Annotated in this window: 102 protein-coding genes (1 of these 102 running past the window's edge); 60 read left to right on the top strand and 42 right to left on the bottom strand. The window is 52.3% G+C overall.

What is annotated here, in order from left to right; translation table 11 throughout:
* Positions 1–200: 200 nt before the first annotated feature.
* The 4 genes from BW972_RS06145 to BW972_RS06160 all read right to left on the bottom strand — a co-directional run bounded on the left by BW972_RS06145 (position 201) and on the right by BW972_RS06160 (position 4,674).
* Positions 201–848, bottom strand: a complete 648-nt coding sequence (locus BW972_RS06145) for a hypothetical protein (protein WP_076421506.1) — start codon at positions 846–848, stop codon at positions 201–203.
* Between the two features lie 433 nt (positions 849–1,281).
* Entirely contained in the window at positions 1,282–1,917 is a 636-nt protein-coding gene (locus BW972_RS06150) for a phosphatase PAP2 family protein (RefSeq protein WP_076421507.1), read from the bottom strand.
* A gap of 53 nt (positions 1,918–1,970) precedes the next feature.
* Entirely contained in the window at positions 1,971–3,326 is a 1,356-nt protein-coding gene (locus tag BW972_RS06155) for a sensor histidine kinase (protein WP_076421508.1), read from the bottom strand.
* The gene (locus BW972_RS06160; protein ID WP_076421509.1) at positions 3,316–4,674 is read right to left on the bottom strand and encodes a sigma-54-dependent transcriptional regulator; all 1,359 of its coding nucleotides are present in this window, start codon (positions 4,672–4,674) and stop codon (positions 3,316–3,318) included. The genes BW972_RS06155 and BW972_RS06160 overlap by 11 nt, the downstream gene beginning before the upstream one ends.
* Before the next feature lie 288 nt (positions 4,675–4,962).
* Here BW972_RS06160 and BW972_RS06165 point away from each other — a divergent pair, with 288 nt between their 5' ends.
* The 3 genes from BW972_RS06165 (at position 4,963) to BW972_RS06175 (ending at position 10,511) form a co-directional block, all read left to right on the top strand.
* Positions 4,963–7,389 carry an ABC transporter permease gene (locus BW972_RS06165; protein ID WP_076421510.1) on the top strand — a complete coding sequence of 809 codons (2,427 nt, stop codon included), beginning with the start codon at positions 4,963–4,965 and terminating at the stop codon, positions 7,387–7,389.
* Positions 7,390–7,683: 294 nt separating this feature from the next.
* Positions 7,684–10,134, top strand: coding sequence for a TonB-dependent receptor (locus tag BW972_RS06170; protein ID WP_076421511.1), 2,451 nt, complete (start codon positions 7,684–7,686; stop codon positions 10,132–10,134).
* Positions 10,135–10,304: 170 nt separating this feature from the next.
* A complete protein-coding gene (locus tag BW972_RS06175) occupies positions 10,305–10,511 on the top strand; it encodes a hypothetical protein (protein WP_007660323.1) in 207 nt (68 codons plus the stop codon).
* 207 nt (positions 10,512–10,718) lie between these two features.
* Here BW972_RS06175 and BW972_RS06180 read toward each other — a convergent pair whose 3' ends face one another.
* Positions 10,719–11,153, bottom strand: coding sequence for a hypothetical protein (locus tag BW972_RS06180; RefSeq protein ID WP_076421512.1), 435 nt, complete (start codon positions 11,151–11,153; stop codon positions 10,719–10,721).
* 126 nt (positions 11,154–11,279) lie between these two features.
* Here BW972_RS06180 and tcmP point away from each other — a divergent pair, with 126 nt between their 5' ends.
* The 4 genes from tcmP to dacB all read left to right on the top strand — a co-directional run bounded on the left by tcmP (position 11,280) and on the right by dacB (position 15,423).
* The gene (gene tcmP, locus BW972_RS06185; protein WP_076421513.1) at positions 11,280–12,404 is read left to right on the top strand and encodes a three-Cys-motif partner protein TcmP; all 1,125 of its coding nucleotides are present in this window, start codon (positions 11,280–11,282) and stop codon (positions 12,402–12,404) included.
* Positions 12,405–12,458: 54 nt separating this feature from the next.
* The gene (locus tag BW972_RS06190; protein ID WP_076421514.1) at positions 12,459–13,022 is read left to right on the top strand and encodes a DUF1543 domain-containing protein; all 564 of its coding nucleotides are present in this window, start codon (positions 12,459–12,461) and stop codon (positions 13,020–13,022) included.
* A gap of 138 nt (positions 13,023–13,160) precedes the next feature.
* Positions 13,161–13,904: a hypothetical protein gene (locus BW972_RS06195; protein WP_076421515.1), complete on the top strand. Its 744-nt coding sequence runs from the start codon at positions 13,161–13,163 to the stop codon at positions 13,902–13,904.
* A gap of 124 nt (positions 13,905–14,028) precedes the next feature.
* Complete coding sequence (gene dacB / locus BW972_RS06200; protein WP_076421516.1) at positions 14,029–15,423, top strand: D-alanyl-D-alanine carboxypeptidase/D-alanyl-D-alanine endopeptidase; 1,395 nt, start codon at positions 14,029–14,031, stop codon at positions 15,421–15,423.
* 94 nt (positions 15,424–15,517) lie between these two features.
* Here the strand turns inward: dacB and BW972_RS06205 are convergent, their stop codons facing one another.
* Positions 15,518–15,856, bottom strand: coding sequence for a hypothetical protein (locus BW972_RS06205; protein ID WP_007660316.1), 339 nt, complete (start codon positions 15,854–15,856; stop codon positions 15,518–15,520).
* A gap of 232 nt (positions 15,857–16,088) precedes the next feature.
* On the opposite strand from BW972_RS06205, the gene BW972_RS06210 reads away from it, so the two are divergent.
* Both BW972_RS06210 and msrB read left to right on the top strand, forming a co-directional pair.
* Positions 16,089–16,514, top strand: coding sequence for a DoxX family protein (locus tag BW972_RS06210; protein WP_007660314.1), 426 nt, complete (start codon positions 16,089–16,091; stop codon positions 16,512–16,514).
* Between the two features lie 49 nt (positions 16,515–16,563).
* On the top strand, positions 16,564–17,022 hold the full coding sequence (msrB, locus tag BW972_RS06215; RefSeq protein WP_076421517.1) for a peptide-methionine (R)-S-oxide reductase MsrB: 459 nt from the start codon (positions 16,564–16,566) through the stop codon (positions 17,020–17,022).
* Positions 17,023–17,068: 46 nt separating this feature from the next.
* Here the strand turns inward: msrB and BW972_RS06220 are convergent, their stop codons facing one another.
* From BW972_RS06220 to BW972_RS06245, 6 genes are all read right to left on the bottom strand, one after another.
* A complete protein-coding gene (locus BW972_RS06220; RefSeq protein WP_007660310.1) occupies positions 17,069–18,187 on the bottom strand; it encodes a tetratricopeptide repeat protein in 1,119 nt (372 codons plus the stop codon).
* Positions 18,188–18,254: 67 nt separating this feature from the next.
* Positions 18,255–18,716, bottom strand: coding sequence for a tellurite resistance TerB family protein (locus BW972_RS06225; protein ID WP_076421518.1), 462 nt, complete (start codon positions 18,714–18,716; stop codon positions 18,255–18,257).
* Positions 18,717–18,796: 80 nt separating this feature from the next.
* Positions 18,797–19,600, bottom strand: a complete 804-nt coding sequence (locus BW972_RS06230) for an alpha/beta hydrolase (protein WP_234986312.1) — start codon at positions 19,598–19,600, stop codon at positions 18,797–18,799.
* A gap of 20 nt (positions 19,601–19,620) precedes the next feature.
* Positions 19,621–22,386, bottom strand: a complete 2,766-nt coding sequence (locus BW972_RS06235; protein WP_076422091.1) for a cation-transporting P-type ATPase — start codon at positions 22,384–22,386, stop codon at positions 19,621–19,623.
* 135 nt (positions 22,387–22,521) lie between these two features.
* Positions 22,522–23,292: an SDR family NAD(P)-dependent oxidoreductase gene (locus tag BW972_RS06240; RefSeq protein ID WP_040574635.1), complete on the bottom strand. Its 771-nt coding sequence runs from the start codon at positions 23,290–23,292 to the stop codon at positions 22,522–22,524.
* A gap of 147 nt (positions 23,293–23,439) precedes the next feature.
* Complete coding sequence (locus BW972_RS06245; protein WP_007659511.1) at positions 23,440–23,901, bottom strand: DUF2267 domain-containing protein; 462 nt, start codon at positions 23,899–23,901, stop codon at positions 23,440–23,442.
* A gap of 226 nt (positions 23,902–24,127) precedes the next feature.
* Between BW972_RS06245 and yjjX the strand changes: the two genes are divergently transcribed.
* Positions 24,128–24,688, top strand: a complete 561-nt coding sequence (gene yjjX, locus BW972_RS06250; protein WP_076421520.1) for an inosine/xanthosine triphosphatase — start codon at positions 24,128–24,130, stop codon at positions 24,686–24,688.
* 4 nt (positions 24,689–24,692) lie between these two features.
* Here yjjX and BW972_RS06255 read toward each other — a convergent pair whose 3' ends face one another.
* On the bottom strand, positions 24,693–25,622 hold the full coding sequence (locus BW972_RS06255; RefSeq protein WP_076421521.1) for a gamma-glutamyl-gamma-aminobutyrate hydrolase family protein: 930 nt from the start codon (positions 25,620–25,622) through the stop codon (positions 24,693–24,695).
* On the bottom strand, positions 25,603–26,613 hold the full coding sequence (locus BW972_RS06260) for an amidoligase family protein (RefSeq protein ID WP_076421522.1): 1,011 nt from the start codon (positions 26,611–26,613) through the stop codon (positions 25,603–25,605). Before BW972_RS06260 ends, BW972_RS06255 begins: the two co-directional genes overlap by 20 nt.
* A 275-nt stretch (positions 26,614–26,888) precedes the next feature.
* Between BW972_RS06260 and ggt the strand changes: the two genes are divergently transcribed.
* The 7 genes from ggt (at position 26,889) to BW972_RS06295 (ending at position 37,537) form a co-directional block, all read left to right on the top strand.
* Positions 26,889–28,481: a gamma-glutamyltransferase gene (gene ggt / locus BW972_RS06265; RefSeq protein ID WP_234986350.1), complete on the top strand. Its 1,593-nt coding sequence runs from the start codon at positions 26,889–26,891 to the stop codon at positions 28,479–28,481.
* A 255-nt stretch (positions 28,482–28,736) separates the two neighbouring features.
* Complete coding sequence (locus tag BW972_RS06270) at positions 28,737–29,813, top strand: efflux RND transporter periplasmic adaptor subunit (protein ID WP_076421524.1); 1,077 nt, start codon at positions 28,737–28,739, stop codon at positions 29,811–29,813.
* A 2-nt stretch (positions 29,814–29,815) separates the two neighbouring features.
* Positions 29,816–31,075, top strand: a complete 1,260-nt coding sequence (locus BW972_RS06275) for an ABC transporter permease (RefSeq protein WP_076421525.1) — start codon at positions 29,816–29,818, stop codon at positions 31,073–31,075.
* A gap of 26 nt (positions 31,076–31,101) precedes the next feature.
* Positions 31,102–31,782: an ABC transporter ATP-binding protein gene (locus BW972_RS06280; protein WP_076422092.1), complete on the top strand. Its 681-nt coding sequence runs from the start codon at positions 31,102–31,104 to the stop codon at positions 31,780–31,782.
* A gap of 147 nt (positions 31,783–31,929) precedes the next feature.
* A complete protein-coding gene (locus tag BW972_RS06285) occupies positions 31,930–33,129 on the top strand; it encodes an anhydro-N-acetylmuramic acid kinase (protein WP_007654005.1) in 1,200 nt (399 codons plus the stop codon).
* Between the two features lie 52 nt (positions 33,130–33,181).
* Positions 33,182–36,193, top strand: a complete 3,012-nt coding sequence (locus BW972_RS06290) for a SusC/RagA family TonB-linked outer membrane protein (RefSeq protein ID WP_076421526.1) — start codon at positions 33,182–33,184, stop codon at positions 36,191–36,193.
* Between the two features lie 27 nt (positions 36,194–36,220).
* A complete protein-coding gene (locus BW972_RS06295) occupies positions 36,221–37,537 on the top strand; it encodes a RagB/SusD family nutrient uptake outer membrane protein (protein ID WP_076422093.1) in 1,317 nt (438 codons plus the stop codon).
* Between the two features lie 87 nt (positions 37,538–37,624).
* On the opposite strand, the gene BW972_RS06300 is transcribed toward BW972_RS06295, so the two are convergent.
* Positions 37,625–38,146, bottom strand: coding sequence for a hypothetical protein (locus BW972_RS06300; RefSeq protein ID WP_076421527.1), 522 nt, complete (start codon positions 38,144–38,146; stop codon positions 37,625–37,627).
* A gap of 223 nt (positions 38,147–38,369) precedes the next feature.
* Here BW972_RS06300 and BW972_RS06305 point away from each other — a divergent pair, with 223 nt between their 5' ends.
* Positions 38,370–39,119 carry a hypothetical protein gene (locus tag BW972_RS06305; RefSeq protein WP_143731941.1) on the top strand — a complete coding sequence of 250 codons (750 nt, stop codon included), beginning with the start codon at positions 38,370–38,372 and terminating at the stop codon, positions 39,117–39,119.
* A gap of 12 nt (positions 39,120–39,131) precedes the next feature.
* On the opposite strand, the gene uvrA is transcribed toward BW972_RS06305, so the two are convergent.
* Entirely contained in the window at positions 39,132–41,675 is a 2,544-nt protein-coding gene (gene uvrA / locus BW972_RS06310) for an excinuclease ABC subunit UvrA (RefSeq protein WP_076421529.1), read from the bottom strand.
* Positions 41,676–41,913: 238 nt separating this feature from the next.
* Between uvrA and BW972_RS06315 the strand changes: the two genes are divergently transcribed.
* From BW972_RS06315 to BW972_RS06325, 3 genes are all read left to right on the top strand, one after another.
* A complete protein-coding gene (locus BW972_RS06315) occupies positions 41,914–42,093 on the top strand; it encodes a DUF1059 domain-containing protein (protein WP_007654011.1) in 180 nt (59 codons plus the stop codon).
* A gap of 261 nt (positions 42,094–42,354) precedes the next feature.
* Entirely contained in the window at positions 42,355–43,506 is a 1,152-nt protein-coding gene (locus BW972_RS06320; RefSeq protein WP_007654013.1) for a zinc-dependent alcohol dehydrogenase, read from the top strand.
* 13 nt (positions 43,507–43,519) lie between these two features.
* Positions 43,520–44,008: a hypothetical protein gene (locus tag BW972_RS06325; protein ID WP_007654015.1), complete on the top strand. Its 489-nt coding sequence runs from the start codon at positions 43,520–43,522 to the stop codon at positions 44,006–44,008.
* A gap of 63 nt (positions 44,009–44,071) precedes the next feature.
* Here the strand turns inward: BW972_RS06325 and BW972_RS06330 are convergent, their stop codons facing one another.
* Together BW972_RS06330 and BW972_RS06335 are read right to left on the bottom strand one after the other, a co-directional pair.
* On the bottom strand, positions 44,072–44,440 hold the full coding sequence (locus tag BW972_RS06330; RefSeq protein WP_007654017.1) for a hypothetical protein: 369 nt from the start codon (positions 44,438–44,440) through the stop codon (positions 44,072–44,074).
* 86 nt (positions 44,441–44,526) lie between these two features.
* The gene (locus BW972_RS06335; protein WP_040573710.1) at positions 44,527–45,372 is read right to left on the bottom strand and encodes a hypothetical protein; all 846 of its coding nucleotides are present in this window, start codon (positions 45,370–45,372) and stop codon (positions 44,527–44,529) included.
* 224 nt (positions 45,373–45,596) lie between these two features.
* Between BW972_RS06335 and BW972_RS06340 the strand changes: the two genes are divergently transcribed.
* Complete coding sequence (locus BW972_RS06340) at positions 45,597–46,535, top strand: DUF389 domain-containing protein (RefSeq protein WP_076421530.1); 939 nt, start codon at positions 45,597–45,599, stop codon at positions 46,533–46,535.
* Between the two features lies 1 nt (position 46,536).
* On the opposite strand, the gene BW972_RS06345 is transcribed toward BW972_RS06340, so the two are convergent.
* Genes BW972_RS06345 through BW972_RS06355 form a run of 3 tightly spaced genes read right to left on the bottom strand, consistent with a single transcriptional unit; the run spans position 46,537 to position 52,314 of the window.
* On the bottom strand, positions 46,537–47,955 hold the full coding sequence (locus tag BW972_RS06345; RefSeq protein WP_076421531.1) for a TolC family protein: 1,419 nt from the start codon (positions 47,953–47,955) through the stop codon (positions 46,537–46,539).
* 10 nt (positions 47,956–47,965) lie between these two features.
* Positions 47,966–51,142, bottom strand: coding sequence for an efflux RND transporter permease subunit (locus BW972_RS06350; protein ID WP_076421532.1), 3,177 nt, complete (start codon positions 51,140–51,142; stop codon positions 47,966–47,968).
* 29 nt (positions 51,143–51,171) lie between these two features.
* On the bottom strand, positions 51,172–52,314 hold the full coding sequence (locus tag BW972_RS06355) for an efflux RND transporter periplasmic adaptor subunit (RefSeq protein ID WP_076421533.1): 1,143 nt from the start codon (positions 52,312–52,314) through the stop codon (positions 51,172–51,174).
* Positions 52,315–52,861: 547 nt separating this feature from the next.
* Between BW972_RS06355 and BW972_RS06360 the strand changes: the two genes are divergently transcribed.
* The 3 genes from BW972_RS06360 (at position 52,862) to BW972_RS06370 (ending at position 54,883) form a co-directional block, all read left to right on the top strand.
* Positions 52,862–53,365 carry a hypothetical protein gene (locus BW972_RS06360; RefSeq protein WP_143731943.1) on the top strand — a complete coding sequence of 168 codons (504 nt, stop codon included), beginning with the start codon at positions 52,862–52,864 and terminating at the stop codon, positions 53,363–53,365.
* A 74-nt stretch (positions 53,366–53,439) separates the two neighbouring features.
* On the top strand, positions 53,440–54,159 hold the full coding sequence (locus tag BW972_RS06365; protein ID WP_007654044.1) for a hypothetical protein: 720 nt from the start codon (positions 53,440–53,442) through the stop codon (positions 54,157–54,159).
* Between the two features lie 268 nt (positions 54,160–54,427).
* Positions 54,428–54,883, top strand: a complete 456-nt coding sequence (locus BW972_RS06370; protein WP_007654045.1) for a PepSY-like domain-containing protein — start codon at positions 54,428–54,430, stop codon at positions 54,881–54,883.
* A gap of 94 nt (positions 54,884–54,977) precedes the next feature.
* Here BW972_RS06370 and BW972_RS06375 read toward each other — a convergent pair whose 3' ends face one another.
* On the bottom strand, positions 54,978–57,404 hold the full coding sequence (locus BW972_RS06375) for a TonB-dependent receptor (protein WP_076421535.1): 2,427 nt from the start codon (positions 57,402–57,404) through the stop codon (positions 54,978–54,980).
* 320 nt (positions 57,405–57,724) lie between these two features.
* On the opposite strand from BW972_RS06375, the gene BW972_RS06380 reads away from it, so the two are divergent.
* From BW972_RS06380 to BW972_RS06420, 9 genes are all read left to right on the top strand, one after another.
* Positions 57,725–58,201 (top strand): DinB family protein, encoded by a 477-nt coding sequence (locus tag BW972_RS06380; protein ID WP_076421536.1) that lies wholly within the window; start codon positions 57,725–57,727, stop codon positions 58,199–58,201.
* Between the two features lie 65 nt (positions 58,202–58,266).
* Positions 58,267–58,635: a hypothetical protein gene (locus BW972_RS06385; protein WP_076422094.1), complete on the top strand. Its 369-nt coding sequence runs from the start codon at positions 58,267–58,269 to the stop codon at positions 58,633–58,635.
* 97 nt (positions 58,636–58,732) lie between these two features.
* Complete coding sequence (locus BW972_RS06390) at positions 58,733–60,094, top strand: HTTM domain-containing protein (protein WP_076421537.1); 1,362 nt, start codon at positions 58,733–58,735, stop codon at positions 60,092–60,094.
* A gap of 118 nt (positions 60,095–60,212) precedes the next feature.
* Entirely contained in the window at positions 60,213–61,667 is a 1,455-nt protein-coding gene (locus BW972_RS06395) for a S41 family peptidase (protein ID WP_076421538.1), read from the top strand.
* A 14-nt stretch (positions 61,668–61,681) separates the two neighbouring features.
* Positions 61,682–61,891 carry a hypothetical protein gene (locus tag BW972_RS06400; RefSeq protein ID WP_076421539.1) on the top strand — a complete coding sequence of 70 codons (210 nt, stop codon included), beginning with the start codon at positions 61,682–61,684 and terminating at the stop codon, positions 61,889–61,891.
* Between the two features lie 105 nt (positions 61,892–61,996).
* A complete protein-coding gene (locus BW972_RS06405) occupies positions 61,997–62,614 on the top strand; it encodes a hypothetical protein (protein ID WP_076421540.1) in 618 nt (205 codons plus the stop codon).
* Between the two features lie 79 nt (positions 62,615–62,693).
* Positions 62,694–64,442: an ABC transporter ATP-binding protein gene (locus BW972_RS06410; protein ID WP_076421541.1), complete on the top strand. Its 1,749-nt coding sequence runs from the start codon at positions 62,694–62,696 to the stop codon at positions 64,440–64,442.
* Positions 64,443–64,712: 270 nt separating this feature from the next.
* Positions 64,713–66,920, top strand: coding sequence for an acylase (locus BW972_RS06415; protein WP_076421542.1), 2,208 nt, complete (start codon positions 64,713–64,715; stop codon positions 66,918–66,920).
* Between the two features lie 170 nt (positions 66,921–67,090).
* On the top strand, positions 67,091–67,711 hold the full coding sequence (locus BW972_RS06420; RefSeq protein WP_076421543.1) for a hypothetical protein: 621 nt from the start codon (positions 67,091–67,093) through the stop codon (positions 67,709–67,711).
* A 61-nt stretch (positions 67,712–67,772) separates the two neighbouring features.
* On the opposite strand, the gene BW972_RS19950 is transcribed toward BW972_RS06420, so the two are convergent.
* Positions 67,773–67,949 carry a hypothetical protein gene (locus BW972_RS19950; protein WP_007654069.1) on the bottom strand — a complete coding sequence of 59 codons (177 nt, stop codon included), beginning with the start codon at positions 67,947–67,949 and terminating at the stop codon, positions 67,773–67,775.
* A 163-nt stretch (positions 67,950–68,112) separates the two neighbouring features.
* Here BW972_RS19950 and BW972_RS06425 point away from each other — a divergent pair, with 163 nt between their 5' ends.
* Together BW972_RS06425 and BW972_RS06430 are read left to right on the top strand one after the other, a co-directional pair.
* Complete coding sequence (locus BW972_RS06425) at positions 68,113–68,466, top strand: DUF6152 family protein (protein WP_007654071.1); 354 nt, start codon at positions 68,113–68,115, stop codon at positions 68,464–68,466.
* 23 nt (positions 68,467–68,489) lie between these two features.
* A complete protein-coding gene (locus BW972_RS06430) occupies positions 68,490–68,954 on the top strand; it encodes a DUF6644 family protein (protein WP_076421544.1) in 465 nt (154 codons plus the stop codon).
* Between the two features lie 13 nt (positions 68,955–68,967).
* Here BW972_RS06430 and BW972_RS06435 read toward each other — a convergent pair whose 3' ends face one another.
* Both BW972_RS06435 and BW972_RS06440 read right to left on the bottom strand, forming a co-directional pair.
* Complete coding sequence (locus BW972_RS06435; RefSeq protein WP_007654074.1) at positions 68,968–70,101, bottom strand: sensor histidine kinase; 1,134 nt, start codon at positions 70,099–70,101, stop codon at positions 68,968–68,970.
* A 61-nt stretch (positions 70,102–70,162) separates the two neighbouring features.
* A complete protein-coding gene (locus tag BW972_RS06440) occupies positions 70,163–71,179 on the bottom strand; it encodes a proline iminopeptidase-family hydrolase (RefSeq protein WP_076421545.1) in 1,017 nt (338 codons plus the stop codon).
* Positions 71,180–71,306: 127 nt separating this feature from the next.
* Here BW972_RS06440 and BW972_RS06445 point away from each other — a divergent pair, with 127 nt between their 5' ends.
* From BW972_RS06445 to BW972_RS06455, 3 genes are all read left to right on the top strand, one after another.
* Positions 71,307–72,398: a DUF3616 domain-containing protein gene (locus BW972_RS06445; protein WP_076421546.1), complete on the top strand. Its 1,092-nt coding sequence runs from the start codon at positions 71,307–71,309 to the stop codon at positions 72,396–72,398.
* A gap of 157 nt (positions 72,399–72,555) precedes the next feature.
* On the top strand, positions 72,556–72,876 hold the full coding sequence (locus tag BW972_RS06450) for an ArsR/SmtB family transcription factor (RefSeq protein WP_007654079.1): 321 nt from the start codon (positions 72,556–72,558) through the stop codon (positions 72,874–72,876).
* Positions 72,873–73,382, top strand: coding sequence for an SRPBCC family protein (locus BW972_RS06455; RefSeq protein ID WP_007654080.1), 510 nt, complete (start codon positions 72,873–72,875; stop codon positions 73,380–73,382). The genes BW972_RS06450 and BW972_RS06455 overlap by 4 nt, the downstream gene beginning before the upstream one ends.
* 100 nt (positions 73,383–73,482) lie before the next feature.
* Here the strand turns inward: BW972_RS06455 and truA are convergent, their stop codons facing one another.
* Positions 73,483–74,292 (bottom strand): tRNA pseudouridine(38-40) synthase TruA, encoded by an 810-nt coding sequence (gene truA, locus BW972_RS19625; protein WP_083674098.1) that lies wholly within the window; start codon positions 74,290–74,292, stop codon positions 73,483–73,485.
* A gap of 12 nt (positions 74,293–74,304) precedes the next feature.
* Entirely contained in the window at positions 74,305–75,867 is a 1,563-nt protein-coding gene (treF, locus tag BW972_RS19630) for an alpha,alpha-trehalase TreF (protein WP_083674099.1), read from the bottom strand.
* A gap of 187 nt (positions 75,868–76,054) precedes the next feature.
* On the opposite strand from treF, the gene BW972_RS06465 reads away from it, so the two are divergent.
* Positions 76,055–80,038, top strand: coding sequence for a DUF7149 domain-containing protein (locus tag BW972_RS06465; RefSeq protein WP_076421547.1), 3,984 nt, complete (start codon positions 76,055–76,057; stop codon positions 80,036–80,038).
* 142 nt (positions 80,039–80,180) lie between these two features.
* Here BW972_RS06465 and BW972_RS06470 read toward each other — a convergent pair whose 3' ends face one another.
* From BW972_RS06470 to BW972_RS06485, 4 genes are all read right to left on the bottom strand, one after another.
* Positions 80,181–80,555, bottom strand: a complete 375-nt coding sequence (locus tag BW972_RS06470; RefSeq protein ID WP_076421548.1) for a response regulator — start codon at positions 80,553–80,555, stop codon at positions 80,181–80,183.
* Positions 80,552–82,225, bottom strand: a complete 1,674-nt coding sequence (locus tag BW972_RS06475) for a hypothetical protein (RefSeq protein WP_076421549.1) — start codon at positions 82,223–82,225, stop codon at positions 80,552–80,554. The genes BW972_RS06470 and BW972_RS06475 overlap by 4 nt, the downstream gene beginning before the upstream one ends.
* A complete protein-coding gene (locus BW972_RS06480) occupies positions 82,225–82,959 on the bottom strand; it encodes a hypothetical protein (protein ID WP_076421550.1) in 735 nt (244 codons plus the stop codon). The genes BW972_RS06475 and BW972_RS06480 overlap by 1 nt, the downstream gene beginning before the upstream one ends.
* A gap of 191 nt (positions 82,960–83,150) precedes the next feature.
* Entirely contained in the window at positions 83,151–83,357 is a 207-nt protein-coding gene (locus tag BW972_RS06485) for a hypothetical protein (protein ID WP_076421551.1), read from the bottom strand.
* 111 nt (positions 83,358–83,468) lie between these two features.
* Here BW972_RS06485 and BW972_RS06490 point away from each other — a divergent pair, with 111 nt between their 5' ends.
* Entirely contained in the window at positions 83,469–84,278 is an 810-nt protein-coding gene (locus BW972_RS06490; RefSeq protein WP_076421552.1) for a helix-turn-helix domain-containing protein, read from the top strand.
* A gap of 60 nt (positions 84,279–84,338) precedes the next feature.
* Positions 84,339–85,457: a serine hydrolase domain-containing protein gene (locus BW972_RS06495; protein ID WP_083674100.1), complete on the top strand. Its 1,119-nt coding sequence runs from the start codon at positions 84,339–84,341 to the stop codon at positions 85,455–85,457.
* A 310-nt stretch (positions 85,458–85,767) separates the two neighbouring features.
* On the opposite strand, the gene BW972_RS06500 is transcribed toward BW972_RS06495, so the two are convergent.
* Entirely contained in the window at positions 85,768–86,376 is a 609-nt protein-coding gene (locus tag BW972_RS06500) for a c-type cytochrome (protein WP_076421553.1), read from the bottom strand.
* Between the two features lie 340 nt (positions 86,377–86,716).
* Here BW972_RS06500 and hrpB point away from each other — a divergent pair, with 340 nt between their 5' ends.
* Positions 86,717–89,167 carry an ATP-dependent helicase HrpB gene (hrpB, locus tag BW972_RS06505; protein ID WP_076421554.1) on the top strand — a complete coding sequence of 817 codons (2,451 nt, stop codon included), beginning with the start codon at positions 86,717–86,719 and terminating at the stop codon, positions 89,165–89,167.
* A gap of 347 nt (positions 89,168–89,514) precedes the next feature.
* Here hrpB and BW972_RS06510 read toward each other — a convergent pair whose 3' ends face one another.
* On the bottom strand, positions 89,515–90,990 hold the full coding sequence (locus BW972_RS06510; protein ID WP_076421555.1) for an alanine/glycine:cation symporter family protein: 1,476 nt from the start codon (positions 90,988–90,990) through the stop codon (positions 89,515–89,517).
* A 403-nt stretch (positions 90,991–91,393) separates the two neighbouring features.
* Here BW972_RS06510 and BW972_RS06515 point away from each other — a divergent pair, with 403 nt between their 5' ends.
* Positions 91,394–91,684 (top strand): isoamylase early set domain-containing protein, encoded by a 291-nt coding sequence (locus tag BW972_RS06515; RefSeq protein ID WP_007657293.1) that lies wholly within the window; start codon positions 91,394–91,396, stop codon positions 91,682–91,684.
* A gap of 33 nt (positions 91,685–91,717) precedes the next feature.
* On the opposite strand, the gene BW972_RS06520 is transcribed toward BW972_RS06515, so the two are convergent.
* Positions 91,718–92,140 (bottom strand): hypothetical protein, encoded by a 423-nt coding sequence (locus BW972_RS06520; protein WP_143731945.1) that lies wholly within the window; start codon positions 92,138–92,140, stop codon positions 91,718–91,720.
* Between the two features lie 160 nt (positions 92,141–92,300).
* Between BW972_RS06520 and BW972_RS06525 the strand changes: the two genes are divergently transcribed.
* From BW972_RS06525 to moeB, 13 genes are all read left to right on the top strand, one after another.
* The gene (locus tag BW972_RS06525) at positions 92,301–92,801 is read left to right on the top strand and encodes a (2Fe-2S)-binding protein (RefSeq protein ID WP_076421556.1); all 501 of its coding nucleotides are present in this window, start codon (positions 92,301–92,303) and stop codon (positions 92,799–92,801) included.
* On the top strand, positions 92,798–93,793 hold the full coding sequence (locus tag BW972_RS06530; RefSeq protein ID WP_076421557.1) for an FAD binding domain-containing protein: 996 nt from the start codon (positions 92,798–92,800) through the stop codon (positions 93,791–93,793). Before BW972_RS06525 ends, BW972_RS06530 begins: the two co-directional genes overlap by 4 nt.
* Positions 93,790–96,009, top strand: coding sequence for a xanthine dehydrogenase family protein molybdopterin-binding subunit (locus BW972_RS06535; RefSeq protein WP_076421558.1), 2,220 nt, complete (start codon positions 93,790–93,792; stop codon positions 96,007–96,009). The genes BW972_RS06530 and BW972_RS06535 overlap by 4 nt, the downstream gene beginning before the upstream one ends.
* Before the next feature lie 173 nt (positions 96,010–96,182).
* Entirely contained in the window at positions 96,183–96,713 is a 531-nt protein-coding gene (locus BW972_RS06540; protein ID WP_076421559.1) for an REP-associated tyrosine transposase, read from the top strand.
* A gap of 219 nt (positions 96,714–96,932) precedes the next feature.
* Positions 96,933–98,111, top strand: coding sequence for an XdhC family protein (locus BW972_RS06545; RefSeq protein WP_076421560.1), 1,179 nt, complete (start codon positions 96,933–96,935; stop codon positions 98,109–98,111).
* Entirely contained in the window at positions 98,099–98,704 is a 606-nt protein-coding gene (locus BW972_RS06550; RefSeq protein WP_076421561.1) for a nucleotidyltransferase family protein, read from the top strand. Before BW972_RS06545 ends, BW972_RS06550 begins: the two co-directional genes overlap by 13 nt.
* 78 nt (positions 98,705–98,782) lie before the next feature.
* Positions 98,783–99,244: a (2Fe-2S)-binding protein gene (locus BW972_RS06555; protein WP_076421562.1), complete on the top strand. Its 462-nt coding sequence runs from the start codon at positions 98,783–98,785 to the stop codon at positions 99,242–99,244.
* A gap of 3 nt (positions 99,245–99,247) precedes the next feature.
* Positions 99,248–101,401, top strand: a complete 2,154-nt coding sequence (locus tag BW972_RS06560; protein WP_076421563.1) for a xanthine dehydrogenase family protein molybdopterin-binding subunit — start codon at positions 99,248–99,250, stop codon at positions 101,399–101,401.
* A 226-nt stretch (positions 101,402–101,627) separates the two neighbouring features.
* Positions 101,628–102,608 (top strand): GTP 3',8-cyclase MoaA, encoded by a 981-nt coding sequence (moaA, locus tag BW972_RS06565; RefSeq protein WP_076421564.1) that lies wholly within the window; start codon positions 101,628–101,630, stop codon positions 102,606–102,608.
* 17 nt (positions 102,609–102,625) lie between these two features.
* Positions 102,626–103,831: a molybdopterin molybdotransferase MoeA gene (locus BW972_RS06570; protein WP_076421565.1), complete on the top strand. Its 1,206-nt coding sequence runs from the start codon at positions 102,626–102,628 to the stop codon at positions 103,829–103,831.
* Between the two features lie 59 nt (positions 103,832–103,890).
* Positions 103,891–104,367, top strand: a complete 477-nt coding sequence (moaC, locus tag BW972_RS06575; RefSeq protein ID WP_076421566.1) for a cyclic pyranopterin monophosphate synthase MoaC — start codon at positions 103,891–103,893, stop codon at positions 104,365–104,367.
* Complete coding sequence (locus tag BW972_RS19635) at positions 104,327–105,517, top strand: NTP transferase domain-containing protein (protein ID WP_234986313.1); 1,191 nt, start codon at positions 104,327–104,329, stop codon at positions 105,515–105,517. Before moaC ends, BW972_RS19635 begins: the two co-directional genes overlap by 41 nt.
* A complete protein-coding gene (moeB, locus tag BW972_RS06585) occupies positions 105,517–106,581 on the top strand; it encodes a HesA/MoeB/ThiF family protein (RefSeq protein ID WP_076421567.1) in 1,065 nt (354 codons plus the stop codon). Before BW972_RS19635 ends, moeB begins: the two co-directional genes overlap by 1 nt.
* Here the strand turns inward: moeB and BW972_RS06590 are convergent, their stop codons facing one another.
* The 8 genes from BW972_RS06590 to BW972_RS06625 form a co-directional block, all read right to left on the bottom strand.
* Entirely contained in the window at positions 106,582–106,998 is a 417-nt protein-coding gene (locus tag BW972_RS06590) for a molybdenum cofactor biosynthesis protein MoaE (protein ID WP_076421568.1), read from the bottom strand.
* 11 nt (positions 106,999–107,009) lie between these two features.
* Entirely contained in the window at positions 107,010–107,252 is a 243-nt protein-coding gene (locus BW972_RS06595) for a MoaD/ThiS family protein (protein ID WP_007660995.1), read from the bottom strand.
* Positions 107,253–107,328: 76 nt separating this feature from the next.
* Positions 107,329–108,093, bottom strand: coding sequence for a sulfite exporter TauE/SafE family protein (locus BW972_RS06600; protein ID WP_076421569.1), 765 nt, complete (start codon positions 108,091–108,093; stop codon positions 107,329–107,331).
* Positions 108,094–108,251: 158 nt separating this feature from the next.
* Positions 108,252–108,683: a c-type cytochrome gene (locus BW972_RS06605; protein WP_076421570.1), complete on the bottom strand. Its 432-nt coding sequence runs from the start codon at positions 108,681–108,683 to the stop codon at positions 108,252–108,254.
* Positions 108,684–108,752: 69 nt separating this feature from the next.
* Positions 108,753–110,570, bottom strand: a complete 1,818-nt coding sequence (locus tag BW972_RS06610) for an AMP-dependent synthetase/ligase (protein ID WP_076421571.1) — start codon at positions 110,568–110,570, stop codon at positions 108,753–108,755.
* Positions 110,571–110,644: 74 nt separating this feature from the next.
* The gene (locus BW972_RS06615) at positions 110,645–111,766 is read right to left on the bottom strand and encodes an MBL fold metallo-hydrolase (protein WP_076421572.1); all 1,122 of its coding nucleotides are present in this window, start codon (positions 111,764–111,766) and stop codon (positions 110,645–110,647) included.
* Positions 111,767–111,893: 127 nt separating this feature from the next.
* Positions 111,894–112,367 carry a COG2426 family protein gene (locus BW972_RS06620; RefSeq protein WP_076421573.1) on the bottom strand — a complete coding sequence of 158 codons (474 nt, stop codon included), beginning with the start codon at positions 112,365–112,367 and terminating at the stop codon, positions 111,894–111,896.
* Between the two features lie 494 nt (positions 112,368–112,861).
* Positions 112,862–113,974: an SDR family oxidoreductase gene (locus BW972_RS06625; RefSeq protein WP_007659095.1), complete on the bottom strand. Its 1,113-nt coding sequence runs from the start codon at positions 113,972–113,974 to the stop codon at positions 112,862–112,864.
* 189 nt (positions 113,975–114,163) lie between these two features.
* Here BW972_RS06625 and BW972_RS06630 point away from each other — a divergent pair, with 189 nt between their 5' ends.
* The 3 genes from BW972_RS06630 to BW972_RS06640 form a co-directional block, all read left to right on the top strand.
* Positions 114,164–114,391, top strand: a complete 228-nt coding sequence (locus BW972_RS06630) for a hypothetical protein (RefSeq protein ID WP_076421574.1) — start codon at positions 114,164–114,166, stop codon at positions 114,389–114,391.
* A 75-nt stretch (positions 114,392–114,466) separates the two neighbouring features.
* Positions 114,467–115,021 (top strand): serine acetyltransferase, encoded by a 555-nt coding sequence (locus BW972_RS20165; protein ID WP_007659093.1) that lies wholly within the window; start codon positions 114,467–114,469, stop codon positions 115,019–115,021.
* A 118-nt stretch (positions 115,022–115,139) separates the two neighbouring features.
* On the top strand, positions 115,140–115,343 hold the 5' end (the start) of the coding sequence (locus tag BW972_RS06640; protein WP_234986314.1) for a PAS domain-containing sensor histidine kinase. 1,743 nt of this gene lie beyond the right edge of the window; the window shows 204 of its 1,947 coding nt (coding positions 1–204); the start codon lies at positions 115,140–115,142; the stop codon falls past the right edge of the window.

The following is a 115,343-nucleotide window of genomic DNA, read 5'->3' on the forward strand; positions in this document are numbered from 1 at the left end:
GGCAACGCCGCCGCAAGACTTGCCGGCCTAAACTCCATTTATGCCTTTGGCTCTTCTGCAGGCATTCCCTTTTTTATAGCCTGTGATTCCTCCCCACCGGTAAAGCCTGAAAGCTTCGCCATTTTAAAATTTGAAAATAATCCCAATGACGGATTTAACGGTTTGTACATAGTATGGGCAAGGCGTAGCCACAGCCTAAACTATGAACTGTGTTGTACTTTGTCTTTTTTTCTTCTTAGACCTGTGAAGACCGAAAGAACTAAAAGCAAGGCTAAAGCTAATGCTATCCCGAGTAACCAATTCTTTGTATTGCTTAGCTCTTCTGTAGCATTGTTCAATTCATTTAATTTTGCTTTTGCAACTTCTAATTCTCTTTCAGCCATACTCACTGTAGGGTTTACAACAGGGTTTTCTAGTCCATAAACATTAGAGAGTCTTTTCAATTCTTCTATTTCATTATCATTAACTTCTTCTAATGGGGCTGTTCTGGAGCATATATGAGCTGAGAGTTTACCATTATCATAGTTGGCATAAATGAGATACTTTTTACCAACTTCAAATGTATAGTCACAAGATCCATGGCTAATCTTTTCAAAAGTCCGTAATTTATACTTTGGATGGTAGTTACCTTTAAGGGGCTCAATCACCTTAATTGTGTAATAAGTATAGTTCAGTCCACTTGCTAAGTAGAGCTTATCAGATGATGATTCTAGAACTTCGCCAACAAAGACCTGATAAGCTCCTTTCCGATTCTCTTCTATGTTGTTTGAAGGTAGAGCACAGTCGCATGCATATGATTTGCTGGCAAACAGCAAACATATTATGGATATGGAGATAATTTTATTCATTTAAGATGTAGTACAACTATAGTATAAACGGAAGTCTATTCCATTTATCCGCCTTATATGCGAAGGTGATTTTATCTGCTTATACAGACTAACTTCTGTGCACCATTACATAATCACTTTCATAGCGCTTTACTAATATAGTGATTTTACAGAAACCCGACAACTGATTCACTATTTTCCCAACATAAGGCTAACCGTAGAAGAAAAGCTTGTGTAAATCACTCCATTACGGTGAAATAGTAGGTTTTTTCAAGGTGTATAAAGCAAGTTATCACACCATGAAACGACTCTGTGTTATGCGCAGCTAATGTATGAAAAGCCTATAAGCGTTTATATACGCAACTAAACGTTTCAAAAAACGGATGTTTCCACTGGCATAGTTGGACTTGGTCAGTATTCGTCTGACAGTCTGCTCCTGAAAGCACTGCTATACCTATCGCACTATCTTTAAATTCCGGCTCCGTCTAAGCAAGGTATAAAATTGCTCACGGTGTTTCCGAAAGGCATAAGTTGACAGGAGTGCAGCCCCAGATCCGAGCAGCATGGAACCGAGTACATCGCTAGGGTAGTGCACGCCCAGCGCCAGCCTGGAATAGGCGACGAGCAAGGCCCAGGTCAGCATGAGGCCGCGCAGAACAGGACTGCGGAACATCAGCACAAGCACGACGGCCGCCGTAAAGGCAAAAGCTGTGTGCCCGGAAGGGAAGGAGGGGCTGCTGGCCTCTGCAATCTGCTCAATGGTATCGTGGGTTATAAAGGGGCGGGGACGATCAACGGTATATTTCAGCAAGCCAATAAACAGAATATTCAGCCCCATGGCAAATACATACTGGTAGGCTTTCAGCTTGAGCGAAGCCATCCTTCTAAAATGCCCCGCCAGGTATAGGCAAAGCGGAACCAGGGCTCCAAGTCCATAGGCGGTAACAGTAAGGGTGAGCAGCAGGAAGTCCAGGTCAGTTGCCCGACTGCCATTGAGTAGTTGTAACGTGGCCAGATCCAGGTTGGCGAAGGCTTCGAAGAGGGTAGTCGTGAGTATGAGCAATAGTGCCAGATGCGGAAGCAGAAACATGGGTAAGCTTTAATATTTTCAGGTTCTGATTCCTATACGAGGCTTTTCAGATTTCATTGTCCGAAACGCAGCATAAAAGTAGTGCCTTCTCCCGGAGCAGATTGCACTTGTATCGTTCCGCGGTGCAATAGCACGATCTGCTTACAAAGGCTCAGTCCGATGCCACTGCCTTGCTTGCGTGTGCTAAAGAAAGGAATAAAGATCTTCTCCTGCACTTCCTGTGACATGCCGGTGCCGTTGTCCATGACCTTGATCACCGTTTTCTCATCAGGTGAGCTATAGGCTGCAAGGGTAATCTTGGGAGCTTCCACAGTTTTTACTGCTTCCATGGCATTGACCAGCAGGTTGATCAGCACCTGGTCCAGCAGGGTAGGGTCGGCGTGCAGCGCTATGTAGGGATTAGCCAGGTTAGTCTCCAACTGAATCCCCTTTTGCGCCAGGGTCGGGAGCATCAAACGCTGCAGGTTGGAGAAGAGGTCTTTCACGTATACCGTGTCCAGGTTCAGCTTTGTGATCTTGTTCAGGTTGCGGTAGGTTTCGGCAAAGCGCAGTAAACCCTCGCTTCGCTGCTTGATCGTGCTAATGCCTATTTCCAGGTCCTCCAGGTCATCTGCAGTTATACCTGTGGACTGGGTTTCCTGGAGGCGGTTTTTGAGGGTGTCTGCCAGGGAGGAGATAGGGGCTACGGAGTTCATGATCTCATGTGTGAGCACGTTCAGCAACTTTTGCCATGCCTGCGATTCTGTCTCATCCAGGGCTTCATTCACGTTCTGAAAGGCAACCAGCTTATACCTGTTTCCTTCGTTCTGCAACGCGGTGGCGGAGAGCAGGACTTTAGTCGTGTTCTTCTCAAAATGGGAGGTATGCGCCGTTGCGATGCGGGTATGGCCAGGCTCCAGGTCCAATATGGATTCGTACAAGGCCTCGTCCCGCTTCGACAGGTAATGGATTGTTTTCATGAAGGGCACATGCAGCAACTTCCGGAGCGATTCGTTCATGAGCACCACTTCCCCGTTATCCATGTTATAAGACAAAATGCCGGTATCCACCAGCTCCATCACCTTCTGCAGATTATGATACTGGGTTTCCTTTTCGAGCGTAATGGTCTTGAAAGTGGAGTTGATCTCGTTGAAGCCCTTGCGAAGTGGCTGCAGCTGGGTGTAAGCATGTTGTTCATCAAAGTGCCGGGAGAAATCGCGGTAGTGCACAGATTCTATAAATTGATTGAACTCCGTCTGGGTCTTGCGCAGAAAGCGAAGCAGATCCACCACCTGAAGAATAAATACCGGCAGCCAAAATACCAGCGCCTCTGACCAGCCTTTAACGATGATAAAAGCCGGGACGCTCAGCGTCAGGAGCAATAGCATGACCCGGGCAATCAGCGCCCATTCCAGATTCTTAAAGCCCATACTTGTTCATGCGCCGGTAGAGCGCCGTTCTGGTGATGCCGAGTTCTTTGGCGGTTCGGGTCAGGTTGCCATTGTGCAGCTGCAGCACTTTGTTGATCGTCAGTTTCTCAAGTTCCTCCAGGTTCGTACCGTGCTCTAAGGCTTCGCCGGCGGGTGCCGCCTCTATGGGCGAGAATAGGATATCATCTGCATCCAGGAGGGCCCCATCGGCCATAATCACCGCTCTTTCAATGGCATACTGCAGTTCCCGCACATTGCCGGGGAAGTGATAGTGCAGCAGTTTATCCTGCGCCGCCTTACTGAGTTCTGGTACCGGTTTCATGTATTTGTGCGCGTATACCTGCGCAAAGTGCGTGGCCAGCAGCACAATGTCTTTTCCTCTTTTGCGAAGTGGCGGTATCAGAATCTCCACGGTGTTGATGCGGTAAATAAGGTCCTTGCGGAAGCGTGACTCGTTTGCCAGTTCGCTCAGCGGTACGTTGGTCGCGCAGAGCAGGCGCACGTCGATGTTCACCGGTTCATTTGCGCCCACCCGGATCACCTGGCGGTTTTGCAGCACACTCAGCAACTTAGACTGTTGGTGCAGCGAGATGTTACCTATTTCATCCAGGAAGATGGTACCGCCCTGTGCGGCTTCAAAACGTCCGGCGCGGTCCTCACGGGCGTCGGTAAAAGCGCCCTTTTTGTGACCGAACAACTCACTCTCGAAGAGCGAATCGGTCAGTGCACCCACGTCTACTTTCACAAAGGGTTTGGCAGCCCGCAGCGACTGTTCATGAATGGCTTTAGCCACCAGCTCCTTACCGGTTCCGTTCTCACCCAGTATCAGGATGTTGGCGTCGGTGGGGGCTATTTTCTTTATTTTGAGCTTAATGTCCTGCATGACATCCGACTCGCCAAGCAGTTCAAAGTCGCTGGAAGGAATGTTTGCACCTGAGGCCGTTGTTTTGCCGCCGTTTACCCTTTGGCTTACCGCATTGGTAATCGTGCCGAGCAGTTTCTCGTTGTGCCAGGGCTTTACTACAAAATCGAAGGCACCTTCTTTCAGGGACCTGATGGCCAGATCAATATCGCCATAGGCCGTGATCATGATGACAGCCACTTCCGGCCGCAACTCCTTTATTTTCTGTAGCCAGTATAAACCCTCGTTGCCGGTATGGATGGCACTCTTGAAGTTCATGTCGAGCAGAATAGCATCGAAGCTGTACTGCTTCAGCAAAATGGGGAGCTGTTCGGGGTTCTTTTCCGTCACAATTTCTTTCACCTGTGGCCGGAGCATCAGACGGACAGCCGTGAGCACGTCGGCATCATCATCAACAATCAGTATGGAGGCCTTCTTTAACAGCATAAGCAGGTATGATATAGTACCTAAATAAACTATAATTATGCCATTAATACAACTCGCTGATTACGAAGCTAAAACAGACTTTTCTGTAAAAAAAGGCGTGCGAAATCGCACACCAGCTGCGCGAAAATGTACGCAATCAAGTTGGTATTATTGGGTAAGTTGTTGGTAATCAATAATATAAATTTATGGCATTTGCTCTGTATCAAATGCAGCAGACAGGCTGTTCTTTTCTAAAGATCGGAATTGCCGGAGTCATTCTATATCGCATCATCCACTAAATTGAGCGTCATGTTCAGAAACTACGTCAAAACCGCTTACCGAAACCTGCTTCGGCACAAAGGCTTTTCCTTCATCAACATCGCTGGTCTGGCCCTGGGCATTACAGCCTGCCTGCTGATTGGCCTGTTTGTGTACGACGAGTTGCAGTACGACAAGTTCCTGCCGGAAGGCGAACAGGTATACCGGGTGTATAACGATAAGTCAGCCAAAGAAGCTGGCGAAATGGTGGCACCAGTGCCGCCTACATTTGCCACTACGCTGGAGCAGGATTTCCCGGAGGTGGAGCAGGCGGTGCGGATTCTCATGCAGCAATTCGATGCCAATAACCTGGTGGAGGCAGGAGAGAGGCGGATCTATGAGAAAGGCCGCTTTTTCGTCGATCCCGGTTTTTTTGACATCTTCCAGCTGTCATTTGTATACGGCTCACCCGATAAAGCGCTGGCAGATCCTTCTTCCATCGTGATCTCAGATGAATTTTCGCAGCGGGTGTTTGGGGACATCAACCCTGTAGGGAAGCAGGTATCCGTAAACAAGCAGCCTTACATTGTACGGGGTGTGTTCAGCACCGAGGAGCGCTTTCACCTGCCTGTAAACTTCATACATTCGATGGAAACCGCCGAACTGCCGGCAGAGCGTATGAAGAGCTGGAACTGGCAACAGTTCTATACTTATGTTAAGCTGAAGGATGGCGGCAACCCGCAGTTCCTGCAGTCCAAGTTCAGGGAGATCGTGGCAAAGCAGCGCAATCCTGATACCAATGAGCCTTATGATTACAAACCGGTGCTGCAGCCGCTCGATGAGGTATACCTGCATTCAGCCAGTTTTAAGCACGACCAGGCTATCCGTGGTAACATTACCTATGTCAAGGCGCTGAGTATCATTGCAGTGTTCATCCTATTGATTGCCTGTTTCAACTTCGTAAACCTGGCCACGGCCAAATCAATGCAGCGGGCAAAAGAGGTGGGTGTGCGTAAGTCCATTGGTGCCAGCCGCGGGCAGCTCGTAATGCAATTTCTGGGCGAAACCCTGCTACTCACCCTTATTAGTGTGATCTTCTCGGCAGCGCTTACTTCCCTGCTGCTACCTTCGCTCAATGCCTTTACGGGCAAAGAAATGAGCTTCAACGTCTTCACAAATCCGGAACTACTGCTGCTTTTGCTCGGTCTGACCCTGGTGGTCGGTTTGCTGGCAGGCTTTTACCCGGCCCTTGTGCTCTCTGGTTTCCAGCCTGTTAAGGTGCTGAAAAGTGCCGTGGTGGTTGATAGCAAGGTTGGCCGGATACAGTGGCTGCGCCACGGACTGATTGTGGTGCAGTTCGCCCTCTCTATTTTCCTCATCATCTGTGCCTTCATCGTTTACCAGCAGGTGTCTTATCTGCATAACAAGGATTTGGGCTTTGACAGGGAGCAGATCATGTTCTTCCAAATGCGGGGTGAGCATATGTTCGATAATTATGAGACCTTCAAAAATGAGCTGCGAAATGTTCCTGGGATTAAGAATGTGTCTATTGGCTACGGCTTTCCGGGTGATGCCACGGCAGGGGACGGCATCATTGTGCCCAGAAACGGGGAGCGGGTGCACCACGGTGTGACGCATCTGATGGTCGACTATGACTACATCAATACCCTGAACGTGCAGGTGGTGGCCGGAAGGCCTTTCTCCAAAGCACATAGAACCGATGCCGACCATGCCTTCATGATCAATGAAACAGCAGTGCGGGAACTAGGCTATGGCTCACCAGAGCAAGCGCTGGGGCAGACCCTGCGCTGGAATGTATGGAACAACGCTGATAAGGACACCCTGAAGGAAGGCAAAATCATCGGTGTGGTAAAAGACTTCCATTTCAAGAGCCTCTACGATAAGGTTGACCCTACGGTACTGCAGATCTTCCCGGGCGCCAATTGGAAAGTGGCTGTGAAAGTAGATGCGCAGCATATTGCAGGTGCCATAGAGCAGGTAGAGAAAGTATGGAATAAATTTGCGCCTGACTACCCGATCGAGTACATTTTTATGGACGAGAACTTCGAAAAGATGTACAAGGCCGAAGACAAACTCAAAACCCTGCTCTGGATCTTTACAGGTATAGCCATATTTGTGGCCTGTCTGGGGCTGCTCGGACTGGCTGCCTACGCTGCTGAGCGCAGGAAAAAGGAGATCGGTATACGCAAGGTGCTGGGTGCTGACAACAGTGCCATTGTCGCCCTGCTCTCCAAAGAGTTTCTGGCCCTGATTGTCGTGTCGGCTCTCATCGCCTTCCCGCTAGCCTGGTATGCCATGCGGACCTGGCTACAGGATTTTGCCTATCGCATCGATATGCCTGTATGGGCCTTCCTGCTGGCAGGTATAGCAGCCGCTGCGGTAGCGCTTATTACCATCAGCTACCAGGCACTGAAAGCTGCCATGGCCAACCCTGTGCGTAACCTACGCTTTGATTAACCTGAAGCGCTGCTTATACCTGAAATAAGGAACAGGAAATTCTGTAACCTTCCTCAAAACCAAAGTTTCCTTTTATTTAAATCACCCGGAGGCTTCTCAGCCCTTAGCAGCTTCCGAAAATAAAACTGGAAAGACCTGTAAGGTTTCTGAGACTCGGTCGTCTCCTTTGAGAGGGGACGCAGCAGGGTGTAAGATTAAATTGGTGCCGGATGCAACTGTGCACAGAAAGATGTGTCTTTAGCTTGTACCCCACGCATACGAAGGCGAATACATAAAATCATAACTCTATTATCTATGAAAAAAAGTGTACTTTTTTTGATGGGATTGCTATGCCTTTTCCTTTCCGTTTCAGGTGCCGCGCGGGCGCAGGAAGCAGGTAAAATCACCGGCACGCTTTCGGACTCTCTTACTGGCAAGCCCATTGAGTACGCAACGGTCGCCTTGCTGCAGCCAGGTTCCACACAGGCACTTCAGAGTTCCCTCACCGATGCAACAGGCCGTTTCTCCTTTACGGGTGTGCCTGTGGGGAATTACCAGCTAGCCATCAGCTTCCTGGGCTATCAGAAGAGGTTCATCAGCCAGATAGCAGTTACAGCAGCAAAACCAGAGGTAACTGCAGGTAATATCAAACTAGTGCCCACCGCGACCCAGCTCAAAGAAGTGACAGTGGAGGCGCTTCGGCCTACGATCACGCAGGAGGCTGACCGCATGGTAGTGAGCATTGAAGGTACGGCATTGGCGGCAGGCCGAACAGCTTATGATGTGCTGGCTACTTCTCCCGGGGTATACATCGATCAGGAAGGCAACATTCAGCTGAACGGACGTGCGGGCGTAACCATAATGCTCGACGGAAAGCTGACCTACCTTTCTGCCCGTGACCTGCGCTCCCTGCTCGAAGGTATGTCCGCCGAGAACATCCGCAACATCGAGATCATCACAAACCCATCAGCGAAGTATGATGCGGAGGGTTCATCAGGTATACTGAACATCAACCTGAAAAAGAATACGGTACAAGGTTTGAATGGCAGTGTGTATGCTGGTGGAAACTACAACTTTAAGCAATACGGCTACAGCACAGGAGCCAGCGTTAATTACAAGACCGGACCGTGGAGTTCTTTCCTGAACCTGGATATGGCGCGGCGCGTCGGAGGACGCGATGCCACCTTCACCCGTGTGTTCAGAGGCGATGAATCCTCTACCTACTTCGACCAGGTGGCAGATGGTAACTTTAAAGTGGAGGGTCCGCCAGCTGTACGCCTGGGAACAGACTACAGCTTTAATGACCGGCACAGTGTGGGCGTCATGGGGTACTATGCCACCAACCAGTTGCATGCTGATTTCCTGACAGAGACTTACATTGGCCCTTCGCCTGATCAGCCAACCCAGTTTATAGATGCGGACAATTTCAACCAGAACCGCTTTTCTAACAGAACGGCCAATCTGCATTACATGGGCAAGTATGATACCCTGGGTACTACCCTCACCGCCGATCTGGACTTCGTAAAGATCAGGAACAGGGGAGATGCCAACTTCTACAACTACTTCTACGACCTTACCGAACCAGGTGCCGTCACACAGGATTTTCTGTATACCAATACCCCGAATGAGTTCGATATCTATGCTGCCAAAGTAGATTTCACGAAACCACTGGCACAAGGCCGCAGGCTGGAAATAGGAGCAAAAGCCAGCCGGGTGATATCTGATGCCGACTCCCGATTTTACTTTAACAACAGCGAAGTGCCGGTGCTGGACACCAGGCGTACAAACCATTTTGTGTACGACGAGAACATTTATGCCGCCTATGTGAATTTCAACACCAAACTCACTGAGCGGTTTAGCCTGCAGTCAGGTTTGCGGGCAGAGCAGACCCAATCGAAAGGTGAGTTGCTGACCACGGGGGATGTAACGAAGCGGAGCTATCTCAACCTGTTCCCGAGCTTGTTTCTGCAGCAGAAGGTGAGCGAAGACTACCAGATCAACTATAACTACAGCCGCCGCCTGCAGCGCCCGAATTACGGACAGCTCAATCCCTTTTTTGCCTACCGCGACCCTTATACCTATTGGCTCGGAAATCCAGACCTTAAGCCGCAGTATACCAACGCGTTCAGCATCTCTCAGGTGTTTAAAAAGGCTTACAACCTGACCCTGAGCTATCAGCACACGCAGGATGTTATTGTAGAGCTGGTAGCTATTGATCCGGAAACGGCCACCACCGTGTATTATATCGGCAACGCAGACGACTCCAGAAACCTGAGCCTGACAGCCAATATACCCTACAGCATCATGAAAAACTGGGAATCGAACAATACATTGATCGTGGCCTATAATGAGTACAATGTTGCGATTGACAATGGACAGACTGTGAACGACCAGGTGTTCTACATGCTGCAGTCTAACCATACCATTTTGTTACCCAAAAAAGTAAAGCTGGAGTTGAACGGGGTATACCAGGGCCCCAGTGTCTACGCGCTCTACCGTGCCGATGCGCGTTGGTGGTTAAATGTGGGTGTCAAGAAAAGCTTTATGGATGATAAACTGGACCTGAGCATCAATGCCAACGATATTTTCGGAACGCAGCACCTGATCATTGGAGCTACGCTGGGCGAGGGCAATGTGAGTGACTGGGATCAATATTTCAGACAGCGTAACATCGGGTTTACCCTGCGTTACAAGTTTAGCAGAGGCGCTAAAGTAGAAGAGCGCCGCCGCAACAACCTGGAGGAACTGAACCGCACCGGCGGTTGATCGAATTAATGCTTGTTTGTAAAGGTGAGAAGCATGGGGCTTTCAACCCTGAACGGTAACATCTACCTCATAAAGGCCTCCAACTAAGCAGCGGCGTCAGGTATAGCTTTTCTGATATTTTCCCATCTATTCGGCTCCTGTTGCCGTAAGCAAAAGAAAAAAGGAAAACTATGAAGACCAATACATCAAAAACCTCTAATCCCTTGAATTACCTGATGGAAAATCCGGGTGATATCATGAACATAGTGAAAAACCCGGGTAAGTACGGCCTGGACACTTTCAACGGTCTGGACAATAAACAGAAGCAGTATGTACTTTTTGCTTTAGGCGCAGGCTTGATCGGTTATGGTATTTACCTGGGTATGAATAAAAAGTAAGTGTTTGGACATCAACCTTCTATGCCGGCTTGCGTACAATTAGGTATAGACATTATGTTATCGTTCAGACAGGCGTAAACCTGAATTAAAGCTTGTAGAAGCTTTTGGAAGAATTGCTTCCATGTTTGACGGAACATGAAAAGGAAAAACCTGTTTCAAGTATTTCTTGAAACAGGTTTTTCTGTTTTATACCTGAGGTAAGGCAGGCTATTTCTTTTTCTTGCCTGGGCCTTTGCGGGACTGCCGGAGTTTATGCTGCTCTTCTTTCAGTGCCTTGAACTCTTCGTTTGGAAGCGTGACCGTATACTCTACCGATGACAGGAAATGCTCCTGTTCCTCTTCGTCGTACATCATCAGCACCGACAGGAATTTGTTTTCGTTCAGTACATAGTCATCACCCTCTCTGTCATACACATCAAAATCGTACTCGCCTTCCTGCAGGTACTTTACTGGCTTAAGAGCCAACTGGTCGCCGGTTATCACAATCGGTTCTTCCAGCTCCACTTCCAGGTTAAAGGGCTGGTAATACTTGCCATCCTTCTTGTAAGTGACATATTCGATCTTGTCCACCTCGATGAGGATGCCTGCATTGCGGTCGTCGCGCTTGTTTTTAATATTGAGAATGTTGCCCGTCAGTTTCATGCTGCAAAATTACGCTTATAATTGAAACAAGCCCTAACTTTACCTTTCCTTAAAATGTGAGTCTACCGGGCAGGTATAGGATTAACCTATTTAACCAGCCGGGCAGACATAATTGACCAATAGTACATGTCTACTGCCGATACAAACGATTTTTTTATAGAGCAACGCAGTAGCGCTGAGATCAAGTCAGAGCTGCTGAACGAGTTTTTCAAGTCCTGGTGCAGTGCCCAGTTGCAGGGGCAGCGCTACAAGTCCAATCCGGTACTGGCCTTTATTGACCTGTACGCCGGAGACGGAAAGCCGGAAGACGGCAAGCCCGCCACGCCTGTGCGGGTGCTCAACAGCATTTTCGGGGCCACTGACAAGTATAACCTGAACAAAGTGGTGCGCACTTTTTTCAATGACGAGAAAAAGACCGTCACTGCACGCCTAAAGGAAAATCTACAGCAATTGCCCTACTACGAAGAGTTGCAGCACAAGCCGGTGTTGCTGCATGAGGAAGCCAGCCTGGCCTCACTTGCCAAGCTCCTGGGTAACGACGTACCCACGTTGCTATACCTCGATCCATTCGGTTATGAGTTTTCGCAACAGCTGCTCTTGCAGTCGGTGCGCCGCTGGGGGCTGGACCTGTTCATGCTCTTCACACCCGCCAAGCTAAGGGCTGCTGTGCAGGGAGCCACCGATGACAGCATCATGGCGGATGTGTTTGGAAAAGAGCGCCTGCAGAGGATCCGCGAGTTTTGTGACCGCTACCAGGATGCTGGCCAGCGCGAAGACTTTATGGTCGATCAATTCGAGGACGTGTTCCGGGAGAAGGGTTACAAAACCTTCCGCTTCAAGATTAGTCTGCCCAAAAAGAACCAGACAAGTCATTACCTGTTTTTTGTTTCCAAGAACGATGCGCCTTATATGAAAATGAAGGAGCTGATGCTCATGTACAGCGACTACCAGGAAGATGGCGTGCCGCTGTTTGGAGCCAATATCAAGCACCAGTTGTCGCTGTTTCAGGAGCAGTATCGCTACTCGATCAAGAACCTGATCGCTGACCTGGCTGAGAAGCGAAGCTATTACCACAACCTGCCCATCGACAGTATTTACCGCCACCACAACATCGGCACGAATTACATCCGGGGTAATTACAAAGAAGCCTTTGAAGCACTCAAAGCGGCAGGTGTAGTGGAGGCGATCAACCCGGTGTCGAGACAGCCCATGCGGAAGGTGTCGTTTACTTCGATCATCGGGTATAAGTAAAGAGGTTAGAATTCTATCTAGCTGCAAAAAAAAATATTCCCTTAACTTATCAATATGCAAAACCCTAAACTCTTCATGCTGATGCTGGGCTGTCGTCCGGCAGGGCGCAACACGGAGCAGCACGACATGTTCTTTGCCATTGGCGAGCAGGTGAAGGACTTGGTGCCTGCTATCAAGGCTTTCTGGACGGAGGCGAAAGGTAATATCCACATCGATGCCTGGCGTGAAGTGACGCAGGTAAACGGCTACCAGGTAGAGGTGGTGCCGAAAGCAGCTATACCTGCAGCGGAGGGCTCCGACAAACTATTTTTCCTGAACTTGGGTGGCTACAAGCCAGGAGAGTTCGACGAGTTTCACTACAAAATGCTGGCTGTTGCACCCGATCAGGCGGGAGCTGTGAAACAGGCCAAACAAACAGCTTTTTACAAGCACACGGGCTTTAAAGGCGCTGCGTCACATATTGATGATAAGTTTGGCGTAGACGTAGACGAGGTGTATCAAGTGAAAGACATCCTGACTCCTGAAGACAAAGAAAGGTATAGCCTGATGATCACCCCGAATGCGACAGAGCCGGAAGATGATATGCACCTGGGTTATTTCCAACTGCACAAGCTCTAGCAGCAGTCCGGTATAGCCGGTGAGCGCTGTATGTCCTGCTATGGCGCACTGCAAATCCCGCTTGTTAACAGCCCCGATTAAACATGCTTTGCGCTGCTGCGTTATGAGAGAGATAATCTAACTCAAAATAATGAAGCTATGAACAGAGATTTTGATCGTAACGATAACCGACGCAAAAACCACTACGCTGATTTCGACCAGTACGGCAACCCGCGAACCGGCAATACCAACAGCCTGTCCAGACGCGACCCGGAAGGAAGTAGCCGCGACCACGAAAGCGAACACCGTGGCTATGACAACCGGGACAGCCGCAGCCGCATGTCGTCCGACGCACGTGCCTACGGCGACTTCAGCGGGGGCACACGTTACGGCGAAGGTGGCAGCACCTACGGCGGCGGCTCGGCTTACGGCGATTCCTACTACGGCATGTCAGGACATGAAGGACCACGCTATCGCAATGCCGGCAGAAGCCGCTCCGGAGACGAACGGCATGGTTTTGATGACCGTGACCGGGATGACTACAGTCGCCAGAACTACGGCCGCTCAGGGGGCAACAACTACAGTGGCCGCATGAGCGACGACAGCGACTCTGGATACCGTGGCACAGGTTACATCTACGGCAGCCGGCCCGGCCCTGGCTCCACTTACAGTGACCGTGACGATAGAGGCTATGACCGGGGCTACCGCGACTTTGGCAGCACGGGCTATGGCTCTACCGGCTACAACAACCGTGACGAAGACCGCATGCGCAGCATCTCCGGAAACTACGGAAATGAAGCTCGTAGAAACAGCGATTCAGATGACAATCGCCGCTACAACAGGGGAGGGCATGACTGGAACTTCGATAGGAGAGACCGAAACTACCGTGACTGGAACGACTAAGTCTGTTAGCCTCAGGGTATAAACAGGTCCTACATATTGAGCAGCCGCTTTTCCTGAGAGAGAAGCGGCTGCTTTATTTTGTAGATTATTGGGGATAGCCACCGAAATTGCGTATTTTTTGGCTATGAAACGTCCGATTACAAAAGTCGCCCTGCTGCTGTCCCTTACACTGGCGCACACCCTGGCCCTGGCCCAGACCACTACCGCGAAACTGACAACCGCCTTCCAGAAGTTTGAAGCCGACCCACAAATGCAAAACGGCATCGCTTCGCTCTACGTCATCGATGCCAAAACAGGCCAGGTTGTGTTCGACCGCAACAGCAGGTTAGGACTCGCTCCGGCCTCCACCATGAAGATCATCACCAGCATCAGCGCTTACGAACTGCTGGGCAAAGACTACCGCTACGAAACGAAATTTGCCCTGCGCAAAACGGGCGATAACGCTTCGCTGCTGATACAACCAAGCGGCGACCCGACCTTCGGGAGCTGGCGCTGGTCCCTGACAAAGGAGGGCAATGTGCTGAAAGGAATTACTCAGGCCCTGCAGCGCACAGGTATAAAATCGGTGGGAGAGGTAGTGGTGAGCAATGAAGGCTGGAACGAAGAAACCGTGCCCGATGGCTGGATGTGGCAGGATATTGCCAACTATTACGGTGCCGGTCCTGCCAAGCTCAACTGGCGCGAGAATCAGTATGATGTCATCCTGAGATCAGGAAAGCAGATCGGCGACCCGGTGTTGATTGTGAAGACGGTGCCAAATCTCAACGGCTATACCTTGCGCTCCGAACTGACCTCTGCCGCAGCAGGAACAGGCGACAATGCCTATATCTATTTTCCGGTAGGTACCAGTGCGGCTGCCATCCGGGGAACTATACCTGTCAACGAAAGCAGCTTTAAAATATCCGGCGCACTGCCCTCCGGTGCCAATCAGTTTGTGAGCATGCTTTCTGATACGCTCCGGACGCTAGGCATCAGCATGCCACACGAGGCCTTACTGCAGCACAAGGGCTCTCCACAGCAGGGCTTTACCTTGTTTCATACCGTCACTTCGCCGCCTATGGACAGTGTGGTGTATTGGTTTAACCGCAAGAGTGTGAACCTGTATGGTGAGGCGCTCGTGAAGACCATTGCCTATAATAGCGCCGGCACCAGCGACACCCGCAAAGGACTGGAACAGATCAGGCAGCACTGGAAGACGCAGGGTATAGCTGAAACCGAACTGGCCATGGTGGACGGCTCGGGCCTGTCGCCTCTCAATCGCGTGACCACCCATGCACAGGTACGCCTGCTGCAGCATGCCCGCCAACAAAACTGGTACCCTGGTTTCTATGCCTCATTGCCACAGTTCAATGGCATGAAAATGAAAAGCGGTACTATTCGTGGTGCGAAAGGCTTTACCGGTTATCACAAAGCGAAAGACGGACGGGAGTATGTTTTTGCTTTCGTGGTGAACAACTACAACGGCTCCGCCTCAGCGCTGGTCAAAAAGATGTACCACGTGCTGGATGAATTGAAGTAATTAAGTCTGGTTGAAACACCTGAAAAGCAAAAGCCCCGGCACCTAGTGCCAGGGCTTTTGCTTTGTGACCATTTGGTCCATTTTTTATTTAAAACTAGTGCTTTTCGTTTCCAAGGCCTTCGTTGCTCTTGTGCCCTTTCAGGGTGCTGGCGTTCGGCTGGTTGTTGCGGAACTCCTTGTCGGTGCTGTCAGCGCCACGGCTGGTGGTGGTAGGGTTGGCATTAGAGCCTTGCGGGCTGTTTTGCTCGTTCGGGTTGTCTTTGCCATGTTTGGCACCACCACTGCTGCCTTCGCGGCTGGGCTTGTTTTCACCGCGGGTATTGTCCGCTCCGCCTGCCACAGGACCTGTCTGTTTGCCTTTGCCCAATCCGCTTACGCCTTCGCCTTTTCTTGAATTCGGGTCTTCTGAAATATTTCTATTGTTGTCGCTCATGGTTTGTTTTCTTTTAGATAGAACATATAAATCGACCGAGCGCCTGGGCTTCGGTCACTTAGTTGTACGAACCAGCCCCCTGAAAAGGTTGAGCAGGATACCTGTTATAGCCATGAAGCAACTCACCGGCAGGCAGGTATATTTCAACATTAAGCCCCAAAACACGTTAGCTCTTTTTGTAAGTGCTTGTTTAACAGCTTGCTAAGAAAAGCAGGTGTAAATCTCAATAACTATGGAAAGATTTCTAGGACCTTACAGCCCGCAACTGTATGCCATACTGCGCATTGTTTCAGGTCTGATGTTTGCCATGCACGGCACTCAAAAGCTCTTTGGCTGGCCCGGAGACGGCAGTACAGTGGAGCTGGCTTCGATGATGGGGGTAGCCGGAATAGTCGAACTGGTTGCCGGGCTCATGATCGCGTTTGGTTTCCTGACAGGCTGGGCTGCCTTTATTGCCAGTGGTCAGATGGCGGTGGCCTTCTTCACGGCTCACCTACCCGAAGGCTGGAATCCGTTGCTCAACAACGGCGAAAAAGCCGTGCTTTACTGCTTTCTGTTTCTGTACATGGCTGCCCGTGGCTCGGGTATCTGGAGCATCGACGCTGCCATGGGAAGAGGTACGAGGCGGGATACCGACAGGAAGCCCAGCTATACCTGACATGTCAGAAACGGATTCCACTGGTCAGGTATAGCCGCGTATAAGGAACATGCTACGCTGGAAAGACATCATCTACTACGCCAAATACGGCAATCCTGAACCTTATGAAAAAGTAGAGAAAACGGAAGAGGAGTGGAGGCAAGAGCTGACGGAAGCTCAGTACCAGGTGCTCCGCCAGAAAGCAACCGAACCGCCCTACCGCAATGCCTACTGCCGCTCTTACGAGCCGGGAGTCTATACCTGCGCAGGCTGTGGACAAATGCTGTTCAACGCTACAGAAAAGTACCACGCCATTTCCGGCTGGCCCAGTTTTACACAACCGGCCAGGCGGGGAGCCATCCGCTATACCTTCGACGACAGTCATCATATGCAACGCATGGAGGCGATCTGTAATGTGTGCGGCGGCCATTTGGGCCATGTTTTCAACGACGGACCTGAACCCGGGGGACTGCGCTACTGTATAAACTCAGCGAGTATGGTCAGGCTGCAGGACAGCCGTGAGGAGTAATAGCTTGCAGACGCTGGAGTATAACCGGGAGCTGATCAGCTATACCTTAATTGCATTTATTGTATTTCATCAGCTCCATGGCGTTGCGGTTGCCCAACTGGTGCGCTTTGGTTAGGTCGGTGCAGGCTTTGGCAGTTTGCTTCAGGGCCATATAGCAGTAGCCGCGTCCCAGGTATGCGCCAGGTGATTGTGCATCCAGACTAAGGGCCCGTGTGAAGTCCTTTTCGCCACCGGCATAGTCTTTCACTTTGATTTTCAGCTCACCACGTTTCGTATAAAACTCGGCATTCTTGCTGTTAAGGCTGATTGCCTTGTTATAGTCTGCCAGGGCTTCCTGCGTCTGACCGGTCTGGGTATAAGCCATGGCGCGATTGGCGTAGGCCTCCGAACGGCTTTTATCCAGGGCAATTACTTTCGTCAGATCCTGTATGGCACCTGACGTGTTCCCGCGCATGTGACGGAGCAAGGCCCGGTTGAAGTAGCCATCAGCGTGTGCCGGATCCAGTTTAACGGTAGTGCCATAGTCTGCTTCTGCTGCCGTGTGCTGTGCCAGCTGTTCCAGTGCCAGTCCTCTGTGGAAGTAGGCCTCGGCCGAAGTGGCATCCAGCTGTATGGCCTTGTCGAAGTGTCGTTTGGCTGCTTCAAAGTCTCCGGCACCATCACTCAGCTTGCCCAGTTCGATGTGGGCTGGAGCAGAAGGGGCCAGTTCAATGCTTTTCAATAAGTGCTGTCGGGCGGGTGCTGTTTTGTTGTCGAGGAGCAGGGCCAGGGCGCACTGGTAGTAGAGGGCTGCATCCTGGGGTGCGAGACGGATCGCTTTGCCATAGTCATACTGAGCGCCTTCCATGTCCTTCAGGTACACCTTCACCAGCGCCCTGTTGCTGAAACCGTCTTTGCTTCCTGCATTGAGCAGCAAGGCCCGGTCGAGGTCTGTCAGCGCGGCTTCGTAGTTTTTGAGGTTCAGGTATGCCAGCCCCCGGTTGTAGAACGGCTCAAAGGTGAAGCTGTCGCGGGCGATGACGATCGTGTAGGCGGCCACAGCCTCCTGGTAGCGACCGGCGTCAAAGTGCTGGTCTGCTAAAGTAAGCGGTGAGGGCCCCGGATCCTGGGCATTGGCCTGTAAAACAGAAAACAGAAGAAGGAAGCTGAGTAGAATTCGTATCATGCACCGCATTTAAAGTGCACAAAGTAACAAAATTGGCATCAATTCAGCTGCAATTTTTGAACCTGCTTCAATTGCATTGTTTGTCTCTGTTGAGAATCAGAATCACCCTTACAATTTCCTGCGCTTTCTCCTCATCCAGGTCAAGGGCGGAGTAAAGGTATTGTATAAGCTCCTCCTCCTTCTCGGTCACCACGCAGTCTGACAGCACCAGTTGGATGGTGTGGGCAAACAGGGTCGGGCGGTTTTCCTCAGCTATAAAGTCCACGGAGTTGTCGATAAGCACCTTGCTGCCTACCTGGGCGTGGGCATAGAATACGGATCTGCTGTAAGCCATGATGTCGTGCCCCTCAAACAGCTTTCTGTTGGCCAGGGTATGGGCCATCACATCCAGTTCTTCGTCTGCTACATCATCGTCCACAGCTACGCAGGCGTGCATAATAGCGATCCAGGCTTCCTGCTCGTTTTGTGGGGTATAGGTATAGGAATCGGGTACGTTGGTCCGACCTGTGGTGTTAAATACTCCTTCCATCTATTCTTTTATTGTTCAGTTATTGAGGTACTTGCTTGGTAATGCATTTGTTTTGTACGGCTCTGTTTTGAGTGGCCAACTCAAGGCAGTTTTGCCAGTATGCGTTCCACCTCTCGCTTGTAGGCGGGGTTCTCATTCATGCCATTATGCCCCTGTCCTTTAAGCAGCACTAACCGGTCCGTTGGCTTTAAGTGTGCCTTCAGCTTTTCAGAGGACCCAGGGTAGATGATCTCGTCCAGCATGCCATGGAATAGCGCAATCGGGGCTTTGGTCAGCTGTACAAACCGGAACGTCTCAAACTTATACCTGAGCAGGAAGGTAGGCACAAAGGGGTAGAGGCTCTGCATCAGATCGCCCAGGCTATAGTAAGGGGCCTGCAGGATCAGAAGCCGGGGCTTGTTTTCGGCTGCCAGTTTAGCCGCAGCGGCTGTCCCGATCGAGTAGCCGATCACCACGATCTGCTCTTCGCCATACCTGTTCTTCAGGACATCGTAAGCCGTCTGCACGTCTGCATAAAACTGGGATTCACCGCTGATGCTGCCCTCGCTTTTGCCATACCCGCGGTAGTCCAGCACAAACACATCGTACTGCAGGTCAGTATAGGTTTCGTATACCCAGCCCCAGGAGTCCACCGAGCCGGCATTTCCGTGCAGGTAGAAGACAAGCCCTTTCGGGTCAGGAACTTTAAAAAGCACACCGTGCAGTTTGGTGCCGTCGCTGGCGGGTATAGTGAGCTCCTCAAACTCCTGCCTGAACCCAAAACGGTAATCAGTGGGTAGTTTTTCCGGAAAGAAGATCAGGTTCTCTTGCTGAAACGATAAAAAACCCATAAGCAACAAGTATAGCGAAACCAGTACAATCCCAATGCGAACTAAAGTCTTCAAGGCTTAGGTATAGCAGCGGCCTAGTTACTGGCCGCCGCTTTCTCTTTTCGTTTGTTGATGCTAAAACGGATGGTCTTCTCGATGGTCACGATGATCAGCAGTACTACACCGGCGCCGAAGATGCGCAGCAACTGCATTGCATCCAGTGGTGCCGAGCCAAACAGGGTGTTCATGATCGGCAGGTAAATGAACAGTGCCTGAAAGAAGAACATCGCCGCGATACCGTAATACACCCACATGTTACTGAAGAAGCCGATCTGGCGCATGGGCCGCACCAGGGAGCGGCAGCTCAGCAGGTAAAAAGACTCCAGGACCACAAACACCGTTGTCGACACCGTGCGGGCCTCTGCTACATCTGTGCCCAGTATGCGGCGCTCGTACAGGTATAGGCCAAAGGCGGCGATCAGCAGGAGCGTACCTACCAGCAAGGTGCGCATGACCAGGTCTTTGGTCAGAATGGGCTCGTTTGTAGGGCGCGGCGGACGGTCCATGATACCCGGCTCCTTCGGCTCAAAGGCCAGTGTCAGGCCTAGCAGCACTGCAGTGGTCATGTTGATCCAGAGCAATTGCACCGGCTGCACCGGCAGCTGCGTGCCCAGGACCACAGCGAACAAGATCACAAGTCCCTCACCGAGGTTGGTCGGCAGTGTCCAGACAATGAACTTGGTCAGGTTGTCGAACACGCTGCGGCCTTCCTCCACAGCTCCTTCTATGGAAGAGAAGTTGTCGTCGGTGAGCACCATGTCCGAAGCGTCTTTGGCCACGTCGGTTCCGGTGATGCCCATGGCTATACCTATGTTTGCCTGTTTCAGGGCGGGGCCGTCGTTCACGCCGTCACCGGTCATGGCCACCACATGGTCGCGGGCCTGCAGGGCTTTCACAAGTCGCAGCTTCTGGTCAGGGGCTACCCGGGCGAATACGGCTGTTCTCTCGGCGATCTCCTCCAACTCCCGGTCCTCGATCTGCTGTAGTTCCTTTCCGGTGATGGCCTTGAGTTTGCCGTTTTCACGGGTGCCTTCCAGCCCGATCTGGCTGGCGATGGCGGAGGCCGTTGCGGCATGGTCACCGGTGATCATCTTCACGTCTATGCCTGCCTGCTGGCAAAGTTTCACAGCTTCCACAGCTTCCTTGCGCGGCGGGTCGATCATGCCCTGCAAACCGATAAATACCAGGCCGGAGCGCATGTTGTCGTGGTCTATACTGTTGAGGTCTTCCGCCTCAGCCATGCCGAATGCGAGCACGCGCAGGCCTTCACCAGCCATTTGCTCTACCTGTTTGTTAATGCCATCCGTGTCCAGACGACCGGTTTCGCCATCGGGCAGCAGCATGCTTTCGCTTCTTTCCAGCACGGCTTCCACGGAGCCTTTGAGGTATATGACGCGTCGTTCACCTTCGTGTAGGGTGGCCATGTACTGGTGTTCCGACTCAAAGGGAATGGCATCTTTGCGAGGCAGTTTCTGCTCCAGTTCGCCTCGCTCAAAGCCGGCTTTCTGTGCGGCCACCACCAGGGCACCCTCGGTCGGATCGCCTTCGATGGTCCACTGGCCTTCTTTCTCTTTTACTGAACTGTCGTTGCAGAGCAGGCCCGCTACCAGTAGTTGCTCGAGCGCCTTGTTCGTGTTCAGGTCCACCTGCTGTTCACCTTCCTGTACCTGCCCTTCCGGGCGATAGCCCAGTCCGCTCACAGCGTATACCTTGTTGCCGGCCACGATCTGCTGCACGGTCATTTGGTTTTCGGTCAGGGTACCTGTTTTATCAGAGCAGATCACGTTTGTGCTGCCAAGCGTCTCCACCGCCACCAGCTTGCGGATGATCGCTCGACGCTTGGCCATTTTGGAAACCCCCAGCGCCAGCATAATAGTTACAGCCACGGGCAACCCCTCAGGTATAGCACCTACTGCGAGAGCCACCGCCACCATAAAGGTATCGCCCCAGTCCGCTCCACGTACGGTCTCCACAATAAACACTGCAGCGGCCAGCCCCAGAATAACCCAGAGCAGAAGGTGGCTGAATTCCTTGATCTTCTTGGTGAGTGGGGTCTCCAGGGTTTCTGCACTCGAGATCGACTCCTGTATTTTGCCTACTTCGGTCTTATCGCCCGTGCTCACTACCACACCGGTTGCCTGCCCATAGGTCACGACTGTGGAGGCAAAGCCCATCGAGAAGCGGTCGCCCAGCACATCGTCGGCCGCTACAGGCGCTGCGTTCTTTTCCACTGCCACAGACTCACCGGTCAGTGCTGATTCGTCCACTTTGATGTCGCGCACGTGCACCAGCCGCACATCAGCCGGAAACTTGTCGCCGGACTGTACCTGCACTATGTCACCGGGGACCAGCTCCTGTGCATTGATGTTTTGTTTTTTGCCATCCCGGATCACCTGTGCCTTGGCCGTCATGCTGCGGGACAGCGCATCGATGGCAGCAAGCGCCTTGGATTCCTGTATGTACCCGATGATGGCATTGACGAATACGACTCCGAAGATCACAGCTGAGTCAATGTATTCTTCCAGCAGGAGGGTGACTACCGTGGCGACCAGCAGGATGTAAATCAGCGGCTGGTGAAATTGCAACATAAAGCGCACAAAGGCACTCTGTTGCTTTTTTGGCGTCATTACATTGCGTCCGTATTGCTCCTGCCGCTTCTGTACTTCAGTTTCTGTCAGTCCTTTTTTAGATGATACCCCCAGCAGCTCAAGTGCCTCCTGTGCGTCAAGGCTATGCCAGTCTATATGCTGGTCAGGGTTTAGCGGGCTTTTGCTTACTCTTTTCTGCTCTGTTACACTCATAGTCAGTTTGAAGTTCGTGTTGATGCAGCCAGCGGAGGAAAGGAATTCCCCCGCTGGTTGCACGTTTAATTCCAATACAAGGTGAGTATCTGAATTAAAATAACGCTTGCTCTCGCTTTGTTGTCATACGGGGAATTACTGGGTGAGGTAGGCTCCATCCACAGCATAGTAGGCGCCAGTCACAAAGGAGGCTTTGTCAGAACTGAGCCAGATCACCAGTTCTGCAACCTCTTCGGGCTCTCCCAGGCGGCCGATCGGGTGCTTGCCTGCCAGGAACTGCAACACCTCTTCGGTCATACCGGCATCGGTCAGCAGCGGCGTTTTGATAAAGGCAGGTCCGATGGCGTTGACGCGTATACCTTGAGCAGCATACTCGATGCCCCCGTTTTTAGTGAGTCCCACCACGCCGTGCTTGGCGGCCACGTAGGCGGCGGAGTTGGCAAAGCCCACCTGACCCAGGATAGAGGAATTGTTCACGATAGCACCGCCGCCGTTTTGCAGCATCTGTCTGATCTGAAAATGCATGCAGTAAAAGACGCTGTTCAGGTTCACGCTGATGACCTTGTTCCAGCCTTCGATGCTCATCTCACCGATCGGGTTGGCCTCACCGCCTATACCTGCGTTGTTGAAGGCAATATCCAGCCGGCCAAATTTCTCCACGGCCTGCTGCACCATGCGCTCGCAGTCTTCCGGCTTCGAAACATCACCCAGCACAAAGATGGCTTCACCGCCCTGGCCTTCTATCTCTTGCACTACCTGCATGCCCGGTTCTTCGTGAATATCGGACACAACTACTCTGGCCCCTTCGCGGGCGTAGAGGATCGCACTGGATTTGCCGATGCCCGAGGAACCGCCGGTTACAAGGGCTACTTTGCCTGTCAATTGTCTTTGTGATGATGCTGCCATTCTTTTCAGAGTTTTGAGTTTGGATCTTATTGGATTGAGTACAAATCTCTACATCAGACCCAAGCAAAAGAATGACCTCGGTCACCATTAAAACCGTTAGTTGTCAGTGCCGGGCCCTGTTGGTCTGCATGCCGCAGTAGGTATACCTTAGCCGCGGTGGCGCTCGGGCGCTGCCGGAAACAGCGGCTTTATGTCTGCTGGCATCTGTGTTGCAATATGCTGTAGCTGGCCTTCAGTGAGGTAGTGCATACTCAGTGAAGTCAGCACCACCGCGATCAGGTCTTCTGTGGACTGTGACCAGTTAAATTGCTGCTCTCCGTGCCTGGCCTGTTCCTGCTTCACGGCATCTTTAAACTCTTCCAGGCTCTCAAACTGCAGCGGCTGCTCCCGGTATTGCCAGTGCTCTGTGTAGAGGGCCTTCAGGAACATTGGCAATTGTGAGAGCACATGAAAAGACTCACTGATGGCGATTCTGTCCCGGATCGTGTGCAGGACCGCCCTCAGCAGAATGTAAGTCTGTCCTTTTTCTTCCGGATGCCCCAGGTCTGCCGCCAGCTGGTTGATGTACTCATTACCTTCCTGCGCGAATTTTTCAAAATAGTTTGCCATAGCTGTACATAGTTTTATGGTAGCGAAATAGAATTTGCCGGAGTCCTATGTAATTGCTAACGCGTAGTAAATGAGGATGTTTGGCAGGAAGTAGAACTATGCATTATACCTATATAATGCTCTTTGAGTAGCGACCGGTACTGTAAGCCGCTCAGCGGAGAATAGATGATTTTTACTTCTGCATTCACTTCACTTCCTTTGTAGCCGAGCAAGTAGCATATACCTGATGAGCAAAACAGAGCAAACCATCGTCGTCTCTTCGCGCAATCCCGTCAAAATAGAGGCTGCCCTCCGGGGTTTCCGCAAAATGTTCCCTGGTGTGCACTTCGAGGCCATACCTGTGTCGGTGCCCTCGGGCGTCGCAGACCAGCCTATGACTGACCAGGAGACTTTGACAGGTGCCCTGAACAGGGTGAACAATGCCTGTGCGGCACATCCGGAGGCTGATTACTGGATAGGTATAGAAGGTGGTGTGGAGACGCACGACGATGAACTGGCTGCTTTTGCCTGGGTGGTGGTACGGTCGGCCACAGGTATAGGCAGGGCCCGGTCTGCTTCTTTTTACCTGCCGGGTATTGTGGCTGACTTGGTGGGGCAGGGGATGGAACTGGGTGCAGCGGATGATCTGGTGTTCAACAAGTCTAACTCAAAGCAGGTATCCGGCGCCATCGGGCTGCTTACTGACAATGCGGTAGACAGGGCGCAACTCTACGAACAAGCCGTTGCGCTGGCACTGGTGCGCTTCAAGAACGAAGCGCTATACCTGCAGAAATCGCTGGAAAAGTAGCCTATCACTCGGGTTGGGTATCATCGCATTGCTGTTCCAACTGCTTTTCGGCTTCCAGGGCTGGCTGTGACATGGCAGCCTGCAGGTCCTGCTCCTCGATCTGCTGATTGACCAGCCTGGCCTGCTGCACCAGTCCTTTGAATAACCGACGGTGTGAGCGACTCTGCGGCAGATACTCCGGATGCCATTGCACACCGATCATGAATTCCTGCTCCTGGTGTTCTATACCTTGCACGACCTTGTTGGGCTCACGGGCCACTATATTCACGGATTCTCCTGCTTCTTTTACTGCCTGGTTGTGCAGCGCATTCACGCGAAGTCGCTGCGTCCCCAGCACCTGTGCGAGCTTACTCCCTGCTTTTATGTGCACTTTTTTCACCGGAAACACACTCGCCGGATTAGGCTCTTCAAGGTAAAAGGTGTTGATATCCTGGTAGAGGGTGCCCCGGAAGTAGACGTTCATCAGCTGCGCGCCCCGGCAGATGCCCATCACTGGCAGGCCTTTCTGGACGGCCTGATCCAGCAGCTGCAGTTCCAGTTGGTCGCGGGCACGGTCCAGTCCGAAGAAAAGCTTTCGACTCAGCAGCTTGCGCAGCAGAAAAACAGCCGGGTAGTAGACCCAGCTCACAAAGCGGCCCACCCGCTGAAAAATGTTTTTCCTCGGGTGCTGCAGCGTGCGCTGCAGGTACTCGTCCATCACATGCTCCTGTTCATAAATAGTAGGGTCCACGTCAGCGCCTCCGCCTATGATCAGTCCCTGCAGACCATCAGCAGTGCGGGGCCTGGAGGGCGTGATGCGCACGGGCCGGCCCCCGGCAATAAGTACCGAGAGCGCCGTGAAGAACCAGGCGGCCCCGCCTCCCTTGTCCGGTCCGGTAATGCCAATGGTTGGTCTGCCGCGGTGTATCTTATTTTTAGATTTTAGGATAGCCATTCCGTATTCTTTTGATCCATTTGGTTTCAAATCCTAGCAGGGTATTCGCTTTGAGGTAGCCGTATTCTTTGCTGAGATGCTCTACCATGCCCGGGTCGCTTGCCAGTTCCTCCACCCGTACCCAGATGTTCCATTCCTGTGCCAGCGTCCAGTCCGGCTGTGCGATCGAACTGTTGGGCAGTCTGTAATGAAAGGCACTGCGGGCCTTTACCTTGCCGAGTTTGGTATACTGCATCAGCAGGTCGCCTCTGAGGTGGGCTAGCAGCGGGTACAGGTCAAGCGGGCGGTTCCGGTCGGGGTTGTAGGTATGGTAATCTATGATAAACCCGTCCAGATCAGGGGTGTAGCCCGGGTTCAGCACAAGGGTCACGTATTCGATCGGGTATGGGGCAATAAAGGGACTGATCTGCCTTGCCAGGTCGGTCCGGCCTTCTTCCAGCAGCCAGGGGTACAGCAGCAGGAAAGCGCGCAGATAGGTCAGCAGCGTACCGACATCCTGACGTGGAACCTCCACATTGATGTGGGTGCCGAAGGCGTTGGTGAGGAAAGACTGGGTTCCCTCAGCATGAAGCTTGTAAAGGGCCTCCCGCAGCTTTTCTATTTCCGCGAGCTCCGTGCAGGGAATGGGCGGACAGGCGATCTCGTTCGGAAACACCTTGCCGACCAGGCTACGGAGTGTTTCCTCTACCTCATCTTCCAGGGTACCATTCCCGATTTTGACATCCTCGAGGCGCAGATTGAAGGTCTCAAACACTTTTTTGTAGCGCTTTTCCGTCAGCAGCGTCAGGTCGAATTCAATCGTAAAATCGCCGAGCTTCGTGTCTGTTACCTTTTGTTTGAAGCGGTTTTCCTTTTGTATAATTCCCCCATACAGCTCCTGAACTAGTTGCGCCGAGTCTTCTATGCTTACATTGGTATACTCCAGCTCAAAGCCCACAGTGCGTAGCGCTCCTTTTTCATTGTGCAGTATGGGAGGTTGTTTGAATACCATATGTAAGTTTCCTGATAAGTTAATAAAAACGGCTATACAGGTATACGGTTCGGATGCGCCTCTTGCAGCCAGAGATAATCGATCCTTACAGCCTGCAGCTATACCTGCTTTAAAACCCGATGCGCTGCAATCGGGTAAAGAATAGGATTCATACACTGAAAAAAGAAAGAGCAGGCTTGACATTCATCAGGATCACCCTAATTCTTGCAATCATCAGTTTCTCGGGCTGCGCAGGCTGGGATACAAACGAAACCGGGCTGGTCACTGACAAGGCCATGGTGGTGACAGCGCATCCGCTGACTTCTGAGGTGGGCGCTGCCATACTGCGCAGAGGCGGCAATGCCGTGGACGCGGCAGTGGCGGTGCAGTTTGCCCTGGCAGTGGTATACCCTGATGCCGGGAACATAGGAGGCGGTGGTTTTCTGGTGCTGCGGCAGCAGGATGGGAGCGTGGATGCGCTGGACTACAGGGAAAAAGCACCCGGAAATGCGCACCGTGACATGTACCTGGATGCGCAGGGAAATGTAATTACCGAACTCAGCTTCAAGGGGCATCTGGCAGCGGGCGTGCCCGGCACGGTGGCCGGCATGGTGCAACTGCACCAGAAGTATGGTAGCATGCCCTGGGCTGAGCTAGTACAACCGGCGGTGGAACTGGCCGCCAAAGGCTTTCCCCTGACCCGTAAAGAGGCAAAGAAGTTGAACGATGAACGGAGCGATTTTATAAAGTACAATACCCAGCGGCCGGCATTTATTCTCCAGGATCGCTGGCGGGAGGGGGATACGCTACGGCTCAGAGAACTGGCCTATACCTTAGCACGCATCCGGGACCAGGGAAGAGCAGGCTTTTATGAAGGCGAAACAGCAGCACGCATTGTGGCAGAAATGGAACGGGGCGGAGGCATCATTTCAAAAGAGGACCTGGCGGCTTACCGCCCTGTCTGGCGGGAGCCGTTGCGGGGGCAGGTGGGCGACTATCAGGTTATCTCCATGCCGCCTCCTTCCAGCGGGGGCATTGCCCTGCTGCAACTGCTGAACATTGCTCAAAATTACCCGCTGGAAGACTGGGGCTGGAACGCTGCCCGGACCGCACACCTGATGGTGGAGGCAGAACGAAGGGTATACGCTGACCGTGCCCGTCATGTGGGTGACCCGGACTACTATGACGTGCCAGTGGCGGGCCTCCTGGACACGGCGTATATTCGTAGCCGAATGCGGGATGTGTCGCTTGACAGAGCCACAGACAGCGATGCAGTGGCAGCAGGTGCTCCGGCTCCTCCCGAAAGCCCGAACACCACCCACTACTCCATCGTTGATCCGGAGGGAAACGCTATTTCGGTGACCACAACGCTCAACAGCAGCTTTGGCTCCAAAGTATTTGTGGGGGGCGCTGGCTTTCTGCTCAACAACGAGATGGACGATTTCAGTGTGAAGCCAGGCCACCCGAACAGCTACGGCCTGGTGGGAGGGGAGGCCAATGCCATCGCGCCCGACAAGCGCATGCTCAGCTCCATGACACCCACCATACTCGAAAAGAACGGCCAACTCCACCTGATCATCGGCAGCATGGGTGGGTCCACTATCATCACCACCGTGTACCAGATCATCCTGAATGTGACAGTGCATAACATGCCGATGCAGGGGGCTGTAAACGCCGGTCGCTTTCACCACCAGTGGAAACCAGACTGGATACTCTGCGAGTGGGGAGCACTGGGCTTTGGCACAGGACTGAAGATGTGGTGGAGAGGACACAGAATTGCCCCCAAATCAGGAGGAATAGGCAGGGCGGCAGGTATACTGGTGCGCCCGGATGGCAGATTGGAGGGTGGGGCAGACCCCAGAGGGGATGATGCGGCGGCTGGTTTCTGAGTATCCTTATCTGTTAAATAGAGAAGCTAAAAGCAGGGCTGTCAGGAGATGAAACAGGGAGCAGCTTTTTTGAGATAATTTTGAATTAATCTGGCTGACCGGAGTGCATTGCTCTTCTGAATGCCTTACATTTGAAGCGTAACACGAGCCTGTTAAGATAGGCCGGGGATACCCTTGCAGCGGCCACTAATCTGCTTTCTGGTAAAGCGTGAGTCCGCCTGCAACTATGTCCACTACGCACAAAAAATCAAGACAATGAAACGGTACTTTCAACTGGCCTTTCTATTGGTTTGCCTTGCCTCCTGCGGCGGGGATAGGGAAACGACTCAGCCCACGGTGGAGGATATTACAGAGTCGGTCTACGCATCGGGTGTGGTGAAGAGCCGCAACCAGTACCAGGTATACCCGGTGGTGAGCGGCATCATAGAGGAGATACTGGTGACCGAGGGAGATACCGTGCAGCAGGGGGAGGTGCTGGTGCGCATCGGCAATGAGGCTGCCCGGCTGAGTACCGAAAACGCCCGCCTGGCTGCTGAGTACGCCCGTGTGAGCGCCAATGCTGAGAAACTGGCCGAGTTGGAGGAAAATATCGAGCTGGCCCGTAGCCGTATGCGCAACGACTCCCTGCTGCTCGTGCGCCAGCGCAACCTCTGGGAAAACCAGATCGGAACCCGCGTGGAACTGGAACAACGGGAGCTGGCCTACAAAAACTCCGCTACAGCCTACCGGTCCGCACGCCTTCGCTACAACGACCTTAAAAAGCAGCTCGATTTTGCCGCCCGTCAGTCACAGAAAAACCTGCAGATCAGTCAAAGCCAAAGCAGCGACTTTACCGTGCGCAGCGAAACCAACGGCAAGGTATACAGCATGCTGCGCGAGAAAGGAGAACTGGTGAGTCCGCAGGTGCCTATTGCCGTGCTGGGCGATGCCGAGGAGTTTATACTCGAGCTGCAGGTGGATGAATACGACATTGCCCGTGTGAAGCCCGGACAGCAGGTGCTGCTCAACCTAGACAGCTACCGGGGACAGGTGTTTGAGGGGCGTATCACCAAAATAAACCCGGCTATGAATGAGCGTACCCGCTCCTTTACCGTGGAGGCCGAATTTGTGACCATGCCCGATGCGCTCTACCCCAACCTCACCACAGAGGCGAACATCGTCATTCAAGCTAAAAAGGATGCCCTCACCATACCCCGCGACTACCTGGTGGACGGCACCTATGTGCTGAAAAGCAAAGACGAGCGGGTGCCGGTGAAGACTGGCCTGAAAGACTACCAGAAGGTGGAGATAGTGGAAGGTTTGTCCAGAGAAGATGTGATCGTGAAGCCGTAGCGATGAATTTCAGACTGATATTCAGTATTGCAAAATCCTTGTTGCTGGCCCGCTGGCGGCAGACGCTGGTGGCAGCCGTGGGTGTGACCTTCAGCATTGCCATGTTCGTGACGCTGCTCGGTTTTATGAACGGACTCAACGATATGCTCGACAGCCTGATCCTGAACCGTACCCCGCATGTGCGGCTCTACAACGAGATAAAACCCAGCGAGAATCAGCCGGTGAATGAAGTCGACCAGTACAAAAACTCCTACAACTTTATCAGTTCAGTGAAGGCAGGCATCACCCGGCAGGAGATCTATAACAGCGGCCCTATCCTGCAGACTGTGAAAGCTGATGAGCGGGTGCTTGGCGCTACTCCCAAGCTGCTGGCCCAAGTCTTTTACAATGAAGGCACCATTGATATCACCGGCGTGATCAACGGGATAGATGTGGAGGAGGAAAGCCGCCTGTTCAATTTTCAGGAATACGTAACATCCGGCGATGCCATCGATGCAAAGAACGTAGCCAATAGTATCATACTCGGCAAAGGTCTGGCAGAAATACTGGTAGCCGATATAGGCGATGTAGTGCAGGTAACCACGGCACAGGGGGAGCGATTTCCGCTGAAGGTGGTAGGCTATTTCCAGTCAGGTATACAGGAGATCGACAAGGTACAGAGCTATGCCTCCATCGCTACTACTCAAAAGCTGCTGGGGAAGCCTGCCAACTACATGACCGACATCCAGGTGAAGCTGCATGATCTGGAGCAGGCTCCGGTCGTGGCCCGCGAGTATGCGCAGCTTTTTAAGGTTGATGCCGAGGACATACAGACCGCGAACGCCCAGTTCGAAACAGGCAGCAACGTACGCTCGCTCATATCCTATGCCGTGGGTGTGACGCTGCTGATCGTGGCGGGCTTTGGCATTTTCAATATCCTCAACATGATGATCTATGAGAAGATGGACTCCATTGCCATACTCAAGGCCACTGGCTTTTCTGGTCGGGATGTGAACCTGGTTTTCCTGGTCATTGCTATGAGCATCGGCTTTTTCGGCGGTATGATGGGGCTACTGTTCGGCTTTATTTTCTCCGCCATCATCGACAGCATCCCCTTCAACACCTCCGCATTGCCTACCATCGAAACGTACCCGGTTAACTACGATCTGATCTACTATTTCATTGGTGGGTCTTTCTCGCTAATCACGACGTACTTTGCCGGTTTCTTCCCGGCCCGCAAGGCAAGCAAGGTAGACCCGGTTGAGATCATCAGAGGCAAATAAGAGGCATGAAAGGCAGAGACGAAAACATGCAGGAAGTCATACTTGAAGCGCGACACGTCAACAAGGCGTTTCATGACCCTGTGACGGTGCAGGTGCTGCGCGATATCACTTTTACAATAAATAAAGGAGAGTTTGTGTCGGTAATCGGAAAGTCGGGCTGCGGCAAGTCCACGCTGCTCTACATCCTTTCCACCATGGATACCGACTATACCGGCGAGTTGTACATAGACAATGAACTGATGTCAGGCCGCCCGGACCCCGAACTGGCCCGTATCCGAAACGAGAAGATTGGCTTCGTTTTCCAGTTTCACTACCTGCTCAACGAGTTCACGGTGCTGCGCAATGTCATGCTGCCTGGGCTGAAACTGGGCAGGTATAGCGAGCAGGAGGTAGAGCACCGCGCCATGGAGCGGCTCAAAATGCTGGGTATAGACCAACTTGCCAAACAGTCGGCCTACCGCATTTCAGGAGGGGAGAAGCAGCGGGTGGCCATTGCCCGGGCTCTCATCAACGACCCCCATATCATCATGGGGGACGAGCCTACCGGTAACCTCGACAAGCGTAACAGCGACATCGTTTTCAATATCTTCAAGGAGCTTACCGAGGAGCACAACCAAACCCTGCTCATCGTGACCCACGACCCGGAATTTGCCGAAAATACACACCGTATCATCGAAATGGAGGACGGGCGGATTATCCGGAGTTAAGAAAACAGGTCAGAGCAATAGCCTATTTGTGAGTTTCTGCATGATTATGCTGAAATTCGCTCCCATATATATTACCTAAGCCTTATATATTTCGTATGAAGAATCTATGGTTCTTTAGGCTGTTAACACCCTTATGTTAAATTAATTATGAACAAAATGCTGGAGCAGCTTTTCAAAGTTGCTGGTAAAGAGAAAAGAACCATTATTGGCCTGATGTCAGGCACTTCCTTGGACGGCCTCGATATTGCACTCTGTGAGTTTGAGGGAAATGGTACTCAAACCCGCATGAAGCTGCGTGAATTTGTAACCATGCCCTACGATGAAACTTTTAAGCGGGAAGTAAAGGCAGTCTTTTCTAAAAGGGAAGTTGACCTGGAGCGGGTTTGCCTGCTGAACGCCTACATCGGGCGCTTCCACGCCGACCTCATCAACAAAAGCCTGCAGACGTGGGGAGTGGAATCTGCTGATGTGGATGTGATTGCCAGTCATGGACAAACCATTTACCACGCACCAGCTTCGCTGCATGGTGTAGCAGGCATGCCAGATGCGACACTCCAGATTGGCGATGGCGATCATATTGCGATGGGTACAGGCATCATCACCCTGAGCGACTTCCGGCAGAAGCATGTGGCGGCAGGGGGTGAGGGCGCACCTCTGGCGGTGTACGGAGACTACCTGCTCTTCTCGGAACAGGACCAGAACCGGATCATGCTCAACATAGGGGGTATAGCCAACTTCACGTTTCTGCCAGGCGACCTCGATACGAGCCGTATCTTCTCGACCGATGTAGGACCTGGCAATACGCTGATGGACGCTTATGTGCAGCAGCAGTTTCCCGGCACCTACTACGACGCCGATTCCGCCATCGCATTGAAAGGTACCTATAACCAGGCGCTGGTGGCATCTCTCCTTTACCATCCCTTCTTTGAGCAGGACTTTCCTAAAACGACCGGCCCCGAACTGTTCAACCTGTCATACCTGGCAGAGGCACAGCGCAGATCCGATACGGAGCACCTGTCCCCGGAAGATGTGATGGCGAGCCTGAACCGGTTTTCGGCAGTGGCCATCAGCGGGGCACTGACACGTTCACTTGGTGATTCTGACTTTGAAATTTTCCTGAGTGGCGGCGGTATGCACAATCCACTGCTTATACAGAACATAAAGGCGCTTTTGCCAGGTGCTACTGTGCGCGACACAGCTGAGCTTGGCGTATCGCCGGATGCAAAAGAGGCGGTGCTGTTTGCCACCCTGGCCAACGAGTGCCTGGTGGGAGAGCCTATTGAGTTCGGTCCAGGCAAGAGGCGGGTGCCTTCTGTACTGATGGGGAAAATCAGTTTACCGGAGTAAATTCTGAACATCAATACATCATAATTATACACAGTACAAAATAAGAGGCACTATGAGAAAAATTTACATGATTGGGAGGGTCTCCGGAAAGGCTATCCTGCTGTGTTTCCTCCTGTTGGTTGCTGCCTGTCAGCTGGCCATCGCCCAGGGTGCACGCTACACCATTACGGGTACCGTAACCGATGCCCGCACCAAGTCACCGCTGCCAGGCGTGGTGGTAAAGTTCCAGAACAACAACATCGCCACGGCCACCGATGCGAATGGGGAATACAACCTGCCAGCAGCGCTACCCCCGGGTAGTTATCAGCTCACGTTCTCGTTCATAGGTTTCAGGCCGGAAGTACGCCCCATTACCCTGGGCGATCAGCAAACGGTGCAGGTAGACGTGCAGATTCGGGAGGATATTGTGGGTTTGGATGAAGTAGTAGTGACAGGAACATCAGTAGCAACCAGCAAAAAGCAGCTGGGCAATGCCATCTCCACCGTCTCCGCTGCCTCACTCGAAAACAGCGTGGCCACTTCCGTAGACCAGGCCCTGGCAGGTAAGGTGGCCGGTGCGCAGATCAGTCAGAACTCCGGTAACCCGGCCGGTGGTATTTCCGTGCGACTGCGGGGTACCAGTACTGTGGTAGGTTCCGGTGACCCGCTTTACATTGTGGACGGGGTGATCATCAACAACAGCTCACCCGAGCTGATTGACCTGGGAGGGTATGCGCAGAACAGATTGGTGGATATTAACCCAAATGATATTGAGCGGATTGAGATCATAAAAGGCGCAGCAGCTGCTGCTATATACGGTTCAAGGGCCAGCAACGGGGTGGTGCAGATCTTTACCAAACGCGGTGTGGAGGGTGCCCCTAAAATTGCGGTTTCCACCCAGTTTCGTGTAAATGAAGTGCGCAAGACGCTCGATTACAACCAGTACCCTTTCCGCTTTGTCAACAACATCGCCTCAGACCTCACCCAGGAGCCTGTTACGCGATACGACTTCCAGGACATGATTTTCAGGACAGCCTTCGGTACTGAAAATAATGTGTCGCTTTCAGGGGGTAGTGCAAATACCCAGTACTTTATGAGCGGCAATTTCCTGAGTAACCAAGGTATCATTGACAACACTTCCTTTAAGCGGGGAGGTGCCCGCTTGCGCCTTGACCAGACGGTGAATAACTGGGTGTCCGTTTCCTTAGGAGCCAATTACATACTCAGTGACAGCGAAGAGATTCCGAACGGTGGTCTGCTCGAAACGTATGGTGCACTGACCGGATTTATTTTCAGTAATAACTTTATCAATCCAGAGCCGGTAAATGGGATTTACCCTTCGACGGCACCAACTGCCATTCTGCGCCGCACCAATCCACTTGAAGCGATCAACCGCTTTGATTTCGGGCAACGCACCAGCCGCTTTATTGGTGACTTTCAGCTGAACCTAACCCCGGCCAATGGCTTGAATATTAATTATGTAATTGGATACGATAACTCCACCCAGATTGCGACAGGCTTCATACCAGTTGGCAACACGACCCCATCCTACGATGCGGGCTACTCTCGCCGTGCCGACCGCACTTCATATCTGCTCAACAATGACCTGAATGTATCTTACCGTACCTTACTGACCGATTGGCTGGAGTCAACGACAGGTATAGGCGGTACGGTGCAAACCGAACAACACTACACGACAGCTATAACAGGTACTCAACTCGGACCTATTGCCCGTACCAGTACAAGCGGCGCAACTGTGGTTTCGAATGATAGCCGGGTGGACCTCAACATCATGGGCTTTTTTGCGCAGCAGACTTTTGGCATCGGCGACCGTTTCTTCCTGACGGGTGCTGGCCGCTACGACGTATCCTCTGCGTTCGGAGAAGAAGACAGGTGGCAGTTTTACCCAAAACTGAGCGGAAGTTACCTCGTTTCGAATGAGAGTTTCTGGCAGGGGCTCAGTGACATTATACCCATTTTCAAATTGCGGGCCTCCTACGGACAGGCAGGTAACCTGACAGCCATAGGCGCTTATGAGCGCTATACCAATTACAACCCTGTTTCATTGCCTGGTCTTCCCGGCGTGATCCCATCCACACTCTTAGGTAACACAGGTATAAAACCAGAGCGGCAGGTCGAAACAGAATTCGGCGCCGATATGAGTTTTCTGGATGGCAGACTAGGGCTGGAGTTTTCTGTCTATAAAAAAGATGTGAAAGACCTGCTGCTATTCATCGGGTTGACGCCTTCTTCCGGTTTCCTTAACCAATACGCTAACATTGGCACAATGACGAACAGAGGCTTTGAACTGATGCTCACAGGCGCACCTGTTCAGACGGAGCGTGTACGCTGGACCTCGACTTTGATCTACTCCCGCAACCGAAACGAAGTGAACGATATACCTGGTGGTGTGTTGCCATTCCCGGGTGGTTTCGGGCAGGTGGCGGCTGTTGACGGTTATCCGCTTGGTTCATTTTACAGCACCTATTTCGCCCGAAATCCGGATGGCACGCTGCTGCTGACCCCCACCGGTCTGCCACAGCCTGAGCGTGCAGGACGCAACCCCGAAAACGGGCAGCCCATCGGCGCCACAGTGCCTAAAGTGATCGGTGACCCTAACCCCGACTGGACAGGCTCGTGGGTGAACGACATCTCAGTGGGTGAGCGCCTGTCATTCCGCACCCAGTTTGATGCGGTTTACGGTTTCGATGTGTTCAACTTCACGCGCCGTGTAGGTGAGCGCGACCTGTATGGGGGACTGGCTGGTTATGAGCCAGAGCTAAGAGGAGAAGTGCCGAAAGGAACCTCTGCTGCGCTGTTCGGGATATTTGAGAATTACATTGAAGACGGCTCCTTTATCAAGTTGAGAGAGGTATCAGTGGCTTATAGCTTCAAGCCAGCTTTCCTGGGAGGTAATAACGTGCGGCTCAGCCTGGCTGGGCGTAACCTGTTCTCGATTGACGACTACAGTGGCTATGACCCGGAGATAAATGCCGCCGGTCAGACCAACGCCGTGAGGGGCTTTGACTTCGTGGAGGTACCGATCCCCAGAACCTATGCCCTGGGACTCAACTTTACCTTCTAATTCTTCTTCAACCTAATGAAAAACAACATGAAAAATATAGCTTCATACTTAAAAGCGGGTTTGCTCTCGGGTTGCCTGCTGCTGTCGAGCGGTTGTGAGCTGGATATACCCAACCCCAATGCTGCCAGCGACATCGAAGTACTAAACTCCCGCGAAGGTATTATCGCCCTTAGTGTAGGGGTGCGTCAGTTTTACTCAACATCAGGGTTAGAAGCCGCTTTGCTCTACCCGGGCGTGACGGGGCGTGAAATGAAAGGGGTGGCCACTTTTACAAACGTGCTGGAATTGGAAGCGGGTGGATCTGACCTGCCAACATTCAATGGCAACGTACTGGGACTCTGGTCACGCATGCAGCGTGTGATGGTGATGAGTGAGCAGATACTGGAGAACGCTCCCAATATACCAACCCTGACAGGAGGGACGCTGAGCGGGGTGATGGCGCATGCGCACCTGTTCAATGCCATGGCGCTCGGCAACCTGGCTATCGCATTTGAGCAGGCGAACCTGGAAACCAGCCGTACTGATAGAGTAACCTTCAGCTCGAGAGCTGAGGTATTGGCAGCCGCCATCGCGCACCTGAACGAAGGCATCGCCCTGATAGAGGCTACGCCCATCTCACAGGAATTTACGACGCAGGTCACAGGTCCTGCTTTCAACCTCCGTAATACGCTCTACGCTTACAATGCCCGCTATAATCTTTATGCGGGCAATTACGAAGCAGCTATTTCTAATGCCGATAAAGTGGACCTGACAGTCCGTTCTGAGTTTGTGTATAGCACGCTGAGCCCGAATCCAATCTACAATACTGTCTTTGTCCTCGCCTATTTCAGACCACGTGATCAATTTGGTTTGCCCGATGCACTGTTTGAGGAAGGGGATGATAGGTACCCGTTTTACATGACAGAGCCGGGTGCTGATGTGTTAGGAGACCGGGTGATGACCCTGGCAGGTTTTTTCAACACGCAAACTTCCAGCATTCCGGTATACCTGCCAGACGAGATGAAGCTGATCAAAGCTGAAGCGCTCCTGCGCAACAATGGTTCTCTGGACGAAGCGCTTGCACTGATCAACCAAGTAAGGACACAGACGTCGGGTGATCCTTTTAATGTGCATGCCGGCTTGCCTGCCTACAGTGGTCCCGTGACGAGAGAGGCACTGCTGCTGGAGGTATACAAGCAGCGGTCAGCAGAGCTATACCTAAGCGGACAGAAGTGGGAGGACAGCCGCCGTTTCGACCGGCCGGGGCCACCTGATAACCTGGCGGAACGCAACCGCAATTTCTATCCGTATCCGGATCAGGAGCGTCGCAACAACCCGAACACACCGAACGATCCTGCTATTTAAAGCATTGCGCTATACCTGTTTGTGATAAAACAAAAAAACCTCTACTGTTGCAGCAGTAGAGGTTTTTTAATGGACTAATGTCTGTATTTAAGACTTATGCTGCTGGATCAACTCCTCCTCAATGGCAGGGCTCAGCACCAACACGAGGTGTTCGGCAAAGGCGGCATTTTCGATTTGCTTGTCACTCATCAATGCGATCAACCCAACCGGCTCGCTGTCCTCTGACAGGAAAATGCTGCCCAGGTAGCTCTCGATGTTTAACTCCTGTAGCTCCATGTCATGCGGAAAGTAGCGCTGTACGTTATTGGGATAATAGCAGAAACGCTGGGTCATGACAGCATCGCAAGGAGTGTATTGCAGGGGGTAGGTGATATTGGGCTGCTGCTCCCCATTTTTGAGAAATACGTTTGTTATGACATAATTGCCATCAATACTTAAGCTGCCGATCAGCACATACTGTACCTGTGTGTACGCTGCTATAAAGTCTGCGGCCTGCTGCAGGAAAGACTCGTCGCGCGGCTGCGTGGTAAGCGAGATAGCGGATTCCAGTATCCGGTGCTCATCTTCCCCAAGCGCATAATTCCAATGATGCACGAATCTGTATTCCATCGCACAAAGTAAAAAAGTAATAATTTACAAATTTATACATTTATACGATATCAGTCCAGTAAGTTAAATATCAATTTGCTAAGTACTTATGTTGATGTATGAATAAGATAATCTGGCCTAAGCATTAGATTTTTACAATGTTATGTATTCGCTCCGTAAACACTAACTTTGCAATCACATTATGATTTTCGGGTAAATCATCACGCAGTCAGGAATGAAAAGAATGCTTCTCAATAGATCTGGTAGTAAAGTTATATTTTTCTTTTTCGCGCTGGTATTCAGCAGTCAGGCAATGGCGCAGGTAAACTACAAGGGCGGCTCCAATGTGCAGCTACTCTATGGCCGGGACCTGAATCAGTCCGGGCAGCTCGCTACCGTCACACTGGAACACTTTGGTGATCTGGGTGCTTTGGAGCAGTTTGGATTTGCCGATCTCTTCAATGATGCCAGCCTGGCCGCCCCAAACCTATACCTGGAGTGGTATCCTAAACTGAGTCTGAGCCGTGCCTCCGGGCGTACTATAGGTATGGGCCCGATTAGCGATGTGCTGGTAGGGGGCGGTATCAACGTGCTGTTCGGTGGTGATGAGGATTTCTTTGTCTACACGGCAGGACCGGCTTTTAAATTCCGTTTGCCCGGCCAGGGACTGTTGCAACTGGAAACCTACTATTACAAACAGCATGGAAGTGAGTACAGCGGTACGTACCAGTTCACGCCCAGCTGGGACATTCCTATCCCGCTTTCAGAGCGTCTGCGCTTCCGCTTCCGGGGGTTCATGGATTTTATCGGCGACCGCGGACCGGGCACCACACAGTACCTGACGCAGCCACAGCTGCATGTGGACTTAGGCAATTTCTGGGACAAACCCGGCAAGGTATACGTCGGCTCGGAGTGGCGTTACTGGCACAATGTGATAGGTATAGCGGGACTCAACGAGTCGATCCTGCAGGCGAATGTTCTGTTTGCTTTATAAGAGCTTGATTAATTACCGCTTTGACAGCGCCTTCAAATAGGGCGCTGTTTTGCTTTCTATTGATTTAGCGATAAGGGCAGGAGGTCCTGCTGCGACAATATTGCCACCTTCTTCACCGGCACCCGGCCCAATGTCAATCACCCAGTCACTGGTAGCTACTACCCGCATGTCGTGTTCTACCACAATAACTGTGTTGCCGGCATCTACCAAATGGTGGAGCTGGGTCATCAGCTTGTCAACATCAGCTGGGTGCAGACCGGTAGTCGGTTCGTCCAGAATGTACAGGGTGTTGCCACGCTGAGAGCGCTGCAGTTCGGTGGCCAGCTTGATGCGCTGCGCCTCCCCACCCGATAGCTCAGTGGCAGGCTGTCCGAGTCGCAGGTAGCCCAGCCCCACCTCCCGGAGCATGGTAAGCGCACGGTGCACAGCCGGCTCTTCATCAAAAAACTCCCAGGCCGCGTCCACCGTCATATCCAGTACCTCGGCGATGTTCTTGTCGCGGTAAGTCACTTCCAGGGTTTGGGCATTGTAACGGGCGCCGTGGCAAACAGGGCAGGGGGCGTATACGCTCGGCAAAAACAACAGTTCCACCATCACGAACCCTTCGCCCTGGCAATTCTCGCAGCGTCCTTTGGCTACGTTAAAAGAGAAGCGCCCGGCATCGTAGCGGCGCTTTTTGGCCAGCGGCGTACTGGCGAAAAGCTTACGGACATGATCAAACAAGCCGGTATAAGTGGCCATGTTGGAACGGGGTGTTCTGCCGATCGGCTTCTGGTCGACGCGCACCAGCCGTTTGATCTCCTCCATACCTGCTGTGATGTGGCCTCCGGTCGTAACAGGTATGTCACGCTCTAATTCGTTTCCTTCCTCTTCCTCTACAGGGAGCTGATGCCCCAGATGAGCGGCCACCAGTTCCACCAGCACCTGACTCACCAGGCTGGACTTGCCTGAACCTGATACGCCGGTCACAGCTGTGAATACCCCAAGCGGAAATTCAGCAGATAGACTGTGCAGGTTGTTGCGGCTCACATCGCTAAGTTTCAGCCAGCCTTTTGGAACACGCGGATCGGAGTTGAATCCTTTAGCTTCTCTAAATAAATACTCGCCTGTACGGGAGGCTTCTACCTGCCGCAAACCTTCAGTCGGGCCACTGTAAAGGATCTCTCCACCTTTCTCTCCGGCAGCAGGCCCTACATCCACAATCCAGTCGGCATGGCGGATCACGGCCAGGTCATGCTCGACGATAAACAGGGAATTCCCTGCCTTTTTGAGTCCATCGAGGGCGCGGAGCAGCGCTACTTTGTCAGCGGGGTGCAGGCCAGCGGAAGGCTCGTCGAGCACATAGACCACGCCGAAGAGGTGCGAGTAAAGCTGCGTGGCCAGACGCAGGCGCTGCAGTTCGCCCGGGGAGAGGGTAGGGGTGCTGCGCTCCAGTGACAAATAGCCCAAACCCAGGTCGAGCAGCACTTCGATGCGGGCACAGAGGTCATCCGCAATGCGCTTGGCTACGATGGCCTGCTCCGGATGCTCAGTTTCCGTACGGGCATGCCCCGGCTCGGTACCCTGCGCAAAAGGCTTCAGCACAGCCTGCACTCTTTTCAGCGGCAGCCGTGAAAGCTCTGTGATATCATAGCCGGCAAACTTGACCGACAAAGACTCCGGCCGCAGGCGCTTGCCCTGACAGGTGGGGCAGTCGGTGCTGAGCATGTACTGCATCACCCGCTTTTTCATGAGCGGGCTGTTGGTGTTGGCAAAGGTGTGGAACACGTGCCGGCGGGCGCTGCTGAAGGTGCCCATGTAGTTGGGCTCTTCCTTGCGCTTGAGGGCGCGGCGTGTCTCTTCGGGGGTATAGCCAGGGTATACCGGCACGACAGGCTGCTCGTCTGTGAACAGAATCCAGTCGCGGTCTTTCTGCGGCAGCTCACGCCAGGGCTTGTCCACGTCGAAACCCATCGTTACCAGGATGTCGCGCTGATTCTGTCCGCCCCAGGCAGTGGGCCATGCAGCGATCGCCCGCTCCCGAATGGTGAGGGAATCGTCTGGCACCATCGATTTTTCGGTGACATCATACATTCGCCCCAGTCCGTGGCAGGTAGGACAGGCGCCCTCGGCAGTGTTGGGAGAGAAAGCTTCGGCATAAATAATGGACTGCCCCTCCGGGTAGTCGCCGGCCCGGGAGTAGAGCATGCGCAGCAGGTTGGAGAGTGTGGTGACGCTGCCGACCGAGGAACGGGTAGTGGGCGTGCCGCGTTGCTGCTGCAGGGCCACGGCAGGGGGCAGCCCGTCAATAGCGTCCACTTCGGGCACAGCCATCTGGTGAAACAGGCGGCGGGCATAGGGTGAAACCGATTCCAGGTAGCGACGCTGCGCTTCGGCATAGAGTGTCCCAAAGGCCAGACTCGACTTACCAGAACCTGATACGCCGGTAAAAACAACCAGTGCATCACGAGGTATCGACAGGTTGATATTCTTGAGGTTGTGCTCCCGCGCTCCCCGTACTTCCACAAATCCTTTAAACTGTCTGCTTGTGCCCTGGTCTTGTTTGTCTGAAATCATACGCCTTTGTGAATCACTTTGCTGCGAAGGTATAGCTTCTTAGCGCAATTGAAAATGATTGAGTGTACGGAGGATTTGGTTTTATGATAAGGTATAGCCGCTTCACAAAATACGGCGATATAGCAATTCTGAATAGATTGTGATTAATATAACTTATTGATAAACAGTTAGGTATAAATTAGTTGAATCATTTGATTTATTACACAAAATCCAGTTCATACACCAAACCATCTACATCATGAAAACACTAAAATGCAGGGATGTCGGTTTTGACTGCAATGCCGAGATAAAAGCGAACAGCGAACAGGAAGTGCTGGCACAGGCCGGAAAACATGCACACGATGTGCATCACGTGGATGTGACGCCCGAAATGGCCGAGCAGATTAAAACCAAGATCAGGGATGACGGTCAGCGGTAAGTCCAGCTCCAGATCACCATTTTTCAGTAAGGAGTGGCACAGGCATTGGTCTGTGCCATTTTTGTGTTGAAGAGCAAAATGAAAACAAGCTTTGCAGCCTTTTTAAGCCTGTTGTATAATAGTATAGGTATATAGGTATTTCTTTTAAAAATCCAATTATCGTAACCATTAAGGTATAGAGTAGTATTTATTTAAACATAATTCAGAAGCCTGTACAGGCGGAAAAGAAACACAATTTGAATACAAACTGAAAACAAACTTATGCTGGCAATGAACTATCGCGGGCCGCAACGGGTCCGCATTGACGAAAAACCAGAGCCCAAGATTCTGCATCCCCAGGATGCCATCGTGCGCGTGACGCGCTCATGCATCTGCGGCTCTGACCTCCACCTCTACAATGGCAACGTACCCGATACCCGTGTGGGTATGACCTTCGGACACGAATTTATAGGCGAAGTAACTGAGATCGGCTCTGAAGTGCAGAAGCTGAAAGTAGGCGACATGGTGATCGTGCCCTTTAACATCGCCTGTGGCAAATGTCATTTCTGTAAGCAGGGTCTGTTCGGCAACTGCCACGAATCCAACTCGCAGGCGACCGCTGTAGGTGGTATCTTTGGTTACTCACACACAGCAGGTGGTTATGACGGCGGACAGGCCGAGTACGTGCGTGTACCCTATGCAGATGTAGGGCCAACTGTTATTCCTCCAGGGATGGATCCGGACGATGCCGTGCTGCTGACCGACGTGGTGCCTACTGGTTACCAGGCTGCTGAAATGGGCGGCATTCAGAAAGGCGACACAGTGGTCATCTTTGGCGCTGGCCCAATTGGCATCATGGCCGCACGCTGCTCCTGGCTATTTGGAGCTGGCCGTGTGATCGTGATCGACAAACTGGAATACCGACTGGAGTTTGTGCGCAACTACGCCAACTGCGAGGCTTACAATTATGAAGAGATGGATGATCCGGTGGTGTTCGTTAAGAAGACCACGGACTGGATGGGAGCAGATGTATGCATCGATGCCGTTGGTGCAGAAGCAAGCGGTAACCTGATGCAGACAATCACAGGTCGCAAACTGCTTTTACAAGCAGGCTCTGCTACCGCAGTTCACTGGGCTGTGAACTCGCTCAAGAAAGGTGGTATCTTGTCAATTGTCGGAGTGTATGGCCCTACGGATAACCTCGTGCCGATCGGTAATGTGGTGAACAAAGGCATCACGATTCGGGCAAACCAGGCCTCTGTGAAACGCCTGCTGCCGAAGCTGATCGACCATGTACAGAATGGCGTTATCAACCCGAAACCACTGATCACACACCGTGTACCACTGGAGGACGTGGCCGATGCTTACCACATTTTCTCAGAGAAACTGGATAATTGCATTAAGCCTGTACTTATTCCACCATCAGCCAGATAGAAAGGAGACAATCATGGAAAATAAGACACCAAAAGACTATTCACATATAAAAAACTGGGGCATAGATGCCGATCCGAAAAACGATCCGACCTACCCCATGAAACACCGCACCGACGCGGAGCAGGAAGGCTACAGCTGGGATCGTCCGACACAGCAGGACATCAACATCGAAGTGCTGCATTCTAACGAGCGCCCTAACGTGACAGCCGTTTTCGGCACTTCCATGCCACCAAGCGGCCTCAGCGGTATGATCCGGCGCTTTGCCTTCAAGCATAGCGAGAACAGCTACCTGCACTGGCTGCCACTGCTGATGGCAGACCGCGTGAACGTGGTAGAAGGCGTGATCGAGGACTTTGCAGGTGGCAAGGTGCCTAACATATTTGCCGAAAAAGGATGGAAGGCTGACTGGGAACACAACCGCAGCGGCCTGATCCAGAAAGTAGGGGTGCTGGCACTGGTTACGACCGCTGCCGTCGTGCTACTTACGCGCAAAAAGGATTAGCTGAAGGGTTAGACAATAGCCAAGAGGAAAGGCAGCTGCCGCATGGTAGCTGCCTTTCGTGTTTTAGCCGGTAACCGGAAGCTGCACCTTCCCGAGCGCATCGATAATCTCTGCTGCTTTGTCCGGACTGTACTGGCTGCGGATCGCGTCTTCGTTTATGACAAAAGCGGGAGCAGCCGGGTCTCCGTCAATGGTATAGATCGTGCCTGTCAGTTGTTCAGCATCATGGCTCGTTTCCTGCACAACCTGACTGATAAGTGACTTGGCACGAGAGTCAAAGGCTGTCCAGATGAGCCGCTCCGTATCTTTCCCAACTTTGAACTTGTCAGGAAACCGGCTTTGCGCTTCCTCTTCAATTGCTTGCGGGTCTAATTCATTTATTTCGCATATCTGCTCGAACACAGCCATGTCTCTGTTGATCTGATCTTCCATGGTTTTCTTTTGTCTATTGGTCTGCTTACGTAAAGGAACCATTAAGAGTCGGAGCCTGAAGGTATGTGAGTGCGACAGAATGCACTCTAGTCCCATTCGATGATATCGTCATCCTCTTCATCTTCCTCAAAGTATAGTTCGTCAGCGCTCATCTCGTCTTCTTCCCAATCATCGGTTATGTATACCTCGTCCACCAATGCATCGGCTGTATCCTCCGCTTCTTCTGTCATGCTGTCGTCCGCATGGTGCTGCAGGAAATCACGCAGCACAGGTACAGCCTCAAAGCCTGCCTCGGTGAGCGGGATCAGTTCGCCGCGCTGCAGAAAGCGGTTGGCGTCGAGCAGCACTTCGTAAATGGGCGTGTGGATGTGCTTCGGAATTTTGAAAAGCCGCTGATCACGCTTGTCGAATGGCGTTGGAACAGCGGAGGTATACAGGTAAGGGAGCAGGGTCTTGGAACAGCTGATGGCGATGCGATCGATGCGATGCTGTTGAAAATACTCCTGCAGGCGGCTGTTGATGTTCTCAAAAAACTCAGCGGTTTCGCCCAGCCGCACCCGTGAGCCAGCCCTAGACTTACCTTTGGTCTTGAGGTATTTGATCTGGCTTTTGCCTTGCTTTTTGCGCACCATGTATGAGCGGAAAACCTTGTGGTTGAGGCAGCGCCCGTTCTCAAAATAACCCATGGCACAGTTACCCGCCTGAATCAGCAGCATCACATAGTGCACCTGCCCGGCTTCGGCTATACCTGTGCCGGCTTCAGCATAAGGCACCGGGATCGGCAGCCGAAACTGGGCCTGCGCCATACCCGCACCATCCAGTATGGTCAGCCGGTGCCTGTCACGGTCGTACTCTGTGCTGATTTCGGATGTATGGATGACCTGGAGGAGTTCGGCGGCTTTGTCGCGGGGCAGAAATCGGTTAGTAGGCATAAAACGGAGCGGCTTTGATATGCAAATTAACGCAATTTCCGGCCCTTCGGCTACCTTCTTGTTCAGCCTGTTCAACAGCCTCCGTACCAGGCATCCGGCAGACGACTCGGATAGGGATAGGTTAGGCCAGGTGGTGGAGGCCGGTGTGTCTGCGCTTTCTTGTAAGTCTGAATACATCCCTTTTGGTTCTTTACCGTTAAGGGTAAATCTAAAATTAGAGACTCATGGCACGGAATATAGATATAACAGTATCACCTGAGAAAACAGACAGACTACTGGCGGATCTTCAGGAAATAGACGGACTGGTGAGCATGCGGCTACAGAAAGGGGTATCGATCAGCCCGCCGGGGGATGTGGTTTCGGCCACGGTTACCTCCCGGTCCCTGCAGGAGGTGATGCGCCTGCTCGACCGCTATGAGCTGGGTAAGCCTGCAGGTGTGTCAACCATGAGCAGTGAGCCCGACAGTTTAGTGGACGCCAAAAAATCGAAGGAGCTGGACCGCGACTGGGTGGAGGCCAGCTGGGAAGAAATGGAGACCATTATCAGTAAAGACAGCAACGCCAACACGATCCTGCTGTTTCTGGTGTGCGCATCAGGTATACTGGCGGCGGTGGGCATTGCCACCAATGCGATTCACGTAGTGATTGGGGGGATGCTGGTGGCGCCGGGTTTTATGCCGCTGATGCGCATGACGCTTGGCTGGACCTGCCAGTGCCAGATGGTATGGAAGAAGGGCCTGTGGGACTTTTTGCTGATCTACCTGATCCTGATCGTGTCGGCGGCCCTGACCTCGTTGCTGCTGCAGGCCCTTGGCTCAGACCCGTTACCGGGCAAGGCCGACTACTACCAGCTCTCGCAGCCGCTCCTGAAGTACTGGACCACTGTTACGCCCTCATCTGTCATCGCTTCGGCGGCGGCAAGTCTGGCGGGTGCCGTGCTGATTGCCACCAAGCGCTCCGTTTTCACGTCTGGCGTCATGATCGGCCTGGCGCTCGTACCTTCAGCATCCATCATCGGCATGGCACTGGTGGAAGGTGACGTTGAGACGATGGGGGCGGCTACCAAGCGCTGGCTGGTAGACATTGCCCTGATCCTTGGCATCTCATACCTGTTCTTCGCAGCTATAAAAGCGCTGCGACATAAGCGGCGCATCGCCATATAACTTATTCCCAGCCCCCGCCCAGGGAGCGGTAGAGATCGATCACAGCCATAAAGAGTTCTTTCCGGGCATTGGCTTTGCCCAGCTCAGCCTCCAGCACGTTGCCCTGTGCCGTGATCACCTCCAGGTAAGAAGCATAGCCTGCCATAAACAGATCGTTGGAAGTGCTGACGGCGTTTGTCAATACCTCCGCTTCCTGCTCCCGCAAGGTATAGGCCTGCCTGTAGTTCTCCAGTTTCTGCAGGTTGGTGGACACTTCCTGGTAGCCGGTCAGAATGCTTTTCTGATAGGCGTGGAAAGCCTCCTGGTTAAGGGCTGCAGTGCGGTCAAAATCGGTGCGGATCTGGCGCTGTTGAAAAATAGGGGCAGTGAGACCACCCAAAAAGCCAAACACCAGTGACTGCGGCGTATTGAAAAGAGAGGGAAGGTGCCGGGTATGAAAACCGGCATAAGGCGTGATGGTAAAGGCCGGCAGAAAAGCCGCACGGGCAGAAGCCACATTGGCTTTGGCGGCGAGCAACTGCAATTCTGCCTGGCGTATGTCAGGGCGGCGCAGCAGCAGGTCGGAGGGCACACCAGCTTCTACCACCTCGGGCAGGTGCTGCTTCAGGATTGACTCACCCCGGGCAATGGGCTGCGGAAAGCGACCCAGGAGCAGGTTCAGCTGATTTTCAGTTTCCACGATCTGCTGCCGCTTTTCGAAGCCGCGGCTCTGGGTACGGAGCAGCTGCGCATGAAACTGCTGCACGGCCAGCTCGGTTGCCCGGCCCCCTATCTTCTGTATCCGGATGATCTCCAGGGCATTTTCCTGCAGTTCAATGTTTCGCTCAATGGTTTCGAGTTCGTTGTCGAGGGCGAGCAGGTCGTAGTACAGCCGGGCCACCTCGGCTACCAGGGTGGTGGTAAGCAGGTGCTGACCGTGTTCTGAGGCCATAAAACGGAGGTAAGCGGCTTTTTTCTGGTTCTTCAGGCGGCCCCACAGATCCACCTCCCAGGTGCTTTGCAAGCCCAGAAAATGATTCTGAGTTTGCGTAACGGTATTGCGGTCGCCGTAGATGGTGCCGTTGAGTTGGTTGTTGTAAATGTTGCCTGACCGGGCTCTGAAACGGGCGTCGAGAGAGGGGAGCATCCGGCCGCTGGCGGCAACATAATTTGCCCTGGCCACTTCGATACGCTGCACCGCCATCAGCAGATCCTGGTTGTTCTCGAGCGCCTGATCGATCAGCTGCACCAGGTGCGGGTCATTGAAAAACTCTTTCCAGGAAATGTCGCCCAGGCTGGTGGAGTCGGTGCGCTCGTCAAAAGAGGCAGGCATGTCGGCCAGGGCAGGCAACTCGGGTGGAGCAGCCACTTTGCAACTGCTGGTAAAAGCCAGTAGCAGGAAAATGAAAAGATACTTATAGGTAGATGTTGTTGAAAACATAGTCAATAGCTTAGTTTTGAGAAACAGACATTTCCATTTCTTCTGTAACCGGATCCGGGAGTCGCTGCTTGTCCTTCTTCTTCGGCATCATGCTGGCGAACAACACATAGAGGCCCGGTATCAGGAAAACCCCCACAATGGTACCCACGATCATACCGCCGGCCGCTGCCGTACCAATCGACCTGTTACCCAGGGCGCCGGCTCCGCTAGCCATGCACAGCGGAATAAGACCGGCGGTGAAGGCGAAGGAGGTCATCAGCACGGGGCGTAGTCTGGCGGTAGCACCCTCTACCGCCGCCTGCAGCACCGACTTGCCTTCCTGTCGCCGCTGCACGGCAAACTCCACGATCAGGATGGCGTTTTTACCCAGCAGGCCGATGAGCATAATCAGGGCCACCTGCGCGTAAATATTGTTCTGCAGCCCCAGCACATACAGGCCGGCGAAGGCGCCAAAAATACCGGCAGGCAGCGACAGGATGACCGGCAGTGGCAGCAGGAAGCTTTCGTACTGCGCGGCCAGGAGCAGGTACACAAAGGCAAGGCAGATCAGGAAGATGTAAATGGCCTGGTCGCCGGAGAGCACTTCCTGGCGGGTCATGCCATACCAGTCGTAGGTATAGCCGCGGGGCAGCGTTTCGGCCGCTACCCGTTCGATGGCGGCAATGGCGTCGCCGCTGCTGTAACCGGGTGCAGGGCCTCCCTTCACTTTGGCAGAGGTATACATGTTGTGGCGCGAGAGCTGTTCAGGTCCGTAGATGCGCTCCATGCTGATGAAAGTGGAGTAAGGGACCATCTCTCCCTGATCGTTCTTCACCTGCAACTTCAGCACGTCTTCCGGGCGGGTACGGTAGCGGGGATCTGCCTGCACCATCACATCATACATCTGCTCGAAGCGCACAAAATCCGATACATACAAGCCCCCGACCAAGGTCTGCAGCGTGTTCATGGCCTGCTTGATGGTGACGCCTTTTTTTGCTGCCATGTCCTGGTCCACATGGATCATGTACTGCGGAAAGTTCGGGTCAAACTCCGCACCGGCATAACTGATCTCCGGGGCTGCTTTCAAGGCGGCCACAAACTTTTTCGTCACCTCGTCCATGCGCTGCAGGTTGCCGCTGCCGGTGCGGTCGAGTACTTTCATCTGAAAACCACTCGAGTTACCAAAACCCGGTACGGTAGGGGGCATAAAGAACTCGATCTGTGCATCGGTAATATGCCGGGTCCTTTCCTCCAGCCTGCGGATCGTTTCGTGGATCGGTATGTCACGGTTATTCCAGTCCTTCAGGTTGACCATGGCCATACCATAAGACGCACCCGAGAGACCGGTGGAGAGGCTGTAGCCGGCCAGGGATGAGAAAGACTCCACTTCGTCCATACCTGAAACAGACTGGTTGATAAAATCAAGTGCCCGCTCAGTGCGCTCTACGGTGGCACCTGCCGGAGTGGTGATGTCGACATACACCACACTCTGGTCCTCAACCGGAATAAAGCCTGTAGGTAAAATGCTGTTGATGCCCCAGGTCGCCGCAAAAAAGAACAGCAGCATGGCCACCGTGATCAGCCTGCGTCCGGCCATGAACGAGATGCTGTTGCTATACTTCCGGGCAAAGGCATCATAAGCATGGTTGAACCTACCAAAGAAGCGCTGCAACAGGCTCTTTTTCTTCTTCTTTTCGTGATGTGTGTGGCGCAGCATAATGGCACAAAGAGCAGGAGTGAGGGTGAGGGCGTTTACACCTGATATCGCGATGGCGATGGCCAGCGTGAGCGAGAACTGGCGGTAGAAAATACCAACCGGCCCCGACATAAAAGCGACAGGTATAAACACGGCCGACATCACCAGCGTGATCGCGATGATGGCGCCGCCGATCTCCCGCATCGCAGCGAAAGTAGCCTCACGTGGCGGCAGGCCTTCGGTTTCCATTTTGGCGTGCACCGCCTCCACCACCACAATGGCATTATCTACCACTATACCGATGGCCAGCACCAGCGCAAAGAGCGTGAGCAGATTGAGTGAGAAGCCCAGCAATCCCATAAAGAAGAGCGTACCGATCAGGGCCACCGGGGCGGCCAGCGCAGGTATAAGCGTAGAGCGGAAATCCTGCAGGAAGAGGAACACGACCAGGAACACCAGCACAAAGGCTTCCAGCAGCGTCATCAGCACGTTCTTGATGGAGGCGTCGAGGAAGCGCGAAACATCATAGGTGATCTTGTAATCCATACCGGGCGGGAAGGTACTGCCCTGCAACTCCACCATACGCTCCTTCACCCGTTTGATCACGTCGCGGGCATTGGAGCCGGGCCGCTGTATGATCATGATCGAGGCGGCCGGTTGTCCGTCGGTCTTGGAGATACGGCCGTAGTTCAGGTTGCCCAGCTCCACATCGGCCACATCCCGGAGCCGGAGCACCGAGCCGTCTTCATTCGCCCGGATCACCAGCTTCTGGTACTGCTCCGGTTCGAAGAACTTGCCGGTATAGCGCAGCACATACTGCAGCATCTGGGGTGTTTTGCCAGAGCTTACCCCCACCTGACCGGGAGCAGCCTCTATGTTCTGGTTCTGGATGGCCTGTATCACATCGTCGGTGGAGACTTTGTAGGCCGTCATGCGGTCGGGCTTGAGCCATACCCGCATCGAGTAATCCTTGGTGCTCATGATCTCTGCAAAGCCTACGCCATCCACCCGCCGCAGCTCCTGCAGAATGTTGAGGTCAGCGAAATTGTAGATGAACTTCTCGTCCAGCTCCGTGTCCTCGCTCGTGACGTCGATGTAGAGGAGCAGGCCTTCCACTTCTTTCTCGGTGCTCACACCCGCCTGCACGACTTCTTCGGGCAGGTCATTCACAACGGTCGACACGCGGTTCTGCACCTCTACGGCAGCCATGTCCGGGTCGGTACCCGACTCAAAATATACCTTGATACTGGACGTACCTCTGTTACTCGATACCGAAGACATGTAGGTCATGCCCGGCACCCCGTTTATCGCTTTCTCGAGCGGCGATGTAACCGTGTTGGCAACCACATTGGCATTGGCACCCCTGAACTTGGCACGCACCGAGACTGAAGGCGGGGCAATATCCGGGAAAAGCGCAATCGGTAAGGTATAGAAGGCCAGCACCCCCAGCAGTGTGATCAGCAGGGAGATAACCAGTGAGAGAATAGGTCTGCGTATAAAAATATCAAACATGTGATCGTGTTAAGTCTGTCTGTTCATCATTACAAGGTTCTGGCGATCAGGCTGTCCATCCCTACCAGTTTTGGCTTGATCTGCGTGCCGGGCTCCACGCTTTGTATACCTTCCAGCACGATCCGGTCGCCTGGCTTCAGGCCTGACTCTACAATGTAGAAGGAAGAGAAGCGGGTGCGGGGAACGAAGCTGCGCATGCTCACCTGGTTCAGGGAGTCGAGCAGGAATACATAGTTTTTGTCCTGTAGCTCAAACACGGCTTTCTGAGGCACCAGCACCGCGCCTTCCACTGCGTTGGAGAGCACGATGTTGCCGGTAGCGCCGTGCTTCAGGAGTTTATCCGGATTGGGGAAGCGGGCTCTGAAAGCGATGGAACCGGTGCCCGATTTGAATTCACTTTCCACTGTCTCGATCTTGCCCTTATGCAGGTAGGGAGTGCCGTCCGCAAGCACCAGTTTTACGCTGTTGCTGTTCCTGTTCGGATTGTCTTCTTTTGTTTTGATGTACTGCAGGTACTCGTTTTCCGAGACGTTGAAGTAGACAAAAATGGAGTTGATGTTGGAGGCCGTCGTGAGCAGGGTGCCCTGCTCGATCAGGCTGCCCATGCGGTGCGGGATGCGGTCGATGATGCCGTCGAAAGGAGCTTTGATGCTGGTATAGGACAGGCGGATGGAGGCGTTCTGGGCGGAGGAGCGTGCCGCTCTGATGCGGGAGTTGGCGGCTTCCAGTTTCGCCTGCGCCACGTCTATCTCTGTTTTGGAGACTATGTTCTTCTCTACCAGCAGCCGCAGTCTGTCTATCTCCAGCTTGACGCCTTTCGCCTCTGCCAGGGCACTCTGCAGGTTGGCCTGGGCCTTGGCGAGTTCCTCCTTGTATTCATCATCGCTGATCTTAAACAGCAGCTGGCCTTTTTTTACTTCCTGTCCTTCGTCTACCAGCACCTTCTCCAGAAAGCCCGGCACGCGTGCCCGCAGCTCCACATTCTGCACCGCCTGTATGTCTGCCACATACTCGTGGTGCAGCACAGTGTCTTTTGCGATGATCCGAATGACGGGCAGTTCCTGCTCAGCTTTTGTTTCGTCGGCCGCCTGGCTGTTGGCCGAACAGGCGGCCAGTATGCCGGCACTGATAATGGAGAGAAAATAAGATTTGACCTTGCGCGTATTATTCATGGTTTCTGACACGGTTTCCTGTTTGGCAGAGGAGGCCGCATCAAAACACAGTAGAGGTCAATCCAGGTGATAGGTGCTACCAGAGCGGTAAAAAAATCATATTGGAGCTTCGCAGGTATATGGTCAGGAGCTCGTGTGGTGGTAATATAATTTTGTTAAGTTCTGGATTGACATAATAAAATAATCAGCCAACCTCTTTATACCAGAAATATTAAATAGATATTAAAATTAACGGCCATTTTGCCTCAAATGTTTACCTTTTTTAATATGTTCTCCTAAATGTATGATTTTCTGTTAAAAGCATGTTAATGGTATTAATTTTAGATGCGCCGGTTGTTTTGGGAGATGTGTGATCAGTAGCTTATACCTGTTTTATAATATCTTGATAAAGTGCCAGCAGGCTGGTGACCCCAGGTATAATTCTGCTAAACTTCATTTTGCTGATGGCCCATTCAAAAACCAACTGATATTTAATGAAATATAGTGCCAATTAGATGCTTCTTTCCGTATGACAGCATGAAGTGATAGAAAACAGACCGTGCTACACATGAGATGGACGATATGCCTGGTATTGCTCCTCTGTTCCTGCGCTACCCAGCGGCAGGACAGCGCTCCTGTCGCCTCTAAGCCAGGCCTTCCTAAATTATATGCCCCGGCTGTATATGCCAAACCTGATCTCGGTTCACAACGGCTCCAAATAGAAACTGATCGAAATGGTATACTGAAAGAGCAGTTTGCAGGAGCGGAGCAGCCATTAGGAACAGATGCTTCCGCTCGCATAACAGGACCTTACCCTGTCTACAAGGAGATCTTCCGTACTCAAACTGTATACCTGACTGATACGGTTGCGCTTGACTCTCTACACCGTGAGTTGCAGATCGAGCAGCTGGCCAACCAGGCCATTCGCAAAAGATTGAAGTCTGCTGAAGGCGAGCGTGACTTCTGGCAGGAAAAGAATGAGCAGAAATTCTGGACCCTGATCGCCATGGCTGTCTTTGCCTTTCTTTACATCCTGTTCCGGCTGCTGGCTTCCCGCATCAAAGAAACATGAGGCTTTGCTGCATAACCGTATACCGCTACCCTCGTTTAAAAAAGGAAGTATCATGTTAAAACAGACGAAAAACTATGAACAGACGAGACAGAGATCGCTACGATTACGACAATTATGACCGGGACTACAGCAGCGGCGCCGGTTATAACCGCAACGACGAGCACTACCACAGCGCCCGTAACCTCACCAATGAATTTGAGCAGGAGTATCGCAGCCACCACCGTGGCATAGATGACGACCGCTATGGCAGGGGCAGCAATCGGAATGACAGACGGCATAGCTACCACGAAGGGAACATGGGCGATGCCTATGAGCGTATGCGCGATAGGAGAGGTTCCGACCGCAGCGATTCCAGCTTCCAGATGAACCGTGGAGAGCGCGACATGGGCAACCGCAACTACGAAAACCGCTCTCGCAGCCAGGGTTGGTCTGACTCAGATCCATATGGCAGCTCAGGCAGGTATAGCCAGAGAGATGATGACTATAACCGTGACATGGATAGCCGTGACCGGTTCAGAAGCCAGGGCAGCAGCGACCGTATGGGACAGGGACGCAGCCGCATGAGCCAGGATAATCTGCGCGAAGGCTATGGTATTTCGGATTACAGCCAAATGCGCCAGTCTGAAATCCGCTCCAGCAGAGGCATTCCCAATGCGGGTATTACCAGCAGCTTCGAAGATGATTACGGCACCGACTTTGACCGCGACCGTAGCTATGGCGTTTCATCCGGCAACTTCGGTGGCTATGGTGCACAGCGCGGTGGCTACAGACGCGACCGAAACGACCGCTATTAAATAGATTTGACTCAAAAACAGCAATGATACAGCCGCCGCTCTCATTAGGGGAGCGGCGGCTGTTTTTTGTTAATATTGGCTAACTGACTTGTACTATGTTTTGATAATGGGCAATTAACCAGCTCATTTCAGAACATTCTGGTAGGAGGGTGGTATAAGAAAAGAGAATTTCAAGGGTTGATATATTCTGTTAAGTAAGCGTAAGCGAACACAGAATTATCAACCTGTTTATCTTTTAAACCAATTATAACCTAAACGAAGAAGAGCTATGAAAAAGTTAGTTTTAACCCTGGCCCTGGGATTCGGTATGAGTACTGCCGTGTTTGCCCAGGACAATGTGCCGGAACGCGTAAAGACAAGTTTTAACAACAGCTACGCCCAGGCGAGCGATGTAGAGTGGAAAGCTAAAGATGATGCCTATTATGCCAAGTTCGAGATGAACGGCACCGACCACTGGATCATGTACAATGCAGATGGTACCATCAAAAAGCAGGGGCGTGAAATTGAAGTGAACGAGCTGCCGCAGGCAGTGCGAAACACCATTAGCCAGCAGTACGCCAACCGTACCATTGAGAAGGCCAAAACAGTAGAGAAAGACGGCCAGACCAGGTACATGGCTAAGCTCGAAGGCGATGACGAGGATCTGAAAGTGGTGTTCAATGCCGATGGTAGCGTAGAAAAAGAAAAGGATAAAGACAAAGACAAGAACAAGCGCAAATACTAAGGTATAGGCGCGGTCTATAACACAGAAAAGGGCAGTCCGGATGGGCTGCCCTTTTTTACGACAAAAATTTGCAGGCTATACCTGACGATCGGTACTAGCGACCGCCTTTGTCGTCGTTGTTGATCTTTTTGCTGCGCTTGCCGCCGTTGGTGTTCATCTGCCCGAAGCGCCACTCAAATGACAAGCGCACCGAGCGGTTGAAGTTGAAGGAGCGGGACTCGTAGGCAAAGGTTGGGTCGTTGCGCTGGCCGGTCTGTTTCATGCTGCGATTGAATGGGTTGTTCACACCTAGCGTGACACTTGCCTTCTTATCCCAGAATTCCCGCTTGGCTGCAAAGCCGTACCAGTGCCAGCCCGAGTTGCTGCTCTGCAGGTTCAGCCAGCCGGAGCTGTAGTTGCCGTAGGCCTGTATGGAGTAATCCCTGGGCAGTTTGTAAGTCGTGTTCAGGTTCATGCTCCACACCAGGCCGGAGTTGCTCAGGTTGCGGGCCGGACTTTCCACATCAAGGTAGCGCAGGTCGGAGCCGCCGCTCATGTTCCAGCTCTTGTTCAGCTGCCCCGACAGGTTGAGGTTCAGGCCATAGATCTTGCGCTGTGCCACGTTCTGAGGCGACAGCACCGATACGCCATTTTCATCAACCTGCGACAGGTACTCAATGGCATTGTCTGTATAGCGCCAGTAGAGAGCCGTGTTGATGTTGAGGCCCTTGTCGGTGCTCATGCTGTGGCCCAGTTCTACGGCATGGTTCAGTTCCGGGTCCAGGTAAGGGTTGCCGGTGCGCAGGTTCAGCGTGTCGCTGGCGTCTACCCAGGGGTTGAGGTACCAGATGAGCGGCCGCTGGATACGCTGGGTATAGCTGGCTTTCAGGGTATGCTCCTTTATCCCTTTCGACACCGAGATGCTCGGGATCAGATTAGTGTACTGGTTGCTCATCCTGGTATTGGTACTCTCAAAATCCCCTGAGATATCGGTGTGCTCCAGACGTGCGCCGGCCTTGATGTTCCATTTCGATTTGGTGCTCAGGTGCAGGGAGGTATAGCCGGAGTATACCCGCTGGAAGTAGCTGAAATCATTCGACTGGCTCGGGTCAGGCTCCATCGGACTCACCCCGTCCAGCGACTGCAGCACCCGGAATTCGCTGCCGATATCGCGGCGGATGGCCTTGGCGCCCACTTCCAGCTTCAGGCTGGTCGTGTCACGGCGTCCGTTGAGTTTAAAGGGATGGGTATAGTCGGTCTGCAAAGTATATTCCTTGTTCCGGCTGAGGTTCTTGCTTTGCTGCCGGAAGGTCAGCTCTTCGCCGGAGGTATAGTTCCCGACCTCGTACTCGTAGTTGTCGGGCATGCGACTGTACTGCGACAGGATGGAGAGCTCCTGCTCCGGCTTAAAGGTTTTGGTATAGCCCAGGTCCAGCTGTCCGTTGCCGTAGGGGTTTGTGTAGCTCCTTTCTGAGCGGAAATTCTGGAGCAGGTTGCCATTCGCATCATGGAGCCTGTTCAGAATGGTATTGTCGTTCGGGAAATCTCCACCCCATACGTTGGCTGAGAAGTTGATGCGGCTTGTGGAGTCCGGGTCGTAGTCGATGCTCATTTCGCCGTTGCCACCAAAACCGGTGTTATCAGCCCAGGTAGTTTGCTCGAAAACAGAAACAGGCTCCCCGTTTACCAGGTTGGTACGCGTACTCTCCATGCTGTATTTGTTGCGGTATTGGTAACCGCTGGCCGAAAGCGAAATGCCAAGCTTCTTTTTGCGGTAATTCAGGTTGGTGCCCAGGTAGCGGTTCAGGTTGCCGGTCGTCACGTTGGTGGAGCCGTTGAAGCCCTGCAAGCCCTTTTTGGTGATGATGTTGATGACACCTGCCGAGCCCTCTGCATCGTAGCGGGCGCCTGGACTCGTGATCACCTCCACCGACTTGATGTTATCGGCGGGCATCTGGCGGAGCGCCTCGGCCAGGTTGCGGGCCATCATGCCGGATGGCTTCCCGTTCACGAGCACCTTGATGTTGCTGTTGCCGCGCATCTGTACATTGCCGTCGAGGTCTACGGTGAGTGTAGGCACTTTGCGCAGCACGTCCGCCGCATTGCCCCCGGCATTGGAAGCGTCTTTTTCGGCATTGTACACCAGCTTGTCGCCCTTGTCTTCCACCAGCGCCTTCATGGCCGTCACTTCCACGGCGGCCAGCAGCTTGCTGTCAGAGTTGAGCGGAACCTTACCGAGTTGGAGCACAGGCTGCTCGGCTGTCAGTGTGATCGGGAGCTTTTTAGGGCGGTATCCCAGGAAAGTAAGCTCCAAGGTATAGCTGCCCAGGGGCAGATTGGCCAGTTCGAACTTGCCTTCGCCGTCCGCCGCCGTTCCCGATATCAGTTTGTCGCCATTTTTGAGCACGGCATTGGCATAGCCGATGGGGGCTGCCGTCAGAGAGTCACTGAGCACGCCGCTCAGTTTGCCCGGATGGGCCATTTGCGCCATCGTGCTACCTCCAACCAGCACCAGGAGCAATAAAGTAAATAACTGTTTCATAATTTTATTTTGTGGAAAGATCAGGTTACAAATTGGCAAACAGAACCCCGGGCAAAGCCAAAGGCTATACCTGCAGGTGGGTGAAAACTTGTTGAATTGGTGTTTTACTGATGCGAATTTGAACTATAGATGTATGCTCTAGTCCGATAGTTGCCTCTGCCACTCAAAAATTTTTTATTTTTTTCAGGATGTGGCCAAAAGGCTGCAAAAACAAGGTATAGCAGGTGCTTTAAAAGGGAAGTGATTCGAATCACAAGGCTTGCTGCACCCATCTCAGTTCTAAACAGGTATAGCAGTTATGAGCATGTAAAAACAAACCGATGAAAGAGGAAAAACAATTGCGTAATCACCTGGAAAAACTGATGCGGATGGGGCAGGCCTACCGTCCGATGGATGAGCTGCTGCAAGGGCTGAGTGTAACCGAAGCCGGGCGGCAGGTAAAGGAACTGCCTTATACCATCTGGCAACTGCTCGAGCACCTGCGTTTTGCCCAGCACGACATCCTGGACTTTTGCCGCAACCCCGATTACCAGGAACCCGACTGGCCCGACGATTACTGGCCAGCAGACGTAGCCCCAGCCGATGAGGATGCCCTGAAACAGACCCTGCAGGCGATCAACCGGGACCTGGAGGCCATGGTGCAGCTGGTGCAGGATACGGAGCAGGATCTCTTTGCACCCATACCGCATGGCAACGGACAGACGCTCCTGCGCGAAGCCATGCTGGTGGCCGAGCACAATGCCTACCATCTCGGACAGATCGTGGTGCTGCGGCGACTGTTGGGTGCTGATCTGTGAAGCAGGGCTTAGCACTGGCCTATACCTGCCGGCTTTCGTAAAATAAGCAGAGGAGGGGTGTGGAAATGGAACAGATCCGGCAACAGGATGTATACCTTCGCAAACAGAAACTGCTGCTCATCAAAGTAGTACATACCCTGGTGTGGGTGTTCTACAATGTCGTGATCTTTTACCTGCTCTATGCCGTTATCACCAACCGGATCGACAAATGGGTCTGGATCTGCCTGGGCCTGATCGTGCTGGAAGGCCTTGTGCTGCTGGTGTTCAACAAAATGTGCCCCATCACAGTGGTGGCCCGGCGGTATTCAGATTCCACCAAAGACAATTTCGATATTTTTCTGCCTAACTGGCTGGCCAGGTATAATAAAGAGATCTATACGACGATCGTTCTCATCAGTGTGCTTATATTAGCGTACCGCTTGCTGCTGGAGTGAGTTGAGCGCATGGCCATACCTGGAGCAGGTAAGCTATGCGGAAAGCGGTGGTTATTCGCAATCCGGCTTCGTAGGAAGTCATACATCCTGAATCGCTATGCAGCAGCTTATCAAGCCGATCGGCATTTATCCGCTGGTTTATTTCCGCATCCTGTTCGGGTTGCTGATGTTCTGCGAAGGTATAGGCGCCGTGCTTATCAACTGGGTGCAGGAGCACTACGTGGAGCCGACCATCCATTTTGGCTACATCGGGCTGGAGTGGATCAGGCCCCTGGCCGGCAATGGCATGGTATACCTGTACCTGGTCATGGCGCTGCTGGGCTTTCTGATCATGGTGGGCTGGCGCTACAAGCTTTCTTCTTTTCTTTTTTTCCTGCTCTTCGGCTACAGCTTTTTCAGCGAAAAAACACACTACCTCAACCACCACTACCTCATCTGGCTCATCAGCGGACTGATGGTGACCCTGCCTGCCCACCGCAAATACTCCCTGGATGTACGCAGGCGGCCGGAGCTGGAAACAGAGGTGGCCCCGCAGTGGACGCTCTGGCTCTTCCGGGCACAGCTGGTGCTGGTGTACTTTTACGCCGGGGTGGCCAAACTGCAACCCGACTGGCTGGCGGCCAAATCCATGAGCATCTGGATGTCCGCCAAAACACACTTCTACGTCATCGGTCCCTACCTGAACACCCCGGCTATGATACAACTGGTGGTGTGGGGAGGCCTTGTTTTTGACTTCCTGATCGGCTTTGCCCTGCTCTGGCCCCGCACCAGGATGGTGGCTTTCTGGGTGGCCTTCGCTTTTCACATCTTCAACTCGGCGGTGTTTCATGTGGGGGTTTTCCCATACTTCATGATCGCTGCCAATGTGCTGTTCTTTAGCCCTGAGCAGATCGCCCGCTGGTTTTTCAGGAAAAAGATCTCGCCTGAACTCCTGCAGGATGTACCGCTTAAACAACCTCACTGGCAACTTCGACTGGGGGCGCAATTCTGCCTGCTATACCTGGGTTTTCAGCTACTTTTCCCGCTGCGGCACTTCTTTATACCCGGCGACGTGAACTGGACGGAAGAAGGGCATCGCTTCTCCTGGCGCATGATGCTGCGCACCAAACGCGGCCATGTGTACTACCAGGTAAAGGACCCGGCTTCAGGGCATGTGCTATACGTTTCTCCTAACGACTACCTGGTGCGGGAGCAGCTGAAAGAACTGCCCAAGCATCCGGATATGATCTGGCAGTTTGCGCAGTTCCTGAAGCTGGAATTTCAAAAGAAAGGGATAGCCAATCCGGAGGTATATGCCATCTCCCGCCTCAGTCTCAATGGCTACCCGGCGCACCCTATCGTAGACCCTACCGTGGATCTGGCAGCTATACCTTATACCTGGGGTGCCAAAAGCTGGGTGACGCCACGGCCCGAGGCAGATGGTTGGCCCTGGGTGAAACAGATCATTTCAGAAAAGTGACCAGCTATACCTGTTTTGTACAATACTGTTATTTTTTATCGGATTCTCTCTTAATCTGCGTAGCTTTCAGCCAAATAAGGAGGGAAGGATAGCGTATAAACCACAGAAAAACAGCAGCATGAAAAGTAACTTGTATAGCAAACCCATCCAGCTTTTGCTGTTCTTTTTGATGCTGTCAGCAACCGGACGCGCGATCGCACAGCACAAGCCGATCAGATTTGCCGCTACGGATGTGAAAGCCGACATGGCCTATGCTTACGAAACACTGCAAAAGGCCCATTACAACCTTTACGCCTATGTGAGCAAGCGGGACTATGACGCAGCCTATGACGATTTGGTAAGGTCAATCCGCAAAGACTCCCTCAGCATGCTCGAGACGACCATGCTGATGCAGCGGCTGCTGGCGATCGGCAACGTGGGGCATTGCGAAGTGGATTTCCCGGCAGGCTCTTACATCACTTACGCCACGCAGGGCGGCACCGTGTTTCCGCTTGAACTAGCCTTTGAAGAGGGCAAAGCCTTCGTCCGCAAAAGCTATGTGCCGGATTCCAGCGTGCGGGCAGGAGATCAGCTGCTGCAGCTCAACGGCAAACCGATCCGGAAACTAAAGGCCGCGATCCATCCCTACCTATCGGCGGAGCGCCCTTATTTCAAAGATGCCAAACTCGAGTTCTGGTCTTTTCCCCGCTACTACTGGGCCGTGTTCGGGCAGCAGGAGTCCTTTAAAGTGAAAGTGAAAAGTGCCACTGGTAAGCGCAGCACCCATATACTGGAGCCAATCACGGTGATGGGTTACGAAGCCAGTCGGGGAGGGGAGATCCTCAAAAACGAACGCTCTTTCAGGTATATCGGGGATGTCGCCTACCTGCACCCCGGTCCTTTCAGCTCACCGGAGCCAGACGGGGAGGCGCAGTTCAAGGCCTTTGTGGACAGTGCCTTTGCGGACATCAATTCACGCCAGGCCCCTTACCTGATCCTGGACCTGCGCAACAATGCCGGTGGACACAATACCTTCAGCGATCACCTGATCGCCTACTTTGCTGACAAGCCTTTCCGCTGGTTCTCGGAGTTCACCGTCCGGACCAGTGAGGTGCTCAAGGTTCAAACCCGCAAACAGTACCCCAAGGCTATACCGGACGACTATACCCGCCAGATCCTGGAGACTCCTGATGGCGACACCTTCGCCTATGCCCAAACTATGCAACAGCCGATGCCGGAGAACCTGCGATTCAAGGGCAAGGTATATGTGCTCGTCAACCGGCAGTCTTATTCCATGGCGGCGGTGAGCGGCGCCCTGATCCAGGACTATGGCTTCGGGGAAATCGTGGGTGAGGAGACCGGCGACACACCTACGCTCTATGCCGCGCAGTTCAGTTTTCAGCTGCCCCGCACGAGTGTGGAACTCAAAGTGCCGAAAGGCTACATCGTGCGGCCAAACGGAAACGAAAAACTTGCCGGCCTCATACCTGACCACCTCGTGCGCGACCACCTGCTCGACGACGAAGATGAAGTGCTTCGCTATACCCTGGAAAAGCTCATTCAGGCCCAGCGGACCTCCTCCGCCCAACAGTAAATCAGACCCAGCCTATGTCCCGAAAATCAAGTAGCGAACCGAAGTCTGCCAACAGCCGCCTGACAAACGCCTGTACCAGCTTGCAGGTATCCGGGCAGTTGGTGCGCTTTTACCCAACGGCCTTGCTGCCAAAAACAAGCCGCGATTCCGACGATGACCAGTCGGGCGGTTACAGCAGTCCGGTCTGCTATGCCCACCTGCGGGAGTTCCGGGAAGGGTTCTGAACGAGTTTGCCAAACATGGTGAACGTACCTGCATTCCGGGCGTAGGTGTTTTCCTTTTATTTCGTGCTACGTATAAATAAGGTGGTGATTTTAAAATGCTTAGCTATGAAAAAAATGTTACGTATCTGGGGGCTGATGGCCTTCGTTTCCTTCCTGAGCCTGTCGGCCTGCGAAGAAAAAGACGGCGCTGATCCTGCTGTCGATCTCTCGTTCTCATCGTCCGAGTTTTTGCTCGATGACCTGGATGCCCTGGCAACGCCCCACCTACGCGATGGCTGCGACGAAAAAGCATTCAACCTCCATACGGTAGCCACTGCCAAAACTGACCGGCAATCGCTTTCCTACATCTTGCCTACTTTAGGTTTGCAGACCAATCAGGCTGCTACCATCAGGGACTTTGCACTGGACCACCAACGGTCCACTTCCACGCATCGCGGCAGCGTCAGCATCATACACCAGGAAATACTCATGCGGGCCAACGCCGAGCGTGACACCTACGTGAAAGCCTACAACGAAAAGCGCATCAGTTTTGAGCAGCTGGAGGCAAAGCTCCTGACCCTACGTGAGCGTGTGGAAGCAGAGCTACAGAAGCATGAACAGAAACAAACGCACATGCGGGTGCTACGCGAGCACCGCACCGGTCTGATGCAAAACATTGAAACCGTGCTCAACCCGACCCAACTTCAGCAGTGGAGCAACTGGCGGCGCAGCATTCCCTCATAAGGTATAGCACACAGCTTAATTGAAACGCTCACAGCAGGTATACCTGCTGTGAGCGTTTTTTTGTTGTATCTTCACCGCCATGCCAAAATCAAAGAAACTACAGAACGTTACAATTGCAGAAGTATTCCGGACCATCATCTGGCCGCGCCGGAGGTATCTTGCGGTCGGGTTAGTGCTGATCGTCATCAGTCGCCTGGCTGGTCTGGTGCTGCCCGGTGCGAGTAAGTTTCTCATCGATGATGTGATCCCGACCGGTGACAGCACCATGCTCAAATGGTTGATCGGGGCCGTGCTGACAGCCATTGTCATTCAATCGGTAACCTCCTTTGCGCTCACACAGATACTGAGCGTGGAGGCCCAGCACCTCATCTCGCAACTACGCGCCAAAGTGCAGCGCCACATCATGCAGCTGCCCATCCGCTTTTTCGACAATACCAAAACCGGCGAACTGGTATCGCGCATCATGACGGATGTGGAAGGGGTGCGTAACCTCGTCGGTACCGGCTTTGCGCAGATGATAGGCGGCGTCCTGACCTCGCTCATCTGCCTGGTGCTGCTCATTTACATCAGTCCGCTCATGACAGGCTTTGCACTCATTCCGGTGGCCATTTTTGGGGTGATCTCCCTCAAGGCCTTCGGTAAGATCAGGCCGATCTTCCGGGAGCGCGGCGTGATCAATGCTGAAGTGACCGGTCGCCTGACCGAAACGCTGGGCGGGGTGCGTGTGATCAAAGGTTTCAATGCGGAGGCGCAGGAGATCAGGACATTTGAAGATGGCGTAACACGCCTTTTCCTGAACGTAAAGCAGAGTCTGACCACGACCAGCATGGTGACTTCGGCCGCTACCTTGCTGCTGGGCTTTGCTTCGGCGGGCATCATGGGTATTGGCGGCTACCTGATCATGAAGGGCGAGATGACCTTTGGAGACTTTCTGGCCTTCACGCTATACCTGGGTTTTATGATTGCCCCGATCCTGCAAATGAGCAACATCGGGAGCCAGTTTACGGAAGCCTTCGCTGGCCTCGACCGTACGCAGGAAATCCTGAACACTCCCCTCGAAGACGAGCATGGGACCCGCACACTCAAACTCGATCAGATTCACGGCGACATCGTGTTCGACCGGGTGGCTTTTGCCTATGAAACCGGCAAAGACGTGGTGAAGGAAATCAGCTTTCGGGCGCCTGCCGGTTCTGTCACGGCGCTGGTAGGAACTTCTGGCTCCGGCAAAACGACCATCGCAGGCCTGGCCGCTTCTTTCCTCAATCCTGACAGCGGCACGATTACCGTAGACGGTCACGACCTGCAGACGATCAGTCTGCAAAGCTACCGCAGCCAATTGGGCGTGGTGCTGCAGGACGACTTTCTGTTTGAAGGCAGCATCCGGCAGAACATTCTTTTTCCGCGGCCCAACGCTACAGAGGAACAACTGATGCAGGCGGTACACGCAGCGCACGTGCAGGAGTTTACCGACCGTTTCCCGGAAGGGCTCGACACGCTGATCGGGGAGCGGGGCGTAAAGTTATCAGGCGGACAACGGCAGCGGATTGCAATAGCACGCGCCATCTTGGCCGATCCGCGCATCCTCATCCTGGACGAAGCCACCTCTAACCTCGACACGGAGAGCGAGAGCCTGATACAGGCCAGCCTTAAGACCCTGATGCAGGGCCGCACCACCTTTGTGATCGCCCACCGCCTCAGCACGATCCGGCAGGCCGACCAGATCCTGGTGATCGAGCAGGGCCGTATCACGGAGCAGGGGCGTCATGAAGAGTTGCTGGAGAAGAAGGGGCGCTACTATCAACTCTATACCTATCAGGCGAGAATATAACGCTGTATCTGAAGTGCATGTGTGGGCTTTATACCTTCTTTTGCAAAGTCAGCAGGAATAGCTGCCTTTGCGATACAGTATTTGCCATTTACTGCACTTTCGGTTTGCAAATCCGGAAGTGCGTGCCAGTCTATACCTGTCAGCGGGTCAGGTAACGGAAGCTTTGCGTACTTGCTTCTGGTGTGTTGTGCACCTGCTGCGGTTTCCTGTGTAATTTCAGAATTATGCTTAAATTGGTAGATCGAATTTCAGCTTATCTACCTTAAAACCATGAACTATCTCTTCAGGCCCCAGGTCTTCCTGCTGCTTTTATTCCTCTTCGTTTCCTCCTGCGCCACCAACCCTAAAACCGACCCCGCAAGCGAGGTCGCGAAGTGGGAGGAGCAAGCTGCCCGTGTTACCATCATGCGGGATGATTTTGGCGTGCCGCACATCTACGGTAAAACCGATGCCGATGCCGTGTTCGGGCTCTTGTATGCTCAGTGCGAAGATGACTTTAACCGCGTGGAGCGCAACTACATGTGGGCAATTGGCCGACTGTCGGAGGTAGAAGGAGAGGAGCAACTTTACAGCGACCTGCGTGCCCGTTTGTACATGACAGAAGAAGAGGCGAAAGCGGAATATGAAAGAAGTCCGGCGTGGCTGAAGGAGCTGTGCCAGGCCTTTGCGGACGGCATCAACTACTACCTGCACACCCACCCGGAGGTGAAGCCGAAACTGCTTACCCGCTTTGAGCCCTGGATGCCGATGTACTTCAGCGAAGGCTCCATCGGTGGCGACATCGAGAGCGTTTCCACTAAAGGCATCAAGGCGTTTTATGAAGAAGACCGGTCGCTGGGGCTGAACAGCCAGGGACACGGGCTAGTACAGCCGGCCTTGCTGGAAGAGCCGAAGGGCTCCAACGGCTTTGCCATCTCGGGCAAGCACACGGCCTCCGGCGACGCCATGCTGCTGATCAACCCGCATACCTCTTTCTTTTTCAGGGGCGAGGTGCATGCGGTGAGCGAAGAGGGGCTGAACGCCTACGGCGCCGTGACCTGGGGGCAGTTCTTCATCTACCAGGGCTTCAATGAGAAGACCGGCTGGATGCACACTTCTGCCTATGCCGACGTGATCGACGAGTTTGAAGAAACCATTGTAAGGCAGGACGGCAAGCTATTTTACAGGTATGGCGAGGAACTGCGTCCAGTAGAAACGCAGGAAGTAACACTGGCCTACAAAGACGGCGAGGAACTGAAGCAGAAGACCTTCACCACCTACCGCACCCACCACGGACCGATCACGCACATGAACGGCGACAAGTGGGTGGCCACGGCCCTGATGTGGAAGCCGGTTGATGCCCTGATCCAGTCCTATACCCGCACTAAGAAAAGCAACCTGAAGGAGTTTAACGAGATGATGCAGATGCGCACCAACTCCTCCAACGCGACCGTGTACGCCGATGCCGACGGTAACATCGCCTACTACCATGGTAACTTTTTCCCGAGACGCGATACCTCTTTCGACTACTCCAAACCGGTGGACGGCAGCAACCCGAAAACCGACTGGAACGGCCTCCACTCACTTGATGAAACGATCCGCATCATGAACCCGCCGAACGGCTGGATCCAGAACTGTAACTCCACACCTTATACCGCCGCAGCTGAGTATAGCCCGAAGAAAGAGGACTACCCGGTCTACATGGCACCATCCCCTGAGAACTTCCGCGGTGTGCACGCTATCCGTTTGCTCAAAAAGGCAGAGAACCTGACCCTCGACAAACTGATCGATCTGGCCTATGATCCTTACCTGCCAGGCTTCGAGGTGCTGATACCCGGACTCGTGAAAGCCTATGATGCGCAAAAGCCAAACGACCCCAAACTGAAAGCAGCCATCGACGTGATGCGCAACTGGGACTATGCCGTGTCGAAAGAGTCAGTGGCGATGTCGCTGGCGCATTTCTATGCCACCAACCTGCTGCGCGACGGTTCTGCGCCAAAAGGCCATATCATGGAGCGCTTCGACTACTATGCCAACACAGCACCAGCAGCAGAGCGACTGGAGATTTTTCAAAAGACCATCGCAGAACTGGAGCAGGACTTCGGACAGTGGAACACGCCATGGGGTGAAATCAACCGCTTCCAGCGCCTGACCGGTGACATCAAGCAGCCTTTCAATGATGCGGCTCCGAGCATACCGGTGGGTATGGCTTCCGGCAACTGGGGAGCGCTGGCTTCTTATGGCGCCAACCGCTACGACACCAAACGTCTATACGGCACTTCCGGCAACAGCTTTGTGGCCGTGGTGGAATTTGGCGACAAGGTAAAAGCCAAGACCATCCTGGCCGGCGGACAAAGCGGCGACCCTAGTTCTCCACACTTCAACGACCAGGCCGCCCGCTATGCCAATGTGGAGTTCAAAGACGTAGCCTACTACCGCGAAGACGTAGAGAAAAGAGCCAAAGCCACTTATAAACCGGGGCAGAAGCAGAGCAAATAGCAGGTATAAAATGATCTGAATTGAAAAGGTCCGGGCTGTTGAGTCCGGACCTTTTTTATGTGGCGATTGTGGGAGAGCATTTGCCCCTTATGTGAGCAAAAACTAAATGACATTCCATTTTCACAGCAATTTTATTTCTCTATCTTGCATAGTAAAATAACTATATACCTATGAACAAACTTAGATTTGTGATGATGTGGTGCCTGCTATTGGGCATCCTGGTTTCGTGTGGCGACAAGGACGACGATGCTTCACCGGCAGCAGCCGTAGAGCTGGATTACCTACCCGATACGAAAGGCTCTACCTGGAACTATGGCGGCACTAACCCTTACTCCCTGACTGCCACAGGCAATACCAAGGTAGTTGATGGGAAGACCTATTCAGAGTTTGAAACAAAGCAGGGAAATGAAACAAGAAAGTCTTATCTGCTGAAAGAAAAGGGCGTGTATACAGGTATAGGAATGGACCCAAGCTTGTCCAACGACATTTCCCTGACATTTCTGAAAGAAGAAACACCAGTGGGTAAAGCCTGGTATCAGACCAATACCATCAATGGATTTGAGACCAAAATGACCTTTACGATCATTGCAAAAGACATCACCAAAACAGTAGAAGGCAAGACCTATAAGGAGGTGATCCATGTGCAGGCTAAAACATCTGTTATCTTCATGGACATGGAGATAGATTCGGGCGTCAACACAAATTACTACTGGGCCAAAGGGGTAGGCCTGATCCTGACAGATGCCGGTCAGCATGGAAACATTCCGCTTATGACTTACAGCATCAAGTAACAGCGAGCATCCATAAAGCTCGTAAATTAAAAAGCCCCTACCGAAAGCAGGGGCTTTATTTTTATTTAACCGGTACGGGTATCAGCTCACGCTCGAAGTACACCAGGTCCCGCTGCGATGGATTACCATTGACGGTGCAGTAGTAGATGCGCTTCAGGTATTGTCTGATCGTTAACTTTAGATCCGGATTCACTTTTGCGAACACTTCAGATCCGATGGGGAATGTGTTTTCTAACATATCCTAAGGTACGCAGTTTAATCCATTATCACCGGGTTATTCCGATGTATTTTACAGAAGGTGCCACAGGGGAAGATCAGAGGTGTTATCTGCCCCAGCCCATACCTGCACCTTTTCCTGTTTTCTGCGTTTTTAACTAGGTATCACTATTAAATTTATACCTATGATGCTGCCTGCCAAACTACTTCTGATTCTATTACTGCCCTTCTCTGTGGCGCTCTCCACGCTGCATCACGGCTGGGCAAATTACGACCAGACCAAAACCCTGGACTATACCGGCCTGGTGGAGGAAATCACGTATGAAAACCCGCATGGGATGTTAAAGCTACAGCACGAGGACAAGACCTGGACGGTAGTGCTGGCACCGCCCAGCCGAATGAATTCCCGTGGCCTGAGCAGGGATATGCTGCAGGCCGGCGACTCGGTGCGGGTGGTGGGCTATCCGCATAAGGAGGTGAAGGATGAAATGCGTGCTGAGCGGATCTATGTAGGAGATAAGAAGATCGAACTACGCTAGCGGTGTCCTATACCTTGGCGGGAATGCTGCAGGGGCTGGAAGCATCAGCGCTGGCCAGTGCTATCCGGCAATCCACCTGGCTATACCCGGTCCTGGAGATCGTGCATATCCTGGGCATCGTGTTGCTGGTTGGCGGTGCTTTCCTCTTCGATCTGCGCCTGCTGGGCCTCTCCCGAAAACTGCCTGTACCGGAACTGGCCCGCCATCTGTTGCCCTGGTCCAGGAGAGGGCTATACCTGATCATACCTTCCGGTATACTGCTGTTCAGTACCAATGCGGTGGCCCTGGCTGCTGATACCGTTTTTCATATCAAGATGATCGGGCTGGTAGTGGGCGGAATCAATGCCGGTATATTTCATCGGTACATCTTTGCTGCAGCGCCGGAATGGCAACATGGCAACACGCCCCGGCCTGCTAAAGCGGTGGCGCTTTGCTCCATTGTGGTATGGGTGCTGGTGATTGCCTGCGGACGTTTGCTGGCATATTAGCTTAGAAGAGACCTTATACCGCTGCCGGAAAGTAGAGCCTGAATTCTGTGCCGACATTCTCTTCACTTTCCACTTCTATTTTGCCGCCGGCATTCTCCACGATGCGCTTCACCATATAGAGCCCGATGCCGGTGCCTTCCACGTGGTCATGAAACCGCTTGAACATGGTGAACAGCTGTTGCTGCTGACGGCTGTTGACGCCCAGGCCATTGTCTTTGATGCTGAGCAGCACACTGGATCCTTGCAGGCGGGTGCTTAAGGTGATGAGGCAGTCACGGTCCGGCGCCTGAAACTTGATGGCATTGCTGATCAGGTTGTATAGGATGCTCCTGAAGTTCTTGCGCGAAAACTTCAGCTGGTATACCTGCAGGTCAGTATGGATAAAGCAGTCTTTCAGCTTATCCGGCTTGTTCAGGTCGGCCATGATCTCATCATATACCTCCTTGATGTTGATCACTTCATCCGAGGCGCTTTCGCTGAACCCTTTCTGCATCCTGCTGATCTCGGTCAGGTCGGCAATCGTTCGCTTGAACCGGTCCACCGAATCCACCACATGCTGCACGATCTCCTCAATTTCATTGTTCAGCGCGTTAACCGCTACCAATTCCTTTTTCAGAATACCCATCAGCGCCTCAATGTTCATGATCGGAGACCGCAGGTCATGGGAGGCTGTGTAGACGAAGGTGTCCAGGTCGAGGTTGATGCGCTGCAGCTCGGTATTCTTGTGCTCGAGGGCGCTCTGCTGGCGAGCAGCGAGTTTATCCTGCAGCGCTTTCTGCTCGGTTAGGTCGCCGGTGATCTTCGTAAATCCAATGTGTTTGCCATCGGCAAAAATAGGGGTTAGTTTAACGGTGGCCCAGAACAAAGAACCGTCTTTTCGCCTGCGCCAGTCTTTCGCTTCGTAAACGCCGTTTTCCAGGGCAGATTTCATTTCCAACTCGGGTTTGCCCGCCTGCTGGTACTCCTCCGGGAAGAGCATGCCATAAAACTCGCCAACAAATTCTTCTTCCTTATACCCCTTCAGTTGCTCTACGCCCTGGTTCCAGGTGGCAATAATACCCTCGGTGTCCATCGCGAAAATGGCATAGTCTTTTATCTGCTGAATAAAATAGGAGTTGATCCTTTCCGGATCATGCAGTGGATTCATGGGTAAAAAGCGAAAGTTCTAAGCTATTTACTCTATTCCCATGGCACAGGTTATGGCAATGCTACCGATCCACGTCCTTCATAAAATTCACCAGTCCTTCAAAGTAGGTTTTCTGATCGTCATAGAAAGCCATGTGGCTGCCTTCGGGGCAATGCAGGTAGCGGCCGTTCGGAAACTGCTTGGCCATCCACTCCATGTGTTGCGGGTCCATGGTGTCGTGCTGACCGCCGATGGTGAGTGTGGGCACCTTTATATCGGACAGGTGTTGGGAGCGGTCCCAATTCAGCAGTGAGGCATTTCCCCGGATGCCGAACTCGCTTGGGCCCTGCATCTGCACGTAGATGCTTTGGTTCATGTGGTCGAGCATGCGCAGTGCCGGGTCCGGCCATTCTTCCAGCGGCATGCGCAGGGCATGCTGGGTATAGAAGTGCGGCAGCAGGAGCTCCATGTAGCGCGGGTTCTCAAAGTCATTGTCGGCCTCTATCTGCTTGATCTCGGCCAGTACCTCGGCTGGCATCTGCGGCCCCAGCACCTCGTCGGCATAGCGGTTGTAGGCAGGTACGCTCGACATCATATTCGAGATGATCAGGCCTTTGAGGTGCTGCTGGTACCGGAGCGCGTACTCCATGGCCAGAATGCCGCCCCAGGAGTGGCCCAGCAGGTAGAAGTTGCTCTTATCCAGTTGCAGCGCCTGCCGCACCTGTTCCACTTCCTCCACAAAGCGGTCGATCTCCCAAAGGCCGGTATCGTCGGGTTTGTCGCTGTAGTGGGAGCCCAGCTGGTCGTAGTAGTAATACTCGATGCCCGCCTTAGGCAGGAAGCTGTGAAAGCACTCAAAAGCCTCGTGTGTGCCGCCCGGTCCGCCATGCAGCAAAAGCAGTTTGATGGTGGGGTTGTTGCCTACCCGCTTCGTCCAAACGAAAAACTCGCCTTTCGGGGTATGGATGGTGATCCGGCGAGCCCCGCCGCTCAGTTCGTGTTCCGTGCCGGCGTAGTTGTGGTAGTCGGCTACAGAAGGCGTAGCGCTGCCTGAGTTTTCGGAAGGGGAGAGCTGGCGAATGGAAAGGCGTGATTTCATGGTTTATTGTTTAAGGTGAGCAGAAGGAATATGTACGGTGAATATACACAAAGTATGGCTTTGTGTTGCTAGGTATTGCAAGCGTATGTATACCTTGACAGGTGCTACTTAAATACTATCTTACAACATGCCTGAACAAATCAAACTGAACTTTTCCCCGGACCTGAGCCTGAATGCCGAAGGCAAGCATGTGCGCGACGGGCTTTCTACCGCCATGCTCACTGGCGATAATTTATGGCTGAGCTGCGATGAGCGTACTAGCATTGAGCGCCTCACCCGTTTGCCTGACGGAGCCTTTGGCAAGCACCGCTCCTTTGATGTGCATGCCTACCTCGACCTGCCGGCGCAGAACCACAGTGAGATCGACATAGAAGGTATGGGCATGGCCGATCATTACCTCTGGCTGGTGGGCTCCCACAGCCTGAAGCGAAAGAAGCCGAAGCGGCACGACTCCATCGCCAAACAGATCAAGCGCCTGGCCCAAATCAAAAGCGACCCTAACCGCTACATCCTGGCGCGCATCCCTATACTTCAGGATCCTGAAACGGGTGACTATACCTTGTACAAAGAAGTGGCGCACCCCGACCAGCCCGGCAAAATGCTGCGGGCGGGGCAGTTGCGGGGCGACAGAACGAGCAACCTGCTAACCGAATTGATGGAGCAGGACGAGCACATAGCGCCTTTCATGAACATACCCGGCAAAGACAACGGCTTCGACATAGAAGGACTGGCCGTACACGGCAGCCGCATCTTCATCGGGCTGCGCGGACCGGTGCTGCGTGGCTGGGCCATGGTGCTGGAAGTGGAGCCGGAGGAAGACGAGGCGGGCATCCTGCACCTGAAGCAGCTGACAAAAGAGAAACCCTACCGGAAGCACTTCCTCAACCTGCGGGGCAAAGGTATACGGGAACTGCGCATTCACGGGAATGACCTATACCTGCTGGCCGGGCCCACCATGGACCTGGACGGCGTGATCGCCATTTACCGCTGGCGCAATGCCCTGAACGGCGACATGGAACAGGTGGTGCATAACAACGAGCTGGAGCGGCTGTGCGAGGTGCCGCATGGCACAGGTGAGAACTCTGGCAAAGACAAAGCCGAAGGCCTTGCCATACTCGATGATCAGCGTGTGCTGGTGGTATTCGACAGCCCGATGGAGGAGCGTACCGTCGGGGAAAACGATGTACTGGCGGATGTTTTAAGAATAGGGGAAGGCTGATCTGATAACGAGGGTTCGATACAAATATTCCAGCATAATGCCTGGTTAAAATGCGCTTATTCAGTAAGTTATACAAAAAAAATAGCTGAAATAATTTGCGAAACCAATTAGTTGCGCGTATATTAGCAAACAAACGGTTGCATATTTAGACTGACACATGAGAAGAGATGTTTTCCAGGCGATAGCTGACCCCACCCGAAGAGCCATTATTGGTTTGATTGCCCTGCAGGCCATGACGCCGAATGCTATTGCCGAACATTTTGACACCAGCAGACAAGCTATTTCAAAGCACCTGCAGATCCTGACGGAGTGCCAGCTTGTGAAACAGGAACAGCAGGGGCGGGAAATTTACTATCAGCTGGAAGTAGCTAAAATGAAAGAGATTGACAAATGGCTGGACCAGTTCAGGAAGATCTGGGAAGACCGTTTCAACGAACTTGACAATGTATTATCAAACCTAAAACAAAAGAAGCCATGAAAAAGGACCTTGAATTCGAGTTTTCCGTGAACAAGGAAAACAAAACAATCACCGTTAAAAGAGAGTTTGCAGCAGAGCTCCCGCTGGTGTGGGATGCTTACACTAAAAGCGAGATCCTGGACCAATGGTGGGCGCCCAAACCCTGGAAAGCCCGCACCAAAACGATGGATTTCAGAGAAGGCGGCCACTGGCACTATGCCATGGTGGGTCCGGAAGGGGAAGAGCACTGGGCATTGGCTAATTACAAGACCATTGATCCTAAAAAGCGTTTTACCGCACTGGATGGTTTTGCTGATGCGGAGGGCGTGGTAAATACAGAAATGCCGCAATCAAATTGGGAGGTAAGCTTTACACCCAAAGATGAGGTGACCCTGGTAGAGAACCTGATCACATTCGATGACCTGGCACAGCTCGAAACCACCATCCAGATGGGCTTTAAAGAAGGCCTGACCAGTGCCATGGAAGGCCTTGACGAACTACTGGCTGCTCAGAAACAGGAGGCATAAGCGTCTGGCAGCGGCGGCAAAAAATCATATTGAATAACATAAATAAAAGTGGGGCTGGTGCATCACCGGAGAGCCCCGCTTTTTTAGTCTAATGCATATCTTAGATTGTCTGCCAGCCGGCATCTGTAACCTGCAGGAAGGCAGGAGAGAAGCCAGGGCGGGGCGGAATATCCAGGAAAGGGTAGCTTACTTTGGACAGGTATAGCCCCTGCGGATAGGCCGGGCTCAAGTGTTTGGGTGCCTGCTCCAGCGCCAGGTAACTTTCAAACCCGGGCAGGCTGAGCACGCCCGTTCCGACTTGCAGCAGTTTGCCCACGATGATGCGGATCATGCGGCTCAGAAACCGGTTGGCCGAAATGTGAAAGCGCAACTTGTCTCCCTGCTGGTTTGTCAGCCAGCGGGCTTCTGTTACATGGCAGATGGTGCTGTCATGATCTGCCGGCGTAATACAGAAGTTCCGGTAATCGGTGTAAAGGAGGAGCAGGGCAGTGGCCGCCTGCATCGCATCCAAGTTCAGGTTCCGCACCAGGTACAGGGCGCTTGCCTCGTGCAGAAAGGGATCTTTGTAGGTATGGATAAAGTAGTCGTAGCTTCTTTTGCTGGCATCGAAGCGGGCGTGGGGCAGGCCCTCCACCGGGATGATGTCGAACACGGCGATATCGGGCGGCAGTACTTTGTTCAGCCGGAACAGCATATCAAAGTCCCAGGGCTGCGCGACATCCAGGTGAAAAAAGAACTGGCTCGCATGTACCCCGGCATCCGTCCGGCCACAACCCACTATCGGGACGGGCTGCTTCAGAATCTTCTTCAGACATTCCTCTATCACCTGCTGCACGCCGATACCATAAGGGTGTCGCTGCCAACCTTTGTAGGGTGTGCCGCTATAGCCGATATGAAAGAAGTAGCGCAAGTATATTCTTGATCAGGAATTATGCATCATCCATAAATAGACCCCGTTCGTCCAGCCAAAGCCATCCTGGTTGGGGTATTCTCCTCCTCCGGCTTCCGAGCCGGGGTCTACCACGTTGTATTTTTCCATCATCTTGCCGGTTGCTTTAAAAACCTGATCGTTCAGGGCAATCCATCTCTTTTTTAATTCTTCAGCGGTAGCATCAAAGCCATAATTAAGTAGCCCCACATACGTCATGTACTGCATCGGCGCCCAGCCATTCGGATAATCCCATTGCTGCCCACTCTCGTGGAGAGAAGAAACGACGCCACCCTTTTTCAAGAAACTGTTCACAATATGTTCGTGCACTTGCTGTGCATGCTCTTTGCTGGCAATTTTGAAATACAGCGGGAACACCCCAGCCAGCGACATGATTTTAGTGGACTGTTTTGCGTTAGCATCATAATCCATGTAAAATCCCTTTTCCTCATGCCAGAAATGTTTGAGCATGGCCTCTTTACGCTTCTCTGCCTTTTGGAGGAAGTAGGACGAAGGCTCTGAAAAAGAGCTGTGCGCATACGCCTCCGATAACGTTAGCTCCAGATCGTAGAGCAGGCAGTTCAGATCAACAGGGACAATATCGGTTGTATGAATGGTTTCCATTTTCGTCTCTTCTCTGAACCAACGGCAGCTAAAGTCCCAGCCCGATTCACAAGCTGCTCTTATGTGCCTGTAGAGTGTTCCGGGCTCCACGCCAGCCGGGGCTGCATGATGCGCCATTTCCACATCCTCCACATACGACTCAGGACGAGGGGCCGGAAGGTCGTCCCAATAACGGTTCAAAACACTGCCGTTCGGGCACCGGACTACTCTGCGAAAATACGTCTCCCTATCCGAAAGGCGAAAGTACCCGTCCATCCAGTAATTATATTCTTTTTGCAGGTGGGGGAGGTATTTTGTGTAAACATCCGGTCCGTCAATTTGGGAGAGCAGCCGTATGATCCGGGCAAAAAATGGCGGCTGTGAACGTGTCAGGTAATAACTACGGTTTGCATTCGGGATATGGCCATAGGTATCGATCATATAAGCAAGATTTTCCACCATCTCTCTGATCAGTGCATGCTCCCCGGCACATTGCAGGCCCAGCATGGTAAAGTAGCTGTCCCAGTAATACAAGCCTCTAAACCTTCCGCCCGGAACGATATAGGATTTGGGGACAGGCAACATAGAGCAATTCGTTTGGGAGGTGCGTGTCAGCAGGGGCCAAAGCTGTTGGATATGCTCTGTAACAGGCAGTTGCTGGTTGCTTTCGTACTCCGTGTTGATAGGGGAAGGGATTTCAAAATATTCACAGACAAAATCCTTCAGATCGAAATCCTTTTTATGCTTTTCGATTTCGTATAAGCTGAGAATTTCTTCCGGGGCACGCTTGGGGAAACAGTCGGCAAACGTGATGGAATCAGGAAAAACATGGTTCATCTGAACATCATGAAACAGCGGTCCGAATAACTGATCGGGTGGCAAAATGGCCGGAACGACACTGTATATCTGTGGGGGCTCTATAGCGCTCATTTGTTTTAGGTTTTCAGTATTCACGCAATTCTGGCTTTTAGGTTAAAGTGTTTTTATGGGGTAAATGTTTTAGGGGTGTATTTACGCTAGTGCGAGCTTGCAGCTCGTACTGTTACTCTTAGCCAGGACACTTAGCCAGCGCTCTTATAAATATTCATAATTTTTAATTCCTTATGAATGCTTATCTTGCTTTACAAATCCACGGCACCCCATGCAGCACAACATCCTTCGTCCGCGCCAGGCACTCAACAAAGCGTATCTCCGGCTCAAGACCTCCCGCTCCGAGATGGAGCAATTCAAGGCAGCGCTGCGGTCCCTGCTGACCAGCATCGACCTGAGCGAGAGTGAGGAGCATGTGAAGAACCATTTACGCGACTTCCTGAAGTCGGCTTTTTACGATAAGTATGGCGTGAACACCAAAGGCAAAACTGACCTGGTGATCCATACCGGAGCCGATACCAAAAGCCCTGCCGGGGTGATGCTGGAGGTGAAGCGGCCTGGCAACAAGGGCGACATGCCCACCACCGACAACCTGAACTACAAGGCCATGCACGAACTGGTGCTCTACTACCTGCGGGAGCGGGTGGAGCACAAGAACCACGACCTCAAGCAGCTCATCATCACCAATGTGCACGAGTGGTTTGTGTTCGATGCCCTGGAGTTCGACCGCCTGTTTTACCGCAACGGACAGCTCAAAAAAGATTTTACGGAGTGGAGCCAGGGCAAGAAGTCCGGCAACAGTACCGACTTTTTCTACAAAGAGATCGTGGCCCCTTTCATTGCCGGGCTTTCCGAGAGCATCAGCTATACCTGGTTTAACCTGAAGGAATACGAGAAGCCGCTGAAGAACAAGGACTTGAAGGACGATGTGAAGCTGGTGGCGCTCTACAAACTGCTCTCCCCGGCGCACCTGCTCAAAGAGCCTTTCGCCAACGACGCCAACTCCCTGGACCCCGGTTTTTACCTGGAGCTGCTGCACATCATCGGGCTGGAGGAAGTGAAGGAGGGAGGCCGCAAGCTGATCCGCCGCAAGTCCAGACCCGATGCCGGCTCGCTGCTGGAGGCGGCCTACCAGAAACTCAAATCCGAAGACCTGGTGTCGGGGCTCGACAACCCCTATACCTACGGCAACACCCGCGAGGAGCAGCTCTTTAACGTGGCGCTGGAGCTGTGCATCACTTGGATGAACCGCATCCTGTTCCTGAAGCTGCTGGAGGCGCAACTGGCCAGTTACCACCAGGGCGACAAGGTATACGCCTTTATGAACCCGGAGTACCTGCGCGAGTTCGATGACCTGAATGAGCTCTTTTTTGATGTGCTGGCCGAGCGACCGGAGAGCCGCAGCGCCAACGTGCGCGACAAGTTCCGGCACATCCCATACCTGAACTCTTCGCTCTTCGAGACCACCGCACTGGAGAAGCGCACGCTGCGCATCTCGAACCTGAAAGACAACAGCCGCCTGGCGCTCTACCCGCGCACGGTGCTGCGCGACGGGGCGGGCAAGGTGCTGAGCAAGTCGCAGGCCGACATGCGCACCATGGAGTACATGCTGCGCTTTTTGGGCAGCTACGACTTCGGGGCGGAGGGCAAGGAGGCCATACAGGAGGAAAACAAAACGCTGATCACGGCCTCGGTGCTGGGCCTGATCTTCGAGAAGATAAACGGCTACCGCGACGGCTCTTTCTATACGCCCGGCTTTATTACCATGTACATGAGCCGCGAGGCCATACGCCGTGCGGTGGTGCAGCGCTTCAACGAGTTCTATACCTGGGAGCTGGCCGATTTCGACGCGCTGCGCTTCCGGCTGATGGCCAACCACACGCAGCAGTCGGCGCTGGAGGCCAACCAGCTCATCAACAGCCTGCGCATCTGCGACCCGGCGGTGGGTTCGGGGCACTACCTGGTGAGTGCGCTCAACGAGCTGATCGTGATCAAGGCTGAGCTGCGGGTGCTGCTCAACCGGCAGGGCAAGCCGCTGCACTATGGCAGCATCGAGGTGCAGAACGACGAGCTGATCGTGACCGACTACTACGGCGAGCTCTTCAGTTATACCGTGCACCAGCACCCCGACGGCCACCGCAGCATCAACCCGCAGGTGCAGGAGCTGCAGGAAACGCTCTTCCACGAAAAGCAGACCATCATCGAGAACTGCCTCTTCGGCGTGGACATCAACCCGAACTCCGTCAAAATCTGCCGCCTGCGCCTCTGGATCGAGCTGCTCAAAAATGCTTATTATTGTCAGAATCAGGATTTACAGGATTTTAAGATTAACAGGATTTCCGCAGAGAGTAATTCTTTAAATCCTAAAAATTCTTTACGTTCTGAATCCTGGAAATCCTCTAATCCTGAAAATCCTGATTCAGACAAATTTACGCAGCTGCAAACACTCCCCAACATCGACATCAACATCAAGCAGGGTAACTCGCTGCTGAGCCGCTACCCGCTGACGGCCGACCTGCACGAGGCTTTTGGTAAGAAAGGGCACAGTCTGCAGGCTTACCGCGAGGCGGTGGGGGAGTATAAGCACACCAACTCCAAAGAGACGAAAAAGCGGCTGGTGCATTTTCTGGAGGAGATCAAGCAGGGCTTCCGGACCACGCTGGCCAACAACGACCCGCTGCGCCAGCGCATGGCGAAACTGCGCGGCACCATTGCGGCCGTGCAGGACCCCGACCTGTTCGGGGCCGTTAAGGTGGATAAGGCCAAGCTCGCCAAAATGAAAAAGGAGCTGCAGAAACTGGAGGTCGAGCGCGAGCAGATCGAGACGAACAAGGTATACGAGGGCGCTTTTGAATGGCGTTTCGAGTTTCCGGAAGTGCTCGACGAGCAGGGCAATTACCGCGGCTTCGATGTGGTGATTGGCAACCCGCCGTACATCCGCCAGGAGGAGCTCGGCGACTTTAAGCTATACCTGAAAAAGCACTTTGCAACCTTTGCCGGCACTGCCGACCTGTATGTATACTTTGTGGAGCGGGGCATCGACCTGCTGCGCGAAGGCGGCCAGTTCAGTTACATCGTGCCGAACAAATGGATGCGGGCCGGGTATGGGCAGGCGCTCCGTGGCTGGGTGCAGACCTATACCTTGCAGCAGCTCCTCGACTTCGGCGATCTGCCGGTGTTCGAAGAAGCCACCACCTACCCGCTCATTGTGTCAGTTACCAAAACGGCTCCCGCAGAAGAGGACTATACCTTGCAGGCCGCAGGTATAGACACCCTCGATTTTGAGCGCGGCCTCTCGGAGTACCTGCAGAACAACGGCTATTGGGTACAGGCCAACCTGCTGCCCGACTCGGGCTGGTCGCTCTCCGACAGCACCTCGCAGCAACTGCTCGAAAAGCTGAAGAAAACAGGTATACCGTTGGGGGAGTATGTGGAGGGGAAAATCTACAGAGGTGTGCTCACTGGTTTGAACGAAGCCTTTGTAATTGATGAAGCTACGAAAGACAGGCTGATTGCTGAAGATCCGAAAAGTGCAGAGGTGATTAAGCCGTTTTTGGTTGGGCGTGATTTGAAACGGTATATTCCGCCGAAGTCTGATAGATATCTAGTTCTTTTTCCAGCTGGTTTTACGAAAGAGAAAGCAGGAAATTTGAATGAAGAGCAAGCATGGAAATGGCTTCAGGAAAACTATAATGCCTTGGCTGATTTTCTATTACCTTTTGAAGAAAAAGCTAAGAAACGTGGTGATAAAGGTAACTATTGGTGGGAGTTGAGAGCATGCGCTTATTATAATGAATTTGAAAAGGAAAAAATATTATGGCCTGGCATAAGCGTTGAAATAACAGCTTATACATTAGATAAAAAATCTTACTACGGTAATGATAATGTACATTTGATTATTAACAATGACTTATCATTACTAGGGATACTAAATTCTAAAGTATCTAAGCACTTTTTAGTTTCTACATGTGATGCAGTTCGTGGAGGCTATTATAGATTAAAAATCAACTATATTTCTCAACTCCCCATCGCCCAAGCCGACGAAGAAACGAAAGCAGGTATACGGGCCTTGGTAGAGCAGGTGCTGGCGGCGAAGCAGGCCGATGCCAGTGCTGATACGGCTGCGCTGGAAGCTGCCATCGATCTGCAGGTATACCGCCTCTACAACCTCACCTACGACGAAGTGCTCCTCGTGGAGCCGGGGTTTGCCATGCCGCGGGAGGAGTATGAAGCGGCTTTATACTTAAGTAATTGAGAAGCTGGATAGATATAATTTAGATTGTTGGGTTTTGCACTAGTGTAAACTCATGCCTTTAGCGCTGAAGGAATAATTGCATGGAAAAGAAAAGACACTATCATTAGGTTTATAGAGTTGTGAAAGTCAATTATAAAAAACACTAATTTACTTTGATTGCATTCCTAAGTTTATCTAAAAAAATAGGCTTAGTGACAACTTTCAAATTAGGTAACCCTTTTTCAGCAATTTTCTTTTCGATGCCTAAATGTCCTGTAAGGACTACAATTTGCTCTTTTGGATAACCAAGTTCAATAATCTTTTTTGCTATATCAAAACCGTCTAATTCGCTACGACGTGACAGGTGAATATCAACAAACACGAGCTTGAAATCGAAAATTTTACTAAAGTCTCCTATATCTTGTGAGGAAACAAAGTTTGTGACTTCTAACTGATTATTGAAATATATGATGTTAACTGCCTCAAAAGGAGTTTTGACAGCAGCTTCATATTCATTTTCAAAAATTGCTATTTTCATTTGTTGTTTGGGGTAAAAACTACTATTAATTCAAAGCTTTCATTCACTCTAATAGCACTTTTTATATTCATTTGGTTTAGATACTGTTTTATGATTGAGCTACCATGGCTGTCTCTCTTCATAATTTCATTAATATCTTGATTATTAAAGTCTTGTGCTAGTTTTTTTAATTGTTTCTTTTGTGTGTGGTCCTGTAAATCATTCGTAAATTTAATTAGTGGGAACTCTTCTATAATTAGAAAATCAACACTACAGTTACAGTTATAATGTTTGTTTATGTTGTCAAGTATCTCATCTACTACTAATAAAAAGGCATCTTCATTAAATTGGACAGTGTTACCGAGAATTTCTACTGGCCAATTGATATTGATGCTTTTTGTATCAAAGCCATTATCATCCCAGGCTGTTCTAACTAACTCGAAAATTCTATAGAAACCTTCTTCGTAAAGCTCGTCAATAAAGTAAGGATTTAATGATTTGTCTAGTATTTTATGTGTTCTACTAATTACATCTTTAATGACCTTTGATGATCTTTTTTTCTCCTTATTTATTAACACACTTAGTTGCCTTTTTGCCTCCTTATCCTGAACCTGATCATATACTGATATCATTTCAAAATAAGTTGTGATTGGTATTAACTTATTATTTAAGTAATGGATTGCTTTTATGGTGTTGTCAATAAAAAAGTAGTTTCCCTTTATTTTATTTAATCTAACTTTTTTCTGTCGTTTTAAATCGTCTTCTACACCAAATACTTTTGTTACTTTAAAGAGCAAAGGTCTTAAAACATTTATTAGTAGCTTATGAAGTATGCCGAAACTATTATTTTCAAATTGTAAGCAGTAAGCAAATTGTGCTGAATCAGATTTAATATACATGAATAAGCAGTTTTGAATAGCTACTCCATTAACTAGTACATCATTCCTTCGTTCTGACTTAAACTTTTTTAGGGTTTTTACTAGCTTATTCTCCTCTGGAATTTTAATATCAAGAATTTGATGTGAGCTAGCAAAAATTCTTAGTTCTTCAAATCTTATTTTAAAACAGATTATTTGAACAGGGGCAAGGTACTTAAAAACGAAGCCATCATTTGAAAGTGCATCAATAATATTTTTCAGGAGAAGATATGCTTTACCAACATTTAAATTTTCTTCATAAAATTTATCAATTGCACTATGCACTAAAGATTGAAATCTTACTATACTAGCACGTATAAATGAGAAAAAGTTGATAGCTGCTAGTGCTGTAATAACTAAAATGATCTGTACATTTATCTGATACCCATTGAGTAGATAGTATGAAAATAGGACAATGCTATATAGTGGAACAGAAAAGAAAGGCGTTCTTTGATAGCTACTGTGATTTAAAGCATTAATAACAGGAATGACTAATAAACTTAAATTAAAAAGATTATTTATGTCTTTATCATAAAGACATAGAAAAAAGAAAACATAATCATTTATCAGTCTTACATTGGCGTAGTAACCCTCTTTTCTGAATATTTTTATATATATAGCAGCATAAGATACTATCGCAATTAAGTAAACATAATAAGGGAAGATGTTTTGATTTAAAAGGAGCACCAAAATGGCATACCCTATTATTAAAATCCTAAAAAGAATGGAGATTACCTTTCTGACTTTATAATCTACTTCCTCTAATACTGTCATTATAACTTAAGTTTATTCGATATCTCTTTAATTAAAATATTAATCACAATTATCAAAAACATTAGTTTCCCTATCACTAGCATTATTATTCCAAATGTGTTAAGAGGTTTTATCTTAAACTCATCGCTTATTTGGAAAAGCCCTGCAAGAATGTTAGCTCCGTGATTTTGATAAAAATTGTCAGATAACTTAAGGTATTCAACCTCAAAAAGTTGCATTTGAGGGTTATCTGTTGGTAGAAGTAAAATATAGCATATTCCGTAAAAAACAGTTAAAGTTAGAATAATTGCTACTAAGTTTTTAGTTGTTTTTAAATAAAACCATCTTAACTTACTTACAATGGATTTATCATTTAAAAACAATTCACAATTTGCATTTATAAGTTCTTTAGCACACGATTCAGTTTCATCCTCAAATCCGTTTAATGCAAGAAGTCTGTGTAAAAAAGTTAATATTTTTACCCTTTGATCAAAAGGTAAATGTTTGGCATAAAAGAATATCTTGTTTAGATCGATTTCATCATATCCATGTTGCTTCTCTTCTATAGATTTTAGGTAAAATATTATCAAATATTTTAAGTCCACATATATTTCATCTGATAAAGTAGAGTCACCACTATGAATCTTGATTTGTAGAATAGAGTTTTGTGCGTCTACTTTCTGATAAAAGTATTGTGCTCTTACTATTTTGTCGTTTTCATGATCAATTAATTGGCTTAACTGGCCTAAAGTCATAGCTATCAAATAATTTATATGCGAAAATAGTTATAATTAAATTTATATTTCCATAACTATATATTTTAATTAGAATTGATTAAATAAAAAGTGCTGGAGATCCTGTTTTGCATTCTTAAAGCTATACATATGAGATTGTTTTTCTATCAGTTGTAGTATTTAGCATTATATATACCTTTCTTCCTTATTCTTTACTCCTTTACCATAAACTTACCCATTCGGGAAATTATACCTGCCGACAGAGAACACCTCACAGCCCGGAACCCCCTAATCTTAAATGCCTCTTCCGGCCCCAATAAAAGCACCCTGCTACCACTGGCTTTGCTGGACGAGGCCTGACTCAGCTGACCTACAACTGAAGTTCCTATACCTGCCACAGCCAAACTATTTCGGATCATACCACACTATACCTCCCCGTTTTTTATAGCTTTATACCTAAAGCCGCTGATTGCAGGTATAGCCTATAGCTGCAACTGCGGTCATAAGCGGAAAACAAACCACCCCCAGGTATGGAAGAGTTAAAAGCAGGCAGTTTTTTCGGGCAAACGAACAGGACCTTTCACCTGGACGGCATTCTGCTGACCGACACCGAGTACACGGTCGACAAAGTGGATTGGCACTACCACGAGAACGCCTATTTTACCTTTATCCTGGCCGGGCAAATCTTGGAGGGCAACCGCAAGGAAAAATACCACTGCGCCCCCGGATCGCTGCTGTTTCACAATTGGCAGGAGCCGCATTACAACATCAAACCGGAGGGCTATACCCGGGGCTTTCACCTCGAAATTCAGAAAGAATGGTTCCGGGAGCTGCTGCCTGACAGCGAAGTAGCGGAGGGAAGTATGCAGATCGATAACCCGACGGTGAAGCTCCTGTTTTACCAGATCTTCAAAGAAACCAGACTGCAGGATACCCTGCTATACCCGGCCGTTGAGTCGCTTTTACTGCAGGCCTTCACGACACTGCTTCCGCAGGAGCGCAAGGTATACAAAAACCCGCCTTGGGTAGCCCGGCTCAAAGAGCTGTTGCACGATCGTTACCCGGACACGCTCTCCTTAAAAACGCTGGCCGCTGAAGTGAACATCCACCCGGTGCACTTGTCCAGGGATTTTCCAAAGTACTTTCACTGCAGCCTCGGCGATTACATCCGGAAGGTCAGAACACAAAAGTCCTTTTCCCTTTTTTATGACAAAGAACGCTCCCTGACCGAGATCGCTTTGCAGTGCGGCTTTTCAGATCAAAGCCATTTCACCCGCAGTTTTAAAGCCTTGAATGGACTCACGCCCTCTGCTTTCCGGAAGATCATGCTGGAACGTTAATTTCATTCTATTTTTGAGTGGCTGTCCGCTGTAATATTGCAGCATCCAAAACGAAAGAAAATGAAAAGACGTCTTCTACTGCTCTTACTGCTCACCGCTATACCTGTTGCTGTTTTCGCGCAAAGTCCGGCCAATTTAAACGACGGTATAGCGGTGGCCGCCCCAACAGCAGTCGGTATAAACGCCCAAAATTTAGCCGCCCTCGATAGCGCCATCCGCAGCGATAAATTCAAGAACATCACCAGTGTGCTGATCGCCAGAAACGGGCAGCTGGTCTACGAGCAATATTACCAGGGCTTTGCCGATAGCTCCCTGCACGACACCCGCTCCGCCACCAAAAGCATCACCGGACTCCTGATCGGGCTGGCGATCGACAACAAAATGATCCCTTCCGAAAAGACCACGGTCACGCGCTACTTCAAAGACAAGAAGCCTTTCCAGAACCCCGACCCCCGGAAAGACAAGATCACCATCGAGGACCTGCTGACCATGAGCGCGCTGCTGGAGTGCGATGACGACAACCAGTACTCGCGGGGCAATGAGGAGCGCATGTACCTGATCGAAGACTATTACCGTTTTTACCTGGACCTGCCCGTGAGAGGCTATGCCGGCTTTGCGAAAAAGCCCGAAGACTCCCCCTATGGCCGAAGCTTCAGTTACTGCACGGCAGGCACCGTGTTACTGGGCGGGGTGTTGGAACGAAGCACCAATATGAAAGTAGATGCCTTTGCCAAACAATATCTGTTCGAGCCCCTGGGCATTACAAAAGCAAACTGGCAGCTAACCCCCATGGGCACGCCCATGACCGGCGGCGGACTGGGTTTAAGAAGCCGCGACCTGTTGAAGCTGGCCATCTTAATGCAGCAGGGCGGCAAATGGAACGGCAGGCAGGTCATCTCCGGCAGCTGGGTCCGAAAGTCAACCGCCACGCAGGCGCATGTGCGGGAGTTTAACGGGCAGAACTACAACTACGGCTACCTGCTCTGGCAACAGGCTTTCGGTCAGGACAAACAGTACGCCGCCTACTACATGTCTGGCAATGGCGGCAGCAAGATCGCCGTCATCCCCGAACTCGACCTGGCCATCGTCATTACCAGCACCCTCTACGGAAGCTTCCAGGGGCATATGCAAACCGAGAAGATCCTGGCGGAATATATTGTGGCGGCTGTGGGGGAGTAGGGGCTGTGTGCGGCAATGAACGGTTATTCTTAATACCCGTTTCCGCACTTTACACATTCTCAATTGACATTGCGTAACTTTGTGGGTTGTTACCAGGGTATACCTACTTCATAATTTATTTAAAGCTTTGCCTTTCAACCCGTTCTCTATAGAATTACCCATTCGGGAAATTATACCTGCCGTTAGGGAGCACCTGGCGGAGCAGCTAAATGCGCCTTGCTACCGCTAAGTTTGCAGTGGTGCTTGATGCCTGAATAACTGCTCTAGCAGGAGACGGATTACTATGGTGTGTTATGTTAATTTAGGGACGCTACTTTCTTTCTGCAGCCGCTACTGGAGGCTGAGGGGCTGGCACCACATTCTTAATTGGCTTTGTAGATTTCAGGTAGGCGAAAACGGCCCTTAATTCCTCGTCCGTCATATTTTTGTACATGTCCCAGGGCATTGGTGGCAACAGCATGCGCGAAGTTTCCAGTCCCTTGTGCTTGCCCTGCCTGATAGCTGTGAAAAAATGCTTTTCGGTCCAGTTGCCTATACCGGTCTCATCTGAAGTTAAGTTGGCAGCGTAAGAAATTCCCCAGGGCCCTACCCAGGCGGTCAGCGTCTGTGTTACCACCAGGCCTTTCTTTTCTACCTCTTCGCGGTTTACATCAGGAGGCGGCAAAGTAGCCGGATGACCGGACAAAGCTCTTGAGAAGTCCATTTCCATACCTTTGTCTGTCATCTTTTTAGGCGTATGACAATCGTGGCAGGCGGCAATCGTGACCAGGTGCTCCCCCAGTTTAAGCTGTTCTTTATCTCCTTGCAGCATGGTGTCAAAGCTAGCCTGCTTTGTATCAGGGCGCCCTTTCGAAAACGGTGAAAGAAACATGATGAACGAGAAGATAACCAGGGAGGTAATAACCAGTATAGTTTTCATAGCTGTAAGGTTTTGTGTTGAAATTAGTATGTAAACTGCCTTACCTAATTTACCTATTATCCGGAAGAAGTAGAATCAATAGTGGTATTACCTGGTGAACTGATTAGTGTTTGATGTTAAAGGAAAGATTTCAATGATGAATCATTATTTCCAGGCAGGAAGCACAACCAAAAGCTAGGTCAGTATATGCACTAAGCCGGATTTCGGGGTTTATGACAAATTACGTTTTATGGATGCGTACACCCTTTTGAATAGTGATTTATATCCCTCCAACTTTGTGTAACTTTGCTGGCTGGCAGCGAAGTATACCTGTCTGAAGTACAACTATAAAATACAAAAATTGCCTTTCAACCCCTTCTCCATAGACCTCCCCGTTCGGGAAATCATACCTGCCGTCAGAGAACACCTTTCGGCGCAGAATACCCTGATCGTAAACGCCCCTCCGGGAGCCGGTAAAAGTACCTTGCTGCCGCTGGCGATACTCGGCGAGCCCTGGCTGAAAGATCAGAAGATCATCATGCTGGAGCCGCGTCGCCTGGCGGCCAAAACCATTGCCGAGCGCCTGGCGCAGCTGCTGGGCGAGGAGGTAGGCCAGACCGTCGGTTACCGTATCCGGTTTGAGAACCGCATTTCTGACAAGACCCGCATTGAGGTCGTCACCGAAGGCATCCTGACGCGCATGATCCACAGCGACCGTTTGCTGACAGGTATAGCCATCGTGATCTTCGACGAGTTTCACGAGCGCAGCATCCATGCCGATGTGGCCATGGCCCTGAGCCGGGAGGCGCAGCATACCCTGCGGCCCGACCTGCGCATTCTGGTGATGTCGGCCACGCTGGACATGCCGCAACTGACGAGTCTGCTCAAGGCGCCGGCCGTGCAAAGCATGGGACGGCAGTACCCGATCAACACGATCTATACCGGCGACGCCGACGACCGCATGCTGCCCGAAATGACGGCCCGTGTGGTGCAGCAGGCAGCTAAGGAGCAGGAGGGGGATATCCTCGTGTTCCTGCCCGGCGAAAACGACATCCGCAAAGTGGAAATACTCTTGCGCAAACAACTGCGCGGCGTGCAGATCCATCCGCTGTTTGGCATGCTGCCCTTTGGCAAGCAGTACGCCGCCATCATGCCCGACCGCGAAGGTAGGCGCAAAGTCGTGCTGGCCACCAGCATCGCCGAGACCAGCCTGACCATAGAAGGTGTGTCGGTAGTGGTGGATACAGGCTTCGGCAAGACCTCCCGCTTCGATCCGAAATCGGGTTTGTCGCGTCTCGAAACAGCGCGTATCTCCAAAGACGCCGCCGACCAGCGTGCCGGTCGTGCCGGTCGTCTGGGTCCGGGCACCGCTTACCGCATGTGGAGCAAAACCACGCAGGAGCGGATGTCTCCGCACCGCACCCCGGAGATCATGGAAGCCGACCTGGCCAACCTGGTGCTCGACATGGCGCAGTGGGGTATTATGGACATCCGCAGCCTGACCTGGCTCAACCCGCCACCACGTGCCGCCCTGCAATACGCCACCGAGATGCTGCACCAGCTGCAGGCGCTGGAGAACGGCCGCATCACGGAGCATGGCAGGAAAATGCACGCACTGCCTTGTCACCCGCGTATCGCGCACATGCTGCTCAAAGCCGAAGAAACCGACCAGGTAGCCCTGGCCAGTGACATTGCTGCCATTCTGGAAGAGCGCGATCCGCTGGACCGCAACGCCGGCATCGATATTAACTTAAGAATAGAGGCCCTCCGCAGGTATAGGCGGGAACAGGGGCAGGGCAAGCGCTTCGCCAGGATCGAGAAGATTGCCCGCTCGTACCGACATCTGTTCAGCATAGAACCGGAAAACGGGAACTTTGACGACTACGAAACCGGTGTGCTGCTCACGCATTGCTACCCGGAACGCATCGCCTATGCCCGTCCCGGCAACAATGCGCAGTTTCAGTTGGCCAGCGGTCAGTATGCCTCCGCCGGTCACCGCGACGACCTGGCACACGAGCCCTGGCTGGCTATTGCGCACCTGCACGCTGGCACCGGCGACAATCCGGGCCGCATCTTCCTGGCCTCGCCGCTCAATCCGCGCGACCTGGCCCCGCTTGTGAAGCAAAAGGAGGTATACCACTGGGACGTGAATGACGGCGAACTCAGCGCCTCCATGGACACCCGCATCGGCAGCATTGTGCTGCAAAGCAAGCCGCTGCCAGCACCCGACGAAAAGCACCGCGTACCGGCCATGTCCGAAGCCATCAAACAGGAGGGCGAGCACCTGCTGGACTTTAACTACGAAGTAAGACAGTGGCAGAACCGTGTGCTGAGCCTGCGCAAGTGGCGCCCCTCCGAGTTCTGGCCCGACGTGAGCACCAGCACCTTGCTGATGACGAACTGGGACTGGGTGAAGTCCTACCTCTTCGACATCGAGCACCCCGACGAACTGATGGAGCTGGAGCTGCTGCCGATCCTGGAAGCCAAATACCTGAACGAGGAGCAGCGTGCCCGTCTGGAGGTGCTGGCCCCCTCCAGCATCACCTTACCGGATGGTTCGGATATTGACCTGTATTACCACGCAGATGGAAGTCAGCCGAAGCTGGAGATCCGACTGCAGGATGTGCTGGACTGGGAAGAAAGCCCGACAGTGGACGAAGGTGAGATGACGGTGGAGCTGGCCCTGCTAAGTCCGGAGTTAAAGCCGATCACGACCGTGTCAGACCTGGCGAGTTTCTGGAAAGGGAATTATAGAGTGATCAAGCGGCAGCTGGAAGTGGTGTTTCCGGAAGTGGAGTGGAGTAGGGGTTAGAGTTTCTTTCTGTCATTTCGACAGAATGGAGAAATCTGAATCAGAAATCATTTATCCAGATCTCTCCATTCTGTCGAGATGACAATTTAGGCCTATTACTCAATACCCTCGCTCGCGTCCCGCGAGTGTGAGCTATCTGGCGGACTCTGGCCGCTTGTTTGTGCCTGTCGGCACAGGTGGCGGGACGCCACCGCATAACTCACACTCGAGCGAGGGCAAGTAAAGAGATTCCCCTCTTGAGGGGCCCCCACGATTAGATACGGATAGATATATCCGACTAAGCATTTCTAAAAAGAAAGAGACGCCTCAACAGCGTCTCTTTTCTTTTTCAACTCTTATGAATAAAACTAAACCGCTTTCAATTCCTTCTGATCCTTTGCTTCCTGCTCATCAACACCAATCGCTTTATTCCAGTCACCGGCGTTCTTTATACCGAGTTTCTCCGGGTCAAAGGTTGGGTCGAGGCCCGCTTTGCGCTGGGCCAGGTAATCCTGCAGGGTGCGTAAGGCCGGCTTGCGCAGCAGGAAGATGGCAATGACGTTGAGCCAGGCCATGATGCCCACACCGATGTCGCCCAGCATCCAGGCGGATTCAGCTGTCTTTACAGAGCCGTAGAAGGTAGCGGCCAGTATGAAAAGGCGCAGCGCCCAGAGCATCCACTGTTTGTTTTTGGTGTTCAGGTAGCTCAGGTTGGTTTCGGCAATGTAGTAATAGGCCATGATGGTGGTGAAGGCAAAGAAGAACAGCGAAATCGCGATAAAGCCGCTACCCAGTGCGGGGAAGTGAGAGCTCACCGCCAGCTGCGTATACTCTGGTCCGAAAGGCACGCCCGGCAGGTTCTCCACCAGAAAGCCCCCCTCCGGATTCACCACATTATATTGCCCTGTAAACAGAATCATGAAGGCTGTAGCCGTACAAACGAACAGCGTATCTACGTAAACAGAAAAGGCCTGTACCAAACCCTGCTTGGCAGGATGGCTTACTTCGGCCGCTGCCGCTGCATGCGGCGCAGTACCCTGGCCTGCCTCGTTCGAGTAAATACCACGCTTCACACCCCACGAAATGGCCATGCCAAACACACCGGCAAAAGCGGGCTCGAGGTCAAACGCAGAACTGATGATGAGGCTGAACACGGCCGGAACTTCTGAGATATTCATCAGAATGATCACGACCGACATCAGGATATAAGCCCCCGCCATAAACGGAACCACCACCTGTGCCACGTTGCCGATGCGCTTCACGCCTCCTACAATGATCAGGGCCAGCAGCAGGGTAACGGCACCACCCGTGTAGGCAACCGGTATCTGGAAGGCATTGCTGATACCGGAGGCAATACTGTTGCTCTGCACACCCGGGAGGAACAAGGCCATGCTGATAATGGTCGCGACCGCAAACAGCACGGCATACCATTTCACGCCAAGGCCTTTTTCGATGTAGAAGGCCGGCCCGCCTCTGTACTGGCCATTTTTTACCTGCTTGTAGATCTGTCCCAGGGTGGCTTCTATGAAGGCAGAGGAACTGCCCAGAAAAGCAATCATCCACATCCAGAACACAGCACCCGGGCCACCCATGGCAATAGCCGTGGCTACACCGGCAATATTGCCTGTGCCGACACGCCCGGCAATGGCTACGGTAAAAGCCTGGAATGAACTGATGCCTTTGTTAGAGGACTGCCCCCGGAAGAGCAGGCGCAGCATTTCGCGGAGGTAGCGAATCTGCAGGAATTTGGTGGCGATGGAGAAGTATACACCTGCCCCAAGGCAAAGTACGATAAGTGCATTGCTCCAGACGATGTCGTTCACCGAACTGATAATGTTTTCCATGGAGAGAAGGTGGGTTTTAATCTTGTCAAGTATAGTTCGAAACCCTGTTTTGATAGAACGAAAGGTTTCTGCACTTTAAATTAGACAGAAATTTTCAGAACTGAAGAGTTTAGCCCGGCTTATTATTTCCCGAGAAACATGAATGCCACTTGCAAGGTCCGCCGTTTTATTTGCTGAACAGCTTAGCAGGTTATGCTGAGCACCCGGTCAAGCGCTGTACCAAAATGATCTGTGTTAGGGCAGGAGGAGCTATACCTGAACAGGGGGATTACCTGGTAGGAACTCAAAACATTAACAAATCTTGCCGGGAAAGAGTACATGATAGTGTTGGCAGGAAAATGCAACCCCTTCCGGCACTGATTCGCTTTAGCAACCATACGTCACAGAAAAAAACAAAAGAAGGATGATTCAGAAAACATACCTGAAAACAAAAGACCAGTGTAAAGTTAAATTCACGATCAGCATCGAAAATGCGGACAGAGTGGAGATCCTCGGCCTGAATAACGACTGGAACACACCGATCAAAATGAGCAAGAAAAAGGGTGGTGTATTTGAGTGTGTGCAGACGCTCCCGCGTCATACACAGCACGAATTCAAATACCTGGTAAACGGTACCGACTGGCGTAACGATCCGGATGCCGATGGGGAGGCTCCCAATGAGTTTGGCGGGACCAACACCTTGCTTGTGCTCTAGTCGCCGTTCCCAGCGAGAGCAAATACGTTTAATTTAATTGCTTATACCTGAGATGTAGGAGGCTATTTCCTGCTCTTTTTCCTGCATGTGCTCGTAGGCAAACTTCTGCAGCACATCGCAGGAAACTTTGTCGAGCATGCCAATAATCCGCGCTTCGCTGATCACCTCCTGGTTCCAGTCAGAGGCGATGACCATAATGGCTTGTCCGTTGTATGGGCTGAGGTCCAGCAGGTCGGCGGTCAGGTTAGGCGATGGCCATTTGCCAGCTGCCAGGCTGTACAAACCGGGTTCCCAGCGGGGCGGATCATTTTTAAGATCCGGCACCGGTTTAAAATAGCCTTCATCCACAGGACCTATAAACAAAACATTCGCTTTGCTGAGGGTAGTCGGAACAAGCGTCTTGGGGTCAGGCAATACAGTGCCGGCTTCTTCCAGCGTTTCTTCGGGTTCATCCATGCCTATACATACTACCAGAAATAGCAGATAGTTGTCCTGCGCCATTTAGAGCCAACATAAGGAGGAAAGGAGCGTAAAGCTAAGCTGTTCATTTTCGCTCATCTGACTGGCAAAAATTCTTTTGTAAAACAGTCGGCTGGTCATTTAATCTCCTTCTGCTATGGAAAAAGAAAATCCCCCATTACCACCGCTGCAATCCGTCACGCTCCGCATCAACGGCAAAGAGCAGCGCCTGGAGCTGGCCCCCTGGACCTCCCTGCTCGATGCCCTGCGGGAGCACCTGCACCTGACCGGCACCAAAAAAGGCTGCGACCACGGCCAGTGCGGCGCCTGCACCGTGCTCATCGACGGCAAGCGCATCAACTCCTGCCTGACCCTGGCGATGATGCAGGAAGACAAAGAAATCACCACCATCGAGGGACTGGCCAAAGACGGCGAACTGCACCCGGTGCAGCAGGCTTTTATCGACCACGACGCCTTCCAGTGTGGCTATTGCACACCGGGGCAGATCTGTTCGGTGATCGGGCTGGTGAACGAGGGCAAGGCTAAAACACTGGCTGATATCCGGGACCTGATGAGTGGAAATGTGTGCCGTTGTGGTGCCTATGTGAACATCGTGAAAGTGGTGCAGGAAGCACTGGAAAGGAGCGAGGCAAAATGAGACCCTTCACCTATACCCGGGCCACGGACGTGAACAGCGCCGTGCAGGAAATCACCAGACATGAGAAGGCGAAATTTGTAGCGGGGGGTACTAACCTGCTCGACCTGATGAAGATCGACGTGATGGCCCCGCAGCATCTGGTCGACATCACCCGCATTGCCCTCAAGACCATTGAAGAAACCGCAGACGGCGGCCTGCGGCTGGGTGCGCTGGTGACGAACAACGACACCGCCTACCACGAGCAGGTGGAGAAGCGCTACCCGCTGCTCTCGCACGCGATACTGGCAGGCGCCACCGGACAGCTGCGCAACATGGCCACCGATGGTGGCAACCTGCTGCAACGCACCCGCTGCTATTACTTTTACGATACCCAAACGCCCTGCAACAAGCGTGAACCCGGCTCTGGCTGCTCCGCCATCAAAGGCTATAACCGCGACCTGGCCATACTGGGCACGAGCGAGCATTGCATCGCTACCCATCCGTCCGATATGTGTGTGGCCCTGGCTGCGCTGGAGGCAAGCATCAACGTAACCGGGCCAAACGGCGATCGGGTTATACCTATTGCCGATTTCCACCGCCTTCCCGGCGATACCCCACACATCGACACCAACCTGCAGGAGGACGAGATTATCACCTCCATCGACTTACCAGCCAAAGGTTTTGCAGAGCACTATACCTACCTCAAGCTCCGTGACCGCGCCTCCTATGCCTTTGCCATTATATCAGTGGCCGCTGCCCTGGACATGGACGGCGACACCATCAAAGAAGCCCGCATTGCCCTGGGTGGGGTGGCGCACAAGCCTTGGCGAAAACCAGCGGCCGAAGCTATGCTACAGGGACAGCAGGCAACGCGTGAGAATTTTCAGAAAGTAGCAGAAGCTTACCTGGAAGGCGCGAAAGGGTATGGGGATAACGATTTTAAAATAGAGCTGGCGAAGCGGGCCATTGTGCGGGCGCTGGAGCAGGCTTTTAACAAGGAGGGTGCAGCATGAAAACAGATCAGATAGGAAAAGAAAGAAACCGGGTTGACGGCAAAGCCAAAGTAACCGGCGAAGCAAAATATGCGGCAGAGTTTGATGCTGAGAAACTGGCTTATGGTGTGGTCGTGAGCAGCGGCATCGCTAAAGGAAAGATCAAACGCATCGATACCAGCAAAGCCCTGGCACTGGACGGGGTACTGCAGGTATTCACGCACGAAAACCGTCCCGGCTACATGTGGCTGGACAAAAACTACAAAGACGATGATGCGCCTCCAGGCTCACCTTTTCGTCCTCTTTATGACAGCGAGGTGCAGTTCAGCATGCAGCCCATTGCGCTGGTCGTAGCCGAGACTTTTGAGCTGGCCAGGTATGCGGCCATGCTGGTGGAGGTGGAATACGAGGAAGCAGAACACGACACCGATTTTGAATCGAATCTGGAGCAAGCCTACGAACCGAAAGAGTACAAAGCCACGGAGCCGCCCAAGCCTCGGGGTGATGTAGACCAAGCTTTAGCTGAGGCAAGTGCCCGCATCGAAGAAACCTATACCCATCCGGCTGAGCACCATAACCCGATGGAGATGCACGCCAGCACCGCCGTGTGGGAAGGTGATGGAAAACTGACAGTCTACGACAAGATACAGGGTGTGCAGAACAGTCAGCAGTACATTGCCAGCGCCTTTGGTATGTCTAAGGACGAGGTGCGGGTGATCTCGCCATTTGTCGGGGGAGCCTTTGGTTCGGGTTTGCGCCCGCAGTACCAGCTCTTCCTGGCCGTGCTGGCAGCCCGTGAACTGCAACGCTCTGTGCGGGTCGTAATGACGCGTCAGCAGATGTTCTCCTTCGGTCACCGCCCCAAAACCCTGCAACGCTTTAAACTGGGCGCAGATACCGGCGGCAAGTTGCAGGCGCTGCAGCAGGAGGTATACGGCGAGACCTCCAAGTTCGAAGACTACAGCGAAGACGTCGTGCTCTGGCCAGGTGTACTGTACCCATGCGACAATACCAAGCTGACGCACAAACTGGTGGCGCTGGATGTGTATACCCCACTCGATATGCGGGCGCCCGGCGGCACAACCGGCATTTACGCATTGGAGTGCGCCATCGACGAACTGGCCTACAAGGCAGGTATAGATCCGCTGGAGTTCCGGAAGAAAAATTACTCTGAAAAAGATCAGAACGAAGACAAGCCATTTTCGAGCAAGGAGCTGCGGGAATGCTACCGACAGGGAGCCGATAAATTTGGCTGGGCTAAGCGCAGAATGGAGCCGCGTTCCATGAAAGAAGGTCACCAGCTGATCGGCTGGGGATTTGCCCAGGGTGCCTGGGAGGCGAACCAGGCCGAGGCCAGCGCCAAGGCCGTGCTCAGTAAAGAAGGCAAGCTCACCGTCAGCAGCGCCACCGCCGACATTGGCACCGGTACTTACACCGTGATGACCCAGATAGCCGCCGAGGCACTGGGGCTACCGTTGGAGGATGTGACGTTCAAGCTGGGCGATTCCGATCTGCCGAAAGCGCCTTTAGAAGGTGGCTCGAAGACCGTTGCTACAGTAGGGTCCGCCGTGAAAAAAGCCTGCGAACAGGTACAGGAAAAACTTTTAAAGTTGGCCCAACAGCAGCCGGATTCGCCACTCGCTGAAGCAAAGCTGGAAGAGGTGGATTTCTCAGAAGGTAAGATCAGCCTGAAGCGAGATGCCTCAAAAAGTGTGCAGTTGCAGGACCTGTTGGAGCAAAGCGACAACGGCAGCCTGGAAGGAGAGGTGTCTACCAAGCCATCAGATGAATCGAAGGAATACGCCCGTTACGCGCACTCCGCTGTGTTTGCCGAAGTGAAAGTAGACGAAGACCTGGGTACCGTTAAAGTTACCCGGCTGGTAACAGCTGTAGCCGGTGGCCGCATCGTGAACCCCAAAACCGCCCGCAGCCAGATACTCGGCGGCATGGTCTGGGGCATGGGCGTTGCCCTGCACGAGCACACGGTCATGGACAATAACCTCGGCCGTTTCATCAACCACGACCTCGATAAATACCATGTACCCGTGAATGCCGACGTGCAGGAAATGGAGGTGATCTTTGTGGAGGAGAAGGATGAAGTCGTGAATCCGCTGGGTGTGAAAGGGCTTGGTGAGATAGGGGTAGTGGGGGTTGCTCCGGCTATCGCCAACGCGATATTTCATGCGACGGGGAAGCGGGTACGGGAGTTGCCGATTACAATGGATAAGTTGTTATAGTTTTTCGCCTGGCCGGCGGGGCCTTGGGGTATGGGTGTTTATGGCGCGAGCGTCCTCGCTCGTGTCTACATGCCCCCTCGCTCGCGTCCCGCGAGTGTGAGCTATCCATACGCCTCTGGCGTAATTTATAGGGTATTTGAAGCCCATATATAATTAAAATAGAACCTCAAACCATGAGCGAGTACCGCAAAGCACATCCTGATGAACTCTACTTTGTCACGATGTCTGTTGTGGGTTGGCTGGATGTCTTCACACGCAATGAATACAAAGATATTGTGATTGATAACTTAAGGTACTGCCAACAGAAGGAGGGGCTTGAGGTTTTTGCCTACGTTATCATGACCAACCACCTGCATCTGATTGTGAGAAGACGCGATAAAGAGTTGACAGAATTACTGGGGAGATTTAAAAGCTTTACAGCGAAGAAGATCATCGCTGCCATTGAGAATAACGTTCAGGAGAGTAGAAGGGAGTGGTTGCTATACCTGTTTAGGCACTTTGCAAAGGTTAATAAACAGTATGTAGGAAATCATTTCTGGCAGTATTCGAGCCATCCTACGTTGCTGGATACACCCAAGATAATGGAGCAGAAAGAAGAATACATTCATATGAATCCGGTAAGGGCAGGGATTGTGAATGAGCCGCAAGCTTATGTTTATAGTAGCGCATGTGCGGATAGCCCTTTGAAAGTGATGGAGATGTAGGTATATATTTTGCCTCCCTCTCGCTCGCGTCCCGCGAGTGTGAGCTATCTGGCGGACTCTGGCCGCTATTTTTGTGCCACTAGGCACAGGTGGCGGGACGCCACGGGATAGCTTACACTCGCGGGACGCGAGCGAGGGAATCTGCCCACATTAAACCAAACCCCTCCCCAAAAGTCTTAAATTTCGTAACTTGTCATCTTCAAGAGCAATTACCATCACATGAAAGAACTGCAGGATATCGTAGGGGCGTATGAACTGGCGCGGCAGGAGGGGAAGCAGGCGGCACTGGCGACGGTGGTGCAGGTGCAGGGCTCTTCGTACCGGAGACCCGGTGCCCGTATGCTGGTGACCGAAGACGGACAGCTGACCGGCGCGATCAGCGGCGGCTGTCTGGAGGGAGATGCGCTGCGTAAGGCCCGTCTGGTGATGCACGAGCAGAAATCCATGCTGGTGACCTATGATACCACCGATGAAGATGATGCGCAACTGGGCGTGGGTCTGGGCTGTAACGGAATCATCCAGATCCTAATTGAGCCCATTAATCCAAATGATCCTGCAAATCCAATCACTTTCTTTCAGGCTTTTCTGAACAATCGGCAGTCGGCGGTAATCGTGACGCTTTTCTCGCTCGAGAACCGCACAAGTTTGCAGCCGGGTACCTGCCTGTTTATACCTGAGAGAGGAGCTTTGGCCGGTACATGCACTGATGCCATGCTGCAGGAAGCCCTCCTGCGCGATGCGCAACAGGTGCTGGCGCAGCGTGAGTCCTTCACGAAAACCTATATGACCGATGAAGGCACTTTGACAGGCTTCGTGGAATTATTACAACCGGCTGTGTCGCTGGTGGTGGTGGGGGCCGGCAATGACGCTATACCTGTGGTAAACATGGCCGCGATACTGGGCTGGCAGGTGACCGTCGTAGATGGTCGGGCGACCTATGCCAAGACAAGTCGTTTTCCGGCTGCACAACAGGTGCTTGTGGCCAAACCGGAGCAGGTGCTGACGCAGCTTAAACCCGATGAACAAACAGTTTTTGTGCTGATGACGCACAATTATAACTATGATCTTGCCATGCTGCGGCAGCTTTTGCCACTGGCTATACCTTACATCGGTTCACTGGGGCCGAAAAAGAAACTGGAGCGCATGCTGGCAGAATTGCAGGACGAAGGGATGGAGATAAGCGAGGAAATGCTACAGCGGGTATACGGTCCGACCGGACTGGAGATCGGTGCTGAAACTTCCGAGGAAATCGCTCTTTCCATCCTGGCTGAGATCAAGGCGGTACTGGCGAACAAGTCAGGTGGCTTCCTGCGCGATAAACCGGGTGCTATCCACGATCGCGGTGATGAAAACCTGGAACTGGGCAAACAGACAAGCGTATCCGGATGTTTTCTGTAAGCGGACTGGTCATACTGGCGGCTGGCGCTTCCACCCGGTTAGGACAGCCAAAGCAACTGCTGTATTACCAGGGCAAAAGCCTTTTGCAACGTGCTGCGCAGGTGGCTACGGAAGCTGGTTTTTCGCCTGTGGTAGTGGTGCTGGGGGCGCAAGCGGAAAAGCTTATACCTGAACTTGCCAACCTGCCTGTTACAACGGTGCAGAACCCCGACTGGCAGGAGGGAATGGCTTCTTCTATCCGAACCGGGCTACAGGAACTTTTGAAATTAAAGCCCACGCTGGACGACGTGACCTTTATGGTTTGTGATCAGCCTTTTGTGGATGCTGCTGTGCTGAAGCAACTGCTGCAGGCAAAACAGGACGGTCGGAGCGGCATTATCGCCTGCGCCTACCAGGGAACACTGGGTACACCGGTGCTTTTTGATAAGTTTTACTTCCCCGAATTACTGGCGCTGGAAGGGCAGGAGGGCGCTAAGAAAATCATTCTGAAACATCCTATAGCGGTCAGATCGCTGCGTTTTGAAGCAGGTGCTATCGATATTGACACGGCAGCAGACTATGCGGCACTGCTTCAGACAGATTTGCCGGATTAACCAGACTTTAAGCGGGACTGCTTATTTCCCGCTCCATATATTTTCCTAACTTAGAGTTCAAAATTTCAGATTAGAAAGATGGCGACATACAAACTGCAAATCAATGGCCGAAGCTATGAGGTCGATGTAGAGCCGGACACCCCGTTGCTTTGGGTGCTGCGCGACAACCTGGGACTGGTAGGCACCAAGTATGGCTGCGGCATTGCACAATGCGGCGCCTGCACCGTGCATGTCAACGGCAACGCCATGCGCTCCTGCGTGTACCCTGTTTCTGCCGCTGCCAGCGCTAAGATCACCACGATTGAAGGCTTGTCTGAGGCCGGCGACCATCCGGTGCAGCTGGCCTGGGACGAAGTGGATGTGGCCCAGTGCGGCTACTGCCAGGCCGGGCAGATCATGACGGCTACGGCACTTCTGAATAAGAACCAGAAGCCTACTGCCGAGGAGATCGACAATGCCATGAACGGCAATATCTGCCGTTGCGGTACCTACCACCGCATTCGTGAAGCTGTTGCATTAGCCGCCACTAAACTCAAATAAGCCATGTCAGAACTAACACAGGAAAGCAGACGCAATTTCATGAAGCTGTTCGCCGTGGCGGGCGGCGGTCTTGTCTTGGGTTTCAACTCGACCAGCTCTATTGCTTCGGGCCTGGGCCTGATCGACGGATCGAACCTGCCGGCAGCTGCCATCGACTTCAACAGCTACCTCTCTATTTCCCCGGAAAACATCATTACTATTTTGTCGCCGAACCCGGAACTGGGGCAGAACATCAAGACCTCTTTCCCGATGATCGTGGCAGAGGAGCTGGATGCCGACTGGACCAAAGTGAAAGTGGTGCAGGCTCCCCTGGATACAAACAAATTTGAGCGCCAGGTAACAGGTGGCAGTGGTGCCGTACCGCACTCCTGGGAACGCCTGCGCAAAGCTGGTGCTACAGCCCGCCAGATGTTGATGGAAGCGGCCGCCAAACGCTGGAACGTATCGGCTAACTCCCTCAGCACAGAAAACGGCATGGTAGTACACGCTACCAGCGATCGTAAACTGAGCTATGGTGAACTGGCCATCGAAGCCTCCAAATTGCCAGTGCCAACGGACGTGAAGCTGAAGGACAACAAAGACTTCAAACTGATTGGCACGGCCGTTCGCAACGTCGACAACCACGAGATGATTACCGGCAAGCCGCTTTATGGCCTGGATGTGTACAAAGAGGGCATGCTCTTCGCCGTGATCCAGCGTCCGGAAGCTTTCGGGATGAAACTGAAATCGGTGGATGCCGCCAAGGCGAAAGCGTTGCCAGGTATAGTAGACGTAGTAACATTTGGTAACAATGTGGCTGTGGTCGGCAAATCGACCTGGCAGGTGATGAAGGCCCGCAAGGAACTGAAAATTGCATACGAACCAGACGAGGCCTTGGAAAGCTCTGCCGACCACGACCGTCTTTTCAAGGAACTGCTCAATAGTCCGGAAGCTACGGTGCGCCGCAAAGACGGTGACGTGGAGGCGGCCTTTAAGAACGCGGCAAAAGTGATCAAGAGCGAGTACCAGTGTCCGTTCCTGTCGCACAGCCCGATGGAGCCGATGAACTTCTTCGCGCATGTGCGTCCGGATGGCGTAGAGCTGGCTGGCCCGACCCAAACGCCACAACGTGCCCGCGACATGGTGGCGAAGCTACTTGATATTGCCCCCGAAAAGATCACGCTGGAGCTGACACGCCTGGGTGGTGGTTTCGGTCGACGCCTCAGTGCAGACTATGTGCTGGAAGCGGCTGAGCTTTCGAGCATCATCAAAGCACCGGTGAAAGTGATCTGGAGCCGTGAAGATGACATGTCCGGCGGTACCTATCGTCCGGCAGTGCGCTACCGTTTTGAGGCGGCCCTGGATGCCAAAGGCAACATGATCGGCTACAAGCTGCGTGGTGTGGGCATCAACTCAGGCAACCCAACGCGAGAAGATAACTTCCCATCCGGTGCCGTAGAGAACCTGTTGATCGACTCAGTAGAACATAAATCGCCGATCACGACTGGTCCGTGGCGTGCCCCGATCACCAACTTCCTGGCTTTCGCCGAGCAGGCTTTCCTCGATGAGGTAGCGCAGGCAGCTAAAAAAGACCCGGTGCAGTTCCGCCTCGAGCTATTGGATAAAGCGAAAAAAACGCCTGTAGGGGAGATCAAATATGACATCGACCGCATGCGTGGCGTGATCGAACTGGCTTCTGAGAAATCGAACTGGGGCAAGAAGAAAGGCGTGCACCAGGGCTTCAGCGTTTACTTCTCACACCGCTCATATGTAGCACAGGTGGCCGAGGTGAAGCTAGTGAAATCGGTGCCGGTAGTAGAGAAGGTATACGCTGCTGCTGACTGTGGCATTGTGGTAAACCTGAGCGGTGCCTACCAGCAGGTGCGCGGCGGTATCGTGGACGGTCTGGGCCATGCCATGTACAGCAAACTCTCCTTCAAGGACGGCGCCGTAGAGCAGAAGAACTTCAACAACTACCGCCTGATCCGCCTCAAAGAAGTGCCTGAGATCGACGTGCATTTCGTGAACAACGGCATCGATCCGACCGGCTTGGGCGAACCAGCGCTCCCACCAACCGGAGGCGCCGTAGCAAACGCCATCTTCAAAGCCACCGGCAAACGCCTCCGCAACCAGCCTTTCATGGAGCAGCCGGAGTTGAAGGGTGGGAAGGTTATATAGTTAATCTATCCCCTCGCTCGCGTCCCGCGAGTGTGAGCTATCCAGTGGCGTCCCGCCACGTGTGCCGGTAGGTACAAACCAAAGCGGCCAGAGTCCGCCCGATAGCTCACACTCGCGGGACGCGAGCGAGGGAGATAAAATATCTTCCTTGTGAAAGGGCAGGGATGGTTTGACCCGATAGAGAGAATAACCAAACATCCGCAGCAAATAAGGAGTACAGTTAAGCATGTTGGTAGACAGACACGGAAGGAAGATCAACTATTTGAGACTGGCGGTGACCGACAGGTGCAATCTGCGTTGCTTTTACTGCATGCCGGAACAGGGGCTGGACTGGCTTTCGCGGAGCGAGCTGATGAGCTATGAGGAGATGCTCCACATCAGTCAGGTGATGCTCCACATGGGAATTGAGAAGATCCGAATTACGGGAGGGGAGCCTTTTGTGCGTAAAGATTTCATGCCTTTCCTGTCGAAACTCTCCCAATTGCAGGGACTCCAGCAGCTGACGCTGACCACTAACGGAGTGCTCACGGCCCCTTTTGTGCCGGAGCTCAAGAAAATAGGTATACACTCCGTCAACCTCAGTCTTGACACCCTCGACCCGAACCGATTCTTCGCCATTACCCGTCGCGATGTATTACCTTCCGTGCTCGAAACACTGGAAGCTTTGCTGCAGCATGGGATCGAAGTGAAGATCAATGCCGTGGTGATGGAAGGAAAAAACACCGAGGATATCCTGCCGCTGGTAGAACTCACCAAAAGCCATCCGGTAAGTGTGCGTTTCATCGAAGAGATGCCTTTCAACGGTGGCGAAAGTCACTATACCTCCCTCGCCTGGGACCACTTTCGCATCCTGGAGAAGATCAAAGAGCAGTACCCGGCCATTACAAAAACGATCGATCCGCCGCACTCCACCTCCTACAATTACCAGATACCGGGGCACAAGGGCAGCGTGGGGATTATTGCCGCTTATACCCGTTCTTTCTGCGGTACCTGCAACCGTATCCGGCTCACGCCGCAGGGCGAGCTTAAGACCTGTCTCTACGGCGATAGCGTGCTGAATGTAAAGGACCTGATGCGCAGTGGTATGCCGTTGCAACAACTGCAGCTTGCACTTAGCCAAGCCATCAGTCTGAAAGAAAAAGATGGTTGGGAAGCTGAGAAAAACAGCCAGTCGCTGCATACTTCCATGGCCAGTATTGGAGGCTGATCTAAACTACCACAAACATGATTTCAGTTCAAGAAGCGGAAGCCATCATACAGGCCCAGGTCAGAGACTTTGGCACCGAGCAACTGCCTTTCGAAAAGACGCTGGGCCGGGTGCTGGCGGAGGACCTGCGCACCGACCGCGACCTGCCACCCTTCAACCGGGTCGCCATGGACGGCATTGCCATCCGCTACGAAGACTTTGCAACAGGCACCCGCACTTTCCGCATCAAAGGCACACAGGCGGCAGGGGACAGTCCAATTGAGATTTCCTCGCCCGACGAGTGCGTGGAGATCATGACTGGCGCGGCGCTACCTCCTTCAGTAGATACTGTCATCCGCTACGAAGACCTGGAACTGCATGACGGTCAAGCGAAGGTCAAAATTGACGCACTGCAAAAAGGGCAGAGCATCCATACCCAAGGCAAGGACCGAAAACAAGGTGAGGTAGTAGCCACAGCCAACCAAACGGTGAACGTTGCTTTGGTAGGGATGGCCGCAGCGGTGGGGGCAACGCAGCTTACTGTCAAAAAGCTGCCCCGCACGGTGGTGATTTCGACAGGCGACGAACTGGTGGACGTGAATCAAAACCCTTCGCCCTACCAAATCAGACGCTCGAACAGTTACATGGTGAAAGCTGCTCTGGAAAAATACGGTCTTCAGGCTGATCTCTTGCATATAGCAGATGATCAAAGTCAACTGAAAGCACGACTACAGGATTGCTTGGAACGCTACGATGTGTTGATACTGAGCGGCGGCATCTCGATGGGAAAATTCGACTATGTCCCGCAGGTGCTGGAAGAGCTGGCCGTGGAGAAGTTGTTTCATAAAGTGCAGCAGCGACCGGGCAAGCCTTTTTGGTTTGGGGTGCATGCAGGAGGTGCTGTAGTTTTCGCCCTGCCGGGTAACCCGGGTTCTACCTTCATGTGCCTGCATCGCTATTTTATGCCCTGGTTGCAGGCTTGTTTAGGTATAGCCAGACAGGCAGGTATGTATGCCGTTTTGAACTCTGATTTTTCTTTTCAGCCGCCCCTGCAGTATTTTCTGCAAGTAAAGCTAAACATCAGCGAGCAAGGTCAATTACTGGCCACGCCGCTCGAAGGCAACGGCTCCGGTGATTTCTCGAATCTGGTCGAAGCGGATGCTTTTTTAGAGCTGCCAGCGGAAGGGAGTGCGTTTCAGAAAGGGGAGGTATACCGGGTGTGGCCGTTTAAGGAGGTAGGATAACACTTCGCTCACACTCGCGGGACGCGAGCGAGGGAATAAAACTTTTACAAACCAAAACCATGACTGATTTTTCACACTTGAACGATAAAGGCCAGGCAACGATGGTAGACGTGGGCGGCAAGCAGGCCACGCATCGTACCGCCACGGCACGCAGCATTGTGACGCTGCCGCAGGAGGTACTGGAGAAATTTGCGGCCGATGATATACAGACAAAAAAAGGATCAGTGTTTCAGACAGCGATCATCGCCGGTATCATGGCCGCCAAAAAGACTGGAGAACTAATCCCGCTCTGCCACCCGATCGGTATGGACAATTGCAACATCACCATTCAACTCAACGAACAGCAGGAGGTGGTGATCGACTGCACAGCCAGCATCACCGCCAAAACAGGTATAGAGATGGAGGCGCTGGTGGGGGCCTCGGTGGCGGCGCTCACTGTGTATGACATGTGCAAGGCGCTGAGCCACGACATTGTAATTAAGGAAACGAAGCTGATTGAAAAGACAGGAGGAAAGCGTGACTTCAAAAGAGCATAGCAAACACAGTAAGATCGCTCGTCCGGCTTACGGCAACTTCGGGCGCAACGAATGGGCCATCGTGGGCGCACCCTGCGGCAAGATCAAGGCACTGGCGGATGATCTGATCAAGGGTTTGTCGGCCGACTACAAATGCGCCTATGTGGACGCACACCACGCCAATACCGATGAAGAAGCGGTGCTGCCTGGACGTTTGGCTTCTGGCGCTGTAGCAGAGTATACCGACCAGATCCATTACCACCAGTTCGACATGAAGCGTGAGCTGAATGCGTTTCAGTTCCGGCAACTGTTCCAGGACACCGACCTGGTGCTGGTGAACGGCAATCACGAGCAGGCAAAAGCGCAGGTGGTGATCATCGATGCTTCCAAAAAAGCGTCGCTTCAGAAAAGACTGCCACAGCTGACCAATATCGTGCTGTTTTTGTTGGCCGATGGGATGGAGGAGGTATACGATTTTCTGCAGGAGGCTATACCTGACTGGCAGACTATACCTGTGCTGCAGCTAAGCGAAACCGGCAAGGTTGTCTCCTTCTTTCAAGAGCAGATGCTACAAGCCAAGCCAAAGCTGAACGGCCTGGTGCTGGCCGGTGGAAAGAGTCTGCGCATGGGCCAGGACAAAGGTGCGATGGCTTGGCACGGAAAAGAGCAGCGCTATCACATGGCCGATCTGCTGGGCGAGTTGTGTGAGCAGGTATACATCTCCTGTCGTACTGAGCAGCAGGCGGAGCTGGATGTCAATTACAGCACATTGACCGACACCTTCATCGGCTTGGGACCTTACGGTGCTATTCTATCAGCTTTCCGCAAAGACCCGGATGCCGCCTGGCTGGTTGTGGCGTGCGACTTGCCGCTGCTCGACCCAGCTACGTTGAAGCACCTCGTGGAGCATAGAAATACCTCCGCCAATGCCACCACATACGCCAGTCCGCAGGACGGATTTCCGGAACCACTGATCGCGATTTGGGAGCCGAAGAGTTATCAGGTACTGCTTTCATTTCTGGCGCAGGGCTATACCTGTCCGCGCAAGGTGCTGCGCATTTGCGAGATTCATCTGATAGAATCTGCGAATGCGGATGCCCTGCTTAACGTGAACACGCCGGAGGAACTGGAGCAGGTACAGCTGTTGCTTCAAGATAAAACCACTTACTAATGCAAGCTTCCGATTTGTTACGCTACAGTTGCCAGATCGCCTTGCCGGGTTTCGGGGAGGCCAGCCAGAAGCGTCTGCAGCAGGCACGTGTGCTGGTGGTGGGGGCTGGCGGACTGGGTTGTCCGGCTGCGCAGTACCTGGCCGCCGCAGGTATAGGCACGCTGGGTATCGCCGACTTCGATACGGTGTCGCTGGGAAACCTGCACCGGCAGGTACTTTTCACGCCGGCCGAAGTAGGGCAGAATAAAGCCCGTGTAGCCTGCGACAAATTGCAGCACCAGAATCCAGGTATAAAACTGGTACCTCACGAACTGAAAGTGACCTCGGCCAACGTGCTGGCGCTCCTGCAGGACTATGACGTGGTGCTCGACGGGACGGATAATTTCGATACGAAATACCTCCTCAACGATGCCTGTGTACTGGCCGGAAAGCCATTGGTGTATGGGGCCATTTACCAATTTGAGGGACAGGTGGCTGTGTGGAATGTACCGGTTGAAGCAGGCAAAAGAAGTCCGAACTACCGCGATGTTTTCCCTGAGGTGGATGCTTCGCAGGTGCCCAACTGTGCCGAAGGCGGCGTCATTCCGACACTGGCCGGTATGATCGGCTGTATGCAGGCAAACGAGGTGCTCAAACTGGTCACGGGTGCCGGCGAGCCGCTGGTGGGCAAACTCCTTTTGCTGGATGCCTTAACGATGCAAAGCCGCATCATTAAAGTCGGGAAAGTGTCAAATGTGACGATCGATATATTGCCGGAAACAGAGGAAGTGCCGCTTATCTCTGTGCCAGAACTAAAACAAGGTATAGCCAAGGGGCTTTACGAGTTAGTGGATGTAAGGCGCGACGAAGAGCGGAAAGCCTTTCACATCGGCGGAAAGCATGTGCCACTCGACAGGCTGGGAAAAGAGGTAGAACAGCTGCAGACAAATAAGCCACTGGTATTCTACTGTGCCTCAGGCAAGCGGAGCGGAGAGGCGGTGAAAAATATCCGGAAGCAGCTACCGGGCCTGCAGGTATACTCCCTTGAAGGCGGCATAAAAGCCTGGAAAGAACAACAGGTATAGCTAAGGATGGGCAGCCACCCATACCTCACCGTCCTCAAAAATCTCTTTTTTCCAGATAGGCACCGTTTGCTTGAGCGTGTCGATAATATAGCGGCAAGCATCAAAAGCAGCATCCCGATGGGCAGCGGCCACGGCAATGATCACCGGCACTTCGCCCACCTGCAACACGCCTGTGCGGTGATGCAGCAGTATCTTTTCGATAGGCCATTTAGCCTGCGCTTCTTCCGCGATTTTCTGCATTTCCTTCAGGGCCATTTTGCCGTAGGCCTCAAACTCCAGTCGCAATACTGCCTTGCCTTTGGTGGCGTTGCGCACTGTGCCGATGAACACGTCAATGCCCCCGCACGTCGGCGACATGACCCATTCGATGCAAGCCGAAATATTAAGCGGCTCTTCTGTTAGTTGTAGATCGATCATGTGCTCTGTGCTTAACCGCCGCTCACCGGAGGGATAATGGCCACTTCATCTTCGGGCGCCAGTTCCTGACCGGCCTCGGCATACTCATCGTTTACAGCGATCATAAAAGAAGACAGCTGCTTCAGGCGGGGGTATTGCATTTCCAGCGCCGTCCGTAGTGCCTCTACCGTCGCTTCTCCTGAGAGTTCTACCGCTGTGGACGAGCTGCCAAATATGTCTTTGGCAATGCCGAATGCCAGGACTTTTACTTTCATATTATCGGGGAAAAAATTCAGACAAAGGATAACAGACTTTTCTCAAGAGTTTAAATACACGCTAATACCTTGTCCCTCAATTAAACAAAGGCAGGTGCTTGTAGAGCACTTCTATACCTGCCACAAAAATCAGTACGGCTGTCAGACGGCGGATCTCCAGCGGGTTGAACCGGGCAATAGCCAGGCGTGAGCCGAGTTGTCCGCCAGCAAGCACGGCTATACCTAGCCAAAGTATACGGCTAAAATCGACGGTGGCCGGAAGCTGTGTCAGTTGACCCGCTATACCTGCTACAGAGTTCACAAGGATGAACAAACTGGCCGTGGCAGCAATGCGTTTCGCGGAGTCCCACCGGATCAGGTTGAGCAGGGGTGCCAGGAAAATGCCGCCTCCAATCCCCACCATACCCGACAGCAGGCCCAGACTGCCGCCCAACAGGCCATCGCGGGTATAGCGCGGTGGTGTCGCCACTGTTTTCTCTGTCCTCCCAGCTAAGTGATTTTGCATCCAAAGTAGTACCGCTGCCACCTGCAGACTACATCCCAACAAAACAAAAAACGTGTCCTGTTCCAGTCGCAGACTCGCCCCCAGAAAAGCCATGGGCACACTGACCAGCACCAACGGAATGATCTTTTTCCAGTCCACCTGCCGGTGCCGGATGAACAGCACTGTGCCACCCGTTACCACAACCACATTGCAAAGCAGGGCGATCAGCCGGATCTCCTGGAAAGCCAGCGGGTATAGTGCCAGCACGGCCAGGTAACTTGAACCGCCGCCAAAGCCCACCGAAGCATATACAAAGGCAATCACAAAAAAGAAGAACAGTAATTCCCAGTGTTGCATGTGGTTGATAATTGAACATTATCTCCTCGCTTGCCTCTGGCGAATGTGCGCTATCTGGCGGACTCTAGCCGACATCCCAGTGACTGTCGGAACAAGTGGCGGGACGCCACTAGGATAACTCACACTCGCGGGACGCGAGCGAGGGAGTAGCTGGAATTCTACTTCTTCCGCTCCGTTTTTACCTGGGCGGGTAATACTGGCTTGGCTTTGTTGCCCCAGCTGTTTTGGATGTAGTTGAGTACATCAGCCACTTCCTGATCAGACAGGGAGTCATAGCCAGGCATGGCCATGTTGTAGGTGTCTCCGTTCACAGTAATTTCACCGCTCAGCCCGTGCAGCACCGTGCGAATAGCCCGTTTCTGGTCTTTCATCAGGTAATCGGACTTGGCTAATGGCGGGAAAGTGGACGGTATCCCTTCGCCCTCCGCCATGTGGCAGCTCGCACAGTTGGCGGCGTATACCTGCTGGCCTCTTACCAGGCTTTCTTTCAGGGCGTCGTTCGGTTTGTCTGTAACAGGCAGGTTGCCGGGTGAATCTATTGACAACATACCGGTAGTCAGCAAAAGAGCTGAGAGTAAGCTTTTGATCATGTTTTTTCTGGTTAGAGCGACTAATATAAGCATTATTCGCTTGTGGTGCATGAACTGTCGCAGGCAGTGTTAGGCATACAGTGAGCTCACAAGGTCCTGATACCTTTCCAGAATAACCCGTCGCTTGAGTTTGAGGGTTGGGGTGAGCTCCCCATTTTCGATGGACCACTCACCCGGTATAAGTGCGAACTTTTTGATCTGCTCTACCGGGTTGAACTCCAGGTTATACTGGTTCACAGCCTGTTTGATCAGTGTCCATACCTCTTTGTCTTCCAGCACCGCCAGGTTGCCCGGGTAAGACTTGCCCTGTGTTTCGTACCATTCCCGCAGCTTGTTGAAGGCTGGCACGATCAGGGCTCCCACAAATTTCTGCATTTCGCCGACGACCATGATCTGCTCGATCCAGCCGCTCTCCACCATCTTGTTTTCGATCGGCTGCGGGGCGACATATTTGCCGCCGCTTGTCTTGAAAAGCTCTTTCTTGCGGTCGGTTATCTTCAGGAATTTTCCATCGATCAAAGTACCGATGTCGCCGGTATGCAGCCAGCCCTCGTTATCGATCACCTCCGCAGTCAGGTCAGGCCGTTTGTAATAGCCCATCATTACATTGGGGCCTTTGCAAAGGATCTCTCCGTCTGGTGCGATCTTCACTTCCACATTTTTGAGGAGCGGACCTACTGTACCGAACATGCGGTTTTCCTCGGAATAGCGATTGCCACTGATAATCGGGGAGGCCTCGGTGAGACCGTAACCTTCCTGTATGACGATGCCGGCGGCTGTGAAGATGCGGAGCAGTCGCACCTGGCAGGCGGCTGCTCCTGTTATAACCGACTTCACTTCGCCTCCTAGTGCCTGACGCCATTTGCTGAACACCAGCCGGTCGGCTATGGCCAGCTGCAGCCGGTAGGTCAACGGCATCGGCTTGTTGATCTCAAAACGCTCGGCCAGGTCCAGTGCCCAGAAAAAGATCTTCTTCTTGTTGCCCGTCAGCTCGGAGCCTTTGGCCACAATGCCTTCGTATACCTTCTCGAGCAGGCGCGGCACGGTCGTGAAAATAGTGGGTTTGACTTCCCGCAGGTTGCCGGCAATGGTTTCCATCCCTTCGGCATAGTAAATGGATACGCCACAGTAGAAGTAGCAGTAGGTGGCCATGCGTTCGAAAGCATGGTTGAGCGGCAGAAAACTGATGGCCTTTTTGCGGAACACGCCCACTTCTTCAATGATCAGGGCACTGTCGAAGACATTGCTCAGGATACTGAAGTGGGAGAGCATCACCCCTTTGGGAGTGCCTGTAGTGCCGGAGGTGTACAGGATGGTGGCCAGGTCGTTTTCGTCTATGGCATCGCGTAGTACCTCCAGCTGTTGCAGGGTATGGGCAGCAGGCTCGGTCAGCAGCTCTTTCCAGGAGGGAGCATCCTCTACTGGTTTGAAGGTATAGATCGCCTGCAGTTCAGGCAGGTCATCCTGCATCCCTACTATCTTGCGATACAGCACTTCATTGCCGACAAAGATCATTTTGACGGCGGCATCGCGCAGGATAAACTCCAACTCACTGTTGCTGATAGTCGGGTAGATGGGGACCGAAATAGCACCGATCTGCTGGATGCCCATGTCCACCAGCATCCATTCCGGACAGTTCGGGCTGATAATGGCCACCTTGTCACGGCCTTCCGGGCTGCCGTCGTTTCTGCTGATACCGGCACTGAGCAGGGAGGCACTGATGCGGTTGACCAAGTCCTTTACTTCCTGGGTGCTGTAGGTGCGCCACTGGCCGTCTTCTTTTGAGGCCAGCATATCGTCAAGTGGAAACTGCTGCAACTGCCAGTCAATGCAGTCAAAGAGGCGTGCAGGCCTGGCCTGCTGTGTGGTGTTCGTATTGTTTCTCAAAACGTGATACTTGTGTAGATGCCTATTAGCAATACTGCGAACAGGCTTTCTGTGTTGCTAATTTGGGCCAGGTCCTATTCCCACCACTTGCTGCGGGGTGTCTGGCGACCTAGTATGATCGATTGCCCGATGCGCGGCGTCGTCATCATTATATTTTGAGCCTTGGCTGCTTTGGTCACTCGCTCGATCGGGTCGGTCCAGGAATGCAGGGCGAGTGCGAAGGCGCCCCAATGGATGGGCATCATCAGTTTTCCTTTCAGGTCGAGGTGTGCCTGCACGGTTTGCTCCGGCATCATGTGGATGCTGGACCAGAGCTCGTTGTACTGTCCGCACTCCAGCAGTGTAATATCGAAGGGCCCGTATTTCTCACCGATTTCTTTAAACCCATCGAAGTAACCCGTATCACCACTGAAGAAGATGCGGTCGTTTTTGCCCAGGATCACCCAGGAGGCCCAAAGGGTTTTCATGCGATCAGAGAAGCCGCGACCGGAGAAATGGCGGGCTGGGGTGGCGACAAACTTTATACCTGCCATCTCGGCCTCGTCCCACCAGTCCAGTTCCGTGATCCTTTCGGCGGGCACACCCCAGCGCTCCAGGTGAGCACCCACGCCAAGTGCTACATAAAAGTGTCCGGTTTTATCGGCCAGTTGTTTGATGGAGCCATAATCCAGGTGGTCATAGTGATCATGCGAGATCAGGATGGCATCGATATAGGGCAGGTCTTCGATAGGTATAGGCAGCTCCTCGTTGAAGCGCTTGGGCCCCATAAAACTGATCGGGGAGGCCCGTTCGCCCAGCATCGGGTCTACGAGCAGCCGCTTGCCGTCCAGCTCGATCAGGAAAGCGGAGTGCCCGAACCAGGTGATGATGGTGGCTGTGTCCTGCACGCGCTCTAGTTGTGCAGGCGCTATTTTATCAACAGGCAGGTACCAGTCCGGCTCCTGGTTTTCAACCTCGTCGAAGAATCGTGAGCGAATCATCTTCACATAGCCTTTGAAGCCGATGTCCATGTTGGTCTCGACTGGGTTATGGAAGACACCATCGTGGTAGTGAGGAGAGGCCTGCATGGCCTGCAATCGCTTGCCTTTGGCCTCTGCGCCAAACTGAGGAGAGAGCTGCATGAAGCTGCAACCGGCCACACCGATAAGAAGCAAAAGAAAAAGGAAGGTATAGCTGATGATCCGTTTTAGCGTCATGGGGCAAAATTACGAATTCTTCTGATGCAGGAGGGGATTGCACAGCAAAAAGCCCTGCTTGCGTTCAGCCATTCAGGCTTTGCAAGCAGGGCTTTCATATGTATCCGGTAAAATCCGGTATGCCGTCTTAGTTAAAGGAAAGCTGCGTCACACCCAGGTGACCCAGGTGCGTTGCCAGGGCCATGAAGATAGACGAGATCACTACACCCAAGCTAATGGCCATGAATGCTTTCTTGCGCTCGATCTTGAAGATATTGGCTGCAATGGTACCCATATAAGCCCCGGTACCAGGAAGCGGTATCATCACAAATACCATCAGTCCCCAGAAACCATGCTTTTTCACGTTGTCGCCAGCGATCTTTTTAGCTCGCTTCGACAGAAAGATAACACCTTTTTTGTAGGCTTTGAATGGCCAGAACTTCTGACTAAATGTATCGATCAGCCACATGAACAGTGGAAACACCAGGGTGTTGGCCACCGTGCCGATCAGAAAAGCCAGTATAAAGTGAACATTGTTCAGAATGGCGTAAGGTATGCCTGCCCGCGCTTCACCGAAAGGGGAGATACTCAGAAGAAAGGTATAAAGAAGCGTTTCAAACATATTGTTCTAAAAAAATAAGCTAAGCTACTATTTTAAAGTCTGCAAATATAACGTCAAAATCGGTGGTTATACATCAGAACATGCTACTGTCACTGAAAATATTTTATCCACCTCTATATCAGACGTTTCAGTTGAGTAACTAGTGCACCTGTAACAGCATCACTATCAATTTAATTCAACGTGTTTTAGTAGTTTTTTGATATAGTGATTTACTAATTATAAATATAATATCAGATGTGTTTCTGGTTTGATTAAGCTAAAATAACCCTTATAGATTCTTAAGCCATATTTTAAACAAATTTTTGTTGGGCGGATGTGGGATTGTGTTAAGCCTTAATGCTTGTTTTTATTGTAATATTTTTATTTTGGAAATCTGGCTGTCTCAGCTGCTCTCTATATAAAAACAAAAACAGGTGCAAAAGTTCTGGAATTTGCACCTGTTTTCGAAGCTTTTATGCATTGCCTGCACAGTTGGCGCAGGCAGAAAAAGCAGTTTAGAGCGGTCGCTGCGGAGGAAGTGGATTAACATTCACTTCTTCTACAATCTCCACAACCTCTACCATCTCTGGTTTGGTATTCTCCTGCTTGTAATTGCGCTTACCGTTGTCTGTGCGCTTTTTGCCCATCAGAGCCAGAGCAGCGGCACCTGCTGCGGCGACTACAGCGCCCGCCACTACCGGGTTGGTGAGTGCTCGGGTATAGAGGCTGGTTGGCATAGTGTCCTTGATGCGGCCATGTATGCGACCGCCTTCACCTGGTCTGTGCAAGGCACCCTCGCGGTGCTGTGCCGGTTCGTCCAGAAGCTGCATGTCCGTCATGAGGAGTTCACTGGAAGTATCCATCAGGCCCGGGGCGATCTTATTCGTAAGGCTCATAAGCTTGCCGCCTCCGCCTACCATCAGGTCGCGCTTCTGGTGAGTGGCAGCATAGAGGATGGCATTGGCCACTTCTTCCGGCTCATATACCGGTGGCGGCAGGGTCAGTTTATGGTCTGTGTAGTTCTTGGCATGGTCAGGGTAGGGGGTGTTTATGCCCGAAGGTTTGATCAGCGTAACCGATACAGGTGCTTCATCCTCTTCCAGTTCTATGCGCAGGGAGTCTGTAAAGCCCTTCACAGCATGCTTTGTGGCGCTGTACATGCCCTGCATCGGGATACCCATGTCGGACAGCACGCTGCCAATGTTGATGATCGCCCCACCCCGGTTGCGCAGGTGCATAGCGGCCATCTGTGAGCCATACACTACTCCCCAGAAGTTGGTGTCGAAGAGGCGGCGGTTGTCTTCGTCACTCACCTCCAGCAGGCGGCCGTAAACGGAAACGCCGGCATTGTTCACCCAGGTATCAAAGCCGCCAAAATGTGACATGGCCATATCGGCGATACGCTGCACATCCTGCTGACGAGCCACGTCAGCCCCGATGGCAATGGCTTCGCCGCCTTTGTCATTTATTTCCTGTGCTATATCATATAGCGCCTGCTCGTTGCGGGCCGCCAGCACCAGGCGCGCTCCTTTTTCGGCTGCGGCAAAGGCCGTGCAAAGCCCGATACCGCTCGATGCCCCTGTAATCACGATTACCTGGTCCTTCAATGGTTTTAGTTTGATCTTCATAGTTCATCAGTTGTTTTGTCGGAAAAATAGATTGTACCTTAATAAGGTACGCACATCTGGACTTGCAGTTAGGGAATAGCTGCTTCAGACACCAGGCTTTCACTAAGTTTTACACCTCTTTTGGTTTTAGTTTTCCGGGGAAAAAACGGCAACGTCGGGTTTTGGGTGACAGGGCAGCTTTGAAATTAAATGGCTAGTATTGTGGTTATACAGCAGGACCATACCCCTGAGATAAATAAAATGACCGAAGAAGAGTTCGACGCCACGTTCACCTATACCTTAGACATGCTGCTGGCTGCCATGGCAGAGGAGTCCGAGATTGATCCTGAAAAATTTTTCAGCATGGCCTGTGTTCTTGAAAATCTGCGTTTTTTCAGCCCTGTGCTGTATGGGGCTATCCGGATAAAACCGGAGTAGTGGACAGGCTTGGTTTGAATGTTGCAACGTCAGGCTGCAACATAGCGTATGCGGAATATAAATTAATACTCGCCTATGTTTTTGTCTTACGTGTTCCAGGACTGGAATGTCAACAAAGGAAATCTGAAAGGGCGCCTCGTGATGGTGCTATTCCGCCTGGCCCGACCTGCTTCTATCAACACCTTTTTTCGCATTATCTGGTTGCCATACCTGGCCTTCTACAAGTTCTTTGTCGAATGGGTATTGGGTATAGAACTGCCTCACTGGACTACCGTGGGCAAGAATTTTTTCCTGGGCCACGGACAGGCCCTGGTGGTGAACGGCTGCTCCGTGATCGGTGAAAACTGCTTTTTCCGCCACTCCACTACCCTGGGTAACATACGTCGTGAAGACGGCAGTTATACCGGTTCTCCTATTATCGGTAACAACGTGGAACTAGGTGCCAACGTGTGCATCATCGGGGAGGTGCGCATAGGGAACAACGTGCGTATTGGTGCGGGATCTGTCGTAGTAAAAGACATACCTGATAACTGCGTAGCAGTGGGTAATCCGGCCCGTGTCATCAGGCGTCTTGACCAGCCCGCCATGCCTGATGAGGTAAACAGTAACCTGCAGCCGCAGGAGGTATAGCCTGGCTTTTCGCCATACCTAGTTAATTTTTTTCCATATATTGCCTAAATACCAGCAATTTTAACCTAAAAAGCTGAAGACTCTCATACCTACTCACCTTACCTAAGCAGCTTTTTTAATGGACATGAACTTAAAACCAGTTACTGCCTCCGCAGCAGGTATAGACACCGGCGGTGAGGAGCAGTACCGGATTCTGATCGACAGCATAACAGACTATGCCATTTTTCTGCTCAACCCGGAGGGCTACATCAGCACTTGGAATACCGGGGCGAAGCAGATAAAAGGCTATGATGCTGAAGAGATCATCGGAAAGCATTTTTCG

The organism is Pontibacter lucknowensis (genome assembly GCF_900156415.1).
GTDB classification, from domain to species: Bacteria; Bacteroidota; Bacteroidia; order Cytophagales; family Hymenobacteraceae; genus Pontibacter; species Pontibacter lucknowensis.

Coding starts and splice junctions, on each gene's coding strand:
- BW972_RS06480 (WP_076421550.1), bottom strand. CDS start 82,959: ATGACTTTAGGCCAGTTAAGCCAATTAATTGATCATGAAAACGACAAA.
- BW972_RS06225 (WP_076421518.1), bottom strand. CDS start 18,716: ATGGAAGGAGTATTTAACACCACAGGTCGGACCAACGTACCCGATTCC.
- BW972_RS06550 (WP_076421561.1), top strand. CDS start 98,099: ATGTTTTCTGTAAGCGGACTGGTCATACTGGCGGCTGGCGCTTCCACC.
- moaC (WP_076421566.1), top strand. CDS start 103,891: ATGACTGATTTTTCACACTTGAACGATAAAGGCCAGGCAACGATGGTA.
- BW972_RS06405 (WP_076421540.1), top strand. CDS start 61,997: ATGAAAAAAATGTTACGTATCTGGGGGCTGATGGCCTTCGTTTCCTTC.
- ggt (WP_234986350.1), top strand. CDS start 26,889: ATGGTGGTGACAGCGCATCCGCTGACTTCTGAGGTGGGCGCTGCCATA.
- BW972_RS06495 (WP_083674100.1), top strand. CDS start 84,339: ATGAAAAGACGTCTTCTACTGCTCTTACTGCTCACCGCTATACCTGTT.
- BW972_RS06470 (WP_076421548.1), bottom strand. CDS start 80,555: ATGAAAATAGCAATTTTTGAAAATGAATATGAAGCTGCTGTCAAAACT.
- BW972_RS06590 (WP_076421568.1), bottom strand. CDS start 106,998: ATGATCGATCTACAACTAACAGAAGAGCCGCTTAATATTTCGGCTTGC.
- BW972_RS06420 (WP_076421543.1), top strand. CDS start 67,091: ATGAACAAACTTAGATTTGTGATGATGTGGTGCCTGCTATTGGGCATC.
- BW972_RS06510 (WP_076421555.1), bottom strand. CDS start 90,990: ATGGAAAACATTATCAGTTCGGTGAACGACATCGTCTGGAGCAATGCA.
- BW972_RS06320 (WP_007654013.1), top strand. CDS start 42,355: ATGCTGGCAATGAACTATCGCGGGCCGCAACGGGTCCGCATTGACGAA.
- BW972_RS06360 (WP_143731943.1), top strand. CDS start 52,862: ATGAGATGGACGATATGCCTGGTATTGCTCCTCTGTTCCTGCGCTACC.
- BW972_RS20165 (WP_007659093.1), top strand. CDS start 114,467: ATGTTTTTGTCTTACGTGTTCCAGGACTGGAATGTCAACAAAGGAAAT.
- BW972_RS06570 (WP_076421565.1), top strand. CDS start 102,626: ATGATTTCAGTTCAAGAAGCGGAAGCCATCATACAGGCCCAGGTCAGA.
- BW972_RS06535 (WP_076421558.1), top strand. CDS start 93,790: ATGAAAACAGATCAGATAGGAAAAGAAAGAAACCGGGTTGACGGCAAA.
- BW972_RS06365 (WP_007654044.1), top strand. CDS start 53,440: ATGAACAGACGAGACAGAGATCGCTACGATTACGACAATTATGACCGG.
- BW972_RS06380 (WP_076421536.1), top strand. CDS start 57,725: ATGAAAGAGGAAAAACAATTGCGTAATCACCTGGAAAAACTGATGCGG.
- BW972_RS06245 (WP_007659511.1), bottom strand. CDS start 23,901: ATGGCAAACTATTTTGAAAAATTCGCGCAGGAAGGTAATGAGTACATC.
- BW972_RS06285 (WP_007654005.1), top strand. CDS start 31,930: ATGAACAAAATGCTGGAGCAGCTTTTCAAAGTTGCTGGTAAAGAGAAA.
- BW972_RS06315 (WP_007654011.1), top strand. CDS start 41,914: ATGAAAACACTAAAATGCAGGGATGTCGGTTTTGACTGCAATGCCGAG.
- BW972_RS06450 (WP_007654079.1), top strand. CDS start 72,556: ATGAGAAGAGATGTTTTCCAGGCGATAGCTGACCCCACCCGAAGAGCC.
- BW972_RS06260 (WP_076421522.1), bottom strand. CDS start 26,613: ATGGTATTCAAACAACCTCCCATACTGCACAATGAAAAAGGAGCGCTA.
- BW972_RS06615 (WP_076421572.1), bottom strand. CDS start 111,766: ATGACGCTAAAACGGATCATCAGCTATACCTTCCTTTTTCTTTTGCTT.
- BW972_RS06490 (WP_076421552.1), top strand. CDS start 83,469: ATGGAAGAGTTAAAAGCAGGCAGTTTTTTCGGGCAAACGAACAGGACC.
- BW972_RS06545 (WP_076421560.1), top strand. CDS start 96,933: ATGAAAGAACTGCAGGATATCGTAGGGGCGTATGAACTGGCGCGGCAG.
- BW972_RS06295 (WP_076422093.1), top strand. CDS start 36,221: ATGAAAAATATAGCTTCATACTTAAAAGCGGGTTTGCTCTCGGGTTGC.
- BW972_RS06255 (WP_076421521.1), bottom strand. CDS start 25,622: ATGGCTATCCTAAAATCTAAAAATAAGATACACCGCGGCAGACCAACC.
- BW972_RS06390 (WP_076421537.1), top strand. CDS start 58,733: ATGCAGCAGCTTATCAAGCCGATCGGCATTTATCCGCTGGTTTATTTC.
- BW972_RS06445 (WP_076421546.1), top strand. CDS start 71,307: ATGCCTGAACAAATCAAACTGAACTTTTCCCCGGACCTGAGCCTGAAT.
- BW972_RS06415 (WP_076421542.1), top strand. CDS start 64,713: ATGAACTATCTCTTCAGGCCCCAGGTCTTCCTGCTGCTTTTATTCCTC.
- BW972_RS06235 (WP_076422091.1), bottom strand. CDS start 22,386: ATGAGTGTAACAGAGCAGAAAAGAGTAAGCAAAAGCCCGCTAAACCCT.
- BW972_RS06240 (WP_040574635.1), bottom strand. CDS start 23,292: ATGGCAGCATCATCACAAAGACAATTGACAGGCAAAGTAGCCCTTGTA.
- BW972_RS06455 (WP_007654080.1), top strand. CDS start 72,873: ATGAAAAAGGACCTTGAATTCGAGTTTTCCGTGAACAAGGAAAACAAA.
- BW972_RS06175 (WP_007660323.1), top strand. CDS start 10,305: ATGAAGACCAATACATCAAAAACCTCTAATCCCTTGAATTACCTGATG.
- BW972_RS06145 (WP_076421506.1), bottom strand. CDS start 848: ATGAATAAAATTATCTCCATATCCATAATATGTTTGCTGTTTGCCAGC.
- BW972_RS06410 (WP_076421541.1), top strand. CDS start 62,694: ATGCCAAAATCAAAGAAACTACAGAACGTTACAATTGCAGAAGTATTC.
- BW972_RS06435 (WP_007654074.1), bottom strand. CDS start 70,101: ATGAATCCACTGCATGATCCGGAAAGGATCAACTCCTATTTTATTCAG.
- BW972_RS06170 (WP_076421511.1), top strand. CDS start 7,684: ATGAAAAAAAGTGTACTTTTTTTGATGGGATTGCTATGCCTTTTCCTT.
- BW972_RS06335 (WP_040573710.1), bottom strand. CDS start 45,372: ATGCCTACTAACCGATTTCTGCCCCGCGACAAAGCCGCCGAACTCCTC.
- BW972_RS06305 (WP_143731941.1), top strand. CDS start 38,370: ATGCTTCTCAATAGATCTGGTAGTAAAGTTATATTTTTCTTTTTCGCG.
- BW972_RS06275 (WP_076421525.1), top strand. CDS start 29,816: ATGAATTTCAGACTGATATTCAGTATTGCAAAATCCTTGTTGCTGGCC.
- BW972_RS19950 (WP_007654069.1), bottom strand. CDS start 67,949: ATGTTAGAAAACACATTCCCCATCGGATCTGAAGTGTTCGCAAAAGTG.
- BW972_RS06385 (WP_076422094.1), top strand. CDS start 58,267: ATGGAACAGATCCGGCAACAGGATGTATACCTTCGCAAACAGAAACTG.
- BW972_RS06500 (WP_076421553.1), bottom strand. CDS start 86,376: ATGAAAACTATACTGGTTATTACCTCCCTGGTTATCTTCTCGTTCATC.
- BW972_RS06210 (WP_007660314.1), top strand. CDS start 16,089: ATGGAAAGATTTCTAGGACCTTACAGCCCGCAACTGTATGCCATACTG.
- BW972_RS06220 (WP_007660310.1), bottom strand. CDS start 18,187: ATGATACGAATTCTACTCAGCTTCCTTCTTCTGTTTTCTGTTTTACAG.
- BW972_RS06330 (WP_007654017.1), bottom strand. CDS start 44,440: ATGGAAGATCAGATCAACAGAGACATGGCTGTGTTCGAGCAGATATGC.
- BW972_RS06555 (WP_076421562.1), top strand. CDS start 98,783: ATGGCGACATACAAACTGCAAATCAATGGCCGAAGCTATGAGGTCGAT.
- tcmP (WP_076421513.1), top strand. CDS start 11,280: ATGTCTACTGCCGATACAAACGATTTTTTTATAGAGCAACGCAGTAGC.
- BW972_RS06160 (WP_076421509.1), bottom strand. CDS start 4,674: ATGCTGTTAAAGAAGGCCTCCATACTGATTGTTGATGATGATGCCGAC.
- BW972_RS06540 (WP_076421559.1), top strand. CDS start 96,183: ATGAGCGAGTACCGCAAAGCACATCCTGATGAACTCTACTTTGTCACG.
- BW972_RS06155 (WP_076421508.1), bottom strand. CDS start 3,326: ATGGGCTTTAAGAATCTGGAATGGGCGCTGATTGCCCGGGTCATGCTA.
- dacB (WP_076421516.1), top strand. CDS start 14,029: ATGAAACGTCCGATTACAAAAGTCGCCCTGCTGCTGTCCCTTACACTG.
- BW972_RS06520 (WP_143731945.1), bottom strand. CDS start 92,140: ATGGATGAACCCGAAGAAACGCTGGAAGAAGCCGGCACTGTATTGCCT.
- BW972_RS06350 (WP_076421532.1), bottom strand. CDS start 51,142: ATGTTTGATATTTTTATACGCAGACCTATTCTCTCACTGGTTATCTCC.
- BW972_RS06600 (WP_076421569.1), bottom strand. CDS start 108,093: ATGCAACACTGGGAATTACTGTTCTTCTTTTTTGTGATTGCCTTTGTA.
- msrB (WP_076421517.1), top strand. CDS start 16,564: ATGCTACGCTGGAAAGACATCATCTACTACGCCAAATACGGCAATCCT.
- BW972_RS06525 (WP_076421556.1), top strand. CDS start 92,301: ATGGAAAAAGAAAATCCCCCATTACCACCGCTGCAATCCGTCACGCTC.
- moaA (WP_076421564.1), top strand. CDS start 101,628: ATGTTGGTAGACAGACACGGAAGGAAGATCAACTATTTGAGACTGGCG.
- BW972_RS06375 (WP_076421535.1), bottom strand. CDS start 57,404: ATGAAACAGTTATTTACTTTATTGCTCCTGGTGCTGGTTGGAGGTAGC.
- BW972_RS06425 (WP_007654071.1), top strand. CDS start 68,113: ATGATGCTGCCTGCCAAACTACTTCTGATTCTATTACTGCCCTTCTCT.
- BW972_RS06630 (WP_076421574.1), top strand. CDS start 114,164: ATGGCTAGTATTGTGGTTATACAGCAGGACCATACCCCTGAGATAAAT.
- BW972_RS06440 (WP_076421545.1), bottom strand. CDS start 71,179: ATGAAATCACGCCTTTCCATTCGCCAGCTCTCCCCTTCCGAAAACTCA.
- BW972_RS06300 (WP_076421527.1), bottom strand. CDS start 38,146: ATGGAATACAGATTCGTGCATCATTGGAATTATGCGCTTGGGGAAGAT.
- BW972_RS06530 (WP_076421557.1), top strand. CDS start 92,798: ATGAGACCCTTCACCTATACCCGGGCCACGGACGTGAACAGCGCCGTG.
- BW972_RS06475 (WP_076421549.1), bottom strand. CDS start 82,225: ATGACAGTATTAGAGGAAGTAGATTATAAAGTCAGAAAGGTAATCTCC.
- BW972_RS06165 (WP_076421510.1), top strand. CDS start 4,963: ATGTTCAGAAACTACGTCAAAACCGCTTACCGAAACCTGCTTCGGCAC.
- BW972_RS06400 (WP_076421539.1), top strand. CDS start 61,682: ATGTCCCGAAAATCAAGTAGCGAACCGAAGTCTGCCAACAGCCGCCTG.
- BW972_RS06190 (WP_076421514.1), top strand. CDS start 12,459: ATGCAAAACCCTAAACTCTTCATGCTGATGCTGGGCTGTCGTCCGGCA.
- BW972_RS06345 (WP_076421531.1), bottom strand. CDS start 47,955: ATGTTTTCAACAACATCTACCTATAAGTATCTTTTCATTTTCCTGCTA.
- uvrA (WP_076421529.1), bottom strand. CDS start 41,675: ATGATTTCAGACAAACAAGACCAGGGCACAAGCAGACAGTTTAAAGGA.
- BW972_RS06180 (WP_076421512.1), bottom strand. CDS start 11,153: ATGAAACTGACGGGCAACATTCTCAATATTAAAAACAAGCGCGACGAC.
- BW972_RS06625 (WP_007659095.1), bottom strand. CDS start 113,974: ATGAAGATCAAACTAAAACCATTGAAGGACCAGGTAATCGTGATTACA.
- BW972_RS06150 (WP_076421507.1), bottom strand. CDS start 1,917: ATGTTTCTGCTTCCGCATCTGGCACTATTGCTCATACTCACGACTACC.
- BW972_RS06270 (WP_076421524.1), top strand. CDS start 28,737: ATGAAACGGTACTTTCAACTGGCCTTTCTATTGGTTTGCCTTGCCTCC.
- BW972_RS06290 (WP_076421526.1), top strand. CDS start 33,182: ATGAGAAAAATTTACATGATTGGGAGGGTCTCCGGAAAGGCTATCCTG.
- BW972_RS06355 (WP_076421533.1), bottom strand. CDS start 52,314: ATGAATAATACGCGCAAGGTCAAATCTTATTTTCTCTCCATTATCAGT.
- BW972_RS06395 (WP_076421538.1), top strand. CDS start 60,213: ATGAAAAGTAACTTGTATAGCAAACCCATCCAGCTTTTGCTGTTCTTT.
- BW972_RS06620 (WP_076421573.1), bottom strand. CDS start 112,367: ATGTTTGAAACGCTTCTTTATACCTTTCTTCTGAGTATCTCCCCTTTC.
- BW972_RS06515 (WP_007657293.1), top strand. CDS start 91,394: ATGATTCAGAAAACATACCTGAAAACAAAAGACCAGTGTAAAGTTAAA.
- BW972_RS06595 (WP_007660995.1), bottom strand. CDS start 107,252: ATGAAAGTAAAAGTCCTGGCATTCGGCATTGCCAAAGACATATTTGGC.
- moeB (WP_076421567.1), top strand. CDS start 105,517: ATGCAAGCTTCCGATTTGTTACGCTACAGTTGCCAGATCGCCTTGCCG.
- BW972_RS06465 (WP_076421547.1), top strand. CDS start 76,055: ATGCAGCACAACATCCTTCGTCCGCGCCAGGCACTCAACAAAGCGTAT.
- BW972_RS06605 (WP_076421570.1), bottom strand. CDS start 108,683: ATGATCAAAAGCTTACTCTCAGCTCTTTTGCTGACTACCGGTATGTTG.
- BW972_RS06205 (WP_007660316.1), bottom strand. CDS start 15,856: ATGAGCGACAACAATAGAAATATTTCAGAAGACCCGAATTCAAGAAAA.
- BW972_RS06195 (WP_076421515.1), top strand. CDS start 13,161: ATGAACAGAGATTTTGATCGTAACGATAACCGACGCAAAAACCACTAC.
- BW972_RS06560 (WP_076421563.1), top strand. CDS start 99,248: ATGTCAGAACTAACACAGGAAAGCAGACGCAATTTCATGAAGCTGTTC.
- BW972_RS06280 (WP_076422092.1), top strand. CDS start 31,102: ATGCAGGAAGTCATACTTGAAGCGCGACACGTCAACAAGGCGTTTCAT.
- BW972_RS06485 (WP_076421551.1), bottom strand. CDS start 83,357: ATGATCCGAAATAGTTTGGCTGTGGCAGGTATAGGAACTTCAGTTGTA.
- BW972_RS06370 (WP_007654045.1), top strand. CDS start 54,428: ATGAAAAAGTTAGTTTTAACCCTGGCCCTGGGATTCGGTATGAGTACT.
- yjjX (WP_076421520.1), top strand. CDS start 24,128: ATGAGCAAAACAGAGCAAACCATCGTCGTCTCTTCGCGCAATCCCGTC.
- BW972_RS06325 (WP_007654015.1), top strand. CDS start 43,520: ATGGAAAATAAGACACCAAAAGACTATTCACATATAAAAAACTGGGGC.
- BW972_RS06430 (WP_076421544.1), top strand. CDS start 68,490: ATGCTGCAGGGGCTGGAAGCATCAGCGCTGGCCAGTGCTATCCGGCAA.
- BW972_RS06340 (WP_076421530.1), top strand. CDS start 45,597: ATGGCACGGAATATAGATATAACAGTATCACCTGAGAAAACAGACAGA.